Raw genomic sequence first — 113620 nt, 5'->3', positions numbered from 1 at the left:
CTGCATGGAAAAGGATTATCTGCGCGCGGCCAAGCTGTGCGACGCGCAGATCGAGGTCAACAAGCTGCACGAGCTGGAACTGCTGCGCATGAAGGCCAGTTTGCTGCTGAAGAGCGGCGAGCCGGAAAAGGCCCGTGCCGTGTACGAGAAAGTGCTGGCCGAGCGCGATTACAGCTGGGCCAAGGCGGGCCTGGGCAAGATCCGCATGAATAACGGCGAACATGAGGCGGCGCGGCAGATCTTCCAGGGCGTGATCGTTGAAAACAAGTATTACATCGACGCCTACGACCAGATGGCCGTCGCCTACCAGTTGATGGGCCAGCACGAGGAAGCGTGCGGCGTGCTGGAAAAGGCGGCGCGCCTGTCGCCCAATTCCGTGCCGCGCCAGCGCAACCTGGGACTGGCGGCCTTGAAGGTCGGCAATGTCAGCATGGCGGAAAAGGCCTTTCGCAAGTGTATTTCCATCGGCGAGTTTTCCGTCATGAAGACGCCGGACGCCTATCTGGGCCTGGCGCGCGTGTGCGGCCTGAAGAAGGATGCCAAGGAGGCGCTGCAATGGCTGTTGCTGGCGCAGCGCGAATTCTCGCCCGAGCAGATTGGTTTGCGCGCGAAGATCACGGAAGGCATGGTGTACCATGAAACGGGCGATTACCGGCGCGCCCGCAAGTGCGGCGACGAGCTCGAAGCCATGTTGCTGGAAGACCCGGCGCGGCCTGAGAAAAGCATTTGCATGGAACTGGCCACCTTGCTGTTCGCCGTCGGCGTCAAGGATGCGCCGGCCGGCCTGCTGTGCTACGTGGTGAAGAACAACCACGACAACCAGGTGGTGCAGGACGAAGTGCAAAAGATTTTCGACAAGGCGAAGATGGGCGACGAAGGCACCAGCCTGATCATCGCTTCGCGCAAGGAAGCGTCGGACTTGATGAACAAGGGCGTGCTGCTGTGGAAGACGGACAAGCTCAACGAAGCGGTCGCCTGGATGCGCGCGGCGCGCGAAAAACTGCCGAACAATTTGCGCATCCTGTTCAATTCCGCGCAAATCATCGTGTCCTTCCTGCAGCAGCGCGGGTTTCAGGCCGACTTGGCGGCCGAGGCCATGGAAGTGTTGTTGTATGTAGACAAAATTGCACCAGGGCAGCAACGCTTCGCGCAATTGATGGAGCAACTGGTGCAGCTGACGCCGCCGCCCGGGCCGGAAGAGGCCGTCGTGGTCGCGGAAAAAGCGCCGCCGGCGCCGGAAAAAGGCGGAAAATCCATGCGCGAGCGTGCCGGATGATAAACTAGGGGCCAGCGTGGGTTCGCCCGTGCTTGAGTTGCTTTACAACAATAAGGAAGAAACTATGCGTGATGTGGTCAATGAAGTGTACAAAAAAATGAAAGTCGGCAGTATTGCCTGGGTACGCCCGGTCGCCGCCAAGGGAGACACGCTGGAAACATTCCAGTCTTCGTACGAGCACGCCAAGGCGCTGGCTGACGAAGGCCTGATCACGATCGGTGACGTAAAACGCCAGGCCGACAACATGATCGAGGCGATCCGCATTCATCGTATCGCCTGATCATATCGCCGGCTTGCAGCATCAGGCCTTGCCTGGCGCTTTAGCCTTGGGTGCCGCGCGTTTCGCGGGCGCCTTGCGCAGCGGGGCCTTGGCCTTGGCTGCCGTGCCTGCCTCTGCAGGTTTGGCCGGCTTGCTGGCCGCTGGCTTGGCTTTGCTCACGCTGCCAAAGCTGGCCGCTGCCGCACTGGCCGCATCGGGCGACATGGCCGTCGATACGGCTTGCTTGAACTGATCTTGTAACAAATTCCACCAGGCACTTGGATTGGCCAACTGGCTGCCGGCATCGCCGGGCGCCGCCGCAGCGGGTTCCGGTGCGGGCGCAGGTGCGGGCGCCGGTTTCGGTTCAGGCGCCGCAGGCGCGGCTTGCTGGAAAAACGCGGAAGCGTAGGGTACCGATTCAAACACGGTTTTCTCGCTGGCGCCCGGTTGCGTGATGGCCGCCGCCAGTGATGCACCCATCGATTTCAATGTGGCGATGGTGCCGCGCTGCACTTCCAGCGCCTGGATACTGCCGCGCAGCATGCTGGTATTGAGGTTCAGCCACGCTTCGACGGCTTTCAAGTCGTTGATTTTCTTGTCCAGCTCTTCCACCGACATGGTAGGCGCCGTGATGCCAGGCACGCCCATGCCGGGCACGCTCATGCTGCCCCACAGGTTTTTGACGAAGTCGAGCGTATCGGTCACAACTGCTGCGCCCGGAATTTGGGGCATTTGCGGGTTTGCCATGCGAAATCTCCTGGTAGATGGATAGGCTTAGCGTAGCAGATATCGGCTTGCAACTGACGCAATGCCGCCAACATTTTCTTACATAAAACATTAAGAGTTGAGCACGGGCAAGAAGCGGGAAGCGGGGCGGAAGCGTTACACTACGCCTCATGATGCCTGCTTCCTTCTTTTCGTCACCGCGCCGCCGTACCGTCATCTTTGTTGCGGTCATCGGCGCACTGCATTACGTGGCGCTGGAATGGCTCACCTCGCATGCCAGCATGGTGCCGCTGAGGCAGGATCATGCACAGGTGGTCAGCATGGCCTTGATCGCCGAGCCGATCCAGCCCCTGCCGGTGGCGCCGCCGCCACCGCCGCCCGAACTGCGGCCCGTGCCCAAGCCCAGGCCGCCGCCACCGCCGCCGCTGACGGAGCTGGCATCGAGTGAAACGCCGCAGTTGACGGCGCCTGTCAGCGACGTGCCGGAAGGCCCGGCCACGACCGCGCCGGCCGCGGTGGCTGCGCCGGCCATCACGGCGCCCGCACCGGCCGTGGCAGCGGAACCCGTGCCGGCCAGCGCGCCGCCGCCACCGCCCGTCGAGCAGGCACGGCACTACAAGACGAATGCGCCCGCGTCGGCCCAGTTCGACCTGCACGTGGACCGGCGCGATGCGGACGGCACCAAGTGGCAGGGCGTGGCCGCGATGGCGTGGGAAAACCGGGGCGACGCGTATCAGCTGAAGCTGGAGGTGGGCTTGAGCATGCTGATCACGCGCATCAACCTGCTGGTGCTGACCAGCGAAGGCGTGATCGATGGCAGCGGTATCGTGCCCGTCACGGCCACGGAGAAACGCAAGGGCCGCGCGCAAACGGCCACGCATTTCAACCGCGACGCCAAGGCCATCACGTTTTCGGCCACGACGGCCACGGCGCCATGGCAGGAAGGGGTGCAAGACAAGGCCACGGTGCCGTTCCAGCTGGCCGCCATCGGCCGCGCCGACGTCAACCAGCTGGTGGGCAATATCGACATTCTCGTCGGCGAGGAGAAGGAGGCGACCGTGTTCCGCTTCCACCTGGTGGGCGAGGAAGAACTGGAGACCAAGATGGGGCGGCTGGTGACCTGGCATTTGCGCCGGCCGCCGAAGCCCGGCACGTATTCGTCGCAGCTCGATATCTGGCTGGCGCCATCGATGCAATGGTATCCGGTACAAATACGCAATACCGAAGCGAACGGGGCGCTGACCACGCAAACCGTGACCAAGATCTCCGTAAATGAATCAACAGGAAAATAAATGACCACTTTGACTACCTTGAAACGCATCCTGGCTGCCAGCCTGCTGGCCGCCACCCTGACGCCCGCCATGGCGGCGGACGAGCCCGTGGACCATCCCGTCATCAAACGCCCGTACAAGCTGGCGCCATCGGCCGACCTCGTGTATTCGATCAAGGCCAAGCAGCGCGGCATTGCGCTGTCGGGCGAATCGGTCAGCAACTGGCGCGCCGGCGACGGCAAGTACTCGCTGCTGGCCGAAACCAAGGCGGCCCTGTTTGGCAAGATCCTCGAGCAGCGCAGCGAAGGCACGGTCGACGATTTCGGCCTGGCGCCGGCGCAGTTCGTGGAAAAGCGTTTCCGCAAGGAGGCGGCCACCACCACCTTCAAGCGCGACAGCAAGACCATCGTCTTCAGCGAGGGCGATGACAGCTATCCGCTGAAAGGCGGCGAGCAGGACCGCAACAGCACCGTCTGGCAACTGGTCAGCGTGGCGCGCGCCGCGCCCGAAAAATTCACGCCCGGTTCGGAATGGAGCTTCTTCGTTGCCGGCCGCCACGACGCCGAACCGTGGACCTTCAAGGTCGTCAAGCAGGAGACCGTCGCCACGGGCCAAGGTCTGTTGGAGGCCGTGCACCTGGTCAAGGCGCCGCCGCCGGACAAGAAGGGCCAGCAAGTGGACCTGTGGCTGGCGCCGTCGCTGGAATGGTATCCGGTGAAGGTGACGTTCGCCGATGAAGACGGCGACTACGTCGAGCAAACCCTGCAAAAGATCGTCAAGAAGTAAGTGTTCACTAATGGTTTGGGGCCAGGCATGCCGTGTTTGACCCCCCATTTCATCCTCCTGGCCCGGCACGGCGCACCGGCCGTGTTGCGCCGTGTCCGCACCGCCCCCTCCCATGCGCTAAATTGCATGTCAGAACTGATATACTGACGCCCCCGCCCCGCAGCGCCGCGTTAGCCCGCAGCGCCGCCCGCTGAACACTCATCCGGAAAAGAATGATTGATATAATGGCAAGTGCAGCCGTGGCTACGGATGCAAATCAGACAGAGCAAGAGCATCACGATTCCTTGCAGGCGCATTTCCAGCCCAATATTTCGGCCGACGAGATCGAGCAGGTATTTCACTTGAAGCGGGCGCAGCCCCTGCTGCAAGTGTTTACGGCCCTGTTCCATGGCGGTTTCGATGGCGTGCTGGTGCGTCTGCTGGTGTTGCGCGAACTCGCGTCCGATGCGGCCACGTCCGCCTATACGCGCGCCGATATCAATACGAAACTGGCGTATCTGTTGCCGGAAAGCCTGGAAACGGTCTTGCTGCGCCTGCGCTCGAACCAGTTGCTGGCCTGGGATGCGCAGCAGGGCGTGTACCGCGTGACGCCGATGGCGCGCAATGTGCTGTCCGCCATCGACAGCCTGCTGGGCCTGGGCCAGACGGAAGATGAAGCGGAAATGGGTTTCCTGCTGTCGCAGGTGGCGGGCGCGCAAGCCGTCGGCGGCGTGTCGGTCGAGCAACTTCAGCATTTGCTGGGGCGCCTGGTGGACTTGACGGAAGAGTTCTCCGACGCCATCGCCTCCGGTTCCGAGTTCCGCTTGCGCACGGCGCAGGCGAAGTGGAACATGGCGTGCGACTGGGTCGAGAAGGGTTCCGAGATTCTTGTGGCGATTACTTCTGACGAAAACGCGGACAGCGCCACGCACAAGGCGGCGCAGGCGATTGGCCGCGCACAAAGTAAATTGTTGAACATGCAAGGCATGTTTTCGCGCGCCCTGAACCAGATCGAGCGCCAGCGCGTCCACTTGGGCCAGTCGGGCCTGTCGACCACGGACATCAAGCGCTGGCTCTTGCTGCATGACGACCTGGCCAGCCTGGCCGAAGGCGCCATTGACCAGCCCGTCGTACCGCTGTTCTCCACGCCGGCCGAGATGATCGACGTGGCCGAAACGGAACTGCTGTCCGAACGGGCGGCAGGCGTCATCAACACGGGCCTGCCCAGCGGCGAGGACGCGCCCACCACCATCAGCGACGGACCCGCCATGCAGCTTGAACTCGATGACTTGCTCGAACGCCTGTCGAACTTCGCCAGCCTGGGCAATTTCCCCAGCATCGGCGAAGAGGGGCCGAAATCGGTGCCCGTGCAGGACTCGCTGCTGCCGGCCAGCTTTGCCGTGGCCTCCTACCGCGCCTCGATGCTGCCGCTTCTGGGCGACGTGTCCGAAGCGAGCTTGCAGGGTTCCACGGCCGAACTGGCCCGTCTGCCGATTACCTTTACACCGACCGACGAGATGGTCCAACTGACCGACCCCCACGTGGCGGCCATGTCGATCGCCTCGCTTTCACTGAATGTTTCACTTGATTTAGATAGCGGCACCGCCGATGAATGACGATTCCCAAATCCTGATTGCGCGCCTGCTCACGCATCAAACCCTGCGCCGCGACGACAAGCTCGTCAAGCGCGTGCTGTCCGACGAGCTGTTCCGCGCCGAGATCGATGCGCGCCTGCTGGCCTGCGGCCTGAAACTGCTCGACAACGTGTATGCCGACCATGTCACCCTGGCCCTGACGCGCACTATCGAGCCGAAGATCTTCGGCGCGCGCGACGTGTGGCAAAACAATAATTTCGGCCTGGCGCGCGATGGCGTGGCCTTGCTGGTGGTGCTGTGGGCGCAGATCATCCTGCCCAAGCGCGAACGCCAGGAAACGCACCAGCACGCGGACGACGACCAGAACGATATGTTCGGCACGGAAAAGCCGTTGCCGCGCGCGGAAGACGCGTCGATCGGCATTTCCTACAAGGCGCTGCTGTCCGACTTCGGCGACAAGCTGGGCAAGAAGACGCGCATGGACATGAACTTGGGCACCCTGGCCAAGCTGGGCTTTATCGAGCGGCGCGGCGATTTCATCCTGGAAGGTCCGCTGCTGGACTTGATGATGGACACGGACGTCTTGAAAGAGCGCATCATCAATGGCGCCCTGGCCGACGTGTTCAAGCGGGCGCCAGCACGCCTGGTGGCCGTCAGCGGCGATTCACTGCTCGACGCCGACCTGGCAGACGACCTGTCCGCCGACATCGGCGACCTGCCTGACGCCGGCGACGAGCCCGCGTCCGACCTCCCTCACTGAAAGCGCCCATGTTTCATATCAAATCACTTGAACTGGTGCACTGGGATTACTGGCAGCGCATCAAGAATATTCCGCTCGACGCGAAGATCATCACCATCGCGGGGCAGAACGGCTCCGGCAAGACCACCTTGCTCGACGCCTTGCGCACCCTGTTCGGCCTCGATTGCTCGATGGGCCGCACGTATAAACACTATGCGCGCCACTCGGGCCAGCAGACGGCCTGGCTGCGCGCCGTGGTCGACAACAAGAACGTGGGCAAGCAGCTGTCGAACCGCCCGTTCCGCAGTTCCGGCTTCTTCAGCGACGATGAAGTGACGCTGTTTTGCCAGATCCAGAAGAACGGCGGCGACTGGAAGCGCCAGTATCTGATGCGTCCGGGCAATGTGCAGATCGAGGACATCACGGACGCCAACGACTGGCTGGGCGTGGAAAACTACCGCAAGCGCCTGGCCAATGCGGGCCTGTCGCCCGCCATGTCGAAAGTGCTGGCGCTGGAGCAGGGCGAGACGGACAAATTGTGCGAATACGCGCCGCGCCAGCTGCTCGACCTGGTGTTCCAGGTGTTTGGCGACAAGGAAGTGCTGGACGCCTACGACGAAGCCAAGCGCCACCAGCGCGATACGGAAGTGGAACTGAAACGCTTCGAGACGGAACTCGAGGCGTCGAAAACCAACCTGGAAGGCTTGCGCCTGCGCGTGGCCAATTACCACCAGTGGGAAGGGCTGCATAAAGAGCGCCGCAACCTGCTGGAAGAAGTGCTGCCCAGCTTGCAGTACCACGAGGCGCGCGAAAAGGCGGCCATCGCCAGCCGGCAATTGCGCGATGCGCGCAAACCGATGGCGCAGGCCGACCAGCAACTGACGGACAAGCGCAATGCGCTGGCCGCGCAGGCGAAGGCCCTGTCCGACGCGCAGATGAACGAGACCCTGCTGGAGCAGGAGTCCATTGGTCTGCAGAGCCGTTTGTCCTTGATCAATGCGAAACTGAAACCGCTGGACAGCCTGCTGGAACAGAAGGACCGTCTGCACAAGCTGGCGGCCGACTCGGGCAGCGACATCGCCGAAGTGGCGGCCCAGCTGGAACAGAAGGAAGCGGAATTGCTGCGCCAGCGCCAGCAGCGCGACGCCCTGTCGGCCCGTATCGCGGCCGAGCAGGCGACGATTGCCGCGCTGCAAGGCAAGACGGCCATGCCGGAGCCGGACAATGTGCGCGGCATGCGCCGCGCGCTGCGCGACGCGGGGATCAGCCACGCCATGCTGTCGGACATCGTCGAAGTGACGGACAGCCGCTGGCAGGGCGCCGTCGAAGGCGTGCTGGGCGGTTATGCCTCGGTGGTTCTGCTCGACAAGGCCAAGGATGCGGCTGCCGCCTACCGCCTGGCCGAGAAGGAACGCTATCGTCACTTCATCGTGCCCGACCTGGTCACGGCGCCCGTCGCAAAAGACGAAAGCCTGCTGGCTGTGGTGAAATTTTCCGCGCCCGTGCCCAGCTGGCTGATCGAGCAGCTGTCGCGCATTTCCCGCGTCGATTCCGTCGAAGCGGGTTTCAAGCTGGGCAACCACGAAGAGTGGATCACGCCCGAGGCGTATCACCGCGAACGCCGCGGCGGCCGCTCGCTGTTCGTGGAAGCGTCGCGCTACCGCTTCGGTCAGGCTGGCCGCAGCGGCCGCCTGGAAGCGCTGCTGCGCTCCCTGCCGGGCCTGGAAGGCCAGGAAGACACCTTGACTCTGGCGATCTCGAAACTGGCGGCCGAAGTGGGCGCCTTGAAAGCGCGCATCGCAGGCGTCGACGCGGCCAAGGAACTCAGTGCGCGCCAGGAAGAATTCGCCGAAGCGCTGCGCAACTCCAAGCCGCTCAAGGAAGAGCGCCTGGAAGTGGGCGGCCGCCTGGGCGAGCTGCAAAACCTGACGAAGAACGCCACCGTGGCGCGCACGCGTGCCGATACCGTGTGGCAAAACGCGCGCCTGGCACTGTCTGAAGCGGAAGCCGGTTCGCGCCTCGGCTACAAGAAGCAGATCGAACAGCGCGCCGAGCATGCGCGCGGCTTGCTGGCCCTGCGCCACGCGTGGCGCCACTTGCCGAAAAGCTGGCGCCGTCCCGCACGCCGCGCTGCCCTTGTGGCCGAGCACCAGAATGCGCACCAGGTCGATCTGCGCGTGGCCAGCCTGCAAAACAGCCTGGCGCGCGACGACTGGGAACTCGACGCCACCGTCATCGACCAGCACCACCGCCTGTCGGACCAGCTGCATGGCCGCCAGTCGGAGACGGACGAGCGCCGCTACCAGAACAACCGGGCCATCGAAGCGACGGGCAATGCCCGCGGCGCCTACATGGAGCGCTTGCGCTACACCATCAAGACGTACAGCAAGAACATCAAGGAGCTGGGCGAACTGGCCGGCATCGAAGTGCATGCCGACCCCGTGCGCCTGGAAAACGACGATGTGCAGCTGTCGCAGGCGGGCTTGCATGTGCGCTTCAAGTTCGATGGCAAGGGCGTGATCGGCATGAATGACGGCGAAGCGTCGGGCGGCCAGCAGGTCATGAAGTCGCTGGTGCTGTTGATCGGCTTGCTGAAATCGGAAGACGGTTCCGGCGGCTTCGTCTTCATCGACGAACCGTTTGCCCACCTCGATATCCGCAACATTCAACTGGTCGGCGAGTTCCTGAAAAACACGGAAGCGCAATACCTGATGACGACGCCGTTGACGCACAACACGGATGTCTACGATCCGTCGGAGCTGACCTTGATCACCAGCAAGAAGAAAAAGGATACCCAATGGGCGCAACCGATTTTCGTGCTGCAGCGCCGCGTCGATCCCGTCTCGGGCAAGGCGGCGTGATGCTGGTGCGCACCTTGCTGGCATCTGCCGCGCTGGCGCTGGCGCTTGCGTGTTCGGCGCCGGCAATGGCCAACGACGGCATCGGCTCGGTCGGTACCGGCGGCATTATCGTCGGCAAGAGCGACGCCGTGGCCATGAAAAAGGAGGTGCTGACGGTCAGCCCGGACTTGATCAAGGTCGAGTACGAGTTTCTCAACGAATCGAAAAGCGATGTGGAAGAGACCATCATCTTTCCGCTACCTGCCTACGAGGCCGGCTACCACCAGTCGCCCACGTATTACGGCCAGCCGCAGCAGTTCTCGATCGAGGTCGATGGCAAGCGCAAGGATTACCAGACCGTGCTGGCCGCCAAACTCGACAGCCGTGACGTGACGGCGCGCCTGGCGCAGCTTGGCCTGTCGGACGCGCAAGTCGCTTATTTTCCGTCGTTCAGCCCGTTCGAAAAAAAGGTGGCGCCCTTGAGCGCCGCGCAGCAAAAAGCCATGATCGCCGAAGGCTTGCTGGCCAAGCTGTCCGAAGACGAAGAATGGGTGCCGGCCTGGTCCGTGACGGTGGTTTACCAGTGGCGGCAGAAATTCCCTGCCGGCAAAACGGTGCGCGTGCGCCATCAATATGCGCCTTTCGTGGCCGCCGGCCCCGGTGCCTCCTACTTGGGCGACGGCAAGGAGTTTGAGCAAAAGTATTGTGGCGACAAGGCTTTCTACAAGACGTGGAACCGCCTGGCGGCGCAGCAAGGCGAGAGCGGCTTCGTCAATGCCAAATGGGTCTCGTACATCTTGAAGACGGGCAACACCTGGAAAAATGGCATCGAAGACTTTACCTTGAACCTGGTCAAGGGCAAGCCGGATGAGTTGATCAGCCTGTGCTTTCCCGGCACGTTCACCAAGATCAATCCCACCACCTTGCAAGTCAAGCTGCGCAACTTCCGCCCGCAGCAGGATCTGAACGTATATTTCGGCAATGTCGAGAATGGCAGCGGGAATACGGGCGAGGCGCCTGCGTTGCGTAGCAATTACTTGCTGACGAAATAGAAAGACCGCGCTTTGGAAACTGCTGCTCTTCAGCACCCACTGCGTATGCTGTTCCCGGGTGCGCTGCTTGCCGTGCCCGCCGCCCGGGCCGACAGTGATGCCGCTTCCAGCAAGCCGGCGCGCGCCTGGAAGCGATCCTGGACCCGCGCGTGAGTACGCAGCCGGCACTGGCAGCGCGGCTGCGCGCCATCGTCAGGAGCACGCCATGGTGCATGCAAGTCCTGCACGCCGTGGCGCAGCTGGGCTTGCCGGACTGCTGCATCGGCGCCGGCGCCGTGCGCAACCTCGTTTGGGACGCCTTGCACGGCTATGCGCATCCATCGGCATTGAGCGATGTCGACGTGGCGTATTTCGATGCGCATGATTCAAGCCCGGAAAGCGAAACGCAGCTGCGCCAGCGCCTGGCCACCTTGCTGCCCGGCGTGCCGTGGGAGGTGTGCAATCAGGCCAGGGTACACCTGTGGTTCGAAGACGAGTTTGGCTACGCCGTGCCGCCCCTGCTGTCGCTCGACGATGCCATCGCTACCTGGCCCGAGTTTGCCACCTCGGTTGGCATCTATCTGCAGCCTGACGGCGAGATCGGCATCGTCGCGCCGCATGGCCTCGATGACCTGTTCAGCATGGTGGTGCGGCGCAACCCCGCGCGCATCAGCGAGGACGGCTATGCGCAGCGCCTGGCCAGCAAGGACTATGCGCCGCGCTGGCCGCGCGTCACCATCATCTCCCAAGCAAGTGATGGTGTAAAACGCAATTAAATGCAATATGGATACAGATTGCCTATAATTACCAATTATCCAATAGTATTCTTCTGATCTGATGTCCTTATCGATTTCCCCGCCGCTGCGCCGCATCGGCCGCCTGCTCTGCCTTTCCTCCGCCCTCGTGGCGCCCGCCGCCTGGGCCGACAGCTATACCGATTTCCAGCAAGCCAGCGCGCGCCTGGAAGCGATGATGGCCAAGGCGACGCCACAAGGCGGCTTGCCGCGCCTGGGCGACCCTGACGTGGCCGTGTTGTTTGCCCGGATGACCGATGCGCCGCGCCTGTTCCAGGCGCCCGTCGCGGCGCTGCAGGACATGAACCAGAGCGTGGCCCTGTGCGAGCGGGCCACCAACGTGGGCAAGGCCTATTACCAATTTGGCCTCGCGCTGCCGCTGCCGCTGTCGGGCGCCGAATTGCAGCAGGCGCGCAAGGAGCAAGTGATGCAGAACCTGGCCAATTATGGCGATGAGATGAGCACCATGTTCGCCTTTGGCCTGCATTGCCATGCGCACTTGATCCGTCTAATGGAGCAGGAATTCAGTCACCAGCCGGGGCAGGAGGTGAGCGGGGCCGAGCGCATGCGCGCGCGTGCCTTCAGCAAGGGATCGAGCACGGCTTACTCCGGCGTGGTGCAGTTCGTGCAGGTGGCGTTCTGGAACGTGGCGCAAAAGAAAATGATGCTGGAAGCAGCCGCGCAGCACGCCACGGCGAACGCGGGCCTGATGCCGCCGCCCTTGCGCGAACGTCTGCTGAACAGCCTGGCGGATGCGGACAAGGACCTTGATCCGGCCCTGGCGCCGGCGCTGGCGACGATCCGCCAGGCGCTGTCGGTGACGACGTGTACCGGCCTGTGCCAGTACTATTGACGGGATGACTTACTCGGGCGCCTGCAGCGGCTGGTTGCGCTGGCGCCAGCGCACGAGGCCCCACGCATACACGGCGTAGTAGCCGATGACGAGGCCGTAGGCGGCCATGGTCAGCGCGCTCTGGCCAAACGGTGGCGGCGGCACGGGCACGTCGAGGCGCGAGTTCAGATAGATTTGCATGCCGCGGTACAGCAAGCGGGCGATGAACAGCATCGTGATGGTCAGGCCCAGGTAGCGGTGCTGGGTAAAGAAAAAGTCCTTGCCGACCTGTTCGAAGCGCGTCAGCTTCAAGCCCAGCACGCCCAGCCAGCCGCCGGCCAGGGCAGCGGCGCCCAGGCTGGACAGGGGCAGGACGTCGAATTTCGTCGTCGTCGCCAGGAACAGCAGCAGCGCGGGAAACGTGATCGCCACGGTCCAGTGCCGCCACAGCTGCGATTTCTGGCGCGCCACCAGTTTTTTCAGGCGCGAATAAATGCGCCAGACCAGCAGCGGGACCAGTAACAGCAGGGCGAGGGTGGTGGTTTCCATGTATGCAATCGGGTACGGGTAAAACAGCGATTGTAAGCCAGATGGGGACGGGCGGCGATGCTTGTCAAACGGTAAAGTTGCATGTTGACATTTACATGGCATGCAAGCACTATGCCCTGTCACGCCATGCCGTGGCCGCGGACGCCAGGCCGGCAGGCAAATATGGACAGGCGGCGGGCATCTCGTGGTATGGTCTTCTTTTGTCCACCGGGAGGCCAGCCATGTCCGTCATCCATGCCCACCGCGCGCCCGACCCGGCGCCCGTCGATGAACCCATGCCGGTGCCGGAGCCGCAAGAAGCGCCCGGGCATCATCCGGGGCCCGTGCATCCGGTGCCGCAGGACGATCCCGTACCGCACCCGCATCCCAGTTAATCTCGTCAAGAAAGGCTGTTTTAGATGGCAATTGTCAAGGAAGTCTACACACGCAAAGTCAGCGGAGAATCGTTCGACTATGAACTCGATTACACCCAGGGCGCGGACGTGGCCTGGATTGCGCGCGTGTATCACGACGGCGTGCTGAAAGGCTCGCCGCACGGCGCGCTGACGGCCAACGTGCTGTCCGGCCCCGCGCTGGAACAATACCTGCGCGCGTATGTCGAAGGCATGATCGAGCGTGGGCTCGACGTGGCCGAGTAAGCCGCTTGCGGTAGAGCAAAGAAAAGGGCGCCGAGGCGCCCTTTGTTGTTTCTGGCGGCGTCGGATTACGCGGCTGCGCCGCTAATCCGACCTACGCTCGATCTAGTCGAATGCCCACGTATATAAAACGTCCAGGGCATTGTTCGTGCCCGTCTGGAATTGCAGGGTGATGCGGCGGTTCAGCTTGTAGCGCAGCTTGACCAGGCTCGTCGCCGTGCTCGTGCCTTGCTCGAACGTCAGGTAGGCGCGCGAGGACAGGCGCTTGCCGACGGTGACGACCGTGCTTTCCAGCCCTTGCGCCTGCGACAGGCCCACTTCATCGAGTCCCAGCGAACTGGCCAGCTTGCCCTGCAAGCCGCCGCCGGAGCCGCCGAAGAGGGCGCCTGCAGCCGTCGTCAAGAGGGCCATTTCATCGCCGGCCGCCGTTTCCGCGCCGTGGCCCAGGATCAGCCAGGCCAGCTTGTCGCTGTCCGACACGCTTGGCGTGGAGACCAGCTTGGCCGTCGGCGCCTGGGCCGTGCCGCGCACTTCCACGCCCGCTTCCACATTCGTTTCCGACAAGGCTTCGCCCTCGGGGCGCTTGCGCACGGCGAGGATGTTCAGGGACGGGTTGTCGTAGGCGCCCGTGAAGGCGATCAAGCCCCGTTCGATGGCCAGTTTCTGCCCATACGCCGCATACAGGCCATTGACGACCCGGATGCTGCCCGTCACGCGCGGCGCGGCGCGGTTGATGACCCTGGCGCGCACATTGCCCGCCAGGTCCGCATCGATGCCCATGCCGCGCAGGTGGAAGGCATTGCCCAGGTCAAACTCGAGGTCGATATTCAGGGGGAGCGAAGGCGCTTCCTTGCCGCCCTTCACTTCCTTGCCCAGCACCACTACGTCGCTGCTTTGCGTCGGCGTGTCTTGCGGCGCCAGCTCGATCAGCGCGCGGTTGGCCTTGAACTTGCCCTCGAAGCTGAAGCGCTTGTCGTTGCGCACCAGGGTGCTGTTGCCCGACAGGATCAAGGTACGGTCGGGGCGCGACAACGCCTGCAGGCGGTCGGCCATCAGTTTCAGTTCCAGGCTCGCTTCGCCATTCGCAAAGCGTACCCAGCCATCTGCCTGCACCTTGCCATCGCCGCCGTCAAAGCTCAGGCGCTGCAATTGCAATTGATCGCCGGCCAACTTGGCTTGCAGCACGCCATTGCGCAACTTCAAGCCCTGGTCGGCCCAGTTCACCAGCAGCTTGCTGCCGTTGATGTCGCCATTCAATTGCGGCGCGCCGATGGTGCCGCTGCCGGCCAGCGCGATTTTCAGGGCACCGCCCAGTTCCAGGCCCGGCTGGCCCGTCAGCGGCGCCAGCCACGCCAGCGAATCGATGCTGGTGGTGCCCGTCAGCGAGAGGGCGCTGTCGTTGCTGATGCGCCCGCCCAGCATTTGCACGGTGGCATTGATGTCGCTCTGGCCCGCGCGCGCGCCGTCGAGTTTCACGGCCAGGCGCAATTGCTGGTTGGCGACATCCACGCGGGCATCCAGGGTGCGCAAGCCCAGCGCCAGCGGCTGTTCCACGCCTACCGTCACGTCGCCTTTTTCGCGGTAGATATGCAGCATGCCGGCCAGGGACGGATCTTTCTGCTTGGCCGTCGGCACCTGCATGTCGAGCGACCACTGCGCGCCCAGGGTCAGGTCGCTGCGCGCATTGGCCTGCAGCGCGGGGATCACTTGCGCCAGGTAGGTCAGCGCCACGCCGGCCGCCTGGCCGGAACTGGTCCAGCGCGGGCCGTTCTTGACCAGGTTTTGCATGGTGATGCTGCCTGCTGGCAATTTGATGACGGTGTTGCCCACGCTGATCTGCTCGGGCTGACCGAGGCCCGCCACGCCGCTGCCGGCCGGGCCCGCCACTTTCACTGGCACGGGCGCTTGCAGCACCAGCGCATAGCGGCCCTTGTTTTGCAGGCTGTCGATGGTGCCCGTCCAGCCGGCGCCGCTCTGGCTGCCGCGGACTTGCACGGTGGCGTCGAAATCGTCGTTGCGCGCCGCCAAACTCACCGTATGGCTGCCGCGCGTGCCCGTCGTGCCCAGGCGGGCGCTGGCCAGCTTGAAGGTGGGCGTGCTGTAGCCCGTGATGTCCAGGCTGCTGACCATGGGGTCGAGCGCGCCCTGGCCGGCGCCCACGCTGGCGCTGCCCTTGATGGATTTCAGTTGCTGGTCGCCAAAGAAGGTCAGGTCACGGCCGTCGAGCGTCAGTTGCGCGGCGGGCGCGTCCATCTTGCCGCTGACGGAGCCGGCTGCCTGCAGCACGCCGGCAAACCTGGGACCCAGGGTCGACAGTTGCGGCGCATCGAGTTTCCACGTCAGCTTGTCGGTGGCGCCGCCCAGCGCGCCCTTGGCCAGCAGGCTGTTCGGCCCCAGGCGCAGTTCCGTATCCACGCTGTCGATGCGTTTCGCGTTGGCCGACAGCTTGGCATAGCCGGCCAGCGGGGCGTTTTGCAGGGTCGATTCGCGCAGGGCCAGGTTGAGGGCCACTTGCCAGTCGCCGCTCAGGCGGCCGTTGCCGTTGAAATCCGCATTGACGTTGCCGTTGGGCAGTGATGCGCCAAACGCGGCCGGGTTGATCTTTTGCAAGGAACCCGTCATTTTCAGTTCCGCTTCCTTTTTCGGTCCCGTCAAGCCCACGTCGCCGCTGGCGTGGATGGCGCTGTCCGGCGCAGGGCGCTTGCCGCTGGTGAGACCCAGTCCTTTTGCATCGGCAACAAAGCTCGTGCGTGGCTGCTGCAGGGTGCCTTGCACCACGCCGCTGGCCAGCACGGTGCCCAGCAAATCGCCCTGCAGGGCGGAAAGTTGCCGTGCATCGACATTCCAGTTCAGCTTTTCGCCGGCGCCGCCAAAGTTGCCCTTGGCCGTCACGTTGTTCTTGCCCAGCGCCAGTTGCACGTCGATGCCGCTGAAGTGGGCCGCATCGGCCGTCAGCTTGCCCTTGCCCGACAGGGGCTGGTCGAGCAGCTTGCTGGGGCGTACGGTGAAGTCCGCATTCGCCAGCCACTGGGGCGCCACGTGACCATTGGCGCGCACGTCGAGGTTCAGGTCGGCCACGGGGAAGGCGCCGAAGTCGGCGGGATTGAGGCGGCTGGCATTGGCCACGGCCTTGAAGGGCTGATCGTCCTTCAGGCTGATCTGGCCCGTCGCATTCACGCTGCTTTTGCCTGCTTGCAAGGTTGCCTTGCGCAATTGCACGAGCGAGTCGGCCAGGGTGGCTTCCACGTCCAGGCGCAGCTTGGCTTCGCCCAGCTTGGCGCGCAGGGTCTGCGTCTTGCCATCGCTGTCGAGCACGATGTCGCCGACGATCTTCGTGCTGTTGATGCTGCTGTAAATGTGTTGCAAGTCGATCTTGTCGGTGTGCAAGGTCAGCTGCGCGTTGCCGATGGGGCCGTCGACGGCATCGCGGTTGAGCTCGCCGCTACCCGTGAATTTGCCCGCGTTGCCGAAATCGATGATGGCCGACTCGAGCGTGGTGGCCGTCAGGGTGCCGCCCAGGCGCGCCTCGAACTGGCGCAGCGGCAGCTTTTGCTGGTCGATGGGGCCGGGCGTGGCGTGGTTGAGGATGGCCAGCTTGCCGGACACGGTTTGCGCGTTGGGCCGCGTATCGATGGCGGCATCGAGTTCCAGGCTCAGGTCCGCCTGCGGCAGGGTGGCGTCGAACTTGCCCGGATTGATGTTGCGGCCACGGATGCTGGCCGAGCGCAGGATGATGACAGGGTCGAATGGCGCCAGCGCCAGCTGGGCGTCGGCCGTGGCCGCGCCCGCGCTGCCCTTGGCCGTCACGTTCAGCACATTCAGGTCGCCGCCCAGTTGCAAGGCGAGGGCGGCGGGTTTTTCACCGGCGGCGGGGGTGAGCTGCGTCAAACTTGCCTTGCCTGACAGTTTGAACGGTTGCGTGGCGGCAATCGTCGCGCTGGCCGTGGCCTGGCCGAAGGGCGTCAGGGCCGAAGCGTCTTCCAGCTGCCATTGCGTCTTGTCGCCCGACAGGCTGAAATGGATCTTTTCAAACACCGTGTTGCCGCCCGCGCTCACCAGGGTCACCTTGTCCAGGCGCGCGTCGCTGATGCCGATCTTGAACGGCGAGGCCAGGCTGGCAGGCATGGTCGATGGTTCTTCGGACGGCGCCGTGCTTTCCACGGACAGGCTGGCCACGTGCAGTTCGCTGATGGCGATGCCTTCCGAGAAGAACTGGAATGGCGACCAGTTGATGTCGATGTTGTCGGCCGTGATGTGCTGCGTCTTGCTGCGGTAGCTGACGTGGCCCAGGTGCATGCGGTTGTACAGCGAGCCGGACACGCCCGACACTTCGATTTCGCCGCCGCTGGCGCTGGCCACTTTTTGCACCAGCATCTGCAAGGTCGATTCGCGGCCCAGGAACCAGAAGGCGCCGCCCAGCAGCACGGCCAGGCTGGCGACGGCGATCAGCACATAACGCACCCAGCGGCGCGGTTTTTTCGCCGGCGGTGGCGGCGCGGCGTCGTGGGACTCGGTAGTAATATCGGACATCAGAAAGTGAATCCCAGAGAGAAGTGCAAACGGTAGGCGTGGACGGCGTGGCCATACGCCACGTCGACATTGATGGGGCCGACGGGACTCTTGTAGCGCCCGCCCAGGCCATAGCCCGATTTCGGCGTCATGGCCGCTTTCACGGTATCGGCCGCGTTGCCGGCGTCATAGAAGGCGGCGATGGCCCACTTCGGCTTGAACCAGTACTGGTATTCGGCGCTGCCGGTGAGCATGTAGCGACCACCGATGGTGGCGTCGCCTTCCTTGACGCCCAGTTCCTGGTAGGCATAGCCGCGCACCGACTGGTCGCCGCCCGCGCGGAACAGGTAGACGGCCGGCACGCCGCGTTTTTCCTTCGAGCCCAGCGCGCCCATTTCGCCGCGCACGATCAGCTCGCCTTTTTCACCGAGCGGACGGTAATACACGGCCTTGCCGGCCACGCGCACGAAGCGCTCGTCCGTCAGCACGGGCAGCAGGGCGCCGCCCACCTGGGCGTTGATGACATAGCCCTTGGTGGGGAAGAGCAGGCTGTCGAGGCTGCGCTTGGTGATGGCATAGGTCAGCGGCAAGCTCTTGCTGCGCGTCTGTTCCAGGCCGACGACGGTCTTGTCTTCGCTGAGGAACTCGAACGTCAGGCTGCGTTCGAGGTTGGTACCACCCCAGTTGCGCTTGGCCGAGATGGTGGTGACGGCCGTGATTTCGTTGGAAATGTCGCTGCGCTCGAACGAGGCGCCCGCGCTGTCGTTGTAACCGCGTTCGGTCGTTGGAAAGTAAAAATTGGCGTGCGCCGCCTGTTTCTTCGTTTCCATGGTGATCGCGCTCTTGAAGCGCGTGCCCCACACGTTCAGGTTGTCATAGTTGAGCTGGGCGCGATTCCCCGTGTTCGTACTGAAACCGAGACCGGCGCTGACGTTCTGCTGCTTGTTTTCCGTCACGCGTACCACCAGCGGCAGCAGCGGCGCGGGGCCGCGGTTGGCCGGCTTGGCTTCGGCGGCGGCGCTGGCACCTTCGACCTCGGCTTGCTGGCTTTCCTGGCCTGCTTCGATCTGCTCGTTGAGGATGCTGCTCATGTCGGCGCTCACTTCCACGCTGGCAAAATAGCCCGTGTCCTGCAGGCGCGCCTGGAACGATTGCAGCGCCGATTCGCTGTAGTATTCGCCGGGACGTATCTTGTCGAGGTTGCGGATGATGCTGGCATCGTAGCGCTTCAAGCCTTCGATGCGCAACTCGCCGAAGCGCAGCTCGGGGCCGCTGTCGAGCACCACCAGCAGGGAGACCTTGTGCGTTTCCGGGTCGACCACGGCTTGCGTATCGACCAGCTGGGCGCGCGGGTAGCGCGTCTGCACCACTTCGCGCAGCAGGGCGCGCTTGGCCGATTCCCAGTCGGATTGGCGAAACACGCTGCCCGTTTTCAAGGACCAGCTGCGCTTCAGGGCTTCCGTATCGTAGGGTTCGCTGGCGGCCAGCGGCGGCGTGGGGTCGAAGCCGCGCAATTCCAGCTCGACCTTGTCGATGGTCACCGGCTGGCCCGGGTCAAGGTCGACGATGACGACGGGTTTGGCGCCCGTCGTATCGACGCGCACCGTGACGACGGGCGTGTAATAGCCGGCCGTGGCGACGAGGTTTTTGGCTTGCTCGGGCGTATCGCGCACGAGGCGTTGCAATTGCTCGCGGTCCATGCGCGGGTTGCCGCGGAAGCGTTCCAGATCCAGGTTTTTTTCGAGCAACTCATCGAGGTCGCCCGGTGCGTTGACCTTGACCTCGTACTGCAGCGGGGCGGGCGCCGCTTCCGTGGCAGGGGTGCCGGCGGCCGCGTCTTGCGGACGCTCTTGCGTTTCCTCCTGCGCGCGCGCCTGAACGGCCGGGCATGCCAGGATGACACTGCCGGCGGCCGCCAGTGTCAGTTGACCCATTACTTTTGTCACTACTTGTGCCAAAATCCGTGGTCGTATCGCCTTGCCGGCAGCCGTATGCCGTATGGGTCGTGCAGAAAACATGGTGCTCCAGATGAGTAAATGCTGACTGCATGTTACCGGAATAGGTAAACTGATGGCGGACGAATAAGTATTTTTTGCATGGGGAATCCTGTTTCCCTGCGCACTATTGGACAGAATAAAACTGAAAGAAAGAAATTATGCTAGCAACGGACTCCGCACTGGTGCTCTTCAGCGGTGGACAAGATTCCACCACCTGCCTGGCCTGGGCCTTGAAACACTATAGCCGCGTGGAAACCATCGGCTTTGACTATGGACAGCGTCACGCGATCGAACTGACCGTGCGCCCTGGTGTACTGGAACAGATGCGCCAGCAGTCGCCCGAGTGGGATAGCCGCCTGGGCCAGGATCACATGATCGACCTGTCCCTGATTTCCGCCATTTCCGATACGGCCATGACGCAGAACGTCGAGATCGTCATGCAGGAAAACGGCTTGCCGAACACGTTCGTGCCTGGACGCAACTTGCTGTTCATGACCGTGGCCGCCACCGTGGCGTACCGCCGCGGCTTGACGGTGCTCGTCGGCGGCATGTGCGAGACGGATTTCTCGGGCTACCCGGATTGCCGTGACGACACGATGAAGGCCCTGCAAGTGGCCCTGAACCTGGGCATGGATACGCGATTGAAGCTGGAAACGCCGCTGATGTGGCTGGACAAGGCGCAAAGCTGGGACCTGGCGGAAGACCTGGGCGGCCAGCCCCTGGTCGACCTGATCCGCAGCGGCACGCATACCTGCTACCTGGGCGAGCGGGGCGAGCTGCACGACTGGGGCTATGGCTGCGGCACCTGCCCCGCCTGCGCCCTGCGCGCGAATGGCTACCAGCAATACGCGGCGAGAAAGGCTGCAAAGCAGGCCAAATAAGCAGGTTGCGCCGTTTCTTCAAGCGGCGGGGAGGGGGACAAGGCCAAGCTGTGGTTTTTGCCACAGGAGTCCCTTGCCATGAAATCCCTCTTTGCCGCGCTGTACGGCCCCGCGTTCTGGGCCGGCTTCATCGGCGCCGCCAGTTACCTGATTGCGGTGTGTCATTATTCTCTCTGGGTCTTGCCGCCCTTGCTGCTGCTGGCCCTGCTCACTTCCTTTCTTGCAGAACGCTATCTGCCGTATGACGGCGCGTGGAACCACGATCATGGCGACGGCTGGCGCGACAGCCTGCATGCGCTCGTCAATGAAGCGCTGTATCTGCTGGGCCTGGCTGCCTTTCCCTTGCTGGCCGGGCATCTGGCGCTGGGCGCATTCTGGCCAGTCCAGCTGCCGTTCTGGGCGCAACTGTTGCTGGCGATCGTCATCGCCGATTGCGGCATCACGCTCGTGCATTACCTGAGCCACCGCTATTATTTTCTGTGGAAACTGCATGCCGTGCACCACAGCGTACAGCGCCTGTATGGCTTCAATGGCTGGATGAAGCACCCGCTGCACCTGCTGCTGGAAGCGGCGGGCGGCATGCTGCCCTTGCTGCTGCTGGGCATACCGGAGCGTGTCATGGCCGTGCTGGCGTTTGCCGTGGCGATCCAGCTGTTGCTGCAGCATGCGAATGTCGACATGCGCATGGGCCCGCTGCGCCATGTATTCGCCTGGGCGCCACTGCACCGTTTTCATCACATGAAATACGGCACGGCCGGCGACGTGAACTTCGGCCTGTTTTTTACCTGCTGGGACCGCTTGCTGGGCACGCGTTTCGATGCACCGGGCTACCGCATGCGGGGCGAGGACCTGGGCATCGGCAGCCGTCCCGATTATCCGGCCGCATACGGGGCGCAACTGCTGGAGCCGTTCCGCGCGGAAGAGGGCGTGCGGGCGCCCGAGTTGCCGGCCGGCTTGAAGCAGGCGCTGCATCGAAAACTTAGTCGAGCAGCTTGACGTCGAGCTGGCGCAAGCTGCGGTCGGCGCGCACGCCGAACAGGCTGCGCATGGTGCGCGAAAAATGCGCGGCATCGGCAAAGCCGGCGCCGTGGGCCGCCTCCGTCAGGGTACTGCCGAGCAAGATGAAACGGATGGCCAGGCGCAGGCGGCGCCACAGTACCAGGCGTCGCACGGGCAGGCCCAGCTGGGCGCTGAACAGGCGTTCCAGCTGGCTCAGCGACAAATGTGCCGCCTCGGCCACGGCGGCCGCGCTGACCTTGCCCGACAGCAGCGCATCGACCTTGTCCAGCGCCCGCCGCAAGCGGGGATCGGGCAAGCGCTCGCGTGGCTGCGCCTGCAGCGCGGCAGCCAGATTGTCCAGGCTGGGTACGCCGGCGCTGGCGGCTGCTGCCAGCAGGGCCGCGCCGCCCAGGCGCTGCGGCTCCGCATAGATGGTCAGCAGGGGCGCCGGCGCTGCCAGGATGGCGTGCGGGCGCAGGCTGTCGATCAGCAAGTGCCGCACCGTGTGGACGATGCCGTCGAGCTCGGCCGTGAAGGGCGCGCCCGTGCTCAGCATCAACTGGTGCGCATAATGGGCGTGGCTGTCCGTGGCGCCCGCTGCGCCATGCAAAATGGCAAAGTCTGGCGCCAGCCATAGGGTTCCCTGCCAGCGGTCGTCGTGCAAGCGATGCTCCCGTGTGTGCAATCGCCAGCACTGTACAGCAGCGCGCTCAGGCCCGCTGGCGTTGCTGCGCCAACTGGCGCGCCAGCAGCATGGCCAGCAGGGCGCAGACGATGCCGAGCGTGAAACTGCCGCCGTAGCCGGCCGTGGCCGCCACGCCCGTCAGGGTGGACGAGGTGAGGATTTCACCGCCGTCGCGCATGCTTTGCACGGCCGTCATGTCCGTGCCCGCCTGGCCGCTCTGGCGGGCAAACTGCATCGCCATGGTCAGCATGGAGACCGATGCGCAGCCGGCGCCACAGCAGCCCAGCGCCGTCGCCAGCCAGACCAGGCTGGACGGCAGGGGCCCCGCCATCGCTGCCAGCCACAGCCACAGGCCGGCAGCGGCCGCCGACGCGCCTATGCCCAGCAGGAAGACGCGCTGCGGGCCATGGCGGCCGATCAGCCAGGCGCCGCCGCCGCAGCCCAGCAGCACGGTGATCATGCCACCGGCCATGCCCACCTTGCCGACATCTTCCAGCGGCCAGCCGGCGTCGACCAGCAGCAGTTTCGACAGGCCATAGCCGGCCACGGCTGTCATGGACGACAAAAAAGCGATGCCCAGCAGCGCCGGCGCACCGGGCCGGCGAATAAAACCGCGCAAGCTGGCCTTGCGTGGCGCCGGTCCCGGGACCGGGACCGATGCGGGCAGCGCGGCCGCGAGCGGGCTCTCGCGCCACAGCACGACGAGCGCCAGGCTGGCGGTACCGATCACCGCCAGCGCCAGCAGCGCCACGCGTTGATCGAACATGCCCGACAGCATCAATACCCCGGAGCCGCCCGTGAAAAAGCCCACCATGGTGCCGCCCACCTGCAAGGCGTTGGCGCGGCCCAGCGCGGCGCCCTCGAAGCGCTCGGCCAGCAGGCCGTCGGTGGCGATGTCCTGCGTGGCGCTGGCCAGCGAACCCATCGCTGCCAGGGCGACGATCAGCGGCGCCGTGGCGGCAGACAGCCCCAGCAGGGCGGCGCCCAGCAGGCAGGCGGTGGCCAGCGCCTGCATCGGCAGCAGCCAGCTGCTGCGCCGGCCCACGCGGGCATTCCAGCGGTTGTCGACTTGCGCCGCCCAGAGAAATTTCAGGACCCAAGGCAAGCCCACCAGCGGCAAAAAAGCCAGGGCGTCGAGTGGCGCACCGTCGCGGCGCAGCATGGCCGGCAGCGCTTCCATGGCCAGCCCCAGCGGCACGCCTTGCGTGAAGTACAGGGCCGCCACCATCAGCCACAGGTGCGCCCGCCGCAGTGCCGGCCTCATGCGGCACCGCCCACTTTGCGGTGTTCGCTGCCGATGCTGGGCGTGATGAACAGCAGGCGTCCGGGGACGTCCACCTGCAGCCGGTGCCAGGTGCCGCGCGGCACGATGCAGGCTTGCCCCGCCTGCAAGGCGACGCGGCGTTCCGCGCCATCGTCCGTTTGCAGCACCAGTTCGATGCTGCCTTCGAGCAGGCACAGGGTTTCGTCGCCACGCGGGTGGCGCTCCCAATGGTCGCCGTGCACGGACTGGGCGTCGCTGACGTGCTTGACGCCGATGATCCAGTCGGCGCGGCTCTTGCCGCGCGCATGGTAGGGAATGGCCAGGGCCAACGCATCGGGGTGCAGCGCGAGCAGGTGGCCATCGAGCGGGAAAATGGTCAAGGTGTTGTCGTTCATGGGGGCCTCAATACTGGGCGCGCAGGGACAGCATCACGCTGCGCGGCTCGCCATAGCGGTTGTTCCAGGCCGTGCCGGACAGGCTCTGGTAATAGTGTTTGTCGAACAGGTTGTTGACATTGAGCGCGGCCGTGAAGTGGCGGTCGATGCGCCAGCCCAGGCGGGCATTGGCCAGCGCATAGCCGCCCTGGCGCAGCGTCACGCCGCCCGAGGTGACGCTGTAGCGGCTTTGCGCCTGCACGCCCAGCCCGGCGCTCAAACGGCGTCCGGCCCATGGCAGGGTGGCGTTGGCCCACGCTCGCAGGATGTGGGCGGGCGCGAAGCTGGCAAACGGCTGGCCCTGCGATACGGCATCCTTCAGGTAGCGCGTCGTGTTGTAGCTGTAGTTGGCGGACAGGTTCAGGTCGGGCGTCAGCTGGCCGTTCGCTTCCGCTTCCAGGCCGCGGCTTTGCACTTCGCCGCCGGCGATGTAGTAGCAGACGTTGCCCGCGCAAGGGAAATTCGGATCTTCCTGGGCCCGCTTGTTCTGGCGGATCTGGTACACGGCCAGGGAAACGTCGAGCTTGCCATTCGCCAGCGCGCCCTTGATCCCCGCTTCCAGGTTGTTGCCCGTTACCGGGTCCAGCGTCTTGCCGTCGACGGTGGCCTGGCTTTGCGGCTGGAACACTTGCGTGTAGCTGCCATAGCCGGACCATTGCGGCGACAGGGCGTAGACCAGGCCGCCATACGGTGTCAGCTCGGTATCCGGTTCCACGCGCGCCGTGCGCGTTTCCTGTTTCCAGCGGCTCAGGCGCGTGCCTGCGATGGCCGTCAGCGCGTCGCTCACCTGGAAGCGCCCCATGGCATAGGCGCCCCACTGGCTGACCTTGGTCGGGCCGCGCGAGGCATACGCGCTGGTGGCCGGTTCCGCCAGCGCGTAGGGGTTCCAGTGGAAGACGTCATGGGTGCCCTTCGGCGGCGGCAGGAAGCTGGCGGAGAACTGCTCGCTGGACGTGTGCTGGACGTTGGCGCCCAACAACAGTTCATGCTGGCGTCCGCCCAGGCGGAAGGGACCGCTGGCGTAGGCGTCCACACTGTTCTGGCCATTGTCGAAGCGGTAGGCGGCGCCCATCACGCTCGAGGATGGACGCTGGTCGCGGCGCGCGGCGCCATATGCACCCGCGTATTTCAGGAAGGAATCCCCGGACAGGTGATTGGCCTGCACCTTGGCGTGCCAGCCATTGGCAAAATGCTGCTCCAGGGTGGCGAAGACGCGCTGGGTATCCCAGTCGAACTGGTCCCAGGCCGCATCGAGATAGGTGGAACGGGGCAAGCCGATATCGCCGCCGTCCGCATAGCGGGGCACGCCTGCCATGTTGGTGATGGAACGGATGCGCTGTCTCTGTACACCCACGCTGAGCGTGCTGCCCGGCGCCAGGTCCAGCTCGGCGACGCCATACAGATTGCTGCTGTTCTGCTGCGCCACGTCATAGAAAAAGCCCCGTTCCTCGTGCGTGGCGACGACGCGCGCGCGCAGCGTGGCCGCGGCGTTCATGGGTCCGCCGATGTCGGCTTCGCCGCGGCGCCGGTCCCAGCTGCCGGCCGACAGCGCACCTTGCGCGGCGAAGTTCTTTTGCGGCCGCTTGGCCACCAGGTTGACGGTGGCGGCAGGGTTGCCGCTGCCATGCAGCAAGCCATTCGCGCCGCGCAGGATTTCCACGCGTTCCAGCATCGCCATGTCTTGCTGCGGACTGGCCATGTTACCCATCAGCACGGGCACGCCGTCCTGTTCGAAGGAATCGATCTTGAAGCCGCGCGCATAGTAGGCCGTGGTCAGCAGCTGGAACGGCTGCACGGTGGTGCCCGTCGCCTGCTGCAGCACGTCGTCGAGCGTCTGCAGGTTTTGTTCCTGCATGCGTTCCTGGCTGATGATGCTCAGCGATTGCGGCGTGTCCTTCAGCGAGGCGCCCGTCTTGCCCATGCTGGCGCCCGCTTCGCGCGTGGCCGTGACGGCGATGACGGGCAGCCTGGCCTCTGGTGCCGGCGCGTCGGCCGCCTGCGCCAGGGGGCTGCAGCCGAGGGCGGCCAGGACGTGCAGGGTATGCCGGGGCCAGCGCACGCCGCGTGGGGGGAGGGGAAACATTGCCATGAAAAACCGGACCTTTCGTATTGAGAATCAATCTCAATATGGTAAGGACGGAGGGCGTCAGGGCGTTAAGGATTGCCGCTGTTTTCCTGGCGATTGCGCGTATTGCGTCAGGCGCAGCGCAGGTCGCTGGGGGAAACGCCGTAGCGCTGCCGGAACACCTTGCTGAAATGCGAATCCGTGTAGCCGCAGGCATGCGCCGCGTCGGCTACGCTGATGTTGCCGGCCGCCAGCATGCGGTACGCCAGTTCCAGCCGCTGCTCGCGCACGTAGGCGAAGACGCTGGTGCCGAACTGCTGGCGAAAGCCCTGGCTCAGGGTGCTGGCGTTGGTGCCGGCCAGGCGCGCCAGTTCCGGCAAGGTCGGCGGTGCGTGCAGGCGCTGCAGCAAGATGTCGCGCGCCTGCTGCAGGCAGCGCAGCTGGCGCGTGCCGGGCGCCGTCTCGGCCGCGGCGCCGGTGCCGGTCAGGCCGTCCATCACGGCAGCTGTCAGTTCCAGCGCCTTGCCGGATAAATACAGCTGACGCAGCGGACCGGCCAGCGGGCACAGCATGATTTGCCGGCCCAGCGCCTGCATGGCCTTGCCGGCGTATCCGTTCGCCGTGGCCATGGTCTGCCGCGCGGCTGGAGCGATGCGCCGCGCCAGCGAACCCAGCTCGGCGCCGAAGGTGTCGTGCAAGGCCTGCATCGGCATGCGTACGCTCAGGTACTGCAGCGGTTGCCGTGCCGCATAGTGGTGGCTGACGGAAAACGGCGTGTCGCTCAGGCTGATATGGAAGGCCGGGCCTTCGACACTCACGGCGCCACCGCTTTGCAGTTGATAATCCAGCTGGCCGCCCAGGACCAGCACCAGTTTCAATCCTGCCTCATTGTGTTCGATGCTGTGCGCCGGCGCCGGAAAGGACAGGGTGCCCGCGCTGAGTTCCAGCGTTGGCGTGGCCAGCGGTAGTTGCCAGGAAGTGTCATGGGAGGAAGGCGGCTGGGAGGGCATCGTCGAGGGTGTGGAGGAAAAGCGGGATGATCATTATAAATGAGAATCATTATCAGTTGCGATGGCGTCGACTTTGTGCTGGGAAAACTCAGTTGCAGCTTCGCAATTCGTGGTCTTTTTAATACAATATTCAGCATTGCAAGGGCGCCCGCTGTAACGTACTATCATTCTCATCGACTACCGATGGTCGTCGTGCGGCCCGCCGCCAGCCATGTTGCTGGCCGTGTAGCGGTTTGATGTCCGTCCTGCTTTTTCGCCTGCCATGTCTACACGCGCGTCTACGTCGTGGTTTGCTCATTCAGTGTCGCACTGGCTGGGACCGCGCGCGTTGGCCGCGCTGGTGCTGGCGCTGTGCCTGGGATTGACGTATGGCGCCTGGCGCAATGCCGACGACGCCAGCGAACAGCAGGTGCAGGCCGATTTCGACTTCCGCGTGCGCGAACTGGTGGGCAACATCGTCGGCCGCATGCAGACCTACATCCAGGTGCTGCACGGGGTGCAGGGCCTGTATGCCAGTTCGCAGGAAGTCACGCGCCGCGAATTCCATGCCTATCTGGCGGTGCAGCAAGTGGACCGCCACTTTCCCGGTATTCACGGCATCGGCTACCTGCCGCTGCTGTCCGGCGCCGCCCTGGCACGGCATGAGGCCAGCGTGCGCGCGGACGGCTATCCCGGCTATGCCGTGCGTCCGCACGGCCAGCGTGATTGGCATGCGCCCATCACTTATCTGGAACCTTTGAGCGAGAGCAACCTGCTGGCCTTCGGCTATGACATCGGGTCCGAACCCGTGCGCCGGGCCGCGCTGGAGCAGGCGCGCGACACGGGGCAAGCCGCCATGACGGGCAAGATCCACCTGGTGCAGGATGGCGGCAGCGCCCGGGCGCATGGCTTCCTGGTCGTATTGCCCGTGTATGACAATGGCTTGCCGCACGCCAGCGTGGAGCAGCGGCGCGCCGCCTTGCGCGCCTGGGTGTTTGCGCCGTTCCGCATGGGTGATCTGATGGCGGGCGTGGGCGGCGAGGGCGCGCGCCAGCTGGATCTGGAAATCTATGATGGCGCGCAACTGGCCGAGGCGGCCCTGATGTATGACAGCTTGCCGGGCGCCTTGTCGTCTGCCGCCTCGGACAGCCTGGTGTCGCAGCAGGCGATCACCATCGCCGGCCATGCCTGGACCTTGCGCATGCGCGCCATGCCGGGCTTTGATGGCGAACTGCTGGCGCGGCCCCGCCTGGTGGCCTGGACCGGCTTGCTGGCCAGCATCGTGCTGGCGCTGGCCACCTGGCTGCTGGCGGCGGGCCGCGCCCGCGCCCAGGCGGCGCTGGCGCGCTCGAGCGAATTGACCGGCCAGCTGGAGCAGGGGCAGGCGAGCGTGCTGGCCATGGCCGAGGCGGCGCAGCGCAGCCAGGCTATGCTGCGCAGCATCCTCGATTCGACCATCGACGGCATTCTGGTCGACAATACCGATGGTCGCATCTTCACGTCGAACCGGCGCTTCCGCGACCTGTGGCAAGTGCCCGATGCGCTCGACTGGCAAGCCGATGGCGCGGCGCTGGTGCGCCATGTGGAAAGCCAGCTGGAGCAGGCGGCGCCGTTCCTCGGGGCACGCGCCCACGCGCCGCATGGCCACCGCGAGCGGCGCGACTTGCTGCACCTGCGCGATGGACGGGTGGTCGAGCAATATGTGCGCAGCATGCAACTGGGCAATGAACAGGCGCGCCTGTGGACCTTCCGCGATATCAGCGAGCGCAGCCAGATGGAACGGCGCGAACATACGCGGCGGCAGGTGCTGGAAATGCTGGCCACGGGCGCGCCGCTGGAACGGGTGCTGGAAAGCGTGGTGCTGAGCGTGCAAGCGGACCATCCCGCCATGCTGTGCAGCATCTTGCTGCTCGATGAAAGCCGCCACCGCCTGGTGCTGGGCGCTGCGCCGAGTTTGCCTGCGTTTTTCAACCTGGCCAGCCATGGCCATGACCTCGACACCCTGCAGGGCGTGCATGGCATCGCCGCGCAAGCCGTGCGCGACGGCCAGCGCGTGATCGTCGGCGACCTGCATGCGGATGCGCAGGAAACGATGGAACTGGCGTGGCGGGCCCAGCTGCAATCGTGCTGGGCCGAGCCAGTGCGTGGCGGCTCGGGCAAGCTGCTCGGTGTGCTGATGGCGTATCACCGCCAGCCGACGCTGCCTGGCGCGGCGCACCTGGCGCGGCTGAGCGAGGCGGCGCACCTGGCCGGCATGGCCATCGAACAGGCGCAAGTGGCGCTGGCCCTGCGCGCCGGCGAAGCGCGTTTCCGCAGCCTGTACGACCATGCGCCCGTGGCCCTGTGGGAACAGGACTGGTCGGCCGTGCGCGCCGCGCTCGACGCCTTTGAACAAGCGGGCGTGCGCGACCTGGGCGCCCACTTCCAGGCCAATCCGGACGCGCTGCGGCAACTGGCGGGGCTGGTGCGCATCATCGATGCGAACGGCGCCGCCCTGGCGCAGGTGCGCGCCAACGAGGACGACCAGCGCCGCGGTGCGCTGGGCCTGGCGCAGAATTTCGACGACAGCGCCTTGCCCCGTTTCGGCGACGCGCTGCTGGCGCTGGCTGGCGGCGCCCACCTGTACGAGTGCGAGAGCAGCTTCGTGCGTCTCGACGGTGCGGCGCGGCAAAATGAACTGAGCTTGCTGGTGATGCCCGGCCATGCGGACAGCCTCGATTTCGTCATGGTGTCCTCGCTCGATATCACCGAGCGCAAGCGCATGAACGCGGAACTGCTGCAACTGGCCACCACGGATTTCCTGACCGGTTTGCCGAACCGGCGCCACTTCATGGCGTCACTGGAAAACGAGCATGCCCGCTTGCAGCGTGAGCTGGCCAGCTGCGCCAGCGTGCTGATGCTCGACATCGATCACTTCAAGCGCGTCAACGACGAGTATGGCCACGCCGTGGGCGATGCCGTGCTGCGCCACTTGGGCGCGCTGATGTGCCAGGCGCTGCGCAAGGTCGACGTGCCGGGCCGCGTGGGCGGCGAAGAATTCGCCATCCTGCTGCCGGGCACCGACCTGTCGGCAGCGGCCGTGTTTGCCGAACGGCTGCGCCGGCGCGTGGCGGAAAGTTCGCTGACCATCGATGGCGGCATCGTGATCACCATCACGGTGAGCATCGGCATGGCCGCCATGGCCGGCACCGATGCCGATTGCGACGCCGTGCTGGCGCGCGCCGACGAGGCGCTGTACCGGGCCAAGCGGGGCGGGCGCAACCGCATCGAGCAGAATGACGGCGGCAGCGACGGCGTGCTCAGCAAGTTCATGGCGCAATGATTACAGGCTGTGCTGACGCGCTTGCGCCTGCTTGCGGTTGCGGCTGACGATCAGCCAGACGATGGCGACGGGAATGAGCAGCGGCAGCAGCACGGGCGTGCTCAATGCCAGCGCCAGTACCACGCAGAGCGCCACCACCGCGATCAGCACCACGCCCACGCCGGCCAGGACGACGCCGGTGATGACGGCGGCGCACACCACAGCAATGGCGGCGATCAGCAAGCCGCCTCCGGCAAACACCAGGCCGAACAGCCATTCCAGCGGACCGTCGACATCGTCGCCGTTGAACTGCATGTGCATGTCGCTGCCGCCGATCTTGTCGAGGAACAGGCAGGCGAGCATGACGATGAGGACGAAGGTGAGCAATTTTTTCATGGTGAACCTCAGTGTGTGGGTGATGGGGTGTTGCATGATCACACTGTAGGGGCGCGCCCGGCTTGCCGCCAGCGGCGTGCGACAGGCCGTCATTTTCACGGTATGGAAGGCGCTGGCGGGGCGAAAAACGCTGATCTGGAACAAGATTTCTTTTCTTGTAATGTGCGCAAGCCGTCCTATACTGAATACCTCAGTCTCGCAAGGAGGGCAACATGCTTTTGTTTGCAGATACCGGGGATCAATCGCTATCCCCCTCTGACCATCAAATCACGCGCCAGCGTAGCGCCACGCAGTCCTGCGCCGAGCCCGTCGGCGCGCCATCGGCGATACCGCCGATCATCATCACCCCATTCAACTACCATGCACCGCTGCCGGCCATCGACCCGCGCTGGGTGCCGCCCGGTCCTCCGCTGACCTGGCCCAGCCGGCCTGCCATGTCCATGTGTTGAGGCGGCTATAAGGCGTTGCCGTCCATGCGATGGCTGGTTGTGAAAAAAGCCCGCGTTGCGGGCTTTGGCTTGCGCATGGCCGTGTTATGACGCTTTGCGGCGCAGCATGAAACCCAGCAGGCCCAGACCGGCCAGCAGCATGGCGTATGTTCCCGGTTCCGGCACGGCGGCGATGTAGGCGTGGTTGTCGCTTTCAAACGCGTTCGTGTTTGGCGAATGGAAGGCGACCGAGGTGAAGCTCGCCCCTTGGCCGGCCCAGGCGTTGATATACAGGCCGACGGACTGGTCGCCATTCGGACTGACGCTGCCCAGAGCGGCCATTTGCGAACCGGTCAGGACGACTGTGCTGCTGTCGCCCATGGTGAAGACGATGCTGTTGTACGTGTCGGGCGATCCCATGTAAAAACCAAAATAGCTGAGCCCGCCGCTGAAGGTGGCCGTGCCTGGCGTGATCTGGCCATCCGAGACGCCGACGGAATAGAAGGCCGTCAAGTCATTCGGCGGTTGCGCGGCATAGCTGGGGTGGTTGCTGGTAAACACGGCGCCCGTGTAGTTGCCGGGTAGTAAACCATCGTTGAAATTGATCGTCGTGGCGCCTGCGACCGAGGTGACAAGGCCTTCCCCTGCCAGTGCCGTGCCGCCGGCAGTGAAGGTGGGGACGGCGCTTGCGGTACCTGCGGCGACCGTCAGCGTGGCCAAGGCCAGCGTAGTCAAGATTTTCATGTGAGTCCCTCTGATGAGTATAGTTATATGCAGCGGTAATGGACGATAGAGATGCCTGGCGTGGCGGGGCAATGCGGCGTGCGGGGACGAGGGACGTCGCGGGAGAAAAGAATTTCTTGGAGCCAAGCATTACTACATGCAATATTTAAATACAAAAAACACAATTCAGATTGCAAAATAATAATAGGTTTACTTGAGAAATATCAAAGCTCGATTACTAGAGTAAAGCTACTACATTGATAGCTTGTCTTCTTGCCTGGATCGACTATGGCGGGCCGCGCCTTACCTTGCGGCAAGGCGGCACGGGTGGGCGTTTTCGACTATCATGCTAGCCCCGACCTTCCATCACGAGCACCGCCATGAGTACCGATTTTCCCGACTTTTCCGACGAAGCAGCCGAGCAAGACAATGACGCCCCGATCCAGGAGCCGCGCCTGTGGGTAGGCAATGGCTGGACGGCGCGCGTGATCAAGAACGAGGAAGATGAGGGCTGGGCCGTGGCCATGATCAAGGATGGCGAACCGGAGCCGGCCCTGGTGGGCCCGTGGACCATGGGACGCGACAAGAAAAATCCGAAGCCGCTCGACGTCAACGCGTTCAACACGCTGGTCAAGACGGCTTCGGAAGTGCTGCGCCGCCATGAGCAGCAGCTGCATGCGCAATTGCACAAGAACCTGTTTGTCGCCACCGACGAGGGGCAAGTCAAGGTGATGTTCGACATCGTGCCAGACGAAGAGCACCCGTATGCGGAACTGAGCGCCTACGACGCCGACGGCGAGCAGATCGCCAAGGTGCGCACCTCGGCCGCCTTCAAGTTCAACGCCACATCAGCGGCGAACTGGATCGAAGGCGGCTACCGCCGGCCTTGACAGGCGTAGGTCGGATTAGGCCTGAAAGGCCGTAATCCGACGCCACCACCAGCGTCACTAATGTGCCGGATTACGCGCTTGCGCGCTCATCCGACCTACCTCTTGCTGCATACGCCAGCCGGTACAGCAGCGGCAGCACCAGCAGGGTCAATGCCGTCGAAGATAAAATGCCGCCGATCACCACGGTGGCCAGCGGACGCTGCACTTCAGCGCCCGTGCCCGTTGCGATGGCCATCGGCACAAAACCCAGCGACGCCACCAGCGCCGTCATCAGCACGGGCCGCAAGCGCGTGATCGCCCCTACACGTATCGCCTCCTGCAAGGGCATGCCCTGTTCGCGCAGCTGGCGGATATAGGCGATCATCACGAGGCCGTTCAGCACGGCAACGCCGGACAGGGCGATGAAGCCGACTGCGGCCGAGATCGACATGGGAATGCCGCGCAGCCACAGGGCGACGATGCCGCCCGTCAAGGCGAACGGGATGCCGCTGAACACCAATAAGCCATCCTTCACGTTGCCGAACATGGCAAACAGCAAGACGAAGACGAGGGCCAGCGCCACCGGCACCACCAGCTCCAGGCGTTTCGTGGCCGACTGCAATTGCTCGAACTGGCCGCCCCAGCTGGTCCAGTAGCCGGCGGGAATGGCTACCTGCGCTTGCAGCTGCTGCGTGGCGTCGGCCACGAACGAGCCGATGTCGCGCCCGCGCACGTTGGCGCTGATGACGATGCGGCGCTTGCCGTCTTCGCGGCTGATCTGGTTCGGTCCCGGCGCCACTTGCAGGCTGGCCACTTCGCCGAGCGGGATGAAGCGGGCGCGGCCTTCCGCCGCCGCGCCCAGGGGCAGGGCGATGGGCAGGCGTTTGAGTTGCTCCAGGTCGCTGCGCAGGCTGTCGGGCAGGCGCACGACGATGTCGAAGCGGCGGTCGCCCTGGAACAGGGTGCCCGCTTCCTGCCCGCCGATGGCCGTGGCAATCGCCGCTTGCACGTCGGCAATGTTGAGGCCGTAGCGGGCCGCCTGCTCGCGGTCGATCTGCACCGTCAGCATGGGCAGCCCCGTCGTCTGCTCGACCTTCACTTCCGTGGCGCCCGGAATCTTGCCCAGCACGCCAGCGATCTTCGCCGCCGTGCCGTCGAGGACAAGCATGTCGTCGCCGAACAGTTTGACGGCCACGTCGCTGCGCACGCCGGAAATCAGTTCATTGAAGCGCAGCTGGATCGGCTGCGAAAACTCGTAGTTGTTGCCCGGCAAGCTGGTGGCCGTCGCTTCGATTTCCGCCAGCAATTGCTCGCGCGATTTCCCGGGTTGCGGCCACTGGTCGCGGGGCTTGAGCATGATGTAGCCGTCGGAAATATTCGGCGGCATGGGGTCGGACGCGATCTCGGCTGTACCCGTGCGGGCGAACACGCGCGCGATTTCCTTGTGGTTTGCCATCAGCTTGCGTTCCAGCTGCTGCTGCATGGCCAGCGATTGCGTCAGGCTGGTACCGGGGATGCGCAGGGCCTGGATGGCGATGTCGCCCTCGTTCAGGCTGGGCACGAACTCGCTGCCCATGCGCGTGGCCAGCAAGCCCGACAGCACTACGGCCACGGCCGCGCCCGTCAGCACGACGGGCGTGTTGCGCATCACCTTGTCCAGCAGCGGCGCATACCAGCGCTTGGCGGCGCGCATGATGGCGTTTTCCTTTTCCGCCACCTTGTCGCCGATAAACAGCGCCACGGCGGCCGGGATGAAGGTGATCGACAGCAGCATGGCGCCCAGCAGGGCAATCACGACCGTCAGGGCCATCGGCGTAAACATGCGGCCTTCCACGCCCGTCAGGGCAAAGATGGGCAGGTACACGACCATGATGATCAGCTGGCCATACAGCAGGGGGCGGCGCGCTTCTTGTGATGCCGCAAACACTTCGTGAAAACGTTCCTGCAAGGTCAAGGGCCGTCCCAGTTTCTGCTGCGCATGGGCCAGGCGGCGCACGCAGTTTTCCACGATCACCACGGCGCCATCGATGATGATGCCGAAGTCCAGCGCGCCCAGGCTCATCAGATTGGCGCTCACATGGTATTGCACCATGCCCGTAAACGTGAACAGCATGGCCAGCGGAATCACCATGGCCGTGATGACGGCCGCGCGGATATTTCCCAGGAACAGGAACAGGATGGCGATCACCAGCACGGCCCCTTCGAGCAGGTTTTTCTTCACCGTATTGATCGCCTTGTCGACAAGCACCGTGCGGTCATACACGGTGACGGCGTGCACGCCTTTCGGCAGGCTGCGGTTGATCTCCAGCATCTTCTTGTCGACGGCTTGCGAGACGGCGCGGCTGTTCTGGCCGATCAGCATGAAGACGGTGCCGAGCACCACTTCACGGCCGTTTTCCGTGGCCGCGCCCGTGCGCAGCTCGCGCCCCAGCACCACGTCGGCCACGTCGCGGATGCGGATCGCCACGCCCTGCACATTGGCGACGACGATGTTGGCAAGGTCGTTTTTTGATGCCACCTGGCCCGGCGCGCGTATCAGCAACTGCTCGCCCTGCCTTTCGATGTAGCCGGCGCCCACGTTGCTGTTGTTGCGCTCGAGCGCCGTCACCACGTCTTGCAGGCTGATGCCGTAGGCGGCCAGTTTTTCCGGATACGGCGCCACCTGGTATTGCTTGGCGTAACCGCCGATGGCATTGATTTCCGTGACACCCGTGACATTGCGCAACTGCGGCTTGATGATCCAGTCCTGGATTTCGCGCAAGTCCGTCGGCGTGTAAGGCGTGCCATCGGGCTTTTTCGCGCCGTCCTGCGTTTCCACCGTCCACAGGTAGATTTCGCCGAGGCCCGTGGAGACGGGGCCCATCTTCGGCGTGATGCCGGCCGGCAGACTTTCCTTGGCTTCCTGCAAGCGCTCGTTGATCATCTGGCGCGCAAAATAGATGTCCGTGCCATCCTTGAAGATCACGGTGACTTGCGACAGGCCATAGCGCGACAGCGAACGCGTCTGTTCCAGGTTGGGCAAGCCGGCCATGGCCGTCTCGATGGGGAACGTCACGCGCTGCTCGGTTTCCAGCGGCGAATAGCCGGCGGACTGGGTATTGATTTGCACCTGCACATTGGTGATGTCGGGCACGGCGTCGATGGGCAGCTTTTGATAGCTGTAGATGCCCAGGCCAGCCATGGCGGCCACGGCCAGCATCACCAGCCAGCGCTGGTCGATGGCGAAGCGGATCAAGCGTTCAAACATGATGGTTTCCTTAGCCTTGACGTGATCAGTGTTCGTGGCCGGCGGAGTCCTTGCCCAGCTCGGACTTCAGGACAAAACTGCCTTGCGCCGCGTACGGCGTGCCGGCGGCCAGCCCCTGCTTGATGTGTGTCAAGGTGCCATCGCTGCGGCCCAGCACCACGGGCGTGGCCTGGTAGCCATCTTTCACCTGCACGAAGACGACGGGCTTGTCTTCCACCGTCTGGATTGCCGTGCTTTGCACGGTGACGGGCGCGTCCGCTTCGCCGGAGACCACTTCCACCGTGACGAACAGGCCCGGGCGCCAGGCCATGTCGGGATTCAGCAAGCTGATGCGTGCCTTGGCCGTGCGCGTCTGCTCGCCCAGCAGCGCGCCCACATAGGTGATCGTGCCTTGCGCGCTGGCATCGAAGGCGGACGCTTTCACTTCCGCCTTGCCTCCCATGCGCACGGTGGCCAGGTCTTTTGCCGGCACGGCGATTTCCGCCCACACGGTCGACAGGTCGGAAATGACGAAGATGTTCGCGTCTTCCTTGACGGCTTCGCCCAGGGTGATATGTTTTTCCAGCACCATGCCGTCGAACGGCGCGCGGATGTCGTAGCGGTTCAGCGGACCCTTGCTGGCCCCGGTCCCGGTCCCGGAACCACTGGCGCCCAGCGCGCTGAGCTTTTGCTGGGCGTTCTGCACGGCGATTTCCGCCTCGCGCCACGCTTGCTGCGCCTGCAGGTAATCCTGTTCGGCCGAGATTTTTTCGCGCCACAGCTTTTCTTCGCGCTCATAGGTGGAATGGGCCAGCGACAGCCGCCGCTGCGCCGACAGCAGTGCGCTGCGTTGTTCCGACAGTTCCGTGCTGGCGATGACGGCCAGCACTTGTCCCTTCTTGACCAGCTGGCCCAGGTCGGCGTGCACGGCTTCCACCACGCCAGCCAGGCGCGGCACGACGTGGGCCGTGCGGTCTTCATTGAAGCGGATTTCACCGGGCAGGGCGACCGTCGTCTTGATGCGGCCAGGCGCGGCCGTGGCGATGACGACGCCGGCTGCCTTGCTTTGCGCAGCCGTCAATTCCAACCGGCCTTCCACTTCGTCGTGGCCATGTTCGTCTTTCTTTTCAGCATGTGCTTCCGCCTTGACGGCAGGGGCAGGAGGAGCGCTGGACTTGCCCGTGCCGAGGATCAGAGCCGCCAGGACGATGCCGGCGGCGGCGATGGAGACGATGGCGATCGCCTGTTTTTTGTTCAGTGTGATATTCATGGTCGGGGATTCCTTACAGGGGAGCTGGTGTGCCCAGCAGGCGCTCGATGTCGGCGGCGGCGTGATGCGCTTCCGTCAGCGCGCGCAGGTATTGGTTTTTGGCTTGCAGCAAGGTGCGCTGGGCATCGAGCACGTCGAGGAAGGCGAACTTGCCGAACTCGAAGCCCTTGCTGGCCGCGTCGTAGGCGCTCTGGGCGCCAGGCAAGATGTCCTGGCGCAAGCTTTCCACGTCGAGCCGGGCCGTGGCCAGGCGTTCGGTGGCGGCGGCCACGTCCGTTTGCACGGCGATGCGGGCGGCTGCCAGCTCGTCGCTGGCCTTGTCGCTGCGCCGCAGTGCGTCGAGCTTGTTGCCCGCATTGCGGTCGAACAGGGGCAGCGGCAAGGCCAGGCCGATGATGGCCTGGTTGCGGCCCAGCTCTTCCGAACGCTTCATGCCGATACTGACCGTGACGTCGGGCGTGGCGCGCCGCTGTTCCACGTCCAGCATGGCTTGCCGCTGGGCCAGCGCGCTTTGCGCCTGGCGCACGGCCGGGGCCTGGGCCAGGCGGGCCGCCAGTTCGCTGGCCGGGGGCAGCTCAGGCACGGTTTCCAGGCGACCCTCCGCGAGGGTAAAACGTGGCGTGGCGTTGCCCCACAGGGCGGCCAGGCGCTTGCGGGCGCTGGCCAAGGTGCTGCGGGCCAGGTTCAGCTCCAGCCGCACGCTCGCTTCGGCGACCCTGGCGCGGGTTTCTTCGACGGGCGAAGCCTTGCCGGCCGTCACCCGGCGCGCCGTGATGTCGCTGGCGCGCGCGGCCAGCGCCTGCGCGCTGTCGGCCAGGCGCAAGCCTTCCTGCGCCGCCAGCACGTCGACAAAGGCGGAAGTCACGGAGGCGCGGGTTTCCGCCTGCTGCAGCGACAAGCCCGCTTGCGCCAGGTCTTCGCCACGCTGGGCGACGGCGGCGCGCGCCCCCCGTTTGCCGCCCAGTTCGATGAGCTGGTTGAGCTGCACGGTGGTGCTGCGCGAGGCGCGCCGCGTGTCTTCCAGCACGGTTTGCAGTTCCGGATTGGGCAGGGCGCGCGCCTGTTGCAGGGCACCCCCTTGCGCCGCCAGTTCATGGCGGGCAGCGGACAAAGTGGCGTTGCCGCCCTCGGCGAGCTGCAGCGCGGCAGGCAAGGTCAGGGGACCGGCAGGCTCCTGTGGAGCTTGCGCATGGACAAAGTTGCCAGCCAGCAGGCCAGCGGAGAGTAATAACAGATAGATGGATCGGTACATCGAATTCTCCAAAAGCATGGAAAAGAATTCGACGGGACGCGCAGGCTGGCGCCTGGCTTACTGCGAAAAGTGATTGAAACGTCCCGTCGGCCTAGGTGGCCGACGACCAGTCAGGGCGCTTGGGAGCGTCCGGGATGTGGGAAGCGTAAAAGAAGGGGGAAGTGTCCGCATTCACGGAAGCCGTGTCGCCGATGGGCAGGCTGGAGCCGGCCGGCAGCCATGCATGGCCGATGCCGTGGCAGACGTTGCAGTCGCTGTGCGGCTGGCCTTTTTTCTGCTGGTCCGCCACTTTTTTGTCGCCAAAGGGCTGCTTGTCCGCATCGGCCTCTGCCTTGTGCTGGTGGCTGTGGTGGCCCAGGTGCTGCGCCGCCTTGCCTTCCTCGTGCAGGCAATACGCGCTCGCCGCAGCCCAGGACATCTGGAGCGGAAGCACGAACAGCAGCAAAATGAGGAAGAATCGGCGCATGGTGACGACTATTGTACAGAAAGGCGGGCGGCCGTGCCCATGTCAGCGTGCCTGGGCACGCCACGCCTTGAGCTGCGCGGCGATGGCCTTGCCCTGGAACAGCTGCGGCTCGGAATGCTCTTCCGTCTCCATGCCGCCTTCGCGGAAGTCGGCCGCTTCACGGGCCTGCACCAGCACCTTGGCCTTGTCGAAGGCTTCGGCAAAGCCGGCGCTCTTTGGCAGCGCTTCCTTGAAATATGCTTCGCTGAAGTAGGTAAAATCGTTCTGGTCATCGCAGCCGAACGAGGTGCGGTCGCTGCGCGCGGCCGTGATGATGAGGGTGTTGTCATCCTTTAGTGGCGCAATGAAGCCGCCCGCATAGCAGGCCGAGATCACGATGACCTTCCAGCGGATGCCGCTGTGCTTGAGCATGGACGCCAGCTCTTGCGCGGGCAGGCTGTGCAGGTCCATGCCGTTTTGCGCCAGCGCCAGTTCGTGCTCGGGCGAGCCGTGGCTGGTGAGGAACAGGAACAGGATATCGTTATTCTTGTCCATCTTCGCGCCCAGGGCGTCGAGGCTGGCGGCGATGCTGGTGCGCGTGGCCATCGGCTGCTGCGCCACCGTGTTGCGGCTGTTGACCAGCATCAAGGAGCGGCCTACGGTGCCATAGTCGCGGTCGAACTGGCGCTGCACGAAGGCCGTTTCGCGGTGAAACACTTCCTGCGCGCCATCGCCGGCCACGCCCAGCAAATACAGATTGATCTTTTTCGCCGCGTCGCGCGGCAGTACACGGGCCAGGCTGCGTTCCAGCAAGGATTGCTGGCCGTACAGGGCCAGCTCGATATTGTCGCGCGTGAGCTTGTCCAGGGCCGGATCGTCCAGCTGGCCTTCCGTCCAGTTGCCGCTGTCTTCGCGCCGTCCATCCGCCTGCGCCACTGCATAGCGCAGCACGCCCTTGCCGTCGAACTGGCCATTCTTGAAGCCGCCCCGGTATTCGTCGCCCTCGGCCGTGCGCAGCACGCCTTCGCCTTCGAATTTCCAGTCTTTCAATTCGCCTTCGTAATGGATGCCGTCGCTGGTGGTGACCCTGGCCTTGCCCTGCACCTGGCCCTGGACGAATTCGCCTTCGAAGACGGTGCCGTCCGTGTCGGTCAGCTTGCCGGCGCCATGCGGGCGCCAGTGCTTGAAATGGCCTTCAAAGGTGGCGCCATCGGCGCCCTGGAAGCGGCCTTGGCCCTCGAAGCTGCCCTTGACGAAGCTGCCCGTATAAATCTCGCCCTTGGGCGAGGTGTAGCGGCCGATGCCGTCGAAGGCGCCCTGGCGGAAGGCGCCCGTGTATTCGACGCCGGAAGCCTGGCGCAGCTTGCCCTGGCCGGAAAACACGCCGCGCGCGAAGCCCCCTTCGTAAAACGCGCCGCTCGCGTATTCGAGCCGTCCCTGGCCATGCATCTTGCCCGCGACGAGGGGGCCGAAATAGCGTCCGCCATCGGCCGTTTCCGCCGCCGGCGCCTTGGCTGGCGCGGCGCACAGCGGCGGCATACCCAGCGCGGCAAAGGCCAGCAGGCCGGCGAGGGTGTAGGGGCGAAGCGAGGCGCGTAGCGTGGCAGTCATGAGGACGGTCTGGTCTGTAGGAAGGGGCCTAGTCTGCCACTGTATTGCCATCGTGGCAAATGCGCGCGTGGCGTGTGTTGCTCTGCTTCAAGGCAAGATTCTCCGTTTTATGCCGTGCCAAGGCTGGGCTGAACTGATAATATTGATTTTCAGAACATATACTTGCACAAGGTACATAGTCACCCATGGAAAGCCGTCTCAGCCGCCTGGAAGCCGTCCAGACCGTGTTGCTGGAAATCGGGCAGCGCTCGAGCACCTGCAGCGATATCAGTGAATTCCTGCAGGCGGTGCATGCAGCCTTGGGGCGCATCATGTATGCGGCGAACTTTTACGTGGCGCTCAGCGACCGTGACGACGGCCTCGTGCGCTTTCCCTATTTTGTCGACGAGTTCGACGCCGCACCCGACCCGGACGAGGGCGTGCGCCTGGCCAGCGCCGCGCAGTCGCCCACGGCGTGGGTCATCGTCAACCGCAAGCAGCTGGTGATGACGGCCGACGACGACGCCATGCGCGCCATCGGCGGCGGCGCCTGGGGCGGCGGCACGGCGGCCGAACACTGGATCGGTTGTCCGCTGCTGGACCAGCAACACCAGGTGCTGGGCGCCATCGTCATCCAGAGCTATGACGCGCAGCACCGTTTCAGCCTGGAAGACCAGGCCCTGTTCGCGCTGATCGCCACGCACGTATCGAGCGCCCTGCAAGGCATGCAAAGCATGGACCGGCTGGAAAAGGCGGTGCAGGAGCGCACGGCCCTGCTGGCGCACGAGGTGGCCGAGCGGCGCCGCGCGGAAAACCTGCAGCACGCGCTGTATGAAATCGCCAACCTGTCGGCGCAGGCGGCCGACGCGACGACCCTGTACGCGCGCCTGCACGCCATCATCAGCGAACTGGTGACGGCAAAAAATTTCCTCATCGCCCTGTATCACCCGGACAACAAGGACATCACGATCCCGTATTTCGTCGATGAGAAGGATGCGCAGGCGCCCGTGAAACGCTTTCATTACGGCATTGGCATGAGCTCGTATGTGCTGGCGCGCCGGCAAGCCTGTCTGCTGGATGCCAGCAGCTATGCGGCGCTGGTGGCCAGCGGCGAGATGGACGAGCCGCTGGGCAATGTCGGCATCGCCAGCTGGATGGGCGCGCCCATGCTGCTGGGCGACCGGAAATATGGCGTGATCATCGTGCAAAGCTACGACACGTCCGTCGTATATGGCCAGGCGGAACTGGACGTGCTGGCCTTCATGGCCAGCCATGTGGCCGTGGCGATGGCCCGCATCCAGGCCGACAACGCCATGCGCCAGGCCAAGGAAGCGCTGGAAGAGCAGAACGCGGCCCTGAACAGCGCCCTGAGCGCCTTGCAGGAAGCGCAGTCGGAACTGGTGCGGCAGGAAAAACTGGCCTCGCTGGGCCGGCTGGTGGCGGGCGTGGCGCATGAAATCAATACGCCGCTGGGCATATGCGTAACGGCTACCAGCCACCTGGTGCAGGAATTGAAGCTCACGCGCGAAGACCTGGAAGGGGGCCAGCTCGATGAAGATGGCTTGCTGCAATTTTTCGACATCATCGACCAGACCCTGCGCATCATGACGACGAATACCCAGCGCGCCGCGGCGCTGGTGCGCAGCTTCAAGCAGGTGGCCGTGGACCAGTCGTCGGACGAATTGCGCAGCTTTAACTTGCGCAAATACCTCGATGAAATCCTGCTGTCCCTGCAACCAAAGCTGAAGGGCAAGCTGGTCAAGGTGGACATCGACTGCGCGCCCGAGGTGCAGCTGCGCAGCTATCCGGGCGCCGTCTCGCAGATCGTCACGAACATGGTGGTCAATTCACTCGTACATGGCTTTGCCGAAGGCGAACCGGGCAAGATCAAGATCAGCGTGCGGACGGCCGGCGAGATGCTGGAACTCGACTACAGCGACGACGGCATGGGCATGGACAGCGCCACCCTGGGCCAGTTGTTCGACCCCTTCTTCACGACCAAGCGGGGTTCGGGCGGCAGCGGCTTGGGCGCGCATATCCTGTACAACCTGGTGACGGGGCCGCTGGGCGGCACGGTGAAGGTGGTCAGTGCGCCGGGCATGGGGTTGCATTACAAGATACGCTTTCCGCTGGAGCCAAAGAGTGCTTGAAATTTGAAACTTGAAAACAGCGGGCCGGAGACGCGGGCCTGAGAAAATGCCGATGGCGGCGTTGCAGCTCCTTGCCGTACATGCGTACTGTCTGCGTCGCTGCGCCTTGCCCTCGACATTTTTCAGGTCCGCTTGGCCCGGAATGCCCGTGTTGGGGGCGTGGGCCGAAGCCACGTAGGTCGGATTAGCGGCGCAGCCGCGTAATCCGACGTACGCATGCTAATCCGGGAAACGTTGATTCAGCGCCAGCGCTGCATCGAGATTTTCAATCAGTAATTCCACATACTGCGGGTCGAGGTGGCTGCCGCTTACTTCGCGCAGGTAGCCCACCACGCGCTCCAGGGGCCAGGCGTCCTTGTAGCAGCGCTTGTGCATGAGGGCGTCGAAGACGTCGGCCACGGCGGCGATGCGCGCGTATTTGTGGATGTGCTCGCCGACCAGGCCCTGCGGGTAGCCGCTGCCGTCGTATTTTTCATGGTGCTGGTGGGCGATCACGGCGGCCGCCTTCAAGAGCGGGCGCTGCGAGCCGTCGAGGATGGACATGCCCACCGTCGGATGCTGCTTCATGATTTCCCATTCGGCCGCGTCGAGCTTGCCCGGTTTGAGCAGCACGGCGTCGGGCGTGGAAATCTTGCCGATGTCGTGCATGGGCGCCGCGTGGCGCAGCACCATGGTTTCCTCTTCCGACATGCCCGAGGCCTGCGCCAGCAGCTGGCACACTTCGGCCATGCGGCGCACGTGGTTGCCGCCTTCGTGCGAGCGCGATTCGACGACGTCGCCCAGGCGCAGGATCAGCTCGGCCTGGGTATCGGTGATTTCCTGCGTCAGCAGGATGTTGTCGAAGGCGATCGCCACGCCGGAACAGAAGACTTCCAGCAATTGCGCGTCGAGGTCGGAAATTTCTTCCACGCCTTTCAACACCAGCAGCGAGGCCTTGCCGCTGCTGTTGGGAAAGTAGCCGACATAGGTGTCGCCGTGCAGGCGCGAGATCTTGTTGCTCTTGGCATCGTCCAGCTGTGACAGCAGGGACGGGCTGAGGATGCCGTCGTCCGTGTCGCCGATCTGCGCGAGGATTTCATAATCCTGTTCGCCCGAGATGGCGCTGGCGCCGCGCAGGCGCAGCAGCATGCTCGTTTCCAGGCGCAGCAGGGCGACGACTTGCTGCAGCAGGCCGCTGGCGAAGTCGCGCAGGTTGCGCTGCTTGAAAATGTGCGCCGAGGCGGCGATGACGCGCTCGAGTCCCTCGCGGTAATGGAGCTGGGCCTGGCGCGCTTCTTCCACCTTCATGATGTCGCGGTAGGCGCGCAGGGCGGCAAAGGTGGTGGTGAACAGCTTGGTGCGGTCCAGTTCCGTCTTTTCCTTGTAGTCGTTGATGTCGTAGTTGACGATCACCCGTTCTTCCGGCGCCTGTCCCGGCTGTCCCGTGCGCAGCACGATGCGCGTAAACTGGTTGCCGAGGTCTTCGCGCATCCAGCGCGCCACTTCCAGGCCGCTGTCTTCGCGTTCCATCACCACGTCGAGAAACACCAGCGCGATGTCTTCTTCGCGCGCCAGCACCTGCTTGGCCTCGGCGCCGCTGTATGCATGCACGAAACTCAGGGCGCGGCCTTCCAGGCGAAAACGGCTCAGCGTCAGTTTGGTGATGTCGTGGATGTCGGGTTCATCATCGACGAGCAGGACTTTCCAGGGAGGTAACTTGGGTGAGGCTGAAGACAAAAATGACATAAGGGCGAGTTCCGCTAAAAGGCATAACTGACGCAATGCTGAGACGCCCGCGCCAGGCTTGCCTGTGCGCCACTACTGGCGTTGCGCGTTTTTCGGGCGCATTTTATCGATTGTAGACTGACAGCCAAGTATTAACAACAAGCAAGAATAATTGACTAAATTCATGCAACATGCATATCAAAAAAGCACTTTAAATCCACGCTGGCGACACTATGTATACTTTATCGCTTAGGCAACTATATTTTCAAGACAATACTTTGTTTTAATTAATATTGCCAATGAATCTGGAAAAAAAAGTCTGTGTCTGCGCCATGTTCGTTACACGGCGCAAGAAAAGTAACAATGTATTAGTTTCTCTTTAGAATGAAACACATCGCGCTATATTAAAACGTAAAGAATGGCCGGAGCGCCATCCACATTCCTGAAAGGACTCATCATGAAAACGACGCGTACCTTCATTGCTGGTCTTGCCTTGTTGGCGAGCAGCGCCGCCTGGGCGGGCACGGAAGTGCATTTCACCAAGCCGGAACAATTCACGGACCTGTCTTTCGATCAGACGGAGCGTGAGAAAGTGCTCAAGGACTTGACGGCGCATTTCGAGAAACTGGGAGAGTCGCTCAAGCCTGGGCAAACCCTGAAGATCGATGTGACGGATCTGGACATGGCTGGCCGTGAAAATCCCGCCATGCGCTCCACGCAGGATTTCCGCGTGATGACCGGCGGGGCCGATTGGCCGCGCATGCGCCTGCACTATGTGCTGGAGCAAGATGGCAAGGTCATCGCCAATGCCGATGCAGCCCTGTCCGATATGTCCTATCTGACGCGCATCAACCGCTATTCCAGCGGCGACAAGCTGCGTTACGAGAAACAGATGATCGATGACTGGTTTGCCGACACCTTCAAGACGCAAAAAAAGCCATCAATGCGTAAATAAGTTGCCAGCAAGGTGAGATGCGGGTCAGGACGTTATTTGTCTTTTTTGATATATTGCGCTACAGAAATTCCCATTTGATGTATATTTAAGCAAGGTGCCGCGATGAATGGCATTTCGGAGCTTGCCCGCTTGTAAGACTTTTTGAAAGGGATACTGTATGCGCATTTCGAGAGCGACGAAAACCTGGATAGCCGCCGTGATGCTGGTAGCCAGCAGTAGTGCTTTTGCCGGCGTTGAAGTGACTTTTGCCAAGCCGGAAGAGTTTTCAGATTTGCCGTTCAAACCGCATGACCGACAAGATGTGCTGAAGGGTTTAGCAGAACATTTTCAGTTCCTCGGCAAGCGCTTGCGGCCGGGACAGGAACTGAAGATAGAAGTCACCGATGTCGATATGGCGGGACGCGAAGAGCCGGGACGCCATGGTGGCCGTGACCTGCGCGTGCTGAATGGACAAAGTGACTGGCCGCGCATGCGTCTGCGTTATGTGCTCGAGCAAAATGGCAAGGTCATTGCCAGTGGCGAATCCGCCATGTCCGATATGGCGTATCTGCAGCGTCTCAATCGCTATTCCAGCGGTGACGCGTTGCGCTATGAAAAGCAGTTGATCGATGATTGGTTTAAAAGCGCCTTTGATATCACTCCCAAGGGCCGCAGCAATCCGGTAAGCTCCTTGACACCGCCGCAAGTTCAGGGCAAGTAGGCACCCTCGATCCGCGCCAGCTCGCCGTTCTGCCGCATGGCAAGCAGGGCGGCATTCATCTTCTGGATGAAATCGGCCTTGTAGGCGGGCGTATTGCGCGCGCTGTAGGCGATGTAGGTGGCTTCGGACGACAATTCCAGCACTTCGTGCAATTGAAAGCCGTAACTGGCCAGTTCGGCGCCCAGCTGGCGCGCCGTGTGGCGCGCCGCGCCGCGGTCGCTGGCGTAGCAATCGATGCGCCGCAAGGCCAGTTTTTTCAGGTTGGCTTCATTGCCCTTGGCCGCTTCCAGGCGCAGCAACCCCTCGCGGGCCGGCGCCATCAGTTTTTCCGAGAGCAAAAAACCTGTATTGACGCCGATGGTCAGGCCGGCAAAGTCAGCGGGAAACCGCGTGCGCGGCGTGCGCATGACGGCATCATGGCAAAACAGGACCACTGATTCGCGGTACAGCATGGCCGAATACGGTTGCACGTACGGCCGTTGCGTTTTGCGTCCGGGTGGAAACAGGCCGAAAACCTGGCCCTTTTCCAGCGCGGCTAGCCCCCGTTTCCAGGGGCGTGGCTGCAGTTCCAGCCGGTAATCGGGCATCGCACTGGCTGCCAGGCGCAGGATGTCGATATACATGCCCTTGAAAACGCCGTTTTCCACATAGCTGTACGGTGCATAATCGTCGTCGCCGTACAGGATGACGGTTTGCGGCGCGGCATGGCCGATGCCGGGTGCCGCCATCGCGCAGGCGGCCAGCAGGCAGGCGCCGGTGTGGCGCAGGTTAATTTTGCATGTCATCCTGATAAGCATACAGGATGATGGCCAGAATGTACCGCGCCTCAGTCGATCCAGTTTACCTGCGGGAACTTGCTGCCGAAATCTTCCGCCATGGGCACGACCTGGCTGAGCTTATAGTTGAAGAACACAAAACCGGACTTGGCCATGGCGATCAGGGTGTTGTCGCGCGGGCGCGTGATGCGGAAGGTGATGTCGCCGCCATACTTGTTGAAATCCATGACGCCCACTTCGAACAGCAGCTGGTCGCGCGCATGGGCTTCGGCGCGGTAGGTGGTGGCCAGGTCGGTGACGATGATGCCGGTGCCGTCCGCTTCGATGTCGCGCACGCCATATTCGAACAGGAAGCGGGCGCGCGCCTCGGAAATCATGGAAATCATGGAATCGTTGCCGAGATGGTTGCCGGCATTGATGTCCGTCGTGCGTACCGTCAGTTGCGAGGAATAGCAGTACTGGTCTTCAGGAAATTCAAGTTTCAAACGGGCCATGGTGTTCTCTTGGTCTGATGCGCAGGGCGCGGCGGAAATATCAATTCTAGCCGGTTCCCCGCATCCCGTCGAAAAATGCCCTCAGCCGCGTGCGTGCCGTCCGCTTCACTGGCACACAGGTTTGCGTACGCCTATTTACGGACGATCTTGTACACCTTGCCCGTGCCGCTCAGCATGTACAGCTCGTTTTGACCATCCTGGCCAAACGACAGGATGTTGCCCACGTTCGTGATGCCCCAGTCTGTCACGGCCGATGCCGTGCCATTGCTGTAGCTGAAACTCTTCAGCCAGCCGCTGCAGTAGTCCGAATACAGGTACTGCCCCGCCAGCTCCGGCAAGGCCGCCCCCCGGTACACATAGCCGCCCGTGATCGAGCAGCCGCCGGCCGCATCGTGGCCGTATTCGATGGCGGGCAGGACCAGCCCCGCCTGGTTGCAGCTGGCACTGTTGTAGCAGTGCGCGCCTTCCATGATGTTCCAGCCATAGTTGTTGCCCGCCTGGCCCACGGGACGCACATCGACCTCTTCCCAGTTGCCTTGGCCCACGTCGGCGAGGTACAGCAGCTGGGCCGGCACATCGAAAGCGTAGCGCCACGGGTTGCGCAAGCCGTAGGCCCAGATTTCAGGGCGCCCACCTGCCGCCGCAAATGGGTTGCCCGGTGGAATGGCATACGGTTGGGTGACGCTGCTGGCGTTGACGTCCAGGCGCAGCAGTTTTCCCAAGAGCACGTTGGTGTTTTGCGCATTGCCGGGCGGATCGCCCGCGCTGCCGCCGTCGCCCGTGCCCGCATACAGATAGCCGTCCGGTCCAAAGCTGAGCAAGCCGCCATAGTGGTTGCTGAACGTGGGGTGGGCAATCGTCAGGATGGTCAGCGCGGACAGGGGATCGGCCACGTTGGCGTTGCCAGCCGACACTTGCCGCCGCTCGATGACAATATCGCCGGCCAGGTTGGTGTAATACAGGAAGAAATAGCCATTGCTGGCGTATTGCGGATGGAAGGCCAGCGACAGCACGCCTCGTTCGCCGCTCGTGGTGGTGAGCGTACTGATGTCGAGGAAGGGCGTGGCCAGCAGGTTGCCATTTTGCATCACGCGGATGCGGCCGGCCCGTTCGATGATGAACAAACGGCTGTCGCCGGGCGGCGCCGTGAGGAAGATGGGCGCGCTCAAGCCGCTGGCCACTTCCTGCAGCCCCAGGGCCAGCGGCGTGGCGGCCGCATACAGGACGCTGGCGCTGGCCGTCTCCCCCGCATTGACTTGCACCTGCTGCGTGACGGGCGTGGGCGCCAGCGTCCCCGTGCCTTGCGCCACGCTGGCGGCGCTGAGCGTGTAGGCGCCGGGCGCCAGGCCGGTGAGCGTGGTGCTCGCCGTCAGCGCCTTGCTGTATGACGCGGGACCGCCCACCGTGACGGCGCCCGCCACGCCGGCAGGCAAACCGCCGATGCTGACATTCAGGCTGCCGGTGCCGGCGGCAGGCGGATGGTGGCCGCCGCCCCCGCCACACGATACCAGCAGGCTCAGGCAGCAGGCCAGCAGCAAAGCTGACCAGGCAGGGGAAAACCGGGATAGGAAGTGGCGCATGTCAGTCTCCTGCGGGAACGATGAAACGGCTGCACGGTATGGCGCTAGGTTTGCTGCAAGAATGCGCGTTTTGGCGTCGGCATGATTGAGCTTGCGCAAGCATACCCCGCGTGGCGGCCGCACTTCCGTGCGCTGCTGCACCGTGCGGCGGCATCGGACAAATGCGCCGCGTTTTCAGACAAGCGCGGGTCCAGCGATACCGCCGCGCCCGCAGCCGCCCGATAATGGCGCATCTGAAACCGAGCAGGAATGACACACATGAAAACCAAAGCCGCGATTGCCTGGAAGGCGGGCGCCCCGCTGACCATCGAAGAAGTCGACCTGGCCGGCCCGCGCGCCGGCGAAGTGCTGGTCGAGCTGAAAGCCACGGGCATTTGCCACACCGATTACTACACCCTGTCCGGCGCCGACCCGGAAGGCATCTTCCCCGCCATCCTCGGCCATGAAGGCGCCGGCGTCGTCGTCGACGTGGGCCCGGGCGTGAACACCCTGAAAAAGGATGACCACGTCATTCCCCTGTACACGCCGGAATGCCGCCAGTGCAAGTTCTGCCTGTCGCAAAAGACGAACCTGTGCCAGGCCATCCGTTCCACGCAGGGCCGCGGCCTGATGCCGGACGCCACCAGCCGCTTCTCGCTGAATGGCCAGCCGCTGTTCCACTATATGGGCACGTCGACCTTCTCGAACTACATCGTCGTGCCGGAAATCGCTCTCGCAAAAATCCGCTCCGACGCGCCGTTCGACAAGGTGTGCTACATCGGCTGCGGCGTGACGACGGGCGTGGGCGCCGTGCTGTTCTCGGCGAAGGTCGAGGCGGGCGCCAACGTGGCCGTGTTCGGCCTGGGCGGCATCGGCCTGAACGTGATCCAGGCGGCGAAGATGGTCGGCGCCGACAAGATCATCGGTATCGACATCAACCCGGCGCGCCAGGCCATCGCGCGCAAGTTCGGCATGACGCATTTCATCAATCCGAATGAGGTGGAAAACGTCGTCGACGCCATCGTGCAACTGACGGATGGCGGCGCCGATTACTCGTTTGAATGCGTGGGCAACACGACCCTGATGCGCCAGGCGCTCGAGTGCACGCACAAGGGCTGGGGCAAGTCTTTCATCATCGGCGTGGCGGCGGCCGGCCAGGAAATTTCCACGCGGCCATTCCAACTGGTGACGGGGCGCGAATGGCGCGGTTCGGCCTTCGGCGGTGCGCGGGGGCGCACGGACGTGCCGAAGATCGTCGACTGGTATATGGAAGGCAAGCTCAATATTGACGACCTGATCACGCACCGCCTGAAGCTCGAGGATATCAACCAGGGCTTCGACCTGATGAAAAGCGGCGAATCGATCCGTTCGGTCGTGCTGTATTAAGCGCGCTGGATTGAGCTGAATGTACTCATTGCGCAACACTTGACGGACAGGGCAGGGCGGCAGGCTGTACTTCGCCGCCTGCCCCTGCTAGTGTGAAGACATCCGCCTTGCTTTGGGAGCCGTCCATGTTTGCCACTGCCTACCTCGCGACCTTGCGCCGCATGCTGCCCGTCTTCCTCGGCGCGGCCCTGTCTTCCCTGCTGGCCTTGTGGTGGAGCAATGCCGCCAGCCTCGCCACGCCCGCCATCTGGCTGGCGCTGCTGGCCACGTATCTGCTGTGCGCACTATTGTTTACACCGCTGGCCCGTCAGAGCCGCCAACTGGCCACGCGCCAGGTGCGCCACGGCAAGCCGCGCTGATTCCCGCTGCGCCTAGCGCGCCGTGCTGGAAAAGCGCTCGCGGTAGTCGCGCGGCGTGATGGCGAGTTTCTTTTGAAACAGGCGGCGCAGCCTCTCTTCGCTATGCAAGCCCGCCTGCACGGCCACCTGTTTTAAGGAAGACACATTGTCTTCCAGCAAGCGACGCGCCACTTCGAAGCGGGCCGTGTCGATGAATTCCGTGGGACTGGTGCCCGTTTCGCGCTGAAACACGCGCGTAAAATTGCGCTCGCTCATGGCCAGCCTGGCCGCCAGCAGTGGAATAGTGAGCTCTTCGGCAAGATGTTCCATGATCCAGCCCTGCAACTGGCGGATGGTCGGATGCGTCGTCATCTGGCTCGACAGGTGCACGGAAAACTGCGACTGGCCGCCGGGCCGCTTCAAGTACACCACCAGGTCGCGCGCCACTTCCAGCGCGATATCGCGGCTGAAATCGTCTTCCACCAGGGCCAGCGCCAAATCGATGCCGGCCGTCACGCCGGCCGACGTCCAGAATTTCCCTTCCCGCACGAAAATCGCATCGGCATTGACCTGTATCAATGGATAGCGCTGGCGCAAACTGTCCACGGCGCTCCAGTGCGTGGCCGCGCTCTTGCCGTCGAGCACGCCCGCCTCGGCCAGGAAGAAGCAGCCCGTGCATAGTGCCGCCAGGGTGCCGATGCGGGGTGCCGCTTCGGCTACCCAGGCAGCGAGGGCGGGAATATCCTGCAAGACTTGCTCGACGTGGTGGCAGCCGACGATGACGGCCAAGTCGGGCAGGCGGCTGGCATCGAGCGCCTTGCTGGCGTGTAGCGACATCAGGGTGTCCGATTCGACAGGGCCGATGGCCGTCGAGGCGATGCGCACGTCGTAGCCGCCGGGCAGGTTACGCAGGCGCAAATGGGTGTTGGCGTAGTCAAACACCTTCATGGCGCCGATGGCTTCGAGCGCCTTGAAACCGGGATAGACGATGATGTCGACGGTACGCAGGGGGAATTCTTTGGGGTTTTGCTTGATCATGCGATATGCGCGAGGGGGATAAATACTGCCATAATGCAACAACGGCGATGGCGTAGGTTAGCATGAAATAATCCGCGCGCCCGCTGGCTCCCCACCCATCGGATTCCTGAATATCGTGCGCTTACTCCATCTTTTTGCCGCCCTGACATTGCTGTTGGGCTCATCCCTTGCCCACGCGGTTACGCTCAACTTCAATGGCGGCGCCGTCAACGGCTGCACTCTGCCGGCGTCCAGCAACCAATATACTTGCGCCAGCCTGATCATGGGCAGCACCGACAACGTCGTCATCGCCAGCGGCTATGGCGTGACGGTCAACAGCGATGTGAGCATCGACTACAACCAGGGCTTGAGCATGAGCGGCACGGCGGCCCTGACTGCCAACAAGAATATCGACATCGGCAATGTCAATCCGCCCAACCTGAAGATCACGGGCGGCAGCCTGACGGCCAAGGGCGGCAATTTCAAGGTGGGGTCGCAGGGCGGCACCGTGCTCGTGGCCGATATCTCGGCGGCGTCCGTCTCCCTGGGCGGCACGCCCGTGAAGGTGACGGGCAATATCACGGCCACGGGCAATATCGACATTTCCTCCGGCTCGACGCTGAATGGCGCCATCAGCGGCGGCTCGATCAGCGGCAACTCCAAGGTCACGATCACGGGCAGCGTGAAGGCCAGCGGCAACGTCAGCATCGGCTCCAGCTCGACCATAACGGGACCCGTCAACGGCAGCAGCATCACCACCAGTTCCAGCGTGTCGATCACGGGCGACGTGACGGCTGTCAATGCGTTCAGCCTCGGTTCGGGCAGCAACCTGAATGGCACCACCAAGGCGCCCGTCGTCAGCATCGAGGCAGCGAACAGCCAGGTGCAGGGCGATATCACGGCCAGTACCTCGCTGACAGTCGGTTCGGGCAGCCAGGTGAAGGGCAACCTGACGTCGCCGACCATCGACTTGAAGGCCTCGGGCCTGCTGGTCACGGGCGACGTGAAAGCGTCCAGCTCCCTCAGCATCGCCTCCGGCAATGGCGTGAAGGGCAACGTCGAGGGCGGCAACGTCACGCTGGACTCGTCCAACGCGTATATCACGGGCAATGCGCTGGTCGACCACATCACCCTGGGCTGGCAGGGCCGGGTGCAGCAAACCATCACTTGCAAGGCGTATACGCCATCGAACCCGTGCAGTTGCGTGACGAACAACAGCGGCTGGGCCTTCAATGAACCGATGGGGCCGAAGTGCGGGCCCGGCACGCTGAGCGGACTGCACCATTTCCAGATCGAGCACCCGCTGACGGCGCTTACTTGCCAGGTGCCCACGGTGAAGGTGACGGCCTGCGCGGATGCCAGCTGCAGCGCGGTCTACAAGAATGGCGTGAGCGTTACCGTCAGCCCGGGCGGCGTGCCGACGCAGATCGATACCAGCGGCGTCAACGCCGATGTCACGGTGCGCCAGACCACGGTGGGCATCGCCACCCTGAGCCTGGTCAGCACGCCCGCCACGACGGGCGCGCTGGTGTGCAAGAGCGGCGGCAACACGAGCAATTGCCAGATCAGCTTTCTTTCCAGCGGCTTCCAGGTAAGCGGCGTTCCGCGCTACGCCGAGGACGTGGCCGTACTGGAAATCAGCGCCTTGCAGACCTCGTCCGGCAACAGGGACGTGTGCGTGCCCATGTTCGCCAGCCAGACCAAGGACTTGAACCTCAGTTGCGGGTACAGCAATCCGGACAAGGGAACATTGCCTGCGCGTATCTTTGACAGTACCAAAAATAGTTATGTTGCCCTGGCGGCCAGCGACCAGAGCAGTTGCAGCGGGTCGAGCACCAAGGTGACGGTGACGTTCGGCGCCGACGGCGTAGCCAAGCCGAACATGCTGTATGCCGATGCGGGAGCGCTGCTTCTGACAGCCTCCTACAAGCCGGACAGCGGCAGCGACAAAGGTTTGGACATGAACGGCAGCGGTACGGTCGTCGTGGCGCCGAAGAAATTTCTGTTCACGAAGCTGGCGCCGACGCAGCGCGCGGGCCTGGCGGCAGCGCCCCTCGTGGCGGGGGCGACCATCACGTTATCGGCCGTCAATGCGCTCGATGCCGTGACGAAGAACTTTGGCAACGAAAGCGGTGTCGCTGTGCAAAAAGTCGTGCTCGACCGTAATCTGCAGGCGCCGCTCTACACAAGCGCAGTCAATCCGCAGGTCAGCGGCGATCTCGATTTCGTGAAGAAAGGGGGCGTCATCGTGGCGCCGCCGCTGGTCTGGCCCGAAGTGGGCAAGATCAATTTCACGGCCGCGCTGCAAAACGGATATCTGGGCAGCAGCTTGACGTCGCCGGGACCGAGCGACACCGTGCTCTTTTACCCGCACCACTTTGTGACGGAACTGGTCATCAAGCAAGTGGACATCGGGGGGGGCGTGAAGATGCCGTTTCCTTTCCCGTGCAGCGCGCCGCTCGTGTGCGCCGGTGACCGTGCCGTGTATTCGCGCCAGCCCTTTGATCTGACCATCCGCGCCCAGACGGCCGCTGGCAATGAGACGAAGAACTTCGACGCCAGGAATGACGGCATCAACACGACGCAGGTGTCGCTGGTCCCCTATGACGCTGCCACGGGGAAGAACAGCTATCCGCCCACGGCCCCATCGGGCAGCACGCTGACGGATGGGGCAAAAGCAGCTGCGGCCGTGGCGGGCGTGCCGGTCACCAGTTTTACCAATGGCCTTGCCACGCGTACCATCGCCTACAGCTTCCCCGCCGCCTATGCCGTGCCCAAGGAGCCGACCGCACTGGCATCGCCGACGGGGCTGCTGCTGCGCGCGACGTATGCCTATCCGGCTGCCGGCAATGTGAGCTCGGCGCCGGCCGATGGCATGGAAGCGCAACTGACCGTGCTCACGGGCCGCCTGATGGTGCCGCATGACTACGGTTCCGAGCGCTATCCCGTACGTCTGGCGGTGCAGGCGCAGTACTGGGATGGCAAGACCTGGGTTACCAGCCTGCTGGACAGCATCAGTGCGTTCGACAACACGCTGGTGGTGTTTGCCAATTGCAAGAAAACCCTGGTGTGCAAGGATTTTGCATTCCCCGTTGGCACTACTATTACTTATACGTTCGACAAGGGAATCTTGCCGCCGAATAGACGCCTGATCCTGGCGGCGCCCGGCGTCGGCAAGAGCGGCAGCGTCGATGTTTCCGTGCCCGGCATTGCATACCTGCCCAGCACCGTGGGCACCGTCGTCTTTGGCGTCTTCAAGTCGGGTCCCGTGATTTACCTGCGCGAGATGTATTAAGAGCCTGTCCCAGTAGATGAATACATCCTCCGCTGTCGCCCCTCAGAAGCGGGGACTGCGTTGATCGTCTTCGCGTGGCTTGCCACGCGTCCTCCTCACGCCTTGTCCGCGCTCCGGATGAACTGCCAGCAGAGGACGCTCACTAATGGGATAGGCTCCAAGCCTGGACAAAGGGCGGGCGCAGAAAGAGGTAAAAACCAGTAACATGCCTGGCTGTGGCATTCCCCCCAACCTCAGACTGGAGTTTTCTATGAGCACAACATCGCAGTGGATCGATATCGCCGGCCCGGACGGCAGCTTCCAGGCTTACCTGGCCGTGCCGCACGTGGGCAAGGGCCCCGCCATCATCCTGTTGCAGGAAATTTTCGGCGTCAACGAGCACATCCGCGCCGTGGCCGACCAGTACGCGGCCGATGGCTACGTGGTGCTGGTGCCCGACCTGTTCTGGCGCGCCGGCGCGCACATCGAGCTGGGCTATGACGCGGACGGCTGGAAGCGCGCCGTCGAACTGATGCAGGCTACCGACAATCCGCATGCCGACGCCGATATCGCCGCCACCATCGCCGTCCTGCGCGCGCGGCCGGAAGTGACGGGCAAGCTGGCTTCCGTCGGCTACTGCTTCGGCGGCCGGCTGTCGTTCCAGGCGGCCGCGGCCGGTCTGGTTGATGTTGCCATCGCCTATTACGGCGGCGGCATCCAGAACAAGCTGGACCTGGCTGACCGGATCCAGGTGCCGCTGCTCATGCATTTCGGCGGCCAGGACAGCCATATCCCGCCGGAAGCCGTGCAAAAGATCGCCGAGCGCTTCGAAGACCGGCAAGACGTGGAAATCCATATCTACCCGGGCGCCGAGCACGGTTTCAATTGCACCCACCGCGACAGCTACCAGCAGCGCGCCGCTGCCCAGGCACATGGCAATTCCTTGATTTTCCTGGCAGAAAATCTGTAAGACTGCCTCGCCAGGCTGGCCTGTTGCTATTTTCCGCCCAGCAGCAACGCCGCATGGGCGTTAAAATAGCGGCTGTGCCGGGCAACTCCGGCCGGCCGGGCACGGCGCCCGGCAAACCTGGATGAGGAACCGAATTAAAGATGGCCCAAGTAATTGTTTCTGTAACATTGGCGGCAAGCGCCGAACGCGTGTGGGATTTTATCGGCGGCTTCCAGTCGCTGGCTGAATGGTCTAGCTCGATCAAGACCAGCCTGTCCGAGCACGGCGGCCGCGTGCGCCGCCTGAAAACCACGGACGGCGCCATCATCGCCGAACGCCTGCAAAGCTACAGCGAAGCGGACAAGAGCTACAGCTACACCATCGTTTCGGGTCCGATCCCCGTCAAGAACTACCGTTCTACTTTGCGCGTCACAGGCGAACCGGGCGGCGCTTCCTGCGTGGCGCAATGGTCGAGCGAGTTCGACGCGGCCGAAGGCGTGGAAGAAGTCATGACAGGCGCGTTTCAACATTTGTACGAAACCGCGTTCGTGGACCTGAAACGCATCATGGCAATTTGATTTGCCGGGGCTAACGGCAAATACTGGGGGCAGACCCTGAGGGTCTGACCCCGGCCTTTTTTGCTTTGCGGGTTAGTTCACCGCTATCTGCTTATCGTTTTACTTTTCCAAACGCCTCGCCCTTGTTCCATGTAGGCAAATTCTTGTCATTCGCCACTTCATAGCCCAGATTCAGGGTGAACTGCGCCTGCTGCACCATGCCCGACAGGTCCCATGACGGGTTGTACTCGTCTGTCACCTGGTGGTAATCCTTTTTAAAGGCGACCAGGCGCTCGCTCGATGCTTTCGGGTCCTTGACGAAATCGAAAGAACCATCGCCGGAGAACACGGCCGAGCCCACGTTGAAAGCGGGTACGCCGGCCTTGGCGAAGGCAAAATGGTCGGCCCGGTAAAAGGCGCCGGACAGGTCGGGTATCGTTGGCGCCAGACGCAAGCCCATGCGCTTGGCGACCTTGGCGGCACTCGCGTACAGGCTGCTGCGCTCGGCGCCGGCCACGCCGATGTCGCGCGTCTTGCCAACGAAGTTCATGCTGTCGAGGTTCAGGTCGGCTGCCGTCTTGGCCAGTGGCCACAGGGGCTTGCGCGTATAGGCCGTGCTGCCCAGCATGCCCGTTTCTTCGCCAGCCGGCCACAGGAAGATCTGCGTGCGGCGCGCCGGTTGTTTCACGGCCACTTGCGCCATGGCCAGCAGGGCCGCCGCGCCCGAAGCGTTGTCGATGGCGCCGTTGTAGATATGGTCGCTTTGTCCGGCGCGTTGGCTGCCTTCGTCATCCTTGCCCAGGTGGTCCCAGTGGGCCGAGTAGATCACGGCTTCGTCCTTGAGTTTCGGGTCCGTGCCCGGCACGATGCCTGCCACGTTGAATTGCTCGATGCTGCGGATCTGGCTGTTCAATTGCACCTTGACCGTGGCGTTCAGGGCCACGGGGCGGAACTCGCGCGTTTCCGCCTGCGCGCGCAAGGCGTCCAGGTCCTGTCCGCCGGCCTGGAACAGCGCGCGCGCCAGGTCTTCCTGCAGCCAGCCTTCCATGGCATTGCCCGCGCCGGCCAGGTTGAAGCGCTCATGGCCGAAACCGTTGGCCGGCACCGACCACGGGTACGAGGCCGATGCCGTCGTGTGGATCAGCAGCACACCGGCCGCGCCCTGGCGCAGCGCTTCCTCGTACTTGTAGACCCAGCGGCCGTACCAGGTCAGCGACTTGCCGGCAAAGCGGTTGGGTTCGGCTGCTGTCGGTTGCGGGTCGTTGACCATCATGATGACGAGCTTGCCTTTCAGGTCGACGCCCTTGAAATCGTCCCAGCGTTCCTCTGGCGCGCGGATGCCGTAGCCGGCGAACACGACGGGCGCGTCGAACGCCACTTTTTCCTGGCCATTCGCCGCGCCGAAGACGATGTCCTGGCCGAAGGCGGGAGACAAGGTCTTGCCGCCCGCGCTGAAAGTGACCTTGCTCGATGGCAAGGCCTTGCTGCCGACGATGGTCAGCGCCTGGCGGTATGTGCCGTCCGGCAAGGGTTGCAAGCCGGCCACGGCTGCCTGGGTTTCCAGGTAGCGCACAGCCAGGTCGCCGCCGCGCTGGCCTGTGCCGCGTCCTTCGAGCAAATCGTCGGCCAGGAAGGACAGGTGGGCGCGCAGGGGCGCTTCGGTAACGAGCGGTTGGGCGAGGGCGGCCGTGCTGAACAGGCTGGCGGCGAGGACGAAGGGAAAACGCATGGCAACTCCAAAAGTGAATACGGGAAAACAAAGCAGCGGCAATCTTACTCTACCGCAATGCTCTGGCGTAGCGCGCGGCGCGCGCAAGGCGATTGCGGCCACAATGGCTGCTGGTCCACCGACAAGGAGCGTTCCATGACTAGCCCTGACTTGCAATCGAGCAATACCCTGCGTACCGCCGACGGCACCCTGATCTACTACAAGGACTGGGGCAGCGGCCCGCCCGTCGTCTTCAGCCACGGCTGGCCATTGTCGTCCGACGCGTGGGAAGACCAGATGCTTTATCTTGCCTCGCGCGGCTACCGCGTCATCGCGCACGACCGGCGCGGCCATGGCCGCTCCAGCCAGCCGTTCGACGGCAACGACATGGATACCTATGCCGACGACCTGGCCGCCTTGCTCGCCGCACTGGATTTGACGGGCGCCACCCTCGTGGGCCACTCGACGGGCGGCGGCGAAGTGGCGCGCTACATCGGCCGCCATGGCACGCAGCGCCTGGCCGGCGCCGTGCTGGTGGGCGCCGTGCCGCCGCTGATGCTGCAAACGGCGGAGAACCCGCTGGGCTTGCCGCTATCCGTTTTTGATGACATCCGCGCCGGCGTGCAAGCCGACCGCAGCCAGTTTTTCCGCGACTTGAGCGAGGCCTTCTATGGCTACAACCGGCCCGGCGCCACCCCGTCGCAGGGTGTGCGCGACAGTTTCTGGCGGCAAGGCATGCAGGCCGGCATGCCGGCCGCCTACCTGTGCATCAAGCAATTTTCCGAGACGGATTTCACCAGCGACCTGGCCAGATTCGACGTGCCGACCCTGGTGATCCATGGCGATGACGACCAGATCGTGCCGATCGCCGCCTCGGCGCGGCGCACTGCCGAGCTCATCATCGGCAGCAAATTGCTCGTGTATGCGGGCGCGCCGCATGGCCTGGCGACGACGCACAAGGACCGGCTGAACGAGGACTTGCTGGAGTTCTTGCGCACCTGAAACGGGGCGGGCGCCATCGTCTCGAGGCGCCCGCCGTTGTTGTTGACGCGTGGAACCGGCGCAGGTTGCAGATTGTTGTGTATCGTTTAATGTTGGCAAAATCACGCGCCAATTGCGTGCGGATCGCCGATTTTTCTGGCTTTTTTACGTAGATATGGCGCAAAAAACGGCGTTCTGAGGCATGCGGCCACCCGGTAAGGTCCAGTAAAGAGTAAACTAGCAGATACACTCTTTCGCATTGGGCGATTCGAGCGAACTTGTGAGTGATTTCATGTCTGATACACCAATTTCCTTATTTTCCGACCTTAACCTGAGCGAGCCGCTGATTCGCGCGCTCAAGGATGTCGGTTACGAAACACCGTCGCCTATCCAGGCGGCCACGATTCCATTATTGCTCGCGAACCGCGACGTGCTGGGCCAGGCGCAAACAGGCACGGGTAAAACCGCCGCCTTCGCCTTGCCGATCCTGTCGCGCATCGATCTGAAACAAAGCTCACCCCAAGCCCTGGTCCTGGCACCGACGCGCGAACTGGCCATCCAGGTCGCCGAAGCGTTCCAGGTGTATGCCGCCCACATCCCCGGCTTCCACGTGCTGCCGATCTACGGCGGCCAAAGCTACGGTCCGCAACTGTCGGCCCTGCGCCGCGGCGTGCACGTCGTCGTCGGCACCCCAGGCCGTGTCATCGATCACCTGGACAAGGGTTCGCTCGACCTGTCCAAACTGAAGACCCTGGTGCTGGACGAAGCCGATGAAATGCTGCGCATGGGCTTTATCGACGATGTCGAACGCATCTTGCAAGAAACGCCGGAAGGCCATCAAACGGCCCTGTTCTCGGCCACCATGCCTTCCGTCATCAAGCGCATCGCCACGACCTACCTGGTGAACCCGGCCGAAGTGACGGTTGCCGCCAAGACGGGCACGGCTGATAACATCCGCCAGCGCTACTGGCTGGTGTCGGGCATGCACAAGCTCGACGCGCTGACCCGCATCCTGGAAGCGGAAGCGTTTGACGGCATGATCATCTTCGCCCGCACCAAGCTGGGCACGGAAGAGCTGGCCGGCAAGCTGCAAGCGCGTGGCTTCTCGGCTGCCGCCATCAATGGCGACATTCAGCAAGCCCAGCGCGAGCGCACGATCCAGCAGTTGAAAGACGGCAAGATCGACATCCTCGTGGCAACCGACGTGGCCGCCCGCGGCCTGGACGTCGAGCGCATCAGCCACGTCGTCAACTACGACGTGCCGCACGATCCGGAAAGCTACACCCACCGCATTGGCCGCACGGGCCGCGCCGGCCGCAGCGGCGAAGCGATCCTGTTCATCACGCCACGTGAAAAGAACCTGTTGAAAGCCATCGAACGCTCGACCCGCCAGCCTATCGGCATGCTGGAACTGCCGACGATCCAGGCCGTCAACGACGTGCGTATCGCCAAGTTCAAGGAACAGATCAGCGAAACCCTGGCCCTGGGCGAACTGGAACAGTTCCAGTCGCTGATCGAAGACTTCGAACGCGAACAGAACATTCCCGCCATCGAAATCGCCGCCGCCCTGGCGAAGATGGCGCGTGGCAATGTGCCTCTGCTGCTGGACAAGAACAAGGCGCGCGAGCAAGCCACGTGGCAAGACGACCGTCCCGTGCGCCAAGACCGCTTCGAACGCAACGACCGTCCGGAACGGGGCGACCGCTTCGACCGTAACGAGCGCAGCGACCGTGGCGAACGCCCGGCCTTCCCGAAAAAGGAACGCATCCAGCGTCCGGCCGACGCCGGCATGCAGACCTTCCGCATCGAAGTCGGTCATCAGCATGGCGTGAAGCCGGGCAATATCGTGGGCGCCATCGCCAACGAAGCGGGCATCGATTCGAAAAACATCGGCCGCATCGAAATCTATGACGATTACAGCGTCCTGGACTTGCCAGACAGCATGCCGAAAGAATTGCTGGACCAACTGAAAACCGTGTGGGTGGCGGGCCAGCAGCTGCGCATCAGCCGCGACGGCGACGCACCGGATCTGGCGCCGCCAGCCGCGCCGCGCAAGCCGTTTGCCGCCAAGTCCGCGCCAGCGTTCAAGGATGCGCCAGCGGACGCGGGCGAAGTTGCCCCGCGCGCGCCGAAGAAGGAACGTCCACGCCCAGGCGTGACGGCCTACCGCATCGAAGTGGGCCGCGAGCACGCTGTGACGCCAAGCAACATCGTCGGCGCCATCGCCAACGAAGCGAACCTGGAAGCCAAGCATATTGGCCGTATCGATATCTTTGACAACTACAGCGTGCTGGACCTGCCGGAAGGCATGCCGCCGGAAATCCTCGACCACCTGAAATCGGTCGTGGTCTCGGGCCAGAAACTGCGCATCAGTCTTGACGATGGCACGACGGAGCGCAAGCCTGCGCCACCGCGTCCGAAGTCGCCACCCCGTAAAACGTACAAGTAAGCCATTCCCACGGGCGCTCCGGCGCCTGTGTCGCGGATTGGAGACAGTTCCCCCACTGGCGCATTCGCGCCAGTTTTTATTTTCCCTCAAGAAATGAACATGGTTGCCGCGTTATGGTTGGCAACTGGCGCCGCCATGTGCGGGTAATTGGCATGCCCCTCTGCGCATTTTTATCGGCACAAACAGCGTATTTATCGGCTGGTGCATCGATACATAATTTTTTATTAATTATTTTGTATGCGCGCAATTTAAATTTTACATTCAATAAAATCAATCAAGTTGAATCAAAGTAAATTCTAAAACATAAATGAATTGGCTTTTATTAAATTATTTGACTGGCGTCACTGTCGCCGAGGCGATATATCATGGGTGCTTGATGTGGTATATTGTTTTTATGTTTTTGTTATGCTAGTTGAAAAAAAATAGAGGAGCGACGATGCGGGTCAATACACCTATCACGCAAAATGAATACGTATTAAATGAAGGCATGACGATTGTTTCCACCACGGATTTACAGGGAAACATCAATTACGCCAATCAGTATTTCATTGAAGTCAGCGGTTTTTCAGAAATGGAATTGCTGGGTGCGCCACAGAATATCTTGCGTCATCCCGATATGCCGGCCGAAGCGTTTGCCGACCTGTGGGACACCATCAAGACGGGCATGCCATGGACCGGCATGGTCAAGAACCGCTGCAAGAATGGCGATTTCTACTGGGTCTTCGCCAATATCACGCCCGTCATCGAAAACGGCCGCCCGATCGGCTATATGTCCGTGCGCACCAAGCCCACGCGCGAGCAGATCAATGAAGCGGCAGCCCTGTATAAAAGTTTCAAGGACGGCAATAGTGCCAACCTGGCGATCCGCAATGGCCGCGTCGTGCGCCAGGGCTGGGCCGCCAGGCTGGCCGAGTGGCGCAAGCTGAGCCTGTCGCAAGACCTGGCCCTGCATTGCATCGTGTTTGGCGTGGTGCTGGCCATCCTTGGCTGCGCCGTGTGGAATATCGACGGCGATACGAGCACGGCCACGCGCAGCTGGCTCAGCGGCGCCGCCGCCGCGGCCGTGGCGCTGATGCTGTATTTCTGGGCCCATCTGCACAATTCCCTCGTTGCACCGCTGGGCGACGCCATCACCGTGGCGCGCAAGATGGCGGGTGGCGACTTGACGGGCGTCATCGACAAGGTGCGCGACGATGACATGGGGCAATTGATGGCGGCCTTGCGCCAGACCAACATCAACCTGCACAGCATCATCGGCGACGTGCGCGCGAACTTCGAGGATATCCGCATTACCACGGCGGAGATCGCCACGGGCAATATGGACCTGTCCAGCCGCACGGAATCGCAGGCGTCCAGCCTGGAGCAGACGGCAGCGAGCATGGAAGAGCTGACTTCCACGGTGCAAAACAGCGCCGACCACGTGGCCACGGCCAATGACCTGGCGGCGCAGGCGTCGACCGTCGCGGCCAAGGGCGGCACCATCGTCAGCGAAGTGGTCACCACGATGGACGAAATCAGCACGTCGTCGCGCAAGATTCTCGACATCATCGGCCTCATCGACGGCATTGCCTTCCAGACGAATATCCTCGCCTTGAACGCGGCCGTGGAAGCGGCGCGCGCGGGCGAGCATGGCCGCGGCTTCGCCGTCGTGGCCGGTGAAGTGCGCAGCCTGGCGCAGCGCTCGGCGACGGCCGCAAAAGAGGTGAAAAACCTGATCGACCATTCGATCGCCACCGTGAACGCGGGCAGCGTGCTGACCAGCAATGCGGGCGCCACCATGACGGAAGTGATCGCCTCGGTGGCCCGCGTGACGGAAGTGATGGACGAGATTTCCTCCACCACGCGCGAGCAGAACCAGGGCATCGGGCAAGTCAACCAGGCCGTCATCCACATGGATGGCATCACGCAGCAGAATGCGGCGCTGGTGGAGCAGGCGGCCGCCGCCGCCACCAACCTGGCGCAGCGCACCGACAGCGTGGCCCAGTCGATCGGCATCTTCAAATTGAAGGCGTCGCCCAAGCGCAAGGCCACGGGCGTGGGGCGCAGCGCCAGCGTGGGCATGGCGACGCGGGCCTTGCTGAAAGCACGCTAATTACCCCAACGGCGAAAGACCGGGGTCGTACCCTCAGGGTACGACCCCGGTTTGTTTTTTGGGTAGTTTTACTTCTTCACCCGGTACACCTCGCCGCTGCGCACCTTCCGCACCACCCCATCCCCGCCAAACAGAATCACATATTCTCCCTGCGCGCCCGAGGCGGCCGGGTAGGTGTACATCCACACTTCATTGCCGCTGTCGAAACGGATGGACGTGCTGTCTCCCAGCGCGGCGCGCACCTGTTCGCGCGTGCTGCTGCCCGGCTGCACCGTTTGCTCCAGCGTTGCGTAAGGCACATTCTTGCTTGCCTGCAAGGCGCGCGTGCCGGAGCAGGCGGCCAGCAGCGCCAGCGCGAAGACACTGAGCCACTTCATGGCGCCACCTCGTCCATATAAGTAAATTCCAGCAAGGTATCGTCGGGCCAGCTGGCATGCCACAGGGGCGCGTAATACGTGCGGTCAAGCAGCACCTGGCAATCGCAATAGGGCAGCGAGGCGGGCGTTTGCTCGCCGCCCGCATACAGCATGGTGAACGGCAGGGCCAGGCGGCGCTCGCCATGCACGAGGGTGACGCCGAACAGGGGGCGGTCCGTGAAAAACAGATAGTTGCCGTCCGGCTCGGAACACACCTTGTCCGTGCTGTAGAGCATGCTGGACAGCCAGGCGATGATTTGCGGATCGTTCGAGATCAGGCCGGAATCCATGCCGGCGCGGCATTCCAGGCGCAAGTCGCCCAGGCGCCGCGTGCCGGGTGGCAAGCCGGGCGTGATCACTTGCGCGCGCCAGCTCATGGTGGTGGCCTTGCGGTTGGCGATCAGCACGGCGTCTTCGCGCGCCGCTTGCGCATGGCGCACGGGGGCAAAGCTGTTGTCCTCGGCCAGGGGCAAGGGGATGCTGACGGTGTCGCCGGCGATGCGCAGCTGCACGCCCGTCATGTCCACGCCGGGCTGGCGCGGCAGCAAGCGAAAGCGCAGTACGGCCTGTGGCGCCAGCGCATGGTCGCGCTCGAAGCGGTCCACGCCCTGCAGCATCTTGCGATACGATTTATCGACAGGGTCGCGCGTGGCGTCCACTTTGACTTGCGGCACGGGCGCGGTTTGCGCCAGGGCAACCGGGCCAGTGAGCAGGCAGGCAAGCAGCAGGGAAAGAGGGATACGCATGGCCCGATGCTACGCCTTTTTGCGCATCAGCCACGCACGGATGACGGATCAGTATTCGCTGTATTTGCGCGCATCGCCGCGCACCTGCTGCGCCGGGTATTTCTGCGCGTTCAGTTCCATCTTTTCCAGCACGGCCCCATGCAGGTCGACGCCGCTCTTGTCGGCCAGCCGCACCAGATACATCAGCACGTCGGCCAGTTCGTGGCGGATGCCCGTGCGCTTCGCTTCGTCCAGTTCCGCGTCCGCCCCCGTGGGCAGCCACTGGTAGTGTTCCACCAGTTCCGCCACTTCCACGGACAGGGCCATGGCCAGGTTTTTCGGCGTGTGGAATTGCTCCCAGTCGCGTTCGTCGGCAAAGGCGCGCAGGCGCGCGCGAATGTCGAGCAAGCTGTCGCTGGGCGCGCTCATGCCGCCACCTGCAGCGTTTTTTCCATGAAGACACTGAATGGATCGTCGGGATAGTCGCCGTACGGTCCGCGCCGCTGGTAGCCGTGGCGCGCGTACAGGGCGATGGCTTCTGGCTGGTGGATGCCCGTCTCCAAGGTCAGCAAGCGGCAGCCGCGCGCCAGCGCCTGTTCTTCCAGCAGGGCCAGCAGGCGCTTGGCCAGGCCCAGGCCGCGGCTGTCCGGGTGTACGTACATGCGCTTGACCTCGCCGAAAGCGGGCGTGACGACGATGGCGCCGCAGGCGCGCGCCGCACCGGCCGCATCGCGGGCGACGGCAAACAGCAGGGTCTCCGGCGGCACCGACGCCAAGTCCAGCGAGTAGACGCACTCGGCCGGGTACAGGGTCTTTTGATAGGCATCAAGCTCGGCGATCAGGGTTTGCACATCGGCTTGCTGTGGCGATTCCAGGCGGATAGTCATGAGGGGGGCGAATGAATGGGACTTCCCCCATGGTATCACTGCGGCTGCGCCAGGCGCATGGTCAGGCCGATGGGCGACATCACAAAACCCATCAGTTCCTGCGCCTCGCCGCCATCGGGCGTATCGACGCCGGCGATATCGAAGCTGCCCAGCAGCATGGCCATGGCGATCTTGATTTCCAGCAAGGCCAGGTAGCGGCCCGGGCACGTGCGCAAGCCGGCGCCGAACGGCATCGAGGCGCGCTTGTTGTTCGCCTCGCCGCCTTCGGCCAGCCAGCGTTCGGGCTGGAAGGCCCGGGCATCGGGAAAGTGCGCATCGGATACCGTGTCGTGGCGCATCACGCACCACACGAGGGTGCCGGCCGGCACGGCGATGTCGGCGATGACCGTGTCGCGCAGCGCCTCGACGGGCAGGAAGGGCGCCACCGGTTTCAAGCGCATGGCTTCGCTGGCGCAGGCGCCCAGGTAGTCGAGGCTATCCATCTGCTCGATCGTGAAGTGCGCCACGTCGGGCGCCAGGCGCCGCACTTCCTCGCGCGCCCGCGCCAGGGTGTGCGGATTGCATTGCAGCATGTAGATGATCCAGGAAATCGTGTTGGCCGTCGTGTCTTCACCGGCCAGCAGCATGGTCAGCACATTGCCGGCCACGTTGCGGTCCGTCACGCCGCTGCCTTCCAGGTCGGCGGCGGCGATCATGGCTTCGAGCAGGTTGGGCGGGTGTTCGCGGCGCGCCGGGTCGTGCGCCATGCGCGTGCGCGCCTGCTGTACCAGGTCGGCCACGGCGGCGGAAAGGGCCGCCACGTCGCGGTCCAGGCGGCGGTCGACGGGCAGCTTGACATAGCGCCAGTACGGGAACATGGACAGGCTGCGCCGCGCCACGGCGGGCAGGACGGCGTCCATGTGGCGCTGGATCACGTCCTCGCCCGATTCGAGCGTGTTGACTTCCGTGCCGAAGGCCAGGCCGGCGATGATGTCGACCGTGTAGCGTTTCAGGTCGCCGTCCAGGTCGATCGCCTGGCCTTGCGTGGCGGCAAGATGCCAGCGCCGCTGCAAGCGCTGGGCCACCGTCACCAGCGCGGGGAAATAGGCCTTGATGGCGCCGGGCGCCATGCCGGCCATGACCATGCGGCGCTGGTTGCGCCATTCCGTGCCCTCGGCCAGGAACAGGCCGGGGATGCCGCCCATTTCCTCGGACACGATGGAGCTGCTCAGGGGGCGGCGAAAACCGTCGGGCCGGTCGCGCAGCACGGCACCGACGGCCTCGCTGTCGGCCACCACCAGCACCAGGGTACGGCCGAACCAGGCGCGCATGTAGGGGCCGTAGCGCCGCACCCACGCTTCCACGTCGCGGTGGATGCGCGTGAGCTTGAGTTGCAGGCTGTTGCCGACGATGGGCAGGGCGAAGGGTCCCGGCAAGCGGCGGATCTGGCGCAGCGGCCGGGCAATGTCGGGTGCGGCGGCGTGGTCGAGTGGCGGCATGGCAAGCTCCTGTTTCAGTGGGAACGATGGCATGACTGTAGCGCGCTTGCGCGCCCGCGTCTTGAACGAATACGACATCGTGCGCGGCCAGAAATTGCCGGTACAATCGTCGCCATGCCTGCCGCCCCTATGCCCCTGACCCGTTTGATCGCGCCGCGCACCGCGCTCGCTTCCTGCGTGCGCGCCTTCCTCGTGCGCGACACCACGGGCTGCGCGCCCCTGCCGCCGGCGCAGCGCCTGAACCGCTTTCCCGCCGCGCCCATGTGCAGCATCATCTGGACCGTCGCCGGCGATGTGGAAGCGGCCGCGCCGGGCCTGTCGCTGCCGGACGTGCGCATGCCGCTCGCGCTGTTCGGCGGACCCCGCTCGTATCCGCTGGTCAGCTACAACCCCGGTCCCGTGCGTTCGTTTGTCGTGATGTTTTATCCGGCCGCGCTGCATGCGTTGACGGGCGTGTCGATGGATGCCTTGCTGGACCAGTTTCGCCCGCTCGACGCGCTGTTCGATGCCGACTGGCAGGCCCTGTCCGACGCCGTGCTGGCGGCGCCGGACGACGAGGCCCGCGTCAGGCTGGTGGAAGATTTTCTCGCGCCGCGCTGGCAACTGGCGCGCAAGAGCGGCGACCATCCGGCCGGCGCCGTGCAGGACTGGGTGCGCCGCCTGGGCGTGCAGGCGGCATCGACGGGCCTGGCCAGCAGCGCGCGCAATGTCGAGCGCCGCATCAAGGCCTGGGCCGGCCAGCCCATGCGCACCCTGCGCCGCATGCGCCGCGCGGAACAGCTGTTTCTCGACGAGCGCGGCGCCATCCTGCAAGGCACGGCGTCCTGGTCCGACGTCGCCGCCAGCGGCGGTTACGCCGACCAGGCCCATTTCTGCCGCGAGACGCGCGAAATCACGGGTTTGAGCCCCACCGAGCTGGTGCGGGCCATGCGCGACGATGAAAGTTACTGGATTTACAGAATCTGGAATTGAGGGCGTAGGTCGGATTAGCGAGGCCTGGTCTCGCGTAATCCGACAACATTGTTGCAAGACGCTGGTGTCGGATTACGCGGCTACGCCGCTAATCCGACCTACCGCTCGCTGTACACCTTGCCCTTGGATAGGGTCACTTCATGGTGCCCCGCGCCGGGCGCCATCATGGGGAAGCAGTTTTCCGCGCCATGCACGCGCACGTCGAGGAAGTAGGGGCCGCTGGATTCCAGGCAGGCCGCCAGCGCCGCGTCGAGCTCCTCGCGCCGGCTCACCGTCTGTGCCTGCCAGCCGAAGGCGCGCGCCAGGGCGACGAAATCGGGCAGCGCCTCCGTGTAGCTGTGGCTGTAGCGCTCGCCGTGGTGCAGTTCCTGCCACTGGCGCACCATGCCCATGTAGCCATTGTTCGATAACACCACTTTCACGGGCAGGCGGTGCTGCACGGCCGTGGCCAGCTCCTGGATATTCATCAGAATCGACGCATCGCCGCTGACGCACACCACGCGCTTGCCGGGATGGGCGATCTGCGCGCCGATGGCGGCCGGCAAGCCATAGCCCATGGTGCCGGCGCCGCCCGAGGTGAGCCAGAGGCGCGGCTGCTCTAAGCGCAAGTGCTGCGCCGCCCACATCTGGTGCTGGCCCACGTCGGTGGCGACGATGGCGTCGACGCTGTCCAGCGCCGCCTGCAGCCGGCGCATCAGCGCCTGCGGCGCGATCACTTCCGGCGTGTCGTCGAACGCCAGCGAGTCTTGCGCGCGCCAGCCGTCGATGCGTTGCCACCACGGCTGGCGGTCGGCCAGCAGGCGGCCGCGCAGCTGCGCCAGCAATGCCGCCAGCACGGGCGCGCAATCGCCGCGCAGGGCCACGTCGGCGCGCACCACCTTGCCGATCGACGCCGGGTCGATATCGACGTGGATGATTTTCGCGCCGGGACAAAAGGCGTCGAGCCGCCCCGTGACCCGGTCGTCGAAGCGGGCGCCGACGCAGACGATCAAATCCGCATGATGCATGGCCAGGTTGGCTTCCAGGGTGCCGTGCATGCCCAGCATGCCGAGGAAGGCCGGGTGCGAGGCGGGAAAGGCGCCCAGGCCCAGCAGGGTCAAGGTGCACGGCGCAGCCGCCAGTTTCACCAGCTGGCCGAACGCGGCGCAGGCATCCAGGCCGGAGTTGATAAGCCCGCCGCCGCCATAGAATACGGGCTGGCGCGCACCGGCGATCAGGCTGGCGGCTTGCTCGATATCAGCCGCGCCGGGCAGGGGGGCCGGGACGGCGGCGACGGACGGCAGCGGCGTGCCGGCCGCGACCCGCGCCAACTGCATATCCTTGGGAAAATCGATCAGCACGGGACCGGGCCGGCCCTGCGTGGCCTGCGCGTACGCTTCCTGCACCACGCCAGCCGTCTCGTCAGCCGCGCGGATTTGCCGGTTCCACTTGGTGACGGGGCGCGAAATGCCCAGCGCGTCGCATTCCTGGAAGGCGTTCGTGCCGATGCTGGTGGTGGCCACCTGGCCGCTGATGCAGATGAGGGGAATCGAATCGCACAGGGCGTCAAGCAAGCCCGTGGTGGTGTTGCTCATGCCGGGGCCGGACGTGACGAAGACGACGCCGGGCCGGCCCGTGCTGCGCGCATAACCTTCGGCCGCATGCACGGCTGCCTGTTCGTGGCGCACCAGCACGTGGCGCAAGCGGGGCTGCGCGTGCAGCGCATCGTACAAGGGCAGCACGGCGCCGCCCGGGTAGCCGAAGACAGTGTCGACGCCCAGGGCCAGCAGGGTGTCGATCAGGACGCTGGCGCCGTTGCGCGGCGCAGTATCGGTGGCGGGAGCGAGGAGGGAAGTGGGATCGGGTTTCATGTGTCTATTTTCTGCTTGCCCCGACAGAAAAGGCTGCTGGTTTTCTCGTATAGAATGCATTCTTCAGCAAAATTTGCTGTTAAATAAGGATATGACAGAATGAAGCTGGATAAATTCGACCTAGCCATCCTGACGGCCCTGCAACAGGATGCCCGCATCAGCTTGCACGAGCTGAGCGCCAAGGTGGGCCTGACCTCGTCGCCATGCTGGGCGCGCATCAAGCGCATGGAAGACGATGGCGTCATCGAAGGCTATACGGTGAACGTCAACGCGGCCAAGGTGGGGCTGGCCGACACCGTCATCGTGCAAGTCACGCTGGACGACCATTCCGACCAGGCCCTGTTCGAATTCGGCCACGCGCTGGCCATGATCCCGGAAGTGCTGGAAGCGTTTCTCGTCTCGGGTGACTACGATTACTATTTGCGCATTGCCGTCAGCGACACGCGCGACTATGAACGCCTGCTGCGCGAGCGCCTGTATAAAATTCCCGGCATCCGCCACAGCAAATCGAGTTTCGTGTTGCGCCAGCTTAAACAGAGCTACCTGCCCTTGCAACGCTAGTTCCCCCGCACGGCGGGAGTTTTTCCCTAGTTCCCCGATGGTGGCTGTCCGATACTGGACGCAATAAAAACCACGATAAAACTGGGGATACGCATGAAACTGACTTTATTGGCTGCCGCTGCCATGGCGCTGTGCCAGGCGCAGGCCGCCGACCTTGCCGCTGACGCCAGCCTGGCCACCTCGGGTGACTTGCCCACCGTCATCATCACGGGCAGCATGCCGCTGCCCACCGTGGAGCAGCCGCGCGATGCGCTGGCCGCGCCCGTGCAGACGGCCAGCGCGCAGCAGATCGCCCGCAGCGGCGCGCTCGATATTTCCGCTTTCCTGCGCCGCAACCTGGGCAGCGTGGTTGTCAACGAGGTGCAGAACAACCCGTTCCAGCCCGACGTCAGCTACCGCGGCTACACGGCTTCGCCCCTGCTGGGCACGCCGCAGGGGCTCTCCGTGTATCTGGACGGCATGCGGCTGAACCAGCCGTTTGGCGACGTCGTCAGCTGGGACTTGATCCCGCGCATGGCCATCGCATCGCTGACCCTGATGCCGGGCTCGAATCCCCTGTTCGGCTTGAATACCCTGGGCGGCGCGCTGGCCCTGCAGACCAAGGATGGCAGGAGCAGTCCCGGCACCGCCATCGAGGCGCGCCTGGGTTCCGATAAACGGCGCGCCGTCGAGGTCGAGCATGGCGGCAGCAATGCGCAAGGCTGGCACTGGTATGTGACGGGCAACCGCTTCAAGGAAGACGGCTGGCGCGACGATTCGCCGTCCGACGTGCGCCAGGCGTTTGGCAAGCTGGGCTGGAGCGATGCGCGCACGGACATCGCCGTTACCGTGGCCCACGCGGACAATGCGCTGACGGGCAACGGCTTGCAGGAACAGCGCCTGCTGGCGCGCGACTACCGCAGCGTCTACACCAAGCCGGATGTGACGCAAAACAGGTCGACCCTGCTGAATCTGACGGGCAAGCACCAGGCCGGCGCTGCCTTGCTCTTGTCCGGCAATGTGTACTACCGCAAGATCGACACGCACACGTTTAACGGCGACCTGAACGACGAGTCGCTCGACCAGTCCCTCTACCAGCCCGGCGCGGCCGAGCGGGCGACCCTGGCGGCGGCCGGCTACACGGGCTTTCCCGCCAGCGGGGCGAATGCATCCAACACGCCATTCCCCAAATGGCGCTGCATCGCCAACGTGCTGCTGAATGATGAGCCGGCCGAAAAGTGCAATGGCATGCTCAACCGCAGCCATACGCGGCAGGAAAACTATGGGTTTTCCGGCCAGTTCACCGCGCTGGCCGACGTGGCGGGAGCACGCCATGCCGTCACTGCCGGTGCCGCCTACGACACGAGCCACGCCACCTTCCGCCAGACGAGCCAGTTTGGCTATCTGAATCCCGACCGCAGCATCACGCCCGTCGACTTCTTTGCCGACGGCACGCAGATCGACGACGACGGCACGCCGGTCGACAACCGCGTCGACTTGAGCGGGCGCATGCGCACGTGGAGCGTTTATGCGAGCGACAGCATGGCGTTCAATCAAGACCTGACCCTGACCATCTCCGGCCGCTACAACCGCAGCACGGTGCGCAACCGCGATGCCATCACGCCCGGTGGCGGCAGCGGCTCGCTCGATGGCGACCATCGTTTCAGCCGCTTCAATCCCGCCATCGGCCTCGCCTATACGCCGGCCGGAGGTACCGGCGCGTATCTCGGCTACAACGAAGGCAGCCGCACGCCGACGGCCATCGAACTTGGTTGCGCCGACCCGGAAAACCCATGCCGCCTGCCCAACGCCATGGCCGGCGACCCGCCATTGAAACAGGTGGTGACGAAGACGTGGGAGGCGGGCGTACGCGGCCAGTGGCGCGACGTGGCCCGCTGGAGCGCGGGCGTGTTCCGCGCGGAAAACCATGACGATATCCTGTTCGTCGCCGACAACCAGGCCGGTTTCGGCTATTTCAAGAATTTCGGCAAGACGCGCCACCAGGGCGTGGAGCTGGCGGTCGACGGCAAGGCGGGCGCGCTGGACTTCGGCGTCAATTACACGTGGCTGCAGGCGACCTACCAAAGCCGGGAAACCGTCAACGGCAGCGCCAACAGCAGCAGCGACGCGGAGGCGCCCGGCCTGGAAGGCAATATCGCCATCACGCCGGGTAACCGGATTCCCCTGACACCGAGCCATATCCTGAAGGCGCACGTGGATTATCAGGGCGGGCGCGACTGGACGGTGGGCCTGGCCATGACGGCCGTCTCCAGCGCGTATGCGCGCGGCAATGAAAACAACCAGCACCAGGCGGGCGGTCCATCGTACTTGGGCGCGGGCAAGAGCGGCGGCTATGCCGTGGTCGAGCTGAACGGCAAGTACCAGCTGACGCCCCGGCTCAGCGTGTTTGCCCAGGTGAATAATCTGTTCGATCGGAAATATGCGACAGCGGCCCAGCTGGGCGCGACGGGTTTCGATGCCAGCGGCAATTTTGCCGCCCGGCCATTGCCCGCCGTGAACGGTGAGTATCCGATGGTCAATGCCACGTTTTATGCGGCCGGCGCGCCGCGCAGCGTGAACGTGGGCCTGCGCTACGCGTTTTAAGGGTGGACCTGCTCAATGACGCCATTGCGCAGCGCAAGGTGGACGAGGGCGGCGGGGCCGGACACGTCGAGCTTTTCCTTGATGCAGGTCTGGTGGTTGGCCACCGTCTTGCTGCTCACGTGCAGCAGGCGGGCGCAGTCGGCGGCGCTGCGGCCTTTGGCCAGCAGGCGGAAGATTTCGAATTCGCGCTGGCTCAGGCTGCTCAAGCGCTGCGCTTCCATGCGGGCCGTGCCTTGCAGCACGCCCGGTGTGCTGTGCGGGTCCAGGTAGCGCCGGCCCGCGTGGGCGGCGCGCACGGCGTCGACCAGGTGTTCCGGGTCGGCCTGCTTGCTGACGAAGCCGCAGGCGCCGCCATCGAGCGCGCGCGCGATCAGCTGCGGCGTGTCGTGCATGGTAAACACCAGCACGCGGGCGCCGGCATCGCGGGCGAGCAGCTTGCGCAGCAATTCCAGGCCGCCGATGCCGGGCATGGACAAGTCCGTCACGCACACGTCGGGCGCGTGCTCCAGGTGCAAGGCATACGCCGTTTCGCCATTGCCCGCCTCGGCCACGACGGCGATGTCGCCGCCCTGTTCCAGCAGGCGGCGGTAGCCCGTGCGCACCACCGGGTGGTCGTCCACCAGCATCACGCGGATCGGCCGTATGCTGCCGTGCATGGCGCTCATGCCGCGCACCGTGCCGCCAGGGCCACTTCGATGCGCAAGCCCTTGCCCAGCGCGCTGATCCAGCGGATATGGCCGCGCAAGCCGGCCACGCGCTCGCGCATGCCCAGCATGCCGTAACCGGATTCCTGCTGCATGTCCTGGCGCAAGCCCCGGCCATTGTCTTCGATGGCCAGGTGCAGCACCCCGCGCGCATCGGCGCGCAATTCCACCGTGGCCTGGTCGGCACCCGCGTGGCGCGCCACGTTCGTCAAGCCTTCCTGCACCAGGCGGTAGATGGCGGTGGCGGTGCTGTCGTCGAGGCCGGCGGGGATGGCGTGCGCCGCGAAATGGCAGGCGATGCCGTGCTGCTGGGCCCAGCTGTCGCACAGCGCCTGCAGGGCCGCTTCCAAGCCCAGGCTGTCGAGCACGGGCGGGCGCAGCCGGCGCAGCATGGTGCGCACCATCGCATGCAGCGCTTCCGAGGAGCGGGCGATGCTGGCGGCGCAGGCCTGCACGTTGGCCTGGTCGCCATCGCGCGCGCGCAGGATGTGGCTGGCGGCGGCGCGGATGGCCGTGCAGTCTTGTCCCACTTCATCGTGCAGCTCGCGCGCCAGCGCGCAACGCTCCTCTTCCTGCGCGCGCAGCAGGCGCTGCGTGAGGGCGCGGTTTTGCGCCAGCAGCAGCGCCACCTGGCGTCCGCGCCGCACGGCAAAGCCGGCCAGCGCCAGCACCAGCAGCAACAGGCTCAGGACCAGTTCATCGAGTTGCCAGTGTTCCTGGCGCCAGAGCGCGCGCGTCAGCCGTTCGGCCAGGTCCAGCCTGGCGGCCAGCAGGAAAAAAGCCAGCACCAGCGTGCCGCACGCGATGATGCGCCGGGCCGGCAGCGTGCCTGAGCGGCCGCTGCCGGCCAGTTGGTAGTGTTCCATGATGCTGCTCCCTGAGCACGGTCGATCTCTTTGTTGTGCAAGCTTCATGCCATCGCTGCAGGGGCTGTGGCCGGGCGCGTGGCGGGAGAGACAAGTGTTCCAGGATGGAACAGGTGTACCGCGATGTGACGGGACGATGACGGTGCGGCAGGCGCGGTTTTCGAGCTTATCTGAAGTCGGACCGGCATGCTGGCGCGCACGTCTGCAGTGCGCAGCATTGTTGTTCCAATGTAACGTTGAGATTGCTCAAGCTTTCATAGATAAAACAAAACAAAGTTTCGCGGAGCTAGATAAAAAATAAATAAATGATATTAAAAATATGTTATTTGTTTTATGCGATTTGCTATATTTGTTGACACTTTTGTGAAAAAGCTGAAAGCGGGCGCCAGACCTGCCGACCTATCTATCCACAACAAACAAGGGAATAGAATGAATCGTTCATCACATGCGCGGGTATCGCCCGCCACCGCCAATCCGCCCGCTACCCGCGGTCGCGCCACCATCCTGGCCGCGCTGGCCACCTTGTCCGTGCTGGCCTCGGCGCCGGCCATGGCCGATGTCCTGACCTTCGATAACTTGCGCCCCGACGTGTATGCCAGCGGCCAGACGCTCAATACGTCGAGCTACAACCTGCTGTTCCTGGCCGATCCGACCACGGCGGCCGGCGGCGGCGTCAGCGGCGTGGGCGCCATCCTCGATGGCCGCGTGGGCTCGTCGTGCGATATCGCCGCCTGCCCGCAGGGCGCCACCGGCAATTACCTGGCCATCCTCAACGATGGCGGCGTGAATTTTTCGCGTGCCGACCGCCAGGCGTTCAGCCTGGCCGGTTTCGATTATTCCTTCATCGCGCCCGTATCCGGCTTGCCCAACATGAATTGGGGCCAGTTGCAGCTGAGCGGCACCCTGAGCAACGGCCAGGTGATCAGTACCTCGCTGGCGTTCCCAGGCCAGGGCGGCGATGGCAATTACCATTTCCAGGGCGCTTCCCTGCTGGGCGGCTTCAGCAACTACGCGTTTACGGGCCTGACCTTCAACGCGTGCATTTTCAATGACACTGGCGCGTGCAGCAATTCCATCGATTTCCCAGCCTTTAACCAGGGCCAGTTTGCGCTCGACAACATCAACATCAGCGCCGTGCCGGAACCGTCGACCTACATGCTGATGCTGGTCGGCCTGGGCGCCATCGGCATGCTGTCGCGCCGCCGCACCGGCAAGTTCGCAGCGTTCACCGTGCAAGGAGCGTGAGATGAAATTACGTCCCGTTTCACTTGGTATCCTCCTGCTGGCCGCCAGCCTGGCGCAAGCGGCGCAGGCGCAGGAACGCCGCTCCTACATCGTGCAATTGGTCGACAAGCCGGCCGCCACCTACACGGGCCAGGTCGACGGCCTGGCCGCCACCAAGCCGGCTCCGGGCGCGCGCATCAACGTGGGCGCCGCCGATGTGCAGGCCTATTTGAACTACCTCGACACCAAGCAGGCCGCCGTGGCCGGCACCGTCAGCGCGGCTGAAATCACGCACCAGTACAGCGTCGTCTTCAACGGCTTTTCCGCCTTGCTGACGGACGATGAAGTGCGGGCCCTGAAGAAAAACAGTGGCGTGGCCAGCATCAGCGCCGACTCCATCCTGCAGCTCGACACCAGCTACACGCCCAGCTTTTTGGGCCTGGACAAGCCGGGCGGCATCTGGGAGCAGCTGGGCGGCAAGGCGCACGCGGGTGAAGACATCATCATCGGCATCGTCGACAGCGGCATCTGGCCGGAAAACACGGCCTTTGCCGACCGCCTGGACGAGAATGGCGTACCTAGCCACAGCGGCAACAATGTCGTGTACGGCGCGCCACCAGCCAGCTGGCAGGGCACCTGCCAGACGGGCGAAGGTTTCTCCGCCGAGAATTGCAACAACAAGCTGATCGGTGCGCGCTACTACCGCGCCGCCACGTCGGCGCTGCACTGGACGGAATTTTTGTCGCCGCGCGATTCCGTCGCCGGCCTGACGGGACACGGCGGCCATGGCACGCATACGGCCTCCACGGCCGGCGGCAACAATGGCGCCCTGGCCACCTCGAACGGCGTGTCTCTGGGCAAGGCATCGGGCATGGCGCCGCGCGCCCGCATCGCCGCCTATAAAGTGTGCTGGACGGCCGCATCGACGGGCCGCAACGGTTGCGCCACGGCCGACAGCGTGGCCGCCATCGACCAGGCGGTCAAGGATGGCGTCAACGTCATCAACTTCTCCATCGGCCCGAACGCGGGCGGCGGCGCCTTCGACGAACCGACGGAAGTCGCCTTCCTCGGCGCGGCGGCAGCCGGTGTATTCGTTGCCACGTCGGGCGGCAATTCCGGCCCGGCCACGCCCGCACCGGACGTGCCGGCGCCCGTGTCGCACATCAGCCCGTGGCTGGCAACCGTGGCCAATTCCACCCACAACCGCCTGTACGCGGGCAATGTCATCCTCAGCAACGGCACCAAGCTGGAAGGTGCGTCGAGCAATGCGAAGACGCCGGTGCTGCCGCTGATACGCTCGCGCGACGCGGGCCTGGCCGGCGTGCTGCCGACGGACGTCAATCTGCTGCGCTGCTTCGGCGCAGCCGATGCCACTTCGGCGTATCTGGACCCGGCGAAAGTGGCCGGCAAGATACTCGTGTGCGACCGTGGCGGCAACGTGCTGGTCAACAAGAGCGCGAATGCGAAGACGGCGGGCGCGGCGGGCGTGATCATCGCCAACGTGGCCGGCGGCGCCAACACCATCATCAACCAGGCGCACGTGCTGTCGACCGTGCACCTGGCGCAGGCGCAGGGCGATGCGCTGAAGGCCTTCATGGCGGCGACGCCCGATGGCACGGCGGCGCTGGGCGAAGTCCATACGATCCCCGACACGACGGTGCAGGCGCCGATCGTCAGCGACCGTTCCTCGCGCGGGCCGAACGTGGCCAATGCGAACATCCTGAAACCGGATCTCTCGGCGCCCGGCACCAACGTGCTGGCCGGCGTGACGGCCGACCTGACGCCGGCGCAGCGCGATGCCGTGGCGGCAGGCGGCGTGGCGCCAGCGGCCGAGTGGGATTTCTATTCCGGCACTTCGATGGCCAGTCCGCACGTGGCCGGTGTGGCGGCGCTGCTCAAGCAGCAGCATCCCGACTGGTCGCCCGCGGCCATCAAGTCGGCGCTGATGACGACGGCCTTCAGCACCTATTCGGACGGCTTGAACGGTTCCGTGTCGTGGGATGCCACGGCGAAGAACTCGGGCCAGCTGCCATGGGGCCAGGGCGCCGGCCACATTGCGCCGAACAGCGCGGCCGATCCTGGCCTCGTGTACGACATGTCGGAGATCGACTATGCGCGCTTCCTGTGCGGCCTGAACCTGAAGGTCTACAGCGCCGCCACGTGCCAGGCCATCGGCACCATCACGGCCTATAACCTGAACCTGGCGTCGCTGACGGCGGCCAACGTGCTGGGCACGCAAACGCTGACGCGCACGGTGACCAACGTGGGCGCCAGCAGCGCCGTCTACAACGTCTCGGCCAGCCTGCCCGGCTATACGGTGGCGGTGACGCCTACCAGCCTGAACCTGGCGCCGGGCGCCAAGGGCCAGTACCAGGTCAAGCTGACGCGCACCACGGCGCCGGCCAATACCTGGACCTACGGCGCCCTGAGCTGGACGGATGGCACGCACACCGTGCGCAGCCCGCTGACGGCGCGCGGCACCTCGCTGGCCGCCATTCCGCTGGTCAGCAGCGAAGCGGCCACGGGCAGCAAGGTGCTGACCCTGGGCACGGGCTTCACGGGCGCGCTGGTCGGCGTCAAGTCGGGTCTCGTCGAAGCCGTGCGCCAGACGCGCACGATCGGCCAGGCGGCGACAGGCGCTGCCGCATCGGCTGCCTGCAAGGCGGGCGGCGCCACGGGTGTGAACGTGCACAACGTGGTGATCCCTGCCGGCACCCTGGCGGCGCGCTTTGCCACCTACGATGCGGAAACGACGGGCGGCGCGAATACCGACATGGACATGGAGGTCTACAACGCCGCCAATGTGCTGGTCGGCAGCAGCGGCAATGAAAGTTCCAATGAGCAAGTGGAACTGCGCCTGCCTGCCGCCGGCACCTACAAGGTGTGCGTGATCGGTTTTGCGCCGCAAAACGGCCAGGCCGACTACACCTTGTCGTCGTGGGTGCTGGCGCCGGGCTTGAACAACGGCAGCTTCAAGGCGCTGATGCCGGGCACGGCCTACACGGGCGGCACCGCATCTGTCTCCCTGAGCTGGTCCAACCTGGCCGAAGGCAAGCGCCACCTGGGCGCCGTCGGCTACCAGGTGGCTGGCGTGGTGCAGGGCGTGACGGTGGTCGAGGTCAATACCAATGATCCCGTGCCGCTGTTCCAGAACGCGCGCGGCGCCAGGCCGGTGCTGGCGGAATAAACCGTTCATTGTGTGAACGCAAGGCGTGCCTCCGGGCACGCCTTTTTTATGGGAACCCCCGTTCGCCAGGAATAGCGCTTGCGCGCCGGCAAAGCCACCGGTATCTTGTCGGATAGCCATGGCTTTGTGCCCTGGCATTCTTGGGGAGTCGCGCGTGACCAGTTTCCGCACCAATACCGACCGCCTGCTGGAAGTGCGCCTGCAGGATGAAAAAGTGCTGGCGATTGCCGGCGCCATGGTCGCCTATACGGGCGCCATCAAATTTGAAAAGTCCCTGCTCGGTGGCGAGGGCATCTTTGGCGCGCTCAAGCGCAAGGTGACGAACGAAGGCATGCAGGTGATGCAGGCCGCCGGCACGGGCACCGTGTTTTTCGCGCAGAATGCGGCCGAGATCACTGTCATGGCGCTGGCCGGCGAAAAGCTGACCATCGAAAGCAGCAGCCTGCTGGCCTACGACACGAGCCTGAAAACGGGCACCAGCTTTGCGGGTTTGCGCGGCGCCAGTTCCGGCCAGGGCCTGTTTTCCACCACCGTGGAAGGCAACGGCAACCTGGCCGTCATTTCGCGCGGCAACCTGATCATGCTGGAAGTGACGCCGGCGCATCCGCTGCGCGTGGACCCGGACGCCTTCGTCGGCTTCAAGGGCGACATCCGCCAGGAATTCGTTTTTGATGTCAACTGGCGCACGATGATCGGCCAGAGCTCGGGCGAATCGTACCAGCACAAATTCACAGGCCAGGGCGTGGTGTTCATCCAGCCCGCCGAACGTTAAGTCAGCGAGGACCCGCGATGCCTGTCTATCAGCAGATCAATGAAAAGATGCTTGAGGTCAAACTCGGCAATGAGGAAGTGTTCGCGCGCAAGGGCGCCATGGTGTCGTACCAGGGCGACGTGGCGTTCAGCCGCTCCTTCCTGGCCGGCCAGGGCGTGCAAAGCCTGGCCATGCGCGCCGTCACGAATGAAGGCTACGCCATGATGTCGGCGCGTGGCACGGGCAGCGTGTTTTACGCCCAGGGCGGCCTGTTCGTCACCATCGTCCCCGTGCGCGGCGAGACGTTTTATGTGGAAAGCGATTCCCTGCTGGCCTTCGATGCGCGCCTGACGGCCGGCACCATGTTCCTCGGCAACCAGGGCGGCGTGCAGGGCGTGGTGCGCGGCATGGCCTCCGGCCAGGGCTTGTTTACCACCACCTTGCAAGGCACGGGTGAAGTGGCGATCCTGTCCGACGGCAACGCCATCGGCTTGCCCGTCACGCCGGACGTGCCCGTGTTTGTCGACCCGCAAGCGTATATCGGCCATACGGGGCAGCTGAGCTCGACCATCGTCACGGACCTGAACTGGAAAACCTTCGTCGGCCAGGCGTCCGGCGAATCGTACCAGGTGAAGTTCACGGGCCAGGGCACGGTCTATATCCAAGCGAGCGAAAGGTAAGCCATGACGATTTACAATCCCGATACCTTGCCGAAGAACGATAACCTGAACCGTTTTTCGTATGTCATCGACGTCAAGGAACAGATCTTCATTCGCAAGGGCAAGATGATCGCCTTTTATGGCGAACTGCGCTTCGAAGCCATGGGCAGCAGCGTGCTCGACTTGATCGTGCGCAACGCCTTCAATGCGCCAAAATACATCCACCACTTTGTCGTGGCGCAAGGGCAAGGCCAACTGATCCTGGGCGACAACGGCAATGACCTGGCGTGCTACGACCTGGACAACGCCAACATGACCATCCGCGCGAAAAACCTGCTGGGTTTTACGAAGGACGTGATTTGCCAGGAATCGACCTTGCCCGGCTATCTGACCATGATCGGCACGGGCAAGGTGATCGCCTCGTCGAACGGCCCCGTGCACTTCCTGGAACTGCCGTGCCGCGTCGACGAGCAGGCTGTGCTGGGCTGGGCCGATTGCCCCAGCCCGTCGTATCACTACGATTACGCGCACGTGCAGGGCTGGGCTTCGGCCGCCGGCGCGCTTACCGGTTTCAGTTTGTCGGGCGAGGAAAAACAGATCGACTTCACGGGCGCCGGCACGGTGCTGGTGCAGTCGTCCGAGCTGGACGTGACGGGCAGTTCCGCCCTGATGCAGCTGCTGGCGCAATTGCCGCTGCTGGGCAAGGAAGACCTCGGTACCTTGAGTCTTTCCGTCCAGCAGCAGATGAAGGAACAGCGTTAAGTTACCTGACGGCCGCCCAGCCGGGCGGCCGTTTTTCAAGGAAGGCGGTGACGCCTTCGTCCGCATCCTCTTCCATCATGTTGCGCGCCATCACGTCGCCCGCGTACGCATACGCCTCGTCCAGCGGCAGCTGGCGCTGTTGGTAAAACATCTGTTTGCCGTAGCGGATGGCCGTCGGGCTTTTCGCCATGATCTGCTGCGCCAGGCGCGCCACGGCGTCGTCGAGCGCTGTGTCGGCCACCGTTTCGTTGATCAGGCCCCAGTCGGCGGCCGTGTCGGCGTCAATGAAGCGGCCCGTTACCAGCATGTCGAAGGCCCGCTTGGGCGAGACATTGCGCGACAGGGCCACGGATGGTGTGGCGCAGAACAGGCCCACGTTGATGCCGGACACGGCAAAGCGGGCGGACGCGCCCGCCACGGCCAGGTCGCAGCTGGCGACCAATTGGCAGCCGGCCGCCGTGGCGATGCCGTGCACGCGGGCAATCACGGGCACGGGCAAGGTTTGAATGGCTTGCATCACGCGCGAGCATTGCGCGAACAGGGTTTGATAATACGCAAGCTGGCGCGTCGCCTGCATCTGGCGCAAGTCGTGTCCCGCGCAAAACGCCTTGCCTTCGGCGGCCAGCACCACGCAGCGCACGTGCGGCTGCCCGGCGATGAAGTCGAGTTCAGCCTGCAGCGCGGCCAGCATGGCTTCCGACAGGGCATTGAATTGCAGGGGACGGTTCAGGCGCAGGGTGACCAGGCCACCCTCGTCCTCGCGCAGCACCAGCGGTGCTTGCGTGTCATGTGTTGCGGTCATGCGGTCTCCCCTGGCCTGATGGCCTTGTTATTCTAGGAAATCTTATTTGGCGGCGTTGACGCTGCCGATGCCGGCGATCGACTTGTGCACGATCTTCGGCTTGCCGTAATAGATCAGTTCGCCCATGCCGCGCACCACGGCGTTCAGTTCACCCGAGGAATACACCTTGACGGAACCGATGCCGTCGAAATTGACGTCGACGTTTTTCGCCAGCAGCGCTTTGGTGTCGACTTCACCCACGCCTTGCGCCTTCAGGCGCAGCCAGTCGACTTGTCCATCGGCAGCCAGGCGGCCCGCGCCCTTGTAGCTGATGTCGACTCGTGGACCATTGAGCTTGGTCAATATCTTTTCTCCCGCGCCTTCCGCGATCAGCTTGCGCAAGGTAGGCATGGTGATGATGACCCGCGGGTCGCCATCCGTCTTCTTGATGTCCTTGTCCTTCATGGAAATTTTCAGCTCGCCATCGACCACTTCCGTGATCACGCCGCTGAGGAATTTCTGGTCGCCGCGCAGCAGCAGGCTTTGCTCCTTGCCCGATTCGACTTCGATGCTGATGGGGCCGCGGATGTCGATGGCGTTGAAGGCGCCGACCGTGCGGGTTTGCTCGTCGGCATGCGCGAGCGTGGAGAGGCAGGCAAGGGACAGGACTGACAACAGGAACAGAGGGCGCATGGCGGTTTCCTTGAGTAGTTGATCAGTGTATTCTATTGTGCAACATCTCCATTGGGGAGAAATTTGCGATGAACTGCACAAATCGCGGCGCGGATGATACGGTTGCTATCGGGCAGCCGCGCGCCCGGCAAGGCGCCATTGGGCTATGCTATGGCGTACCGCGTCCTGGAGACTGCATGAAAAATTACCATAAAGAAGATTATCCCGTCGCCGACATCCGGCGCTTCCTTGAACCGGGGCCCGTGGTGCTCGTCAGTTCAACGTGGAAGGGGGAAAGCGACGTCATGACCATGGCCTGGCACATGCTGATGGAATTTACGCCATCCTTGCTGGGCTGCTTCATTTCCGACGCGAACCACAGCTATGAAATGATCAAGCGCAGCATGGAGTGCGTGATCAACCTGCCCACGGCCGATATGGTCGACCAGGTGGTGGCCATCGGCAATTGCAGCGGCGAAGATACGGACAAGTTCACGGCCTTCGGCCTGACGGCCCAGCCGGCCGAGCAGGTGGGCGCGCCCCTGATCGCCGAGTGCTACGCCAACTTCGAATGCAAGCTGGCCCAGGTGTCGGGCAACCCGAAAGGCGGTTTCTTCATTTTCGAGTGCGTGAAAGCCCACGTGGCCACGTCGCCCAAGCTGCCCGAAACCCTGCACTATCGTGGCAATGGCGAGTTCATGGTATCGGGTCGCACGATCAGCCGCAAGAGCCTGATGAAGCCTGAAATGCGTTAACCCCAAACGCAAGGGCCGGGGTCGGACCCTGAGGGTCCGACCCCAGATTTTGTCATTGGGTTAAATCACACCTTGCGCCAGCATCGCGTCGGCCACTTTGACGAAGCCGGCGATATTGGCGCCATCCACATAGCTGACCGTGCCGTCGGCGCGCGTGCCGTACTGCTTGCACGCGGCGTGGATGCCTTGCATGATCTGCAGCAAACGCGCATCGACTTCTTCGCGCGGCCACGATATGCGGGCCGCGTTCTGGCTCATTTCCAGGCCGGACGTCGCCACACCGCCCGCATTGCTGGCCTTGCCCGGCGCGTACAGCACGCCGGCCGCTTCGAAGGCCTTGGCTGCCTCGATGGTGGTGGGCATGTTGGCGCCTTCGGCCACGCACTGCACGCCATTGGCGATCAAGGTGCGCGCATCGTCGATGTTCAGTTCATTTTGCGTGGCGCAGGGCAGGGCGATGTCGACCGGCACATGCCATGGCGATACGCCTGCTTCGAAGCGCACGCCCGTGCGCGCGGCGTAATCGCTGACCCTGCCATACAGATGGTTCTTGATCTCCATCAGGATGGCCAGCTTTTCCGGCGTAAAGCCTGCCTCGTCGATGACGGTGCCGCTCGAATCGGAGACGGTGATGACTTTCGCGCCCATGGCCATGGCTTTCTCGACCGCGTATTGCGCCACGTTGCCCGAGCCGGACACGGACACGCGCATGCCTTCGAACGAGCGGCCCCGGGTTTTCAGCATTTCCTGCGCGAAATACACGGTGCCGTAGCCCGTCGCTTCCGGACGCATCAGTGAGCCGCCGAAGCTGGCGCCCTTGCCCGTGAATACGCAGTCGGCGCGGTTGCTGAGTTTTTTCATCATGCCGGCCATATAGCCCACTTCGCGCCCGCCCACGCCGATGTCGCCGGCCGGCACGTCCGTGTCCGAACCCACATGGCGGAACAGTTCGCTCACGAAGGCCTGGCAGAAGCGCATCACTTCGCCCGGGCTCTTGCCCTTCGGATCGAAATCGGCGCCGCCCTTGCCGCCGCCCATCGGCAAGGTGGTCAGGGCATTCTTGAACGTCTGTTCGAAGGCGAGGAATTTCAGCACGGACAAGGTGACGGAAGGGTGGAAGCGGATGCCGCCCTTGTACGGCCCGATGGCCATGCTGTGCTGGATGCGGTAGCCGCGATTGACTTGTACTTGCCCGTGGTCATCGACCCACGACACGCGGAACATCACCACGCGTTCCGGCTCGATCAAGCGTTCCAGCAAGCCTTGCTCCGCGTATTTCGGGTGCTGTTCCAGGAATGGCCACAAGCTCTCCATGACTTCGGTGACGGCTTGCAGAAACTCGGGTTGACCTGGATTGCGTGCGGCGACATGCTGGACATACTCGTGAGCAGATGCGTATTTCATCAGAATTCCATGGAGGTAATCGGTTATTTGGGCAACTATCATCGCAGATTTTGCACGAAAATGGTGCGGAAATTTGGTTTTGAGGGGTTTCTGCTACATTCTGGAGCGCGCTTTCCCATCAAGCGGCGAGGCAAAGCAGATAGTGGTCTGGTGGAAAAAATGACCGAAAAACAAAAAACGCCAGCGCGAGCGCTGGCGTTGCGGGCCGTTACATCGGATGCCCGGATCGTTTCGGGCGCAGCTCAGGCAAGAGTGCTTCCTTGCCGATGAGTAGCTGCATGGCGCGCTGCCGCAGCGTGTGGCGAATCCGGTGCGGGGCCCGGCATGCAATAGTGTCTAACAAGAAATAGGAAAGGGTGCGCAGGCTGGATGCCGGGCGCGGCACGCTGGCGCGCCAGTAACGTAGCGCCGCCCGCATGCCGGTATGGCTCAGCAGGGAACGCAGATTGTTCAGCCGGCGCGCGCAACGGATCCGCTTCGCCAGCGCTGGCGCCAGCTGCTCGAGATAGGGCGCGACAATGGCATCCATATTCAGGAAATGCTCGAACTTGCGCGCCGGCGCCGTCATCTGCGGATGATGTTGCCGATAGTGCAGCAGGACGTTGCTGCTGTAGCGGATGGACATGCCGGCACTCAGGCAGCGTATCCAGTAGTCGTAAGCGGCACCTTCCTTCAGTTGTTCGCTGAATGGCCCGATACGGGAGAGCAGTCGTTTGCTGAGCAACACGCCGGATGGCTGGATGGGAGAACCCAGCAGGCAGGCGGGCCAGGTGGCAAACTGCCGTGGCGTTGCCCAAGCCACGGGATTGCCGCCATGGCTGTTCAGCGTGGCAACTTGCGATACATACATGATGGCATCTGGCGTTACTGATGCGTGTACCTGTGCCAGTTGTTCAGCCAGTTTTCCAGGACACCAGATGTCATCGTCGTCGATGAAGGCGACCCATGGAAAACGGGCGGCTGCCACTCCCGTGTTCCGGGCGGCCGCCAGGCCGGTGCCCGCATTGTGCACGATGATTACGTGCGGGTAGGCTTGCCGGACGTAGGCGGCCGTGCCATCGCTGCTGGCGTCATCGATCAGCAAGATTTCCTGCGCGGGCCTGGACTGGGCCAGCAGCGATTGCAAGGTGTCGTCGAGAAAGCCCCTGGACCAGCCGTTCCTGGTGCAAATGATGACGCTGACGGGGGCGACGCTCATGGCGCCACGGCTTCTGGCGGCGCAACACGGATGCGGATGGCTGCGCCGTCTTGCCGGATGTCATACGGTTGCAGTGTCAATGACGGGCACGATGATTTTCCTGTTTTCAAGTCGAACGAGATGGCACAGGCCGGGCAATACACTTTGTCGCTATCGCATCCGCCATCGGCCAGGTCTACGCCGTAATGCGGGCAGGCCGCGTCGTAGGCGCGGGTGCCGTCGCTGGTGTGCACCAGCATGATGCGATACGGCGCGGCATCGACGATGATGCGCTGCGTGTCCGGCCCGGCGGCAGGCAGCTGGCCATGTATGAAGCCGCTCGCCTGGTCGAGCTGGCCGGCAATGACGGGAACGGCTGCCGGCGTCTGCACGGGGGCGGCGACGACGGGCGCGCCGAAGTTGTCTTCGCGTCGCAGGTGCAGCACTTCATCGTGGCCTTGCTCGATATCGGCGGCCCGGCGCCAGAATTCGCGCGAGTAAAAACAGGCGGGATCGAAGGTCGGGCGGGAAGCATTGAGGCGCATGGAAATGGCCACGCGCGTCGCGTCCGTCGTATTGAGGTGCGTGCCGTGCAGCACTTCTGGATCGAAGACCAGCATTTCGCCTGCCGCCAGCGGCAGATAAGTCGGCACCGGCAGGCGGTAGCCCGCTTGCAGGTACAGCGTGCGTCGCTCGCAGGGCAGCGAGGTGTTGGCCAATTCCGGATACAGCACCATGCCCGCTTCCGCCGGCACTTCGCCGATGGCCCACCAGATATTGCGCCCGTCCCGCGAATGGCCGGCCCAGCTATCGATGTGCGGACCATGCGCCCAGGCGGCGGGCGGGTGGCCGCGGTGATAGTCTTTCGGCGCGTACACGGGGTCAACGACTTTACGGGCTTGAAATTGCTCGCGCACGGACGCGCTGAGGCGGCCAATGCCGGGATTTTCGCTCGCCGGATTGGTCTTGCGCGCCACTTCAAAGGGGAAGTTGATGCGCAGGATCAAATAGTCATCCACATAGAAATCGCCATCCCAGCCCAGGATCTGGCGGCCGACGGCCGTCGCCATGGCCAGCAAGGGCTGGCGCAAGCGTTCCAGCACCTGGTTGCGCAAGGACGTCACATCGTCGGTGTCGATCACTTCGTGCAGCCGCTCGATGCCATGCTGGCGCAGCACCTGGGCTGCCGCGGTGCCCTTCATTTGTTCGACCGTGGAAATGATTTCGCTGAGCACGCGTTCGGTCATCGTTGCCCACGGAGCGAGTTCACGGACGTGACACTTGAGCCACACGCCCTGTGTCGAGGATGGAGCGCTCATCTTCATTGCTCCGATGCCAGGGTGCGCAATGTCTGCAAGCCGTGCACCGTGATCTGGCGCAATTCTTGTATCAGCGGCAGGGCGTTCTGGCGGGCGCGGTAATACTGCGCGGCCGAGCGCGCGCGGTCCATGATGGCGCTCACGCAGTCGCCACTTTGCATCAGATCGACATCCCACGACGCCATGCCGATGGTCGACAGCATCGAGCGGCCCCGTTCGTCATACGACAGGTTGATGCTGTGCGAGCCCATGGCCAGGCAGGGCAGGAAGCCATGCAAGCGGTAGCTGACGTGCAGCTTGCAAGTGCGCAGCGCTTCGATGTAGCGGCCGACTTCGTCAAAGTACAGGGGCGCCGCGTCCGGGAAGCCGGCGGCAAATTCGAGGTCGATGTAGTCGTGGCAGGCCAGATAGACGGGTTGCGCATATTCGGCACGCAGGGCGGCAATCAGGCGGCGCAAGTCTTCGGCGATGCGCCACTGCAAGGTGGCAGGAACGCTCATGCGCATGGGATGACGGATGGAAATGATCACGCCGCCCCTGGCCGCTTCACCCTCGGCATTCGGCGGCAGGTACAGCGTGGGGCAGCCACCGACCGTCACCTTGGCGCCAAGGTCGGCGAGGATTTCCTGCGAACCCGTGTCGCGCACCATGGCCACCTTGGCGTGCTCGACCAGGTGCCGTATCGCAGTCGGGCTGAGCGCATCGGTGCGGTCTTCCATTTGCCCGTCGCGCCCCGTGATGCGGCCGTGGGATAGGCCCATCAGCATCATCGGCCGGCGCAAGGCATTGACGGCCTGGACATCATAGGATAGCTGGCCGTTTTCAAACAGGTTCCCGCCGCCGACGATAACGGCGTCGGCGAGGCGGTTCATGTCATAGATCTGGCGTGGCACCAGGCCGCCAAACTGCGGTCCCTTCAAGGCGGGAATGCTGACGACATTGGTGGCTGCTCCGAACACTTCGTAGAGGAGCTCTGCTGTAGCGTAGCCGATGAGGTCGTTGCCGATGTTGCGAGTGGTGGGCCGCACCATAAAGATATTCAATGTTCGTCCTTCTTGTTGTACGTGTTTAAGGAAAATGGGGAGGCGGGGCGTTGATTAGCCGCGTGCCGCAAGTTCTTCGACTAGCGTGCGCATGCGCGATTTCAGTTCCAGATCACCCGGGTAGGCGCTCCGATCCACGTCCAGCATGCGCTGGGCGCTTGCCGCATCGGCGTTGACGCCGAGCAAGGCGGCGATGTCATCGATCAGCGTCATGTCGTGCCGGTTGACACGTTCGGTACTGATGACGAGCGGTTCGATACCCCGTTGCCTGAACCAGTCCTGCCAAAGCTGTTCATCCACGGCAATCAGCTGCATGGCCTTGCGCGCCGCCAGTTTGAGGCGCCAGGTCGAGTAATTTTTTGTTACCGGGGCGACTTCGAAACCCCAGCGCCCCGTGATCATGCAGGTCGCCAGGGATGCCGCCTGGGCGAGCTTGTTGTCGCGGATTAAATGAACGACCGTCGCGCCTTCGAACAAGGCGGTAAAGTCGTGCGGATACGGCCATTTTTGCATCTGGGGAAACTGGATATTCGATGCGAACAGGCCATTCGCGGAACGCCTGGCAAAAATATGCGCGAGGTAATCCTGTTTGTTGATTTGCCAGCGCTCCGTCAGCGCCTGCACGCTATTGTCATTGAAATACTCCAGCGGCACGCCGATCCCTGCGCCGAGTAACAGGCGGGCCAGCCGCTTGCTCGATGCGCGTGGCGCTGCGCAGACCAGCAGCTTTTTATCGGGGAACGCCGGCGACGTAGTATCGTAAGGAAACTCACGCATTTCTGCGGGTGTCGGGCGCGTGGCGCCTGTCCACACGGACTTGGCTTCAGTCAACGAAGTTGGAGAACGTTCATTCATGAATAGGGAGATAGGCCAGCTGCGCCATGTTACGTGCGATCGGATGTATTCAAAGCAAGGGAGCAACTGACTTCTTTTGAAAATATATTGCTTTAAAATACTATCGTACTTCATGCTATCTATGGAACGAAATTGCATTTTATTTATGTTTGCATGTCTCTCTCTAGCAACTATTGGTGGCCGCTAGCAAGTTGAGCCGCGCACCAACGACAACGCCAGCCCGAAGGCTGGCGTTGTCGTTGCGGATCGCCTGGTCAAGCCAGGATCGTCATCACCCCGCCATGCTGCGCAGGATCAGCCCCGTGATGTAGGCGCCGTAGGTGCCCAGCGCATAGCCAAGCACGGCCAGCAGCACGCCGACGGGGGCCAGGGCCGGATGGAAGGCGCTGGCGATCACGGGGGCGGAGGCGGCGCCGCCGATGTTCGCTTGAGATCCCACGGCCATGAAGAACAGGGGCGCGCGGATCAGTTTGGCGACGAGCAGCATCAGGCCGCCATGCACGGCGATCCAGATCAGGCCCAGCAGGAACAAAAACGGCTTGTCGAGCAGGGCGCCCAGGTCCATGTGCATGCCGATCGTTGCCACCAGCACGTACAGCATGGCCGAGCCAATGGTCGAGGCGCCCGCGCCTTCCAGGCTGCGCGCCTTGGTAAAGCTGAGCAGCAAGCCGAAGGTGGTGGCGAGCACGACGATCCAGAAGAAGTTCGACGTCAGGCTGTAGTCCTGCAAGCGCCATGTGGCGGGCAGGGTGTCGATCCAGCTGATGATGGGGCCGGCCAGGAAGTGCGACAGGCCCGTCACGCCCAGGCCCACGCCGAGGATGATCATGATGTCGGTCAGGGTGGCGATGCGCGCGTGTTGCGTGCGGTAGCTTTCGATGCTGTCCTTGAGCGCATTGATGGCCGTCAAATCGGCACCCGTCCAGCGGTCGAAGGCGCCCGCGCGGCCGGCCAGGAACAGCAGCACGGCCGTCCAGACGTTGGCCACCAGCACGTCGACGGCGACGAACTGGCCGAACAGGGTGGCATCCACTTCAAACACTTCCTTCATGGCCGCCTGGTTGGCGCCGCCGCCTATCCACGAGCCGGCCACGGTGGTCATGCCGCGCCACGTGTCGCCTGCCACCGTTTCCGGGTGGATCAAACGCAAGGCTTCGAACGAGACGAGGGCGCCCAGCATGACGCCCAGGGTGCCGGTCAAGAACATGATGATGGCCTTGGGGCCGAGGCGGATGATGCCGCCGAAATCGATGGCCACGCACAGCAGGACCAGCGCGCTGGGCAGCAGGTAGTCGCGCGCCACCGCATACAGGCCGGAAGCGTTGCCATCGATGATGCCAAACGTGTTGAGCAGTGCCGGAATCAGGTAGCACATCAGCAGCGACGGGATATACGTATAAAACTTTTTCCAGAAGCCATCCTGGCGGGAAGCGGTCCAGAAGACGCCTCCCAGGGTCATGGCGAGCAAGCCGAGGACGACGGCGTCATTGGTGATCAGGGCGGGTGTGGCAGGTGGCATCGGGGATTCCGGTGAACGTGTCAGGGACGCACCGGGTGCCGATAAGGCCCCCGGGCGCAGGGTGGCCGTATCGTATAGCAATGTTGAAGCCTAAACAAATTGTTTAGGCGGTGATGCGTGGATTTTTACTTGTCAAATCAAACACTTAGATACTGGTTCCTTACCCCGCGCGGCAGACTGGCGGTTACAAATAACGTGCCAGCAAGGCCTTGTCGAGGGCCCCGTCGAGTTCGATGCGCACGAAGTGGCCGCTGCCGGGCGCCACCTGGATCTCGCTGCCGTCATCGCCGAGCATGCGGGCAATAGTGAAATCGCGGTTGCCACCCGGATGCACGGCCTCGATGCGGTCGCCCACGGCGAAGCGGTTTTTCACTTCCACCCGGGCCCAGCCATCCGTCACGCCCAGCACGTCACCCACGTACTGGCTGCGGTCCGCTTCGGACGCGCCTCGCATGTAGTTCTGGTGCGTCTGCGTGTGGTGGCGCTGGTAGAAACCGTCCGTGTAGCCGCGGTTGGCCAGGCCTTGCAGCTGACCTAAGAGACCAATATCGAAGGGGCGGCCCGCGACGGCGTCATCGATGGCCTGGCGGTAGACTTGCGCCGTACGCGCCGCGTAGTACAGCGACTTGGTGCGGCCTTCGACCTTCAGCGAATCGACGCCGATTTTCACCAGGCGCTCGATGTGCTCGACAGCGCGCAAATCCTTCGAATTCATGATGTAGGTGCCGTGCTCGTCCTCGAGTATCGGCATCAGCTGGCCCGGACGCTGGGCTTCTTCAATAAAATATGGCTGGTCGGCCAGCGGGTGGCGCGGCTGCTGGTGCAGGGCGGAAAACGCGTTGTTGTCGGCTTCGGCCAGCGCCTGGTGAAATTCCAGCGGCACTACCTGCATGCCGCCCAGGTCGCCGCTGGCGTCTTCGGACGCATTTTTCACCTTGTAATCCCAGCGGCAGGAATTCGTGCACGTGCCCTGGTTCGGGTCGCGGTGGTTGAAGTAACCGGATAACAGGCAGCGGCCCGAATAGGCGATGCACAGGGCGCCGTGGACGAATACCTCGAGCTCCATTTCCGGGCAGCGCTGGCGGATTTCCTCGATCTCGTCGAGCGACAATTCGCGCGACAGGATCACGCGCGTCAAGCCCATGCGGTGCCAGAATTTGACGTCGGCCCAGTTGACGGCGTTCGCCTGCACCGACAGGTGCACGGGGACGTCCGGCCACTTGTCGCGCACCATCATGATCAGGCCCGGATCGGCCATGATCAGGGCGTCCGGGCGCATGGCGATCACCGGTTCCATGTCGCGCAAATACGTTTTCAGCTTGGCGTTGTGGGCGAAGATATTGCTGGCGACAAAAAATTGCTTGCCGCGCGCATGCGCGCCTTCAATTCCCTCCTGCAAGGCTTGCAAGGTTGAAAAATCATTATTGCGCACACGCAAGCTGTAGCGCGGCTGGCCCGCGTAGACGGCGTCAGCGCCAAAGTCGAAGGCGGCATGCATCTTGGCCAGGGAGCCGGCAGGCAGGAGGAGTTCGGGAGCGTGGCGCATGGAGGAGGGGCAAAGCCGGCGATTGTAAGCGGGCGGCGAGCGCATTGCATTGCCCTGGATCAAGGGATTGCAAGGCGCTGCGCCGTGGCAGCCTAGGCGGCCGGACAGATGTTCTGGTTGGCGCGGAACAGGTTGGCGGGATCGTATTGCTTCTTGATGCGCGCCAGGCGCGGATAGTTCACGCCATACGCGTCGGCCGTGCGCCCGCTTTCATCCTCGGTCAGGAAATTGACGTACACGCTGCCCGTCGCATACGGCGCGGCGTCGTTGAAAAACTCGCGTGCCCAGGCGATGCAGCGTGCGTCATCGGCCGGCTCGTCCCAGCGCGTGTGCACGTTCATCACGTACAGGGCGTCGCGGTGCGGATAGGCCGTATCCTGCGGCGCCGGCCGGCTCGCCTGCGCGCCCAGCAGGCCGAGGAAGATTTCGCATTGCGGCGTCGGCAGCTTGCCGGCATGGCGGATGACGGTATCGATGGCCGCGTCGCTGAGCTGCGTGAAGTTGTGCGATTTCCAGTAATTGCGCGCGCCCGGCGTGAGCAGGGCATCGAACGCCTGTTGCCAGGCCGTGTACGGCATGCTGCCCAGGTGCATGCCCAGCGGCTGGCCGAAGCTGCCGATGCGCTCGATCGCTTCCTGCATGGCGGCAGATTGCACGGGTGAAAAGACGGGCAGGACCAGCACGTCCTGGCCGTGCACTTCCGGTGGCAGGAAGGGCAGCGGCGGCGCCTTGCGCAAGACGGCCCAGACGGTCAATTCATCGGGCATGCCGTCGACGAAATCGCGGTATTTCGTCAGCACCGCCTTGGCTTGCGCGTAAGGAAACACGATGAGGCCAGCCGTGACTTGCGGCCCCACCGGATGCAGCTGGAACTCGAAGCGCGTGACCACGCCGAAGTTGCCGCCGCCGCCGCGCAAGGCCCAGAACAGGTCGGGATGTTCCATCGCGCTCGCATGCAGGAATTGTCCGTCGGCCGTGACGACGTCGGCCGCCAGCAGGTTGTCGGCCGCCAGGCCCAGCGTGCGGCTGAGCCAGCCAAAGCCGCCGCCCAGGGCCAGTCCTGCCACGCCCGTGGTGGAATTGATGCCCAGCGGCGTGGCCAGGCCGAACGCTTGCGCCTCGTGGTCGAAGTCGTGCAAGGTGGCCCCGCCTTCGACGTGGGCGCGGCGTTGTTGCGGATCGATATGCACCGAGCGCATGCCGGACAGGTCGATCACCAGGCCATCGTTGCACAGGGCGCTGCCGGCGATATTGTGGCCGCCGCCGCGCACGGCCAGGGGCAGGCCGTGGTCGCGCGCATATGCCAGCGCCGTGCGCACGTCGGCCGTGCCCGCGCAGCGCGCGATGAGGGCCGGATGCCGGTCGATCATCGCATTCCAGACGGCGCGCGCGCTGTCGTAGCCGGCGTCGTTCGTTTGTAACAGTTGCCCTCTCAATGAGGCTTGCAACTCATTGAGCTGGCCGTTCGTCAAGGTATTCATCGTGTACCTCCCAGCGGCTGCATGCGGTTATGGGTATGGTGACGGGAAGCAGGAGGACTGTCCCCGCGTGCCGGCCTGCATGCATCGTTTGCCAGCGCGTGGTTTCATGATAGGAAGGCACCAGACGGTACGCAAGCCCAGGTGCAGGCAACTGAAACAAGGAAGTGCGAGGGCTTGCGCTGCGACAGACGATGGGCTGCCTGAACGACGGGGTTGCCGCTTCAGGCGTAGGGCGTGCCCGCCATGGCGGCGTTCAAGCCCGTGTGTCCCCGGTCCACCAGGGACAGGAAGACGGCCTTGGCCAGTTGCGCGTCGCCATGTTGCGCGAAGGCACGGTGCGCCTCGATGAGGGCGGTGCTCCAGGTGGCCAGCAGCAGGCTGGCCGCCAGGTGGGCGAGGGGATCGCTTGCATCGCGCCCCGTGGATTCGGTCAGCGCTTGCGCCACCACTTGCGCCAGTTCGTCGCGGATGGCCCGCGCCCGCGCTTTCAAGGTATCGCTGGCTTCGATGGTGGCAATGAAACCCTGGCCAGCGGCGGAAAATGTGATGTAGGGACTGTCTTCCAGTACCAGTCGGTGCGCCAGCAGGCGCAGGGTTTCGATGGGCGGGATGGCGGGATCGCGCTGGCGCAAGGCGTTGCGCAGCAGTTCGCGCCCCTCTTCCTCGCGGTCGAAGAACATGTCTTCCTTGCGCGGGAAATGGTTGAACACCGTCATGCGTCCCACGCTGGCGGCCGCCGCGATCTCGTCCACCGTCACTTGCTCGAAGCCGCGCACGAAGAACAGGCGCGTGGCGGCATTCGAGATGGCTTGGCGGGTGGCAAGGCGTTTGCGGGAGCGGAGGTCGGAAGGAATCGTCATGTTGCCACGATCATACACGAAGCGTACTGAGTACAGATAAGGCTTGCTGGCGCGGCAAGGCTGGGCATACTATTTGTGTACTGAGTACATATTTAGATTGAGTATATGAAAGAATCTGTTCCCGTGGCGGCATTGCCCCTCATCTTTACCACTGTCGTGCTCGACGCCGTCGGCATCGGCCTGATCTTCCCCATCCTGCCGGCGCTGCTGCGGGACGTCACGCACGCCGATAACGTGGCGCCGTATATCGGCATCATGACGGCCCTGTATGCATTGATGCAGTTCATCTTTGCGCCCGTGCTGGGGGCGCTGAGCGACCGCCTGGGGCGGCGCCCCGTGCTGCTGCTCTCGCTGGCGGGCGCGGCCGTCAATTACCTGTTCCTCGCCTTTGCGACCAGCCTGTGGATGCTGCTGCTGGGGCGTGCCATCGCCGGGTTGACGAGCGCCAACGTTTCCGTGGCCACCGCCTACATCACCGACATTTCTCCCGAGGTGAAGCGGGCGCGCCGCTTCGGCTTGCTCAACGCCATGTTCGGCGCAGGCTTCATCATCGGCCCCGTGCTGGGCGGCGCGCTGGGCGATTACGGGCTGCGCCTGCCGTTCATGGCGGCAGCCGTTTTGAATGCCGGCAATTTGCTGCTGGCCTGGCATCTGCTGCCAGAATCACGCCACCCCTCGCGCACGCCGACACGGGGGAAAATCGACCTGGCGGCATTGAACCCTCTGCGCCCATTGCGCTGGGTTTTCTCGGAGAAAAGCTTGCTGCCGATTACCGTCATCTTCTTTACCTTCAGCGCGGCCGGCGAAGTGTATGGCGTGTGCTGGGCGCTGTGGGGCCACGACGCGTTCGCGTGGAACGGGCTGTGGATCGGCCTGTCGCTGGGCGCCTTTGGCGTGTGCCAGGCGCTGGCCCAGGCTTTTCTACCTGGCCCGGCCGTGAAACTGCTGGGCGAGCGCGCCACCATCCTGGCGGGCGTGGCCTGCGCCTGCGTGGCATTGACCGTCATGGCGTTTGCCACGCGCAGCTGGATGATCTTCGCCATCATGCCCGTGTTCGCTCTGGGCGGCATCGGCGCGCCGGCCTTGCAGTCGCTGGCGACGCGGCAAGTTGCCGAGGACCGGCAAGGCCAGTTCCTGGGTGTGCTGGCTTCGGCCGTGAGCCTGGCGTCCGTGCTATGCCCGCTGGTGTTTTCCAGCATTTACTTTGGCGTCAGGGCGTACTGGCCCGGCGCCGTCTGGCTGTCGGTGATCGTCGTGTACGCGGCACTCGTGCCGCTCGTGCTGGGCTTGCGCTTGCAGAAACCGGCGCAAGCCCTGGCAGGCTAGTGCGCGTGCGAGGCCCCGCTGCTGCCGGCTTGTCCCGTCATGGGCAGATGTTCGGGCGGCATGCCGTCCTTGAACAATTGGCGTAGTTGCTGGCGCAGCTCCGGGGTATCGTGGTGATGGTGTACCGAGACTGCGTGTTCCACAGCAATTCCCAACAGCTCTTCCTCGCTGTCAGCCGAGATGGCTACCGAGCAATGCGTGTCGCTTGGGAATTCCCTGCAATCGATGTATTTGCGCGTCATGATCGACTCCTTTCTGGAAAGAGCGGGCACAGCACCCGCTCAATTCAGTATAGGCCGCAAAGCAGCCCCGCCTAGGCCGCGCGGCTCTCGCCAGCGGATTCGTCATCAAGACGCTGCACGGCGCCGCCGCCTTGAGCCAGATGCGCCGCATCGGCGGGAAAATCGTCGACCTGGATCAAGCCGTCGACCAGGCGCGCATATTCGAGCAAGGTATTGTGCTCCTGGCAGCTGACCGAGCCTGCGGCCTTGGCCGTTGCCAGCCACTGCTGCATGGCGGACAGGCTTTGCGGCAGGTGCCGCAGGACTGCGCCTGCGGGCGTGTCTTTCAGGCGTTTTTCGATGTGCAGCACGTCGGCCAGCAGGGCCAGTGCCCGCTCGGCGCAAGCCACGGGATCTGTGTTGTCGTTGGCCACATAACCGTCGGCCAGCAGGCGCTCGCGGTCGGCGCCCGGCGTTTGCAGGGCCAGCGCCACTTCACTGCCAAGCTCGTCGGAAGGCGGGCGATGCGGCAGGCCGAAGGGAAACAGCAGGGTGCGCAGCAGCACGGCCAGCACGCGCGCGGGGAAATTGTCGAGCACGCCCGTCAAGCCCTGCTGCGCCTTGACCAGCGCATCCTGCAGCGACCAGTGCACGTAGGGCAGGTCGGCTTCGGGGCGGCCATCGTCCTCGTAGCGCTTCAGCACGGACGAAGCCAGGTACAGTTGCGCCAGCACGTCGCCCAGCCGGGCGGACAGCCGCTCGCGGCGCTTGAGCTCGCCGCCGAGCACGAACATCGACATATCCGTCATGACGGCAAACGCCGTCGACAGCCGCGTCAGGGCGCGGTAGTAGGGCGCCAGTGCGGGCGCGCCGGCGTCGGGCGCGGCCGCCAGGCGCGCACCGCCCAGTCCGTACCATAATCCCCTGGCCAGGTTGCCCAGCACAAAGCCCACGTGGCCAAAGAAGGCAGCATCGAAATCCCGCAGGGCTTTGCGGCCATCGCTTTCGCTGACGGCGGCCATTTCCCTGAGCACATACGGATGCGCGCGGATGGCGCCCTGGCCGAAGATGATCAGGCTGCGCGTGAGGATGTTGGCCCCTTCGACGGTAATGGCGATGGGGATTTGCTGGTAGGCGCTGGCGAGGAAGTTGTTGGGCCCCACGCAGATGCCCTTGCCGCCGAGAATGTCCATGCCGTCATTGACGAGCGCGCGGCCCCGTTCCGTGACGTGGTATTTGACGATGGCGGAAATGACGGCCGGCTTTTCGCCCAGGTCGACGGCGTGCGCGGCCAGCGTGCGGGCCGCATCCATCAGGTACAGGTTGGCGCCCATGCGGGCCAGCGCTTCCTGCACCCCTTCGAACTTGCCGATAGCCATGTTGAACTGGCGCCGCACGGCCGCATACGCGCCGGTGCCGCGCACGGCCATCTTGCCCATGCCCACGCTGGACGAGGGCAGCGAAATGGCGCGCCCGGCCGCCAGGCACTCCATCAGCATGCGCCATCCCTTGCCCACTTGCGCCTGGCCGCCGATGACCCAGTCGATGGGAATGAAGACATCGTTGCCCGAGGTGGGGCCGTTCTGGAACGCGGCGTTCAATGGGTGATGGCGGCGGCCGATCACCACGCCGTCGTGGCTGGCGGGGATCAGTGCGCAAGTGATGCCCGGCGTGTCATTCTCGGACAGCAGATGTTCGGGATCGCTGGTCTGGAATGCCAGTCCCAGTAAGGTCGCCACGGGCGCCAGGGTGATGTAGCGCTTGTTCCAGGTGAGGCGGAAACCCAGTGTGGCGCGGCCCTCATGCATGCCCATGCACACGACGCCCAGGTCGGGAATGGCGGCCGCATCGGAACCCGCATACGGGCTGGTCAGGGCAAAACAGGGAATCTCGGTGCCGGCGGCTAATCGCGGCAGATAATGGTTTTTCTGTTCTTCGGTGCCGTAATGCAGCAGCAGCTCGGCCGGCCCCAGCGAATTGGGCACCATCACGGTGACGGCCAGCGCCGAGCAGCGGCTCGACAATTTCATGACCACTTGCGAGTGCATGTAGGCGGAGAATTGCTTGCCGCCGTATTGTTTCGGGATGATCATGCCGAGGAAACCTTGCGCCTTCATGTAGGCCCAGGCCTGGGGCGGCAAGTCCTGCGCCTGCTGCGTTTCCCAGTCGTTGACCAGTTCGCACAGCCGCTCGACGTCATGCTCGAGAAAGTGACGCTCCTCGGTCGTGAGCGAGGCACGTCCATAGGCCAGCAGCTTGGGCCAGTCGGGCCGGCCGGAAAACAGGTCCGCGTCCCACCACGTGGTACCCGCTTCGAGCGCGTCGCGTTCCGTGTCGGACATGGTTGGCAAGATACGCTTGAACAAGGCCAGCAGGCGTGGGGTGACGAGGGCGCGGCGCACGGGACCGGGGGCGAACAGTAAAGCCAAGCCCAGCAGGGCTACCATCAGTAGGATCGTCAGCATGCGTATCTCCCTGTGTAATGAGAACAGGGTAGGCCGATTTGGCGAATGTTACTGTGCGGTACAGCGCATACGCACAACGCCAACCGCATGGGTTGGCGTTGTGCGTATTGCGTGGGGCGTATTAACGTTGCGGGACGACAATCACCGTGTCGCCCGTCTTGCCTTTGGCGCCATCGTTGCCTTGAACGCCATCGTTGCCTTGTGCGCCAGTGGCGCCCTTGGCGCCGTCATATCCGGCGGCACCGCTGTCGCCGGTCTGGCCCGTGGCGCCGGTCGCACCGGTCGCGCCGGCAGGGGCTTCAGCGCCCGTCGCACCCGTAGCGCCGGCAGGGCCAGGCGCACCGGCAGGGCCGGGAACCACTTGTACGACAGGTGGCGCTTCGCGCTGGCAAGCGGTCAAGGCGAGGGTAGAGGCGAGCGCGAGCAATATCAGGGTAGTTTTCATGATGCATCCTTTGGCAGTGTGCCGTGATGTACGGAACGGCTCGACGGCGTCGGGCGCGAGTTTCGCATGGCGGTGTTACGGAGAGAATCTGATCAGGTGGCCGTTGCGCCGTGTCGCGCAGGACGCTGGCGGCGGGAAGGGGGTGTGGTCTGCCTGCAGCATGTGCTCTTGGGCGGCCGCAGTCCGTACGTTTGCGTACATAGCGGGGTGGTGGGGGAGGGTTTGGCAAAGAGAAACAAAAAAGCCAACCCGAAGGTTGGCTTTTTGCTATGCACTGCTGAATTCTTGGTGGCCCGGGGCGGAATCGAACCACCGACACAAGGATTTTCAATCCTCTGCTCTACCGACTGAGCTACCAGGCCAAGGCGGCGAATTATAGCAGAAAGACTTTCCACCTGACCAGAGCTAGCTGTGTTCAAATGCAACAGATGGCCAAAACATAGTGTTTTGGCATCCTTGTATGAACTGAAGGGATGTGGCGATGCAGCGATGTATTGGAGTGCAAGGCCTGGCGGTGGCGGGCTTGTTTGGCTTGTTGTGCGGCACGGCGCGGGCCGACGGGCTCGCTGATTTGAATGCGGCGCTGGCGCGCTTGCAGGGCCAGATGCCCATCAAGGCGCAGGTCGAATCGAAATCCTGGCGTCGCGAGGGTGAGGGCAAGGCGGCGGAAGAGGATAGCGGCCAGGCGACTGTCACTGTCGAGGGCGGGCCGGCGGGCTTGCAGGTGCTTTACGGCAAGGACTTGCTGGCGAAAGTGGAGGCTGAGCAGCGCGCCAGGGTGAAGGATCCGAAGGTCAAGACGCCGATCGGCTTTGCGCTGGGGGAACTGAAGGCGACGGAGCTGCGCTCCATGGTGTCGGCGGCCGATGCCCTGTCGCGCGAGATCGAGGAAGCCGTGTTCAGCAGCGAAAAGATGGATAGCTACAAGGGCAAGCCGGCGCGTTTGCTCAGCTTTACCTTGTCGCTTGACAAGGTGCCTGAGAAAGACCGCAAGTATGTGAAGAAGTTCGAAGGCGGCATCGAGGTATGGATCGCCGCGGACGGCACGCCGCTGGCCAGCCATTTCCACTTTGACGTGAGCGGGCGCGCCTTTGTCGTCGTCAGCTTTACCCAGAAGTCGGACGAGACGCGCCAGTATGGCGTCAGCGGCGACCATTTATTGTTGCTGCGCAAGGAGAGCAAGAATGCCACCGCGGGGGCGGGCGAAAAGGTGGAGAGCAAGATCGTCAAGACCTTGCAATTGCAGTCCTGACGTGTTGCAGAAGCATTCAAGCCGCTGATCCAGCGGCTTTGTTTACATGGCGGCGCTGCCGCCCAGGGCGCTCTTTTGCAGCACGCAGCGCCCCGCCTCGCAGGTGGCGCCCGGGTCCGTGACGATGGAGCAGGTCGACATCATGCCGTCCGCTTGCTGCTGTTTGCGGCTCGCCTCGGCTTGTGCCTGGGCCAGTGCCTTGAGTTTCTTGCCGTCATTGCCCTTGCTGGACCAGGCCAGGTAGCGCTCGGGGCCGCCGCAAGCCTTGGCGCCGATGGCGATGGTCTGGCATTGCTGGGTGGAATCGCAGGCGGCTACGCCCACTTCCGCCTGGATTTGCGCCAGCAAGCCGGCATTGCCGGGGGCGGGCGGCGCATCATCTTGCGTGGGGGCGCTGCCGCAGGCGCTGGCGGCCAGCAGCAGGAAGCTGGCGCACGCGGCGCGCAGCAGGGAGTAGGTAGGTGTGTGCATGCCTTTATCATGTGCCACGCTTGCGTAAATGGCAAGCGCGATTCGCACTTGGCGAGAACCTTGACCCTGGTCATTTTCCTTATTAACTAGTCAAAGTTAATATAAATCAACATCCAACCAGCGATGTACGGGTGGCAACCGGGCCGGTGCGCTGCATTCCCGCGCCGGCGCGCGCCGCCGATTCGGGAATGCTTCCAGGAGTTAGATTATGCGCCGCACCCTCTCACCCTTTCTCTTCATCACCAGCCTGGCCCTTGGCGGCGTTCTGCATGCCGCCGACAAGGAGCCGATCCAGCCCATCACTGCCGCCAAGATCGCCAATCCGGCCATGGTCGAATTGGGCAAGAAGCTGTTTTTCGATCCCCGCCTGTCGCGCTCGGGCTTTATTTCCTGCAATAGCTGCCACAACCTGAGCATGGGCGGCACGGACAATATCAAGACCTCGATCGGCCACAACTGGCAGCGCGGGCCCATCAATTCGCCCACGGTGCTCAATTCCAGCATGAACGTGGCGCAATTCTGGGATGGCCGGGCCAAGGATTTGCAGGAGCAGGCGGGCGGTCCCATCGCCAATCCCGGCGAAATGGCTTTTACGCACGAGCTGGCCATCGACGTGCTGGCCTCGATTCCCGCCTACCGCGCGGAGTTCCGGCAAGTGTTTGGCCAGGATAAGCTGACCATCGAGCAAGTCACGCGCGCCATCGCCGCCTTTGAAGAGGTGCTGGTGACGCCAGGTTCCCGTTTCGATCAATGGCTGTCGGGCAAGAAGAGCGCGTTGACGAAGGACGAACTGGCCGGCTACCAGCTGTTCAAATCGAGCGGCTGCATCGCCTGTCATAACGGCCCCGCCGTGGGCGGCAACACCTTCCAGAAGATGGGCGTGGTGGAACCGTATAAAACGGCGATGACGGCGCAGGGACGCTCGGCCGTGACGGGCAAGGATGCGGACCGCTTCAACTTCAAGGTGCCGACCTTGCGCAACGTGGAACTGACGTATCCCTATTTCCACGATGGCGAAGCGGCGACGTTGACGCAAGCCGTCGACGTGATGGGCCGCCTGCAGCTGGGCCGCACCTTCACGCCCGATGAAAACGCCAAGCTGGTGGCCTTCCTGAAGACGTTGACGGGCAAGCAGCCGCACCTCGTGCTGCCGATCCTGCCACCATCGTCGGACACGACGCCACGGCCCGTGCCGTTTGACTGAATGAGTCCATGAAAAATGCCCGCATCAAGCGGGCATCGGGGTTTATTTCAATGTTCTCTGGAACAACTGATAAATCCGGCGGTACTCGTCATACCACGCTTCCGGCTGCACGAAGCCGTGGCGCTCCATGGGGTAGCTGGCCATTTCCCAGTTATCCTTTTTCAGTTCGATCAGGCGCTGCGACAGGCGCACGGAATCCTGGTAAAACACGTTGTCGTCGATCATGCCGTGGGCGATCAGGAGGTTGCCCGTCAGCTTGTCTGCGTATTCGATCGGCGACGAGATTTTATAGGCTTGCGGATCGATGTCCGGCGTGTTCAGGATATTCGCCGTGTACTCGTGGTTGTACGTGGTCCAGTCCGTCACGGGACGCAGGGCGGCGCCGGACTTGAAGATTTCCGGCGCGCGCATCAGGGCCATCAGGCTCATGAAGCCGCCATAGCTGCCGCCATAGATGCCCACGTTCCGGATGTCGCCCTGGTGCTGCTGCGCCAGCCAGGTGGCGCCGTCGACAAAATCTTCCAGTTCCGGGTGGCCCATCTGGCGGTAGATGGCCGTGCGCCAGGCGCTGCCGTAACCGAGCGAGGCGCGGTAGTCGACGTCGAGCACGATATAGCCTTGCTCGACCAGCAGGTTGTGGAACATCTGTTCGCGGAAGTAGACGGGATAGCGCTGGGTCACGTTTTGCAGGTAGCCGGCACCGTGCGCGAACATGACGATCGGATAGCGCTTGCCCGCTTCCAGCTGCGCCGGGCGGTACAGCTTGGCCCAGATCGGCGCCGCGCCATGCGTGGACGGTACTTGCACCAGTTCCGGCATGACCCAGTTGCGCGCCTTGAAGGCGTCGCTGCGCGTATCGGTCAGGATATTTGCCTTGCCGCCCGCGACGGCAACCGTCGCCAGCTGGGCCGGCATATAGCTGGTCGAATAGCGCAGCAGCAGCTTGCCGTTATCGGGCGACAGGCCGAAGTTTTCCACGCCTTTCAAATTCGTCACTTCGCGCGCGCCGCCTTCGCTGGCAGTGCTGGCGCACACTTCATACGTGCCGGGCGCCTGCCGGTTGCACATGAAATAGGCATGCTTGCCGTCGCGGCTCCATTCGACGGCGCTCACTTCCCACTGGCCGCTGGTCAGCGCGCGCGCCGGGGCCGCGCCCGTCTTCGTGTACAGGTGGGCGTAGCCGCTTTCCTCGGACAGATACCACAGCGTGGTGTTGTCGGGCAGCCAGCCGAATTCGTCGGCGCGGCGGTTGACCCAGGCCGTGTCGCTGATGCGGTGCACGGGCACGAGGGCGGCGTTGGCCAGGTCGACGTTGGCGAGCCAGCCATCCTTGTTGTCGACGGCGCGGATGCGCACGGCCACCTTGCTGCCGTCATCGGTCCAGGCGATGCCGTCGCGCTGGGCGTCGATGCGCACGGCGCGGTTGCCCTTCAGGGGCGGCAGCTTCTGTTCGGCGCGCAGACTGGCCAGCGGGTCGGTGGCGATGCCGGGCAGGCTGTCAAAGGCGATCTCGCGCACATGGCCCGTGCGCAGGTCGGCCAGTTTCAGGCTTTGCGCGATCGGCATGTTGCGGCCCACGCGCGTGCGCTCGTCATCGACGTCCGGGTAGCCCGTTTCCGTCACGTAGCGGGCCAGCTTGCCCAGCTTGCCCTTTTCGGCCGCCTTGTCTTGCGTGACGAACAGCAGCCAGCGGCCGTCCGGCGACAGGGCGCTGCCGGAAATGGTGACTTTGTCGCCTAGGTAGATCGGTTCCGGCGCGCGCGTGGCGTCCAGGCGGCGCTCTTCATGGCGGCGTTCGCGGCTCGCGTCGCGGTCTTGCTTCTGGCGCGCCAGGTTGACGATCAGGCGCAGCTGCAGGTCGCGCAGGGCGTCCGCTTCCGGCGTGGCGTCCGGGTCCTTGGCGGCGCGCAGCAGGGCGACGGGGGCGCTCAGGCGCTCCGCGCGGCTCCAGCTGAACCAGTCGGTGCCGCTGCGGTATTGCACGGCGGCGCCGTCGGCGGAATATTGCGGGTCGCTGATGGCCGTGACGCCGCGCGTGATTTGCGTCAAGGCGCCGCTTTTCAGGTCGCGCTCGAACAAGTCGCCGTTGCGCAGCAGGATGGCGCGCGTGCCGGAGCGGTTGACGACCATCTGCTGGCCATCGAGATTGGCCAGCTGCGCATCGTCGACCTTCTTGCCGCTATTCAGTTTGGCGTTTGCGCCTGGCAATTGATACGTGTCGCGCAGGGGCGAGCCGAGGCGTTTTTGCTTGTAGTAGAGCTGGCCATTCCAGCCCCACCATGCCGCTTCGACGGGCGTGCCGATCCAGTCGGGGTCGGCCATGGCCTGGTCCAGCGTGATCGGCGTGGGGGTGGTGGTGGATGGGGCCGCATGCGCGGCGGGCAGGGCGGCTATCAGGGTGAGCAGCAGGGGAAGAACCAGACGCATCGGGGATCACTTTAATCAAAGGGGATGGTGAAGGTACAGGCTATGAGGCCGGTATTCTAGCGGAGGAGTTTCGTGCAGGAAATGTCGGAAAGCTAAGCTTGGCGCTGGGCCAGCCAGGCGAGAAAGTCATCGAGCGGCATCGGCCGCGCATACAGGTAGCCCTGCAAGCCGTCGCAATCGTGGGCGATCAGGAAGTCGGCCTGCTCCTGCGTTTCCACGCCTTCGGCCACGACGCGCAAGCCCAGGTGGCGCGCCATGGCCAGGATCGCTTGCACGATGGCCGTGTCGCGCGCATCGTGCGGCGTGTCGTCGATGAAGCGCTTGTCGATCTTGAGTTCGTACAGCGGCATCGACGTCAGGTAGGCGAGGCTGGAATAGCCTGTGCCGAAATCGTCGATGGAAAAGCGGATGCCGAGGGCCGCCAGTTCGCGCATGCGCGCCAGCGAGGCGTCGCGCTGGTCGATCAGCAAGCCTTCCGTCAGTTCCAGGATCAGGGCGTCGGCCGGCGTGCCGTGTTCGGCCAGCGCGGCCTGCACGCGGGCGGCAAAATCGGGCTGGCGAAACTGGGCCGGACTCACATTCACGGACAGGGCGACGGGCGATCCGGCCCGCGCCAGCATGGCGGCGGCGCGGCACGCTTCGCGCAGGGCCCAGTGGCCCAGCTTGACGATCAGCCCCGATTCCTCGGCGATGGGGATGAAGATGGCGGGAGCGATATGGCCGCCGTCCGCCTGCGGCCAGCGCATCAGCAGTTCGGCGCCCGTCACCCGGCCGTGGCGGTCGACCTGCGGCTGCACGTGCATGCATAATTCACCGGCATCGAGGGCGCGCGCGAGTGTCCTTTCCAGGGTCAGGCGGCGTTCCACGCCCGCCTGCATGGCCGCTTCAAAGAAGGCGATGCCGTTGCGTCCTTCCGCTTTGGCGCGGTACATGGCGATGTCCGCTTCGCGCAGCAGGTCGTGCGCCTGCTGGCCCGCTTTCGGCAGCAGGGTCACGCCGATGCTGGCGCTGCAATGATAGGACTGCCCTTCGATCTCGAAGTCGCGCGCGATGGCGGCACGGATTTTCTCGGCCACCTGGGCCGCCGCACGGGCGGCGTTGTGCAGGTCATCGGCCAGGTGCGCCAGCAGCACGACGAATTCGTCGCCGCCGATGCGCGCCACCGTGTCGGCCTTGCGCATCAGCTGCGCCAGCCGTTCGCCGGCCAGGCGCAGCAGCGCGTCGCCGGTGGCGTGGCCGCGCGCGTCGTTGATGTGCTTGAAGTGGTCGAGGTCGATGAACATCAGCGCACTAATGGTATGGCCGCGCGGCGCGGCGGCCAGCAGGTGGCCGATGCGGTCCATCAGCAGGCGCCGGTTGGGCAGGCCCGTGAGCACGTCGTAGAAGGCCAGGCGGTGGATGTCCGCTTCCGATTTCTTGCGCTCGTCGATTTCGCGCTCGACGGCCACCCAGTGCGTCTGCCTGCCGTCCGCATCCGTGAACGGCACCAGTTCCGCTTCGACCCAGTACGCCTTGCCAGCCTTGTTGTAATTGAGCAATTCCGCGCGTGCCGGCTGGGCGCGGGCCATGGCGGCGGCGATGCGCGCCAGTTCGCCCGCATCGGTGGCGGGGCCTTGCTGGAACAGCAGGCTGCGGCCCAGCACCTCGGCGCGCGCATAGCCGCTGCTGCGCTCGAAGGCGTCGTTGACGAAGATGATGCGCGTGGCCGGCGCCGCACCCGCGCCTGGCGGGGCATCGGCCACTTCGGCGAGCATCACCATGTCGTTCAGGCGGGCAAGCGCCGTGGCCGTCAGGCGCAGATCGGCGTTCAGCTGCGACAGTGCCTGGCTGCTGCGTTCCAGGTGGCGTAGCAGAAAAGCGCAGGAGAGGGTCAGCACGGCGGCGATGAACAGGAAGTTCAGGGCCACGATCAGCGCGCGCAGCACGGGGGAGTCGGGCACGCCGCGCAATTGCAGCTCCACGTCGGGATGCAGGCCGAGGAAAAAAATGGTCAGCGAAGTCAGGGCCAGGGTCGACAAGGCTGGCCGCATCCCCAGCAGCAGGGCCGCCAGCACGGGCATGAGCATCATGTAGATCTGGCTGACGGGGCCGATTTTCAGCAGCAGGCCCACGCCCACCAGGTAGGCGACGATCAGGAATTGCCACACGCGCCAGCGGTAGGGCATGGCGCGCAGATGCCAGATGAGGCCGACCCAGCCGATGGCCAGCACGTCGAGGGCGACTATGGACCAGATAGCTTCGCGCGCCGCCAGCAGGGCGCTGGGAATGGCAGTGACGATGCCAAGCAGCAGCACCGCCTGCAGCAGGCGCGCAAAAATCTGTCCGCGCCAGTGCGCGAGATCGTTTGACGCGGCCACGCTGCCGTCCTTTCCCCAAGGAGCTGTGCTGCCGAGCTGAGCAGTATGGTAAAAATATTACGCGGTATCGTTCTGCATGTCATCTTGATCATTCGATATGATTGACTGCACGACTACCCGCAGGGCGCATCGGGCCGTCTATTCCTTTTCCGCCGTGGGCCAGTAGTGGCTATCTGGCGTGTCCCGTGCGCCGAAGATGGCCTGGCCGACCCGCACGACGGTAGCGCCTTCTTCAATGGCGATTTCATAGTCGCCGGACATGCCCATCGACAGCTCGTCTAGGCCGATGCCATCGGGAACATCCTGGCGCAGCCGGTCGCGCAGCGTGCGCAGCAGCACGAAGCAGCGGCGCACGCGCACGGCTTCCGCCGACAACAGCGCCAATGTCATGAGTCCGCGTACCCGCAGCGCGGGGAAGGCGGGCAGCGCGCGCAGGAAAGCGGCCACCTCGTCCGGCGGCAAGCCGTACTTGCTGGCTTCTCCCGAGGTGTTCACTTGCACGAACACATCGAGCCCCCGTCCTGCTGCTTGCAGGCGCCGTTCCAGCGCCTCGGCCACGCGCAGGCTGTCGAGAGCCTGGAATTCGCTGGCAAAGCGCGCCACCAGCTTGGCCTTGTTGGTCTGCAAATGGCCGATCACCGACCATTGCAGGTCGCCCAGGTCCGCCATCGCTTCCCACTTGCGGCCTGCCTCCTGCGGCTTGTTTTCTCCCAGCAGGCGGCAACCCGCGGCGTAGGCCAGGCGCAGGCTCGCCTCGGGCTTGGTCTTGCTGACGGGCAGCAGGCGCACGCCGGCCGGATCGCGGCCGACCCGCTGGCATGCGGCGGCCATGCGCGCGTGCACGGCGGCCAGATTGCGGCGGAAGTCGTCCACCGACACGGCTTGCGGCCAGCGCCCATGCTGCGCGTGCATGGTCGCAGTGAGCAGGGGAGTGTCATTGTTCATGTGTCAGCCTTGTGTCAGCCTTATGAGCGGCAGGAGTCGCCGCAGTGATGTATGATTGTCCTATGCCAAAATATATCATGTCTGAGACTATCATGAAGATTGCAGGGAAAACCGCTGCGGAGCTGTTCGACAGCATCCGTGCTCTGACGCAGGCGGGCGAACTGGCGCCGGGCCAGGAATTGCCGACCGTGCGCGAGCTGGCCGCGACCTTGGGCGTCAACCGCAATACCGTGTCGCTGGCGTACAAGCGCCTGGCGACGGCCGGGATCGCGGTCACGCAAGGGCGATTGGGCACGGCCATCCGCGCACAGCGCGATCCCGGCGAGCAGGAAGGCCTGCTGCCCGGCTCGCCGCTGGCCGACCTGGGCGGCGGCAATCCTAATCTTGCCTGGCTGCCCGATGTCGGCGCGGCCCTGGCGCGCAAGCCATACCGCCCGCGCCTGTATGGCGAAGCCACGCTGGATCCGGAGCTGGAAGCCCTGGCGCGGCGCTGGATGGCCGGCGATTGCCCTGAGGGCCACGACATCACCCTGACGAATGGGGCGGTCGATGCGGTGGAGCGCCTGCTGGCCGCGTATCTGGTCGCGGGCGACAAGGTGGCAGTGGAAGACCCGTGCTTCGTCAGCAGCATCAACACCTTGCGCATCGCCGGGCTGCACGCCGTTGGCGTGGCTGTCGATGCCGAGGGCATGCAGGCCGAGGCGCTGGAACGGGTGCTGGCGCAAGGCGCGCAAGCCGTCATCGTGACGCCGCGTGCGCACAATCCGACCGGATGCAGCCTGAGCGCTGCGCGCGCGGACCAACTGCGGGCGGTGCTGGCCGCTTACCCGCACGTGCTGGTCATCATCGACGACCATTTCTCGCTGCTGTCCGTCGCCAGCTACCAGGACGTGATTCCCCATGCTGCCCGGCGCTGGGCGCTGATCCGTTCGGTATCGAAGATCTTCGGCCCCGACCTGCGCCTGGCCGTTGTCGCCAGCGACGGGCAGACCGCCCAGCGCCTGCGCCTGCGCCTGGCGCCCGGCACGAACTGGGTCAGCCATCTCCTGCAGGATGCCGTGAGCGCCTGCCTGTCGTCACCGGACGTGCTGGCGCAGGTGGCCCTGGCCCGTGCCGACTATGCGCGCCGCCGCAGCATCCTGGCCGATGCGCTGGCGGCGCAAGGCCTGGTCTGCGCCAGTCCTGCCGATGGACTGAGCCTGTGGCTGCCGCTGCCGGGCGGCAGCCAGGCGGCCGTGCTGGCGCTGGCCCGGCATGGCTGGCTGGTCCGCGGCGGCGAAGCCTTCGGTGTGCAGGCGCCGGCGCAGGGATTGCGGATCACCGTATCGACCATGGACGCAGCGCGTGCGCAGTCGTTCGCCGGCGTGCTGGCCCAGGTGCTGGGCCGGCCATAGTTTTTTAATTCCTAGCCACAGAAAGGGAACATCATGAAAGTCCATTTCATCGTGCATGAAGCGTTCGAGGCGCCTGGCGCCTACGAGACATGGCTACGCGAGCGCGGCTACGCGGCCACGTATTCACGCGTCCACGCCCATGAACCGCTGCCCCCGTCCATCGCGGACATCGACCTGCTGGTCGTCATGGGCGGACCGCAGTCGCCGTCGACGACACGCGAGGAATGCCCGCATTTCGACGCCGCCGCCGAACAGGCCTTGATCGCCGCATGTGCCGCGGCGGGCAAGGCGGTCGTCGGCGTCTGCCTGGGGGCGCAGCTGATCGGCGCGGCCCTGGGAGCGCGCCATGCGCACAGCCCTGAAAAGGAGATCGGCAAGTTCCCCATCATGCTGACGCGAGAAGGACAGGCGAACGACAAGTTCGCCCATTTCGGCGATGTCCTGGAGACCGGGCATTGGCATAGCGACATGCCGGGCCTGACTGACAGCGCGAAGGTCATCGCCCACAGCGAAGGCTGCCCCCGCCAGATCGTCGAATACGGCAATCTGGTGTACGGATTCCAGTGCCATATGGAGTTCACGCCGGAGGTGGTCGACCTGCTGATCGCCGCTTCAGAAACGGAACTGGCCACGCTGGAGTCGCACCGCTTCGTGCAGCAGCCAGCGACCCTGCGCGCCCACGACTGGCAGGCCATGAATGGCAAGCTGTTTGTTTTCCTTGACCGGCTCATGCAGGGCTACGCATCGCCGTGAAAAAAAACGCCAGCATGATGCTGGCGTTGTGGGGCAAGCAGACGAGGCGCTTATTTTTTCGGCGCGCTCAGGCATTCCTTCATGAATGCCTTGCGGGCATCGCCCTTCATGTCCTTGGCGTCGACATTGCATGCCTTCATCTTGTTTTGCTGCGTCATGGCCGGCGCCGGCTTGGCGCTCAGGCATTCCTTCATGAACGCCTTGCGCTCATCGCCTTTCTTGCCGGCGGCGTCCGCATTGCAGGTCGTCATTTTTGACTGTTGGGCCGTCTTGGCGGCGGGCGCCGCTTCCGGCGCGGCGGCAAAGGCGGTACTGGCAAACGCGGCGGCGATGCAGAGGGCGAATAATTGTTTCATGGCAAATCCTTGTAGACGCAGTCAGTGGAAGGGGACGTGCAACCGGCAGGCAATGCCGATATGCAGAACGTAACTAACTATATGACATTTATCAACAAAATTTGCAATCGAGTGTGTCTTTTTGTTACTGGCCGGCGCCAGGAACCTGCCGGCTGCCCCGGGTAGCCATCTTGCGGCGGCAGCCCCCCTGTTTTTTGCTATGCTAGCGACTTTCCACCGGCCGATGCCGCTGCCTTGGCCGGCGCACCCTCAATACGGAGTAGTTATGGTCTCGTTGCAAGAGCAGTTTTTAAAGGCCGGCCTGGTCGACAAGAAGAAGGTCAAACTGGCCAACCAGGACAAGAGCAAGCAAAAAAAGGACGAGCGCAAGAGCGGCACGCAAAGCGTCGACGAAGTGCGCCTGGCCGCGCTCGAGACCCAGCGCAAGAACGCGGAACGCGCGCGCGAACTGAACGCCCAGCGCGACGCGGCCGCCAACCAGAAGGCCATCGTGGCGCAGATCGCGCAAATGGTGCAAAAGAACCGCCAGAGCAAGGGCAACAACGGCGACGTGCCGTATAACTTCACGTTCAACAACAAGATCGAGCGCATCTACGTGACGGCCGCCGTGCAAGCCCACCTGGTGGCGGGCCGCCTGGTCATCATCTGCCTGGGCGGCGCCGTGGAACTGGTGCCGCGCATCATCGCCGACAAGATTGCAGAACGCGACCCCGCCATCGTCGTGCGCGTCAAGCAGGCCAGCACGGAAGTGGACGAGGACGATCCGTATGCGGCGTTCCAGATTCCCGATGATTTGATGTGGTAAGAGGGGGCTTGCCCGGCGCTGACGGCGCCGGGGAGTAATTGCGGGCCGGAAGCGGCCCGTTTTTGTTTGTGGCGCATACACGGCGCCACATTCAAAAACGCCACCCGAAGGTGGCGTTTTTGAATGTAAAACGAATTCTTGGTGGCCCGGGGCGGAATCGAACCACCGACACAAGGATTTTCAATCCTCTGCTCTACCGACTGAGCTACCAGGCCAAGGTGGCGAATTATAGCAGACCAAAACGGGAATGCAAGAGCCGGCTGTGACTTTTCCCCGATTTTCTGCATAGGCAACACCTTACTTGCTTGCGGGTCAAATATGATTTGATATAAACGGTATTTTTCTCAACAAAGGATGGGCGCATAGTGTGGTCATCGTTACTGACTTGAGAGGATTACCGCATGAACGCCACCACCCATCACACAGCCATCCCTGAAATCGGCCTGGGCACTTTCCGCCTGCAGGGACAGGTCGTCATCGATTCCGTCGCCACGGGCCTGGACGTCGGCTACCGCCATATCGACACGGCGCAAATCTACGGCAATGAAGCCGAAGTGGGCCAGGCCATCGCTGCCAGCCCAGTCCCGCGCGACGAGCTGTTCGTCACCACCAAGATCTGGATCGAGAGCTTGCGGCGCGACAAACTCATTCCCAGCTTGAAAGACAGCCTGCACAAGCTGCAGCTGGAGCAGCTGGATTTAACGCTGATCCACTGGCCGTCGCCGCAGGACGCGATTCCCGTGGCCGAATACATGGCGGCGCTGGCGGAGGCCAAGGCGCAGGGGCTGACCAAGGCCATCGGCGTATCGAATTTTACGAATGCGCAGCTGCAGCAAGCCATCGATACGGTGGGTGCGGCGGAAATCGCCACGCAGCAGATCGAGATCCATCCGTTCCTGCAAAACCGCAAGGTCATCGATTTTGTGGGCAGCCAGGGCATCCACATCACGGCCTACATGCCGCTCGCGTATGGCAAGGTGATGGCGGACCCCGTGATCGCCGCCATCGCCGCGAAGCACGGCGTGACGCCGGCGCAAGTGGCCTTGAGCTGGTCGCTGCAGCAGGGCTTTGCCGTGATCCCCTCGTCGACGAAACGTGCCAACCTGGAAGCGAACCTGCATTTCCAGCGCATCACCCTGTCGCCGGACGAGATGGCGCAGATGGCGGCCCTGGAACGGGGCGAACGCCTGGCCAACCCGGACGGCCTGGCGCCGCAGTGGGATTGAGATGGGCGCCATGACAAAGCTGGGGCAGGGCGGTTTCAGTATCGGCCTGGAACTGCCGCTCGATAATGACTGGTCGTCCATGGGGCGCCAGGCGAATGCGGTCTCCGGCCGCGTGCCGGGCGAACCGGACCTGAAACAGCATGCGGCGCTGGCAAAGCTGGCCGACCGCCTCGGTTTCAGGGCCCTGTGGCTGCGCGACGTGCCCCTGTACGACCCGTCGTTCGGCGACGCGGCCCAGGTCTTCGAGGTGTTTACCTACCTGGGCTACCTGGCCGGCATCACGGAGAACATCTTGCTGGGCACGGCCGCCGTGGTGCTGCCGCTGCGCGAGCCCGTGCTGACGCTAAAAGCGGCGGCCAGCGTGGACCAGTTGAGCGGCGGACGTTTGCTATTGGGCGTGGCCAGCGGTGACCGGCCCGTCGAGTATCCCGTGTTCGGCCGCGATTTCGACGGGCGCGGCGCCGCCTTCCGCGAGCAGGTCGCCATGCTGCGCGACTGGGGCGAGACGCGTCTGCCGCCAGGCGTCCGTTTGCTGCCCAAGCCAGCCGCGCCCTTGCCCCTGCTGGTGGCGGGGCTGGCGCAGCAGTCGCCCGCGTGGATCGGCGCGCAGATGGATGGCTGGCTCGCCTATCCTGGCACGCCGGACGACCATGCGCGGCGCTCGGCGCAATGGCGCGCCGTGGCCGGCGATGACAAGCCGTATGTCAGCTTCATCCACCTGGACCTGGACGAGGATCTGAACCTGCCGCTGCAGCGCTTCCGCTTCGGCGGACGCACGGGGCGTGAGGGCCTGATCGCGGAGCTGCACGCCATGCGCGCGGCCGGCGTGCGGCATATCGGCTTGCAGCTGCGGCAGAACCGCCGCCCGCTGGCCGAGACGATGCAGGAGATCGCGGACCATGTGCTGCCCGTCTTTCATGGCACCGCTTGATCTGGGGCACGTGTCCTGTACTTCCGGACTATCTGAAAAGGGTGGGGCAAACGCTATAATGGCCGCATGAACAGTCCCACTCCCCCTACCATGCGGCGCTTCATGCACAGCCACAGCGACGTTTGCATCGTCGGCAATGGCGCCATCGCGAAAACCACGGCGCTGGCGTTTGCCCAGGCAGGACAAAGCGTCACCCTGTTATCCCCGGTGAGCCCTCCGGCACCCGCGGTCAAGCCGGTCGAAGCCAGCTGGGATGTGCGCGTGTATGCGCTCAACCACAC

General features: G+C 64.0%; 94 protein-coding genes, 2 tRNA genes and 1 pseudogene (1 of these 97 cut by a window edge). 46 read left to right on the top strand and 51 right to left on the bottom strand.

The annotated features are described in order from the left end of the window. Positions 1-1276, top strand: the 3' portion of a protein-coding gene (locus tag CSQ92_RS27575) for a response regulator (RefSeq protein ID WP_099395934.1). Its footprint begins 455 nt before the window's first position; the window shows 1276 of its 1731 coding nt (coding positions 456-1731); its start codon lies beyond the left edge, outside the window; the stop codon is at positions 1274-1276. Positions 1277-1292: 16 nt separating this feature from the next. Then, positions 1293-1556, top strand: a complete 264-nt coding sequence (locus tag CSQ92_RS27570; RefSeq protein WP_225317168.1) for a hypothetical protein — start codon at positions 1293-1295, stop codon at positions 1554-1556. A gap of 21 nt (positions 1557-1577) precedes the next feature. Here the strand turns inward: CSQ92_RS27570 and CSQ92_RS27565 are convergent, their stop codons facing one another. Further along, complete coding sequence (locus CSQ92_RS27565; RefSeq protein ID WP_099395933.1) at positions 1578-2282, bottom strand: PhaM family polyhydroxyalkanoate granule multifunctional regulatory protein; 705 nt, start codon at positions 2280-2282, stop codon at positions 1578-1580. 149 nt (positions 2283-2431) lie between these two features. Between CSQ92_RS27565 and CSQ92_RS27560 the strand changes: the two genes are divergently transcribed. The 8 genes from CSQ92_RS27560 to CSQ92_RS27525 all read left to right on the top strand — a co-directional run bounded on the left by CSQ92_RS27560 (position 2432) and on the right by CSQ92_RS27525 (position 12149). Further along, positions 2432-3553 carry a DUF3108 domain-containing protein gene (locus CSQ92_RS27560; protein ID WP_257219385.1) on the top strand — a complete coding sequence of 374 codons (1122 nt, stop codon included), beginning with the start codon at positions 2432-2434 and terminating at the stop codon, positions 3551-3553. Next, complete coding sequence (locus CSQ92_RS27555) at positions 3554-4318, top strand: DUF3108 domain-containing protein (RefSeq protein WP_099395932.1); 765 nt, start codon at positions 3554-3556, stop codon at positions 4316-4318. 224 nt (positions 4319-4542) lie between these two features. Continuing rightward, positions 4543-5913, top strand: coding sequence for a hypothetical protein (locus tag CSQ92_RS27550; RefSeq protein ID WP_092608970.1), 1371 nt, complete (start codon positions 4543-4545; stop codon positions 5911-5913). Next, complete coding sequence (locus CSQ92_RS27545) at positions 5906-6652, top strand: hypothetical protein (protein WP_070257725.1); 747 nt, start codon at positions 5906-5908, stop codon at positions 6650-6652. Before CSQ92_RS27550 ends, CSQ92_RS27545 begins: the two co-directional genes overlap by 8 nt. A gap of 8 nt (positions 6653-6660) precedes the next feature. After that, positions 6661-9492 (top strand): ATP-binding protein, encoded by a 2832-nt coding sequence (locus tag CSQ92_RS27540; RefSeq protein WP_099395931.1) that lies wholly within the window; start codon positions 6661-6663, stop codon positions 9490-9492. After that, entirely contained in the window at positions 9492-10523 is a 1032-nt protein-coding gene (locus CSQ92_RS27535; RefSeq protein ID WP_180277130.1) for a DUF4424 family protein, read from the top strand. The genes CSQ92_RS27540 and CSQ92_RS27535 overlap by 1 nt, the downstream gene beginning before the upstream one ends. Before the next feature lie 149 nt (positions 10524-10672). Beyond that, a complete protein-coding gene (locus CSQ92_RS27530) occupies positions 10673-11278 on the top strand; it encodes a nucleotidyltransferase family protein (protein ID WP_306532439.1) in 606 nt (201 codons plus the stop codon). Between the two features lie 61 nt (positions 11279-11339). Further along, positions 11340-12149 carry a hypothetical protein gene (locus CSQ92_RS27525; RefSeq protein ID WP_099395929.1) on the top strand — a complete coding sequence of 270 codons (810 nt, stop codon included), beginning with the start codon at positions 11340-11342 and terminating at the stop codon, positions 12147-12149. A 9-nt stretch (positions 12150-12158) separates the two neighbouring features. Here the strand turns inward: CSQ92_RS27525 and CSQ92_RS27520 are convergent, their stop codons facing one another. Continuing rightward, positions 12159-12677: a hypothetical protein gene (locus tag CSQ92_RS27520; protein ID WP_099395928.1), complete on the bottom strand. Its 519-nt coding sequence runs from the start codon at positions 12675-12677 to the stop codon at positions 12159-12161. Between the two features lie 221 nt (positions 12678-12898). On the opposite strand from CSQ92_RS27520, the gene CSQ92_RS29145 reads away from it, so the two are divergent. Together CSQ92_RS29145 and CSQ92_RS27510 are read left to right on the top strand one after the other, a co-directional pair. After that, positions 12899-13051, top strand: a complete 153-nt coding sequence (locus tag CSQ92_RS29145; protein ID WP_180277129.1) for a hypothetical protein — start codon at positions 12899-12901, stop codon at positions 13049-13051. Positions 13052-13075: 24 nt separating this feature from the next. Further along, complete coding sequence (locus CSQ92_RS27510; protein ID WP_034753464.1) at positions 13076-13315, top strand: hypothetical protein; 240 nt, start codon at positions 13076-13078, stop codon at positions 13313-13315. 102 nt (positions 13316-13417) lie between these two features. On the opposite strand, the gene CSQ92_RS27505 is transcribed toward CSQ92_RS27510, so the two are convergent. Continuing rightward, a complete protein-coding gene (locus CSQ92_RS27505) occupies positions 13418-17842 on the bottom strand; it encodes a translocation/assembly module TamB domain-containing protein (RefSeq protein WP_099395926.1) in 4425 nt (1474 codons plus the stop codon). Further along, on the bottom strand, positions 17842-19755 hold the full coding sequence (locus tag CSQ92_RS27500) for an autotransporter assembly complex protein TamA (RefSeq protein WP_099389911.1): 1914 nt from the start codon (positions 19753-19755) through the stop codon (positions 17842-17844). The genes CSQ92_RS27505 and CSQ92_RS27500 overlap by 1 nt, the downstream gene beginning before the upstream one ends. Positions 19756-19976: 221 nt before the next feature. On the opposite strand from CSQ92_RS27500, the gene queC reads away from it, so the two are divergent. Both queC and CSQ92_RS27490 read left to right on the top strand, forming a co-directional pair. Next, the gene (gene queC / locus CSQ92_RS27495) at positions 19977-20699 is read left to right on the top strand and encodes a 7-cyano-7-deazaguanine synthase QueC (RefSeq protein ID WP_092608949.1); all 723 of its coding nucleotides are present in this window, start codon (positions 19977-19979) and stop codon (positions 20697-20699) included. A gap of 78 nt (positions 20700-20777) precedes the next feature. Further along, on the top strand, positions 20778-21695 hold the full coding sequence (locus CSQ92_RS27490) for a sterol desaturase family protein (protein ID WP_099395925.1): 918 nt from the start codon (positions 20778-20780) through the stop codon (positions 21693-21695). Here the strand turns inward: CSQ92_RS27490 and CSQ92_RS27485 are convergent. From CSQ92_RS27485 to CSQ92_RS27465, 5 genes are all read right to left on the bottom strand, one after another. Further along, positions 21679-22362: a helix-turn-helix domain-containing protein gene (locus tag CSQ92_RS27485; protein ID WP_099395924.1), complete on the bottom strand. Its 684-nt coding sequence runs from the start codon at positions 22360-22362 to the stop codon at positions 21679-21681. The genes CSQ92_RS27490 and CSQ92_RS27485 overlap by 17 nt on opposite strands. A gap of 46 nt (positions 22363-22408) precedes the next feature. Beyond that, positions 22409-23647 carry a RhtX/FptX family siderophore transporter gene (locus tag CSQ92_RS27480; RefSeq protein ID WP_099395923.1) on the bottom strand — a complete coding sequence of 413 codons (1239 nt, stop codon included), beginning with the start codon at positions 23645-23647 and terminating at the stop codon, positions 22409-22411. Further along, on the bottom strand, positions 23644-24042 hold the full coding sequence (locus CSQ92_RS27475; RefSeq protein ID WP_034784330.1) for a cupin domain-containing protein: 399 nt from the start codon (positions 24040-24042) through the stop codon (positions 23644-23646). The genes CSQ92_RS27480 and CSQ92_RS27475 overlap by 4 nt, the downstream gene beginning before the upstream one ends. 7 nt (positions 24043-24049) lie before the next feature. Next, a complete protein-coding gene (locus tag CSQ92_RS27470) occupies positions 24050-26170 on the bottom strand; it encodes a TonB-dependent siderophore receptor (protein ID WP_218964094.1) in 2121 nt (706 codons plus the stop codon). Between the two features lie 107 nt (positions 26171-26277). Continuing rightward, complete coding sequence (locus CSQ92_RS27465; protein ID WP_099395922.1) at positions 26278-27156, bottom strand: helix-turn-helix transcriptional regulator; 879 nt, start codon at positions 27154-27156, stop codon at positions 26278-26280. A gap of 301 nt (positions 27157-27457) precedes the next feature. Between CSQ92_RS27465 and CSQ92_RS27460 the strand changes: the two genes are divergently transcribed. Next, positions 27458-30457 (top strand): sensor domain-containing diguanylate cyclase, encoded by a 3000-nt coding sequence (locus CSQ92_RS27460; RefSeq protein ID WP_257219383.1) that lies wholly within the window; start codon positions 27458-27460, stop codon positions 30455-30457. On the opposite strand, the gene CSQ92_RS27455 is transcribed toward CSQ92_RS27460, so the two are convergent. Next, positions 30458-30832 (bottom strand): hypothetical protein, encoded by a 375-nt coding sequence (locus tag CSQ92_RS27455; RefSeq protein ID WP_052140298.1) that lies wholly within the window; start codon positions 30830-30832, stop codon positions 30458-30460. A gap of 212 nt (positions 30833-31044) precedes the next feature. On the opposite strand from CSQ92_RS27455, the gene CSQ92_RS28915 reads away from it, so the two are divergent. Beyond that, positions 31045-31281 (top strand): hypothetical protein, encoded by a 237-nt coding sequence (locus CSQ92_RS28915; protein WP_139144203.1) that lies wholly within the window; start codon positions 31045-31047, stop codon positions 31279-31281. Positions 31282-31365: 84 nt separating this feature from the next. Here CSQ92_RS28915 and CSQ92_RS27450 read toward each other — a convergent pair whose 3' ends face one another. After that, entirely contained in the window at positions 31366-32004 is a 639-nt protein-coding gene (locus CSQ92_RS27450; protein WP_099395920.1) for an Npun_F0296 family exosortase-dependent surface protein, read from the bottom strand. Positions 32005-32363: 359 nt separating this feature from the next. Here CSQ92_RS27450 and CSQ92_RS27445 point away from each other — a divergent pair, with 359 nt between their 5' ends. Further along, on the top strand, positions 32364-32873 hold the full coding sequence (locus CSQ92_RS27445) for a hypothetical protein (RefSeq protein WP_034784327.1): 510 nt from the start codon (positions 32364-32366) through the stop codon (positions 32871-32873). 70 nt (positions 32874-32943) lie between these two features. Here the strand turns inward: CSQ92_RS27445 and CSQ92_RS27440 are convergent, their stop codons facing one another. From CSQ92_RS27440 to CSQ92_RS27420, 5 genes are all read right to left on the bottom strand, one after another. Beyond that, complete coding sequence (locus CSQ92_RS27440; protein WP_099395919.1) at positions 32944-36099, bottom strand: efflux RND transporter permease subunit; 3156 nt, start codon at positions 36097-36099, stop codon at positions 32944-32946. Between the two features lie 25 nt (positions 36100-36124). After that, complete coding sequence (locus CSQ92_RS27435; RefSeq protein WP_099395918.1) at positions 36125-37348, bottom strand: efflux RND transporter periplasmic adaptor subunit; 1224 nt, start codon at positions 37346-37348, stop codon at positions 36125-36127. Between the two features lie 13 nt (positions 37349-37361). Beyond that, the gene (locus CSQ92_RS27430) at positions 37362-38600 is read right to left on the bottom strand and encodes a TolC family protein (RefSeq protein WP_143450445.1); all 1239 of its coding nucleotides are present in this window, start codon (positions 38598-38600) and stop codon (positions 37362-37364) included. Between the two features lie 91 nt (positions 38601-38691). After that, positions 38692-39066 carry a cation efflux protein, CzcI family gene (czcI, locus tag CSQ92_RS27425; RefSeq protein WP_034784321.1) on the bottom strand — a complete coding sequence of 125 codons (375 nt, stop codon included), beginning with the start codon at positions 39064-39066 and terminating at the stop codon, positions 38692-38694. 42 nt (positions 39067-39108) lie between these two features. After that, positions 39109-40656 (bottom strand): C13 family peptidase, encoded by a 1548-nt coding sequence (locus CSQ92_RS27420; protein WP_180277128.1) that lies wholly within the window; start codon positions 40654-40656, stop codon positions 39109-39111. A gap of 185 nt (positions 40657-40841) precedes the next feature. Here CSQ92_RS27420 and CSQ92_RS27415 point away from each other — a divergent pair, with 185 nt between their 5' ends. Then, positions 40842-42785, top strand: coding sequence for a GAF domain-containing sensor histidine kinase (locus CSQ92_RS27415; protein ID WP_099395916.1), 1944 nt, complete (start codon positions 40842-40844; stop codon positions 42783-42785). 219 nt (positions 42786-43004) lie between these two features. Here the strand turns inward: CSQ92_RS27415 and CSQ92_RS27410 are convergent, their stop codons facing one another. After that, positions 43005-44510: a DUF3369 domain-containing protein gene (locus tag CSQ92_RS27410; protein ID WP_034784319.1), complete on the bottom strand. Its 1506-nt coding sequence runs from the start codon at positions 44508-44510 to the stop codon at positions 43005-43007. Positions 44511-44946: 436 nt separating this feature from the next. On the opposite strand from CSQ92_RS27410, the gene CSQ92_RS27405 reads away from it, so the two are divergent. Both CSQ92_RS27405 and CSQ92_RS27400 read left to right on the top strand, forming a co-directional pair. Beyond that, positions 44947-45444, top strand: a complete 498-nt coding sequence (locus CSQ92_RS27405; RefSeq protein ID WP_180277127.1) for a DUF3016 domain-containing protein — start codon at positions 44947-44949, stop codon at positions 45442-45444. A 157-nt stretch (positions 45445-45601) separates the two neighbouring features. Next, positions 45602-46144: a DUF3016 domain-containing protein gene (locus tag CSQ92_RS27400; protein WP_092608910.1), complete on the top strand. Its 543-nt coding sequence runs from the start codon at positions 45602-45604 to the stop codon at positions 46142-46144. Here the strand turns inward: CSQ92_RS27400 and CSQ92_RS27395 are convergent. The 3 genes from CSQ92_RS27395 to CSQ92_RS27385 all read right to left on the bottom strand — a co-directional run bounded on the left by CSQ92_RS27395 (position 46132) and on the right by CSQ92_RS27385 (position 48994). Next, positions 46132-46929, bottom strand: coding sequence for a substrate-binding periplasmic protein (locus CSQ92_RS27395; protein WP_218964093.1), 798 nt, complete (start codon positions 46927-46929; stop codon positions 46132-46134). The two genes, CSQ92_RS27400 and CSQ92_RS27395, sit on opposite strands and share 13 nt — an antisense overlap. Before the next feature lie 41 nt (positions 46930-46970). Beyond that, entirely contained in the window at positions 46971-47414 is a 444-nt protein-coding gene (locus tag CSQ92_RS27390; RefSeq protein WP_034784316.1) for a thioesterase family protein, read from the bottom strand. Positions 47415-47545: 131 nt separating this feature from the next. Continuing rightward, the gene (locus CSQ92_RS27385; protein ID WP_099395914.1) at positions 47546-48994 is read right to left on the bottom strand and encodes a PQQ-dependent sugar dehydrogenase; all 1449 of its coding nucleotides are present in this window, start codon (positions 48992-48994) and stop codon (positions 47546-47548) included. Positions 48995-49252: 258 nt separating this feature from the next. Between CSQ92_RS27385 and CSQ92_RS27380 the strand changes: the two genes are divergently transcribed. Next, complete coding sequence (locus CSQ92_RS27380) at positions 49253-50359, top strand: S-(hydroxymethyl)glutathione dehydrogenase/class III alcohol dehydrogenase (RefSeq protein WP_099395913.1); 1107 nt, start codon at positions 49253-49255, stop codon at positions 50357-50359. A 125-nt stretch (positions 50360-50484) separates the two neighbouring features. Next, a complete protein-coding gene (locus CSQ92_RS27375; RefSeq protein ID WP_099395912.1) occupies positions 50485-50718 on the top strand; it encodes a hypothetical protein in 234 nt (77 codons plus the stop codon). Between the two features lie 12 nt (positions 50719-50730). Here CSQ92_RS27375 and CSQ92_RS27370 read toward each other — a convergent pair whose 3' ends face one another. Then, entirely contained in the window at positions 50731-51735 is a 1005-nt protein-coding gene (locus CSQ92_RS27370) for a GlxA family transcriptional regulator (protein WP_099395911.1), read from the bottom strand. Between the two features lie 154 nt (positions 51736-51889). Between CSQ92_RS27370 and CSQ92_RS27365 the strand changes: the two genes are divergently transcribed. The 3 genes from CSQ92_RS27365 to CSQ92_RS27355 all read left to right on the top strand — a co-directional run bounded on the left by CSQ92_RS27365 (position 51890) and on the right by CSQ92_RS27355 (position 56515). After that, complete coding sequence (locus CSQ92_RS27365) at positions 51890-55009, top strand: polymer-forming cytoskeletal protein (protein WP_143450444.1); 3120 nt, start codon at positions 51890-51892, stop codon at positions 55007-55009. A gap of 250 nt (positions 55010-55259) precedes the next feature. Then, positions 55260-55958, top strand: coding sequence for a dienelactone hydrolase family protein (locus CSQ92_RS27360; RefSeq protein ID WP_099395909.1), 699 nt, complete (start codon positions 55260-55262; stop codon positions 55956-55958). Positions 55959-56098: 140 nt separating this feature from the next. Next, on the top strand, positions 56099-56515 hold the full coding sequence (locus CSQ92_RS27355; RefSeq protein ID WP_092608892.1) for an SRPBCC family protein: 417 nt from the start codon (positions 56099-56101) through the stop codon (positions 56513-56515). Positions 56516-56606: 91 nt separating this feature from the next. On the opposite strand, the gene CSQ92_RS27350 is transcribed toward CSQ92_RS27355, so the two are convergent. Then, positions 56607-58223 (bottom strand): M28 family peptidase, encoded by a 1617-nt coding sequence (locus CSQ92_RS27350; RefSeq protein ID WP_099395908.1) that lies wholly within the window; start codon positions 58221-58223, stop codon positions 56607-56609. Positions 58224-58358: 135 nt separating this feature from the next. On the opposite strand from CSQ92_RS27350, the gene CSQ92_RS27345 reads away from it, so the two are divergent. The 3 genes from CSQ92_RS27345 to CSQ92_RS27335 all read left to right on the top strand — a co-directional run bounded on the left by CSQ92_RS27345 (position 58359) and on the right by CSQ92_RS27335 (position 63724). Beyond that, complete coding sequence (locus tag CSQ92_RS27345; protein ID WP_099395942.1) at positions 58359-59204, top strand: alpha/beta fold hydrolase; 846 nt, start codon at positions 58359-58361, stop codon at positions 59202-59204. A gap of 271 nt (positions 59205-59475) precedes the next feature. Next, positions 59476-61632 (top strand): DEAD/DEAH box helicase, encoded by a 2157-nt coding sequence (locus tag CSQ92_RS27340; RefSeq protein WP_071653749.1) that lies wholly within the window; start codon positions 59476-59478, stop codon positions 61630-61632. Positions 61633-62068: 436 nt separating this feature from the next. Beyond that, the gene (locus tag CSQ92_RS27335) at positions 62069-63724 is read left to right on the top strand and encodes a methyl-accepting chemotaxis protein (RefSeq protein ID WP_099395907.1); all 1656 of its coding nucleotides are present in this window, start codon (positions 62069-62071) and stop codon (positions 63722-63724) included. A gap of 68 nt (positions 63725-63792) precedes the next feature. On the opposite strand, the gene bamE is transcribed toward CSQ92_RS27335, so the two are convergent. Genes bamE through CSQ92_RS27310 form a run of 5 tightly spaced genes read right to left on the bottom strand, consistent with a single transcriptional unit; the run spans position 63793 to position 67230 of the window. Next, positions 63793-64101 carry an outer membrane protein assembly factor BamE domain-containing protein gene (gene bamE / locus CSQ92_RS27330; protein WP_099389928.1) on the bottom strand — a complete coding sequence of 103 codons (309 nt, stop codon included), beginning with the start codon at positions 64099-64101 and terminating at the stop codon, positions 63793-63795. Next, positions 64098-64886 carry a hypothetical protein gene (locus CSQ92_RS27325; RefSeq protein WP_099395906.1) on the bottom strand — a complete coding sequence of 263 codons (789 nt, stop codon included), beginning with the start codon at positions 64884-64886 and terminating at the stop codon, positions 64098-64100. Before CSQ92_RS27325 ends, bamE begins: the two co-directional genes overlap by 4 nt. Positions 64887-64934: 48 nt before the next feature. After that, positions 64935-65294, bottom strand: a complete 360-nt coding sequence (locus tag CSQ92_RS27320) for a nucleotide pyrophosphohydrolase (RefSeq protein WP_099395905.1) — start codon at positions 65292-65294, stop codon at positions 64935-64937. Next, positions 65291-65752 (bottom strand): GNAT family N-acetyltransferase, encoded by a 462-nt coding sequence (locus CSQ92_RS27315; RefSeq protein ID WP_099395904.1) that lies wholly within the window; start codon positions 65750-65752, stop codon positions 65291-65293. Before CSQ92_RS27315 ends, CSQ92_RS27320 begins: the two co-directional genes overlap by 4 nt. 35 nt (positions 65753-65787) lie before the next feature. Beyond that, the gene (locus CSQ92_RS27310) at positions 65788-67230 is read right to left on the bottom strand and encodes a cytochrome P450 (protein ID WP_257219381.1); all 1443 of its coding nucleotides are present in this window, start codon (positions 67228-67230) and stop codon (positions 65788-65790) included. A 114-nt stretch (positions 67231-67344) separates the two neighbouring features. Here CSQ92_RS27310 and CSQ92_RS27305 point away from each other — a divergent pair, with 114 nt between their 5' ends. Beyond that, positions 67345-68202 carry a helix-turn-helix domain-containing protein gene (locus CSQ92_RS27305; protein WP_257219380.1) on the top strand — a complete coding sequence of 286 codons (858 nt, stop codon included), beginning with the start codon at positions 67345-67347 and terminating at the stop codon, positions 68200-68202. A 98-nt stretch (positions 68203-68300) separates the two neighbouring features. Here the strand turns inward: CSQ92_RS27305 and ilvB are convergent, their stop codons facing one another. Continuing rightward, positions 68301-70052 (bottom strand): biosynthetic-type acetolactate synthase large subunit, encoded by a 1752-nt coding sequence (gene ilvB / locus CSQ92_RS27300; protein WP_099395902.1) that lies wholly within the window; start codon positions 70050-70052, stop codon positions 68301-68303. Positions 70053-70151: 99 nt separating this feature from the next. Here ilvB and CSQ92_RS27295 point away from each other — a divergent pair, with 99 nt between their 5' ends. Together CSQ92_RS27295 and CSQ92_RS27290 are read left to right on the top strand one after the other, a co-directional pair. Further along, entirely contained in the window at positions 70152-70613 is a 462-nt protein-coding gene (locus CSQ92_RS27295) for an Lrp/AsnC family transcriptional regulator (RefSeq protein ID WP_034784295.1), read from the top strand. Positions 70614-70706: 93 nt separating this feature from the next. Continuing rightward, positions 70707-73196: a TonB-dependent receptor gene (locus CSQ92_RS27290; protein ID WP_099395901.1), complete on the top strand. Its 2490-nt coding sequence runs from the start codon at positions 70707-70709 to the stop codon at positions 73194-73196. Here CSQ92_RS27290 and CSQ92_RS27285 read toward each other — a convergent pair. Continuing rightward, on the bottom strand, positions 73193-73861 hold the full coding sequence (locus CSQ92_RS27285) for a response regulator (RefSeq protein ID WP_257219379.1): 669 nt from the start codon (positions 73859-73861) through the stop codon (positions 73193-73195). The two genes, CSQ92_RS27290 and CSQ92_RS27285, sit on opposite strands and share 4 nt — an antisense overlap. Beyond that, on the bottom strand, positions 73858-74766 hold the full coding sequence (locus CSQ92_RS27280; RefSeq protein ID WP_180277126.1) for a histidine kinase: 909 nt from the start codon (positions 74764-74766) through the stop codon (positions 73858-73860). The genes CSQ92_RS27285 and CSQ92_RS27280 overlap by 4 nt, the downstream gene beginning before the upstream one ends. Positions 74767-75195: 429 nt before the next feature. Between CSQ92_RS27280 and CSQ92_RS27275 the strand changes: the two genes are divergently transcribed. The 5 genes from CSQ92_RS27275 to CSQ92_RS27255 all read left to right on the top strand — a co-directional run bounded on the left by CSQ92_RS27275 (position 75196) and on the right by CSQ92_RS27255 (position 81349). Then, entirely contained in the window at positions 75196-76011 is an 816-nt protein-coding gene (locus CSQ92_RS27275) for an NF038120 family PEP-CTERM protein (RefSeq protein ID WP_034784293.1), read from the top strand. Between the two features lies 1 nt (position 76012). Further along, entirely contained in the window at positions 76013-79177 is a 3165-nt protein-coding gene (locus CSQ92_RS29595; RefSeq protein WP_099395899.1) for a S8 family serine peptidase, read from the top strand. Between the two features lie 118 nt (positions 79178-79295). Beyond that, complete coding sequence (locus CSQ92_RS27265) at positions 79296-79949, top strand: AIM24 family protein (protein ID WP_080753537.1); 654 nt, start codon at positions 79296-79298, stop codon at positions 79947-79949. A gap of 17 nt (positions 79950-79966) precedes the next feature. Further along, entirely contained in the window at positions 79967-80608 is a 642-nt protein-coding gene (locus tag CSQ92_RS27260; protein WP_099389936.1) for an AIM24 family protein, read from the top strand. Positions 80609-80611: 3 nt separating this feature from the next. After that, positions 80612-81349, top strand: coding sequence for an AIM24 family protein (locus CSQ92_RS27255; RefSeq protein ID WP_034784287.1), 738 nt, complete (start codon positions 80612-80614; stop codon positions 81347-81349). 1 nt (position 81350) lies between these two features. On the opposite strand, the gene CSQ92_RS27250 is transcribed toward CSQ92_RS27255, so the two are convergent. Both CSQ92_RS27250 and CSQ92_RS27245 read right to left on the bottom strand, forming a co-directional pair. Continuing rightward, the gene (locus tag CSQ92_RS27250; protein ID WP_099389937.1) at positions 81351-82151 is read right to left on the bottom strand and encodes an enoyl-CoA hydratase; all 801 of its coding nucleotides are present in this window, start codon (positions 82149-82151) and stop codon (positions 81351-81353) included. A 42-nt stretch (positions 82152-82193) separates the two neighbouring features. Then, the gene (locus CSQ92_RS27245) at positions 82194-82823 is read right to left on the bottom strand and encodes a head GIN domain-containing protein (RefSeq protein WP_070259867.1); all 630 of its coding nucleotides are present in this window, start codon (positions 82821-82823) and stop codon (positions 82194-82196) included. 176 nt (positions 82824-82999) lie between these two features. Between CSQ92_RS27245 and CSQ92_RS27240 the strand changes: the two genes are divergently transcribed. Then, on the top strand, positions 83000-83557 hold the full coding sequence (locus CSQ92_RS27240; protein ID WP_099389938.1) for a flavin reductase family protein: 558 nt from the start codon (positions 83000-83002) through the stop codon (positions 83555-83557). Positions 83558-83617: 60 nt separating this feature from the next. Here the strand turns inward: CSQ92_RS27240 and gdhA are convergent, their stop codons facing one another. The 9 genes from gdhA to CSQ92_RS27195 all read right to left on the bottom strand — a co-directional run bounded on the left by gdhA (position 83618) and on the right by CSQ92_RS27195 (position 94761). Beyond that, positions 83618-84961 (bottom strand): NADP-specific glutamate dehydrogenase, encoded by a 1344-nt coding sequence (gdhA, locus tag CSQ92_RS27235; RefSeq protein ID WP_099395898.1) that lies wholly within the window; start codon positions 84959-84961, stop codon positions 83618-83620. A gap of 208 nt (positions 84962-85169) precedes the next feature. Next, a complete protein-coding gene (locus CSQ92_RS27230; protein WP_070259863.1) occupies positions 85170-86159 on the bottom strand; it encodes a glycosyltransferase family 2 protein in 990 nt (329 codons plus the stop codon). Continuing rightward, positions 86156-87457, bottom strand: a complete 1302-nt coding sequence (locus CSQ92_RS27225; RefSeq protein WP_180277125.1) for a Rieske 2Fe-2S domain-containing protein — start codon at positions 87455-87457, stop codon at positions 86156-86158. The genes CSQ92_RS27230 and CSQ92_RS27225 overlap by 4 nt, the downstream gene beginning before the upstream one ends. A 2-nt stretch (positions 87458-87459) precedes the next feature. Further along, complete coding sequence (locus tag CSQ92_RS27220) at positions 87460-88500, bottom strand: polysaccharide pyruvyl transferase family protein (RefSeq protein WP_143450442.1); 1041 nt, start codon at positions 88498-88500, stop codon at positions 87460-87462. A gap of 54 nt (positions 88501-88554) precedes the next feature. Continuing rightward, on the bottom strand, positions 88555-89355 hold the full coding sequence (locus CSQ92_RS27215; protein WP_180277124.1) for a Stf0 family sulfotransferase: 801 nt from the start codon (positions 89353-89355) through the stop codon (positions 88555-88557). Between the two features lie 271 nt (positions 89356-89626). Next, a complete protein-coding gene (locus CSQ92_RS27210) occupies positions 89627-90874 on the bottom strand; it encodes a DUF819 family protein (protein ID WP_099395894.1) in 1248 nt (415 codons plus the stop codon). 184 nt (positions 90875-91058) lie between these two features. Further along, positions 91059-92420, bottom strand: coding sequence for a prephenate-dependent tRNA uridine(34) hydroxylase TrhP (gene trhP, locus CSQ92_RS27205; protein ID WP_099395893.1), 1362 nt, complete (start codon positions 92418-92420; stop codon positions 91059-91061). A gap of 92 nt (positions 92421-92512) precedes the next feature. Next, positions 92513-93901: an FAD-binding oxidoreductase gene (locus CSQ92_RS27200; protein ID WP_099395892.1), complete on the bottom strand. Its 1389-nt coding sequence runs from the start codon at positions 93899-93901 to the stop codon at positions 92513-92515. A gap of 221 nt (positions 93902-94122) precedes the next feature. Then, entirely contained in the window at positions 94123-94761 is a 639-nt protein-coding gene (locus tag CSQ92_RS27195; RefSeq protein WP_099395891.1) for a TetR/AcrR family transcriptional regulator, read from the bottom strand. A gap of 105 nt (positions 94762-94866) precedes the next feature. On the opposite strand from CSQ92_RS27195, the gene CSQ92_RS27190 reads away from it, so the two are divergent. Next, positions 94867-96087, top strand: coding sequence for a TCR/Tet family MFS transporter (locus CSQ92_RS27190; RefSeq protein WP_099395890.1), 1221 nt, complete (start codon positions 94867-94869; stop codon positions 96085-96087). On the opposite strand, the gene CSQ92_RS27185 is transcribed toward CSQ92_RS27190, so the two are convergent. The 4 genes from CSQ92_RS27185 to CSQ92_RS27170 all read right to left on the bottom strand — a co-directional run bounded on the left by CSQ92_RS27185 (position 96084) and on the right by CSQ92_RS27170 (position 99580). Continuing rightward, positions 96084-96329: a DUF1059 domain-containing protein gene (locus CSQ92_RS27185; protein ID WP_070282880.1), complete on the bottom strand. Its 246-nt coding sequence runs from the start codon at positions 96327-96329 to the stop codon at positions 96084-96086. The two genes, CSQ92_RS27190 and CSQ92_RS27185, sit on opposite strands and share 4 nt — an antisense overlap. 71 nt (positions 96330-96400) lie before the next feature. Continuing rightward, on the bottom strand, positions 96401-98773 hold the full coding sequence (locus CSQ92_RS27180) for an acyl-CoA dehydrogenase (protein WP_099395889.1): 2373 nt from the start codon (positions 98771-98773) through the stop codon (positions 96401-96403). 121 nt (positions 98774-98894) lie between these two features. Then, positions 98895-99218, bottom strand: coding sequence for a hypothetical protein (locus CSQ92_RS27175; protein WP_099395888.1), 324 nt, complete (start codon positions 99216-99218; stop codon positions 98895-98897). Between the two features lie 286 nt (positions 99219-99504). Beyond that, positions 99505-99580, bottom strand: a tRNA-Phe gene (locus CSQ92_RS27170). Positions 99581-99699: 119 nt separating this feature from the next. On the opposite strand from CSQ92_RS27170, the gene CSQ92_RS27165 reads away from it, so the two are divergent. After that, a complete protein-coding gene (locus CSQ92_RS27165; RefSeq protein ID WP_257219376.1) occupies positions 99700-100470 on the top strand; it encodes a hypothetical protein in 771 nt (256 codons plus the stop codon). 42 nt (positions 100471-100512) lie between these two features. Here CSQ92_RS27165 and CSQ92_RS27160 read toward each other — a convergent pair whose 3' ends face one another. Then, entirely contained in the window at positions 100513-100941 is a 429-nt protein-coding gene (locus tag CSQ92_RS27160) for a hypothetical protein (RefSeq protein WP_070259846.1), read from the bottom strand. Positions 100942-101149: 208 nt separating this feature from the next. Here CSQ92_RS27160 and CSQ92_RS27155 point away from each other — a divergent pair, with 208 nt between their 5' ends. After that, positions 101150-102145, top strand: a complete 996-nt coding sequence (locus tag CSQ92_RS27155; RefSeq protein WP_070259844.1) for a cytochrome-c peroxidase — start codon at positions 101150-101152, stop codon at positions 102143-102145. A 42-nt stretch (positions 102146-102187) separates the two neighbouring features. Here CSQ92_RS27155 and CSQ92_RS27150 read toward each other — a convergent pair whose 3' ends face one another. The 3 genes from CSQ92_RS27150 to CSQ92_RS27140 form a co-directional block, all read right to left on the bottom strand. Then, on the bottom strand, positions 102188-104572 hold the full coding sequence (locus CSQ92_RS27150) for a S9 family peptidase (RefSeq protein ID WP_099395886.1): 2385 nt from the start codon (positions 104570-104572) through the stop codon (positions 102188-102190). Positions 104573-104664: 92 nt separating this feature from the next. After that, positions 104665-106929, bottom strand: coding sequence for a putative bifunctional diguanylate cyclase/phosphodiesterase (locus tag CSQ92_RS27145; RefSeq protein WP_099395885.1), 2265 nt, complete (start codon positions 106927-106929; stop codon positions 104665-104667). A 138-nt stretch (positions 106930-107067) separates the two neighbouring features. Further along, positions 107068-107874 (bottom strand): YggS family pyridoxal phosphate-dependent enzyme, encoded by an 807-nt coding sequence (locus tag CSQ92_RS27140; RefSeq protein ID WP_099389953.1) that lies wholly within the window; start codon positions 107872-107874, stop codon positions 107068-107070. 92 nt (positions 107875-107966) lie between these two features. Here CSQ92_RS27140 and ptsJ point away from each other — a divergent pair, with 92 nt between their 5' ends. Together ptsJ and CSQ92_RS27130 are read left to right on the top strand one after the other, a co-directional pair. Continuing rightward, positions 107967-109268, top strand: coding sequence for a MocR-like B6 salvage transcription factor PtsJ (ptsJ, locus tag CSQ92_RS27135; protein ID WP_099395884.1), 1302 nt, complete (start codon positions 107967-107969; stop codon positions 109266-109268). 33 nt (positions 109269-109301) lie between these two features. Continuing rightward, positions 109302-110021: a glutamine amidotransferase-related protein gene (locus CSQ92_RS27130; RefSeq protein ID WP_099395883.1), complete on the top strand. Its 720-nt coding sequence runs from the start codon at positions 109302-109304 to the stop codon at positions 110019-110021. Between the two features lie 50 nt (positions 110022-110071). Here the strand turns inward: CSQ92_RS27130 and CSQ92_RS27125 are convergent, their stop codons facing one another. Further along, complete coding sequence (locus CSQ92_RS27125; protein ID WP_034784390.1) at positions 110072-110377, bottom strand: PsiF family protein; 306 nt, start codon at positions 110375-110377, stop codon at positions 110072-110074. A 265-nt stretch (positions 110378-110642) separates the two neighbouring features. Between CSQ92_RS27125 and CSQ92_RS27120 the strand changes: the two genes are divergently transcribed. Further along, complete coding sequence (locus tag CSQ92_RS27120; protein WP_034784389.1) at positions 110643-111182, top strand: DUF2058 domain-containing protein; 540 nt, start codon at positions 110643-110645, stop codon at positions 111180-111182. Between the two features lie 139 nt (positions 111183-111321). Here the strand turns inward: CSQ92_RS27120 and CSQ92_RS27115 are convergent. Then, positions 111322-111397, bottom strand: a tRNA-Phe gene (locus CSQ92_RS27115). A 186-nt stretch (positions 111398-111583) separates the two neighbouring features. Here CSQ92_RS27115 and dkgB point away from each other — a divergent pair. The 3 genes and pseudogenes from dkgB to CSQ92_RS27100 all read left to right on the top strand — a co-directional run. Further along, a complete protein-coding gene (gene dkgB, locus CSQ92_RS27110; protein ID WP_099395882.1) occupies positions 111584-112408 on the top strand; it encodes a 2,5-didehydrogluconate reductase DkgB in 825 nt (274 codons plus the stop codon). Position 112409: 1 nt separating this feature from the next. Further along, complete coding sequence (locus CSQ92_RS27105; protein ID WP_099395881.1) at positions 112410-113339, top strand: LLM class oxidoreductase; 930 nt, start codon at positions 112410-112412, stop codon at positions 113337-113339. A gap of 66 nt (positions 113340-113405) precedes the next feature. Next, a pseudogene (locus CSQ92_RS27100) lies at positions 113406-113620 on the top strand (oxygenase); the annotation flags it as partial.

The organism is Janthinobacterium sp. BJB446 (assembly GCF_002735655.1).
Lineage (GTDB): Bacteria > Pseudomonadota > Gammaproteobacteria > Burkholderiales > Burkholderiaceae_D > Janthinobacterium > Janthinobacterium lividum.
The sequence above is the reverse complement of the archived record's forward strand: the minus strand, read 5'-3'. Positions and strand labels throughout refer to the sequence as shown.

Bases quoted from the DNA above. Each gene is read 5' to 3' on its own strand.
- CSQ92_RS27130 (WP_099395883.1), top strand. From the start codon at position 109,302: ATGAAAGTCCATTTCATCGTGCATGAAGCGTTCGAGGCGCCTGGCGCC.
- CSQ92_RS27150 (WP_099395886.1), bottom strand. From the start codon at position 104,572: ATGCGTCTGGTTCTTCCCCTGCTGCTCACCCTGATAGCCGCCCTGCCC.
- CSQ92_RS27355 (WP_092608892.1), top strand. From the start codon at position 56,099: ATGGCCCAAGTAATTGTTTCTGTAACATTGGCGGCAAGCGCCGAACGC.
- CSQ92_RS27305 (WP_257219380.1), top strand. From the start codon at position 67,345: ATGCCTGCCGCCCCTATGCCCCTGACCCGTTTGATCGCGCCGCGCACC.
- CSQ92_RS27105 (WP_099395881.1), top strand. From the start codon at position 112,410: ATGGGCGCCATGACAAAGCTGGGGCAGGGCGGTTTCAGTATCGGCCTG.
- bamE (WP_099389928.1), bottom strand. From the start codon at position 64,101: ATGAAGTGGCTCAGTGTCTTCGCGCTGGCGCTGCTGGCCGCCTGCTCC.
- CSQ92_RS27415 (WP_099395916.1), top strand. From the start codon at position 40,842: ATGGAAAGCCGTCTCAGCCGCCTGGAAGCCGTCCAGACCGTGTTGCTG.
- gdhA (WP_099395898.1), bottom strand. From the start codon at position 84,961: ATGAAATACGCATCTGCTCACGAGTATGTCCAGCATGTCGCCGCACGC.
- CSQ92_RS27535 (WP_180277130.1), top strand. From the start codon at position 9,492: ATGCTGGTGCGCACCTTGCTGGCATCTGCCGCGCTGGCGCTGGCGCTT.
- CSQ92_RS27225 (WP_180277125.1), bottom strand. From the start codon at position 87,457: ATGAGCGCTCCATCCTCGACACAGGGCGTGTGGCTCAAGTGTCACGTC.
- CSQ92_RS27335 (WP_099395907.1), top strand. From the start codon at position 62,069: ATGCGGGTCAATACACCTATCACGCAAAATGAATACGTATTAAATGAA.
- CSQ92_RS27525 (WP_099395929.1), top strand. From the start codon at position 11,340: ATGTCCTTATCGATTTCCCCGCCGCTGCGCCGCATCGGCCGCCTGCTC.
- CSQ92_RS27255 (WP_034784287.1), top strand. From the start codon at position 80,612: ATGACGATTTACAATCCCGATACCTTGCCGAAGAACGATAACCTGAAC.
- CSQ92_RS29595 (WP_099395899.1), top strand. From the start codon at position 76,013: ATGAAATTACGTCCCGTTTCACTTGGTATCCTCCTGCTGGCCGCCAGC.
- CSQ92_RS27210 (WP_099395894.1), bottom strand. From the start codon at position 90,874: ATGCCACCTGCCACACCCGCCCTGATCACCAATGACGCCGTCGTCCTC.
- CSQ92_RS27480 (WP_099395923.1), bottom strand. From the start codon at position 23,647: ATGAGGCCGGCACTGCGGCGGGCGCACCTGTGGCTGATGGTGGCGGCC.
- CSQ92_RS27490 (WP_099395925.1), top strand. From the start codon at position 20,778: ATGAAATCCCTCTTTGCCGCGCTGTACGGCCCCGCGTTCTGGGCCGGC.
- CSQ92_RS27445 (WP_034784327.1), top strand. From the start codon at position 32,364: ATGAGTACCGATTTTCCCGACTTTTCCGACGAAGCAGCCGAGCAAGAC.
- CSQ92_RS27310 (WP_257219381.1), bottom strand. From the start codon at position 67,230: ATGCCGCCACTCGACCACGCCGCCGCACCCGACATTGCCCGGCCGCTG.
- CSQ92_RS27380 (WP_099395913.1), top strand. From the start codon at position 49,253: ATGAAAACCAAAGCCGCGATTGCCTGGAAGGCGGGCGCCCCGCTGACC.
- dkgB (WP_099395882.1), top strand. From the start codon at position 111,584: ATGAACGCCACCACCCATCACACAGCCATCCCTGAAATCGGCCTGGGC.
- CSQ92_RS27550 (WP_092608970.1), top strand. From the start codon at position 4,543: ATGGCAAGTGCAGCCGTGGCTACGGATGCAAATCAGACAGAGCAAGAG.
- CSQ92_RS27430 (WP_143450445.1), bottom strand. From the start codon at position 38,600: ATGTACCGATCCATCTATCTGTTATTACTCTCCGCTGGCCTGCTGGCT.
- CSQ92_RS27370 (WP_099395911.1), bottom strand. From the start codon at position 51,735: ATGATCAAGCAAAACCCCAAAGAATTCCCCCTGCGTACCGTCGACATC.
- CSQ92_RS27390 (WP_034784316.1), bottom strand. From the start codon at position 47,414: ATGGCCCGTTTGAAACTTGAATTTCCTGAAGACCAGTACTGCTATTCC.
- CSQ92_RS27180 (WP_099395889.1), bottom strand. From the start codon at position 98,773: ATGCTGACGATCCTACTGATGGTAGCCCTGCTGGGCTTGGCTTTACTG.
- CSQ92_RS27165 (WP_257219376.1), top strand. From the start codon at position 99,700: ATGCAGCGATGTATTGGAGTGCAAGGCCTGGCGGTGGCGGGCTTGTTT.
- CSQ92_RS27315 (WP_099395904.1), bottom strand. From the start codon at position 65,752: ATGACTATCCGCCTGGAATCGCCACAGCAAGCCGATGTGCAAACCCTG.
- CSQ92_RS27275 (WP_034784293.1), top strand. From the start codon at position 75,196: ATGAATCGTTCATCACATGCGCGGGTATCGCCCGCCACCGCCAATCCG.
- CSQ92_RS27410 (WP_034784319.1), bottom strand. From the start codon at position 44,510: ATGTCATTTTTGTCTTCAGCCTCACCCAAGTTACCTCCCTGGAAAGTC.
- CSQ92_RS27360 (WP_099395909.1), top strand. From the start codon at position 55,260: ATGAGCACAACATCGCAGTGGATCGATATCGCCGGCCCGGACGGCAGC.
- CSQ92_RS27405 (WP_180277127.1), top strand. From the start codon at position 44,947: ATGAAAACGACGCGTACCTTCATTGCTGGTCTTGCCTTGTTGGCGAGC.
- CSQ92_RS27475 (WP_034784330.1), bottom strand. From the start codon at position 24,042: ATGAACGACAACACCTTGACCATTTTCCCGCTCGATGGCCACCTGCTC.
- CSQ92_RS27505 (WP_099395926.1), bottom strand. From the start codon at position 17,842: ATGTCCGATATTACTACCGAGTCCCACGACGCCGCGCCGCCACCGCCG.
- CSQ92_RS27455 (WP_052140298.1), bottom strand. From the start codon at position 30,832: ATGAAAAAATTGCTCACCTTCGTCCTCATCGTCATGCTCGCCTGCCTG.
- CSQ92_RS27290 (WP_099395901.1), top strand. From the start codon at position 70,707: ATGAAACTGACTTTATTGGCTGCCGCTGCCATGGCGCTGTGCCAGGCG.
- CSQ92_RS27250 (WP_099389937.1), bottom strand. From the start codon at position 82,151: ATGACCGCAACACATGACACGCAAGCACCGCTGGTGCTGCGCGAGGAC.
- CSQ92_RS27545 (WP_070257725.1), top strand. From the start codon at position 5,906: ATGAATGACGATTCCCAAATCCTGATTGCGCGCCTGCTCACGCATCAA.
- CSQ92_RS27285 (WP_257219379.1), bottom strand. From the start codon at position 73,861: ATGAGCGCCATGCACGGCAGCATACGGCCGATCCGCGTGATGCTGGTG.
- CSQ92_RS27260 (WP_099389936.1), top strand. From the start codon at position 79,967: ATGCCTGTCTATCAGCAGATCAATGAAAAGATGCTTGAGGTCAAACTC.
- czcI (WP_034784321.1), bottom strand. From the start codon at position 39,066: ATGCGCCGATTCTTCCTCATTTTGCTGCTGTTCGTGCTTCCGCTCCAG.
- CSQ92_RS27215 (WP_180277124.1), bottom strand. From the start codon at position 89,355: ATGAATGAACGTTCTCCAACTTCGTTGACTGAAGCCAAGTCCGTGTGG.
- CSQ92_RS27295 (WP_034784295.1), top strand. From the start codon at position 70,152: ATGAAGCTGGATAAATTCGACCTAGCCATCCTGACGGCCCTGCAACAG.
- trhP (WP_099395893.1), bottom strand. From the start codon at position 92,420: ATGCGCCACGCTCCCGAACTCCTCCTGCCTGCCGGCTCCCTGGCCAAG.
- CSQ92_RS27195 (WP_099395891.1), bottom strand. From the start codon at position 94,761: ATGACGATTCCTTCCGACCTCCGCTCCCGCAAACGCCTTGCCACCCGC.
- CSQ92_RS27375 (WP_099395912.1), top strand. From the start codon at position 50,485: ATGTTTGCCACTGCCTACCTCGCGACCTTGCGCCGCATGCTGCCCGTC.
- CSQ92_RS28915 (WP_139144203.1), top strand. From the start codon at position 31,045: ATGCTTTTGTTTGCAGATACCGGGGATCAATCGCTATCCCCCTCTGAC.
- CSQ92_RS27340 (WP_071653749.1), top strand. From the start codon at position 59,476: ATGTCTGATACACCAATTTCCTTATTTTCCGACCTTAACCTGAGCGAG.
- CSQ92_RS27200 (WP_099395892.1), bottom strand. From the start codon at position 93,901: ATGAATACCTTGACGAACGGCCAGCTCAATGAGTTGCAAGCCTCATTG.
- CSQ92_RS27435 (WP_099395918.1), bottom strand. From the start codon at position 37,348: ATGAATATCACACTGAACAAAAAACAGGCGATCGCCATCGTCTCCATC.
- CSQ92_RS27555 (WP_099395932.1), top strand. From the start codon at position 3,554: ATGACCACTTTGACTACCTTGAAACGCATCCTGGCTGCCAGCCTGCTG.
- CSQ92_RS27140 (WP_099389953.1), bottom strand. From the start codon at position 107,874: ATGAACAATGACACTCCCCTGCTCACTGCGACCATGCACGCGCAGCAT.
- CSQ92_RS27560 (WP_257219385.1), top strand. From the start codon at position 2,432: ATGATGCCTGCTTCCTTCTTTTCGTCACCGCGCCGCCGTACCGTCATC.
- CSQ92_RS27465 (WP_099395922.1), bottom strand. From the start codon at position 27,156: ATGCCCTCCCAGCCGCCTTCCTCCCATGACACTTCCTGGCAACTACCG.
- CSQ92_RS27320 (WP_099395905.1), bottom strand. From the start codon at position 65,294: ATGAGCGCGCCCAGCGACAGCTTGCTCGACATTCGCGCGCGCCTGCGC.
- CSQ92_RS27175 (WP_099395888.1), bottom strand. From the start codon at position 99,218: ATGAAAACTACCCTGATATTGCTCGCGCTCGCCTCTACCCTCGCCTTG.
- CSQ92_RS27125 (WP_034784390.1), bottom strand. From the start codon at position 110,377: ATGAAACAATTATTCGCCCTCTGCATCGCCGCCGCGTTTGCCAGTACC.
- CSQ92_RS27420 (WP_180277128.1), bottom strand. From the start codon at position 40,656: ATGACTGCCACGCTACGCGCCTCGCTTCGCCCCTACACCCTCGCCGGC.
- CSQ92_RS27470 (WP_218964094.1), bottom strand. From the start codon at position 26,170: ATGGCAATGTTTCCCCTCCCCCCACGCGGCGTGCGCTGGCCCCGGCAT.
- CSQ92_RS27540 (WP_099395931.1), top strand. From the start codon at position 6,661: ATGTTTCATATCAAATCACTTGAACTGGTGCACTGGGATTACTGGCAG.
- CSQ92_RS29145 (WP_180277129.1), top strand. From the start codon at position 12,899: ATGTCCGTCATCCATGCCCACCGCGCGCCCGACCCGGCGCCCGTCGAT.
- ptsJ (WP_099395884.1), top strand. From the start codon at position 107,967: ATGAAGATTGCAGGGAAAACCGCTGCGGAGCTGTTCGACAGCATCCGT.
- CSQ92_RS27350 (WP_099395908.1), bottom strand. From the start codon at position 58,223: ATGCGTTTTCCCTTCGTCCTCGCCGCCAGCCTGTTCAGCACGGCCGCC.
- CSQ92_RS27240 (WP_099389938.1), top strand. From the start codon at position 83,000: ATGAAAAATTACCATAAAGAAGATTATCCCGTCGCCGACATCCGGCGC.
- CSQ92_RS27185 (WP_070282880.1), bottom strand. From the start codon at position 96,329: ATGACGCGCAAATACATCGATTGCAGGGAATTCCCAAGCGACACGCAT.
- CSQ92_RS27395 (WP_218964093.1), bottom strand. From the start codon at position 46,929: ATGACATGCAAAATTAACCTGCGCCACACCGGCGCCTGCCTGCTGGCC.
- CSQ92_RS27160 (WP_070259846.1), bottom strand. From the start codon at position 100,941: ATGCACACACCTACCTACTCCCTGCTGCGCGCCGCGTGCGCCAGCTTC.
- CSQ92_RS27400 (WP_092608910.1), top strand. From the start codon at position 45,602: ATGCGCATTTCGAGAGCGACGAAAACCTGGATAGCCGCCGTGATGCTG.
- ilvB (WP_099395902.1), bottom strand. From the start codon at position 70,052: ATGAAACCCGATCCCACTTCCCTCCTCGCTCCCGCCACCGATACTGCG.
- CSQ92_RS27520 (WP_099395928.1), bottom strand. From the start codon at position 12,677: ATGGAAACCACCACCCTCGCCCTGCTGTTACTGGTCCCGCTGCTGGTC.
- CSQ92_RS27345 (WP_099395942.1), top strand. From the start codon at position 58,359: ATGACTAGCCCTGACTTGCAATCGAGCAATACCCTGCGTACCGCCGAC.
- CSQ92_RS27265 (WP_080753537.1), top strand. From the start codon at position 79,296: ATGGCTTTGTGCCCTGGCATTCTTGGGGAGTCGCGCGTGACCAGTTTC.
- CSQ92_RS27245 (WP_070259867.1), bottom strand. From the start codon at position 82,823: ATGCGCCCTCTGTTCCTGTTGTCAGTCCTGTCCCTTGCCTGCCTCTCC.
- CSQ92_RS27120 (WP_034784389.1), top strand. From the start codon at position 110,643: ATGGTCTCGTTGCAAGAGCAGTTTTTAAAGGCCGGCCTGGTCGACAAG.
- CSQ92_RS27440 (WP_099395919.1), bottom strand. From the start codon at position 36,099: ATGTTTGAACGCTTGATCCGCTTCGCCATCGACCAGCGCTGGCTGGTG.
- CSQ92_RS27450 (WP_099395920.1), bottom strand. From the start codon at position 32,004: ATGAAAATCTTGACTACGCTGGCCTTGGCCACGCTGACGGTCGCCGCA.
- queC (WP_092608949.1), top strand. From the start codon at position 19,977: ATGCTAGCAACGGACTCCGCACTGGTGCTCTTCAGCGGTGGACAAGAT.
- CSQ92_RS27500 (WP_099389911.1), bottom strand. From the start codon at position 19,755: ATGGGTCAACTGACACTGGCGGCCGCCGGCAGTGTCATCCTGGCATGC.
- CSQ92_RS27510 (WP_034753464.1), top strand. From the start codon at position 13,076: ATGGCAATTGTCAAGGAAGTCTACACACGCAAAGTCAGCGGAGAATCG.
- CSQ92_RS27325 (WP_099395906.1), bottom strand. From the start codon at position 64,886: ATGCGTATCCCTCTTTCCCTGCTGCTTGCCTGCCTGCTCACTGGCCCG.
- CSQ92_RS27230 (WP_070259863.1), bottom strand. From the start codon at position 86,159: ATGAGCGTCGCCCCCGTCAGCGTCATCATTTGCACCAGGAACGGCTGG.
- CSQ92_RS27385 (WP_099395914.1), bottom strand. From the start codon at position 48,994: ATGCGCCACTTCCTATCCCGGTTTTCCCCTGCCTGGTCAGCTTTGCTG.
- CSQ92_RS27190 (WP_099395890.1), top strand. From the start codon at position 94,867: ATGAAAGAATCTGTTCCCGTGGCGGCATTGCCCCTCATCTTTACCACT.
- CSQ92_RS27565 (WP_099395933.1), bottom strand. From the start codon at position 2,282: ATGGCAAACCCGCAAATGCCCCAAATTCCGGGCGCAGCAGTTGTGACC.
- CSQ92_RS27280 (WP_180277126.1), bottom strand. From the start codon at position 74,766: ATGGAACACTACCAACTGGCCGGCAGCGGCCGCTCAGGCACGCTGCCG.
- CSQ92_RS27155 (WP_070259844.1), top strand. From the start codon at position 101,150: ATGCGCCGCACCCTCTCACCCTTTCTCTTCATCACCAGCCTGGCCCTT.